At 37.5% G+C, this 115343-nt stretch carries 81 protein-coding genes (2 of these 81 cut by a window edge); 20 read left to right on the top strand and 61 right to left on the bottom strand.

Annotated features, from left to right (window positions below; all coding sequences use genetic code 11):
* The 15 genes from ABEG63_RS12915 to ABEG63_RS12845 all read right to left on the bottom strand — a co-directional run.
* On the bottom strand, window positions 1-960 hold the 5' portion of the coding sequence (locus ABEG63_RS12915) for an alpha-hydroxy acid oxidase (protein WP_346585317.1). 192 nt of this gene lie to the left of the window's left edge; only the first 960 of its 1152 coding nucleotides appear in the window; it begins with the start codon at window positions 958-960; its stop codon lies off the left edge, out of view.
* 85 nt (window positions 961-1045) lie between these two features.
* Complete coding sequence (locus ABEG63_RS12910) at window positions 1046-2431, bottom strand: FGGY family carbohydrate kinase (protein WP_346585316.1); 1386 nt, start codon at window positions 2429-2431, stop codon at window positions 1046-1048.
* Between the two features lie 467 nt (window positions 2432-2898).
* Window positions 2899-4179 (bottom strand): sugar isomerase, encoded by a 1281-nt coding sequence (locus ABEG63_RS12905; RefSeq protein ID WP_346585315.1) that lies wholly within the window; start codon window positions 4177-4179, stop codon window positions 2899-2901.
* 220 nt (window positions 4180-4399) lie between these two features.
* Window positions 4400-6502: a bifunctional aldolase/short-chain dehydrogenase gene (locus ABEG63_RS12900; RefSeq protein WP_346585313.1), complete on the bottom strand. Its 2103-nt coding sequence runs from the start codon at window positions 6500-6502 to the stop codon at window positions 4400-4402.
* Between the two features lie 263 nt (window positions 6503-6765).
* Window positions 6766-8841, bottom strand: a complete 2076-nt coding sequence (locus tag ABEG63_RS12895; protein ID WP_346585311.1) for a RagB/SusD family nutrient uptake outer membrane protein — start codon at window positions 8839-8841, stop codon at window positions 6766-6768.
* Window positions 8842-8859: 18 nt separating this feature from the next.
* The gene (locus ABEG63_RS12890) at window positions 8860-11901 is read right to left on the bottom strand and encodes a TonB-dependent receptor (protein ID WP_346585309.1); all 3042 of its coding nucleotides are present in this window, start codon (window positions 11899-11901) and stop codon (window positions 8860-8862) included.
* Between the two features lie 310 nt (window positions 11902-12211).
* Window positions 12212-13300, bottom strand: a complete 1089-nt coding sequence (gene rhaT / locus ABEG63_RS12885) for an L-rhamnose/proton symporter RhaT (RefSeq protein WP_346585307.1) — start codon at window positions 13298-13300, stop codon at window positions 12212-12214.
* 403 nt (window positions 13301-13703) lie between these two features.
* Window positions 13704-14852, bottom strand: coding sequence for a glycoside hydrolase family 88 protein (locus ABEG63_RS12880; RefSeq protein WP_346585305.1), 1149 nt, complete (start codon window positions 14850-14852; stop codon window positions 13704-13706).
* A gap of 148 nt (window positions 14853-15000) precedes the next feature.
* On the bottom strand, window positions 15001-15777 hold the full coding sequence (locus ABEG63_RS12875; protein ID WP_346585303.1) for an SGNH/GDSL hydrolase family protein: 777 nt from the start codon (window positions 15775-15777) through the stop codon (window positions 15001-15003).
* A gap of 3 nt (window positions 15778-15780) precedes the next feature.
* Window positions 15781-17661 (bottom strand): rhamnogalacturonan lyase, encoded by a 1881-nt coding sequence (locus ABEG63_RS12870; RefSeq protein ID WP_346585302.1) that lies wholly within the window; start codon window positions 17659-17661, stop codon window positions 15781-15783.
* Between the two features lie 518 nt (window positions 17662-18179).
* A complete protein-coding gene (locus ABEG63_RS12865; protein WP_267402741.1) occupies window positions 18180-18983 on the bottom strand; it encodes a DUF4350 domain-containing protein in 804 nt (267 codons plus the stop codon).
* Between the two features lie 157 nt (window positions 18984-19140).
* A complete protein-coding gene (locus ABEG63_RS12860) occupies window positions 19141-21912 on the bottom strand; it encodes a glycosyl hydrolase (protein ID WP_346585300.1) in 2772 nt (923 codons plus the stop codon).
* 116 nt (window positions 21913-22028) lie between these two features.
* Window positions 22029-23354 carry a rhamnogalacturonan acetylesterase gene (locus ABEG63_RS12855; RefSeq protein ID WP_346585298.1) on the bottom strand — a complete coding sequence of 442 codons (1326 nt, stop codon included), beginning with the start codon at window positions 23352-23354 and terminating at the stop codon, window positions 22029-22031.
* The gene (locus ABEG63_RS12850) at window positions 23354-26209 is read right to left on the bottom strand and encodes a glycoside hydrolase family 2 TIM barrel-domain containing protein (RefSeq protein WP_346585297.1); all 2856 of its coding nucleotides are present in this window, start codon (window positions 26207-26209) and stop codon (window positions 23354-23356) included. Before ABEG63_RS12850 ends, ABEG63_RS12855 begins: the two co-directional genes overlap by 1 nt.
* Entirely contained in the window at window positions 26209-27585 is a 1377-nt protein-coding gene (locus ABEG63_RS12845; RefSeq protein ID WP_346585295.1) for a glycosyl hydrolase family 28 protein, read from the bottom strand. The genes ABEG63_RS12850 and ABEG63_RS12845 overlap by 1 nt, the downstream gene beginning before the upstream one ends.
* Before the next feature lie 221 nt (window positions 27586-27806).
* Here ABEG63_RS12845 and ABEG63_RS12840 point away from each other — a divergent pair, with 221 nt between their 5' ends.
* The 11 genes from ABEG63_RS12840 (at window position 27807) to ABEG63_RS12790 (ending at window position 33349) form a co-directional block, all read left to right on the top strand.
* Complete coding sequence (locus tag ABEG63_RS12840; protein ID WP_346585294.1) at window positions 27807-28220, top strand: DUF1801 domain-containing protein; 414 nt, start codon at window positions 27807-27809, stop codon at window positions 28218-28220.
* Between the two features lie 242 nt (window positions 28221-28462).
* Window positions 28463-28840: a hypothetical protein gene (locus ABEG63_RS12835; protein ID WP_346585292.1), complete on the top strand. Its 378-nt coding sequence runs from the start codon at window positions 28463-28465 to the stop codon at window positions 28838-28840.
* A gap of 10 nt (window positions 28841-28850) precedes the next feature.
* The gene (locus ABEG63_RS12830; RefSeq protein ID WP_346585290.1) at window positions 28851-29372 is read left to right on the top strand and encodes a hypothetical protein; all 522 of its coding nucleotides are present in this window, start codon (window positions 28851-28853) and stop codon (window positions 29370-29372) included.
* A gap of 8 nt (window positions 29373-29380) precedes the next feature.
* Window positions 29381-29890 carry a hypothetical protein gene (locus ABEG63_RS12825; RefSeq protein ID WP_312393991.1) on the top strand — a complete coding sequence of 170 codons (510 nt, stop codon included), beginning with the start codon at window positions 29381-29383 and terminating at the stop codon, window positions 29888-29890.
* Window positions 29891-29948: 58 nt separating this feature from the next.
* The gene (locus ABEG63_RS12820) at window positions 29949-30431 is read left to right on the top strand and encodes a hypothetical protein (RefSeq protein ID WP_346585288.1); all 483 of its coding nucleotides are present in this window, start codon (window positions 29949-29951) and stop codon (window positions 30429-30431) included.
* Window positions 30432-30467: 36 nt separating this feature from the next.
* Window positions 30468-30845, top strand: coding sequence for a hypothetical protein (locus ABEG63_RS12815; protein WP_267402731.1), 378 nt, complete (start codon window positions 30468-30470; stop codon window positions 30843-30845).
* A 10-nt stretch (window positions 30846-30855) separates the two neighbouring features.
* A complete protein-coding gene (locus ABEG63_RS12810; protein ID WP_346585286.1) occupies window positions 30856-31371 on the top strand; it encodes a hypothetical protein in 516 nt (171 codons plus the stop codon).
* 10 nt (window positions 31372-31381) lie between these two features.
* Window positions 31382-31888: a hypothetical protein gene (locus ABEG63_RS12805; protein WP_346585284.1), complete on the top strand. Its 507-nt coding sequence runs from the start codon at window positions 31382-31384 to the stop codon at window positions 31886-31888.
* A 39-nt stretch (window positions 31889-31927) separates the two neighbouring features.
* The gene (locus tag ABEG63_RS12800) at window positions 31928-32305 is read left to right on the top strand and encodes a hypothetical protein (RefSeq protein ID WP_267402728.1); all 378 of its coding nucleotides are present in this window, start codon (window positions 31928-31930) and stop codon (window positions 32303-32305) included.
* Between the two features lie 11 nt (window positions 32306-32316).
* A complete protein-coding gene (locus tag ABEG63_RS12795; protein WP_267402727.1) occupies window positions 32317-32832 on the top strand; it encodes a hypothetical protein in 516 nt (171 codons plus the stop codon).
* A 148-nt stretch (window positions 32833-32980) separates the two neighbouring features.
* Window positions 32981-33349, top strand: a complete 369-nt coding sequence (locus ABEG63_RS12790) for a hypothetical protein (RefSeq protein ID WP_346585283.1) — start codon at window positions 32981-32983, stop codon at window positions 33347-33349.
* 137 nt (window positions 33350-33486) lie between these two features.
* On the opposite strand, the gene ABEG63_RS12785 is transcribed toward ABEG63_RS12790, so the two are convergent.
* The 16 genes from ABEG63_RS12785 to ABEG63_RS12710 form a co-directional block, all read right to left on the bottom strand.
* Window positions 33487-34953 (bottom strand): TolC family protein, encoded by a 1467-nt coding sequence (locus ABEG63_RS12785; protein WP_346585281.1) that lies wholly within the window; start codon window positions 34951-34953, stop codon window positions 33487-33489.
* Complete coding sequence (locus ABEG63_RS12780) at window positions 34946-38107, bottom strand: efflux RND transporter permease subunit (protein ID WP_312393965.1); 3162 nt, start codon at window positions 38105-38107, stop codon at window positions 34946-34948. The genes ABEG63_RS12785 and ABEG63_RS12780 overlap by 8 nt, the downstream gene beginning before the upstream one ends.
* Before the next feature lie 17 nt (window positions 38108-38124).
* Window positions 38125-39210, bottom strand: coding sequence for an efflux RND transporter periplasmic adaptor subunit (locus tag ABEG63_RS12775; RefSeq protein ID WP_346585279.1), 1086 nt, complete (start codon window positions 39208-39210; stop codon window positions 38125-38127).
* A 101-nt stretch (window positions 39211-39311) separates the two neighbouring features.
* Window positions 39312-39740 carry a hypothetical protein gene (locus ABEG63_RS12770; RefSeq protein WP_346585278.1) on the bottom strand — a complete coding sequence of 143 codons (429 nt, stop codon included), beginning with the start codon at window positions 39738-39740 and terminating at the stop codon, window positions 39312-39314.
* Window positions 39741-40048: 308 nt separating this feature from the next.
* The gene (locus ABEG63_RS12765) at window positions 40049-40339 is read right to left on the bottom strand and encodes a hypothetical protein (protein ID WP_346585276.1); all 291 of its coding nucleotides are present in this window, start codon (window positions 40337-40339) and stop codon (window positions 40049-40051) included.
* 54 nt (window positions 40340-40393) lie between these two features.
* Window positions 40394-40585 carry a hypothetical protein gene (locus ABEG63_RS12760; protein WP_346585274.1) on the bottom strand — a complete coding sequence of 64 codons (192 nt, stop codon included), beginning with the start codon at window positions 40583-40585 and terminating at the stop codon, window positions 40394-40396.
* Window positions 40586-40747: 162 nt separating this feature from the next.
* Window positions 40748-40984, bottom strand: a complete 237-nt coding sequence (locus ABEG63_RS12755; protein ID WP_346585272.1) for a hypothetical protein — start codon at window positions 40982-40984, stop codon at window positions 40748-40750.
* A gap of 181 nt (window positions 40985-41165) precedes the next feature.
* Entirely contained in the window at window positions 41166-42227 is a 1062-nt protein-coding gene (locus ABEG63_RS12750) for a UDP-glucose--hexose-1-phosphate uridylyltransferase (protein WP_346585271.1), read from the bottom strand.
* Window positions 42196-43380 carry a galactokinase gene (gene galK / locus ABEG63_RS12745; RefSeq protein WP_346585269.1) on the bottom strand — a complete coding sequence of 395 codons (1185 nt, stop codon included), beginning with the start codon at window positions 43378-43380 and terminating at the stop codon, window positions 42196-42198. The genes ABEG63_RS12750 and galK overlap by 32 nt, the downstream gene beginning before the upstream one ends.
* A gap of 174 nt (window positions 43381-43554) precedes the next feature.
* A complete protein-coding gene (fsa, locus tag ABEG63_RS12740) occupies window positions 43555-44208 on the bottom strand; it encodes a fructose-6-phosphate aldolase (protein WP_346585267.1) in 654 nt (217 codons plus the stop codon).
* Window positions 44209-44320: 112 nt separating this feature from the next.
* The gene (locus tag ABEG63_RS12735) at window positions 44321-46351 is read right to left on the bottom strand and encodes an alpha-glucuronidase (RefSeq protein WP_346585265.1); all 2031 of its coding nucleotides are present in this window, start codon (window positions 46349-46351) and stop codon (window positions 44321-44323) included.
* A 177-nt stretch (window positions 46352-46528) separates the two neighbouring features.
* A complete protein-coding gene (locus tag ABEG63_RS12730; RefSeq protein WP_346585263.1) occupies window positions 46529-47503 on the bottom strand; it encodes a glycoside hydrolase family 43 protein in 975 nt (324 codons plus the stop codon).
* Between the two features lie 133 nt (window positions 47504-47636).
* The gene (locus tag ABEG63_RS12725) at window positions 47637-48758 is read right to left on the bottom strand and encodes an endo-1,4-beta-xylanase (RefSeq protein WP_346585262.1); all 1122 of its coding nucleotides are present in this window, start codon (window positions 48756-48758) and stop codon (window positions 47637-47639) included.
* A gap of 293 nt (window positions 48759-49051) precedes the next feature.
* Complete coding sequence (locus ABEG63_RS12720; RefSeq protein ID WP_346585260.1) at window positions 49052-50506, bottom strand: MFS transporter; 1455 nt, start codon at window positions 50504-50506, stop codon at window positions 49052-49054.
* Window positions 50507-50723: 217 nt separating this feature from the next.
* Window positions 50724-52634: a sialate O-acetylesterase gene (locus ABEG63_RS12715; RefSeq protein ID WP_346585258.1), complete on the bottom strand. Its 1911-nt coding sequence runs from the start codon at window positions 52632-52634 to the stop codon at window positions 50724-50726.
* A gap of 7 nt (window positions 52635-52641) precedes the next feature.
* A complete protein-coding gene (locus ABEG63_RS12710; protein WP_346585256.1) occupies window positions 52642-55011 on the bottom strand; it encodes a glycoside hydrolase family 127 protein in 2370 nt (789 codons plus the stop codon).
* A 540-nt stretch (window positions 55012-55551) separates the two neighbouring features.
* Between ABEG63_RS12710 and ABEG63_RS12705 the strand changes: the two genes are divergently transcribed.
* Entirely contained in the window at window positions 55552-56238 is a 687-nt protein-coding gene (locus tag ABEG63_RS12705; RefSeq protein ID WP_346585254.1) for an NUDIX domain-containing protein, read from the top strand.
* A 2-nt stretch (window positions 56239-56240) separates the two neighbouring features.
* Here the strand turns inward: ABEG63_RS12705 and ABEG63_RS12700 are convergent, their stop codons facing one another.
* The 28 genes from ABEG63_RS12700 to ABEG63_RS12565 all read right to left on the bottom strand — a co-directional run bounded on the left by ABEG63_RS12700 (window position 56241) and on the right by ABEG63_RS12565 (window position 106000).
* Window positions 56241-58151 carry a DUF294 nucleotidyltransferase-like domain-containing protein gene (locus ABEG63_RS12700; protein WP_346585252.1) on the bottom strand — a complete coding sequence of 637 codons (1911 nt, stop codon included), beginning with the start codon at window positions 58149-58151 and terminating at the stop codon, window positions 56241-56243.
* Window positions 58152-58153: 2 nt separating this feature from the next.
* Window positions 58154-58798: a 3'-5' exonuclease gene (locus tag ABEG63_RS12695; RefSeq protein WP_346585250.1), complete on the bottom strand. Its 645-nt coding sequence runs from the start codon at window positions 58796-58798 to the stop codon at window positions 58154-58156.
* Window positions 58799-58867: 69 nt separating this feature from the next.
* Window positions 58868-60595 (bottom strand): sodium/solute symporter, encoded by a 1728-nt coding sequence (locus tag ABEG63_RS12690; protein WP_346585248.1) that lies wholly within the window; start codon window positions 60593-60595, stop codon window positions 58868-58870.
* Window positions 60596-60598: 3 nt separating this feature from the next.
* Window positions 60599-61759: an aldose epimerase family protein gene (locus ABEG63_RS12685; RefSeq protein ID WP_346585246.1), complete on the bottom strand. Its 1161-nt coding sequence runs from the start codon at window positions 61757-61759 to the stop codon at window positions 60599-60601.
* A 20-nt stretch (window positions 61760-61779) separates the two neighbouring features.
* Complete coding sequence (gene araA, locus ABEG63_RS12680; protein ID WP_346585244.1) at window positions 61780-63276, bottom strand: L-arabinose isomerase; 1497 nt, start codon at window positions 63274-63276, stop codon at window positions 61780-61782.
* A 219-nt stretch (window positions 63277-63495) separates the two neighbouring features.
* Window positions 63496-64194: an L-ribulose-5-phosphate 4-epimerase gene (locus tag ABEG63_RS12675; RefSeq protein ID WP_346585242.1), complete on the bottom strand. Its 699-nt coding sequence runs from the start codon at window positions 64192-64194 to the stop codon at window positions 63496-63498.
* 386 nt (window positions 64195-64580) lie between these two features.
* Window positions 64581-66278: a ribulokinase gene (locus ABEG63_RS12670; RefSeq protein ID WP_346585240.1), complete on the bottom strand. Its 1698-nt coding sequence runs from the start codon at window positions 66276-66278 to the stop codon at window positions 64581-64583.
* Window positions 66279-66495: 217 nt separating this feature from the next.
* Window positions 66496-68478: an alpha-L-arabinofuranosidase C-terminal domain-containing protein gene (locus tag ABEG63_RS12665; protein ID WP_346585238.1), complete on the bottom strand. Its 1983-nt coding sequence runs from the start codon at window positions 68476-68478 to the stop codon at window positions 66496-66498.
* Between the two features lie 160 nt (window positions 68479-68638).
* Window positions 68639-71266: a glycoside hydrolase family 3 C-terminal domain-containing protein gene (locus ABEG63_RS12660; RefSeq protein ID WP_346585236.1), complete on the bottom strand. Its 2628-nt coding sequence runs from the start codon at window positions 71264-71266 to the stop codon at window positions 68639-68641.
* A 188-nt stretch (window positions 71267-71454) separates the two neighbouring features.
* Window positions 71455-74199, bottom strand: coding sequence for a T9SS type A sorting domain-containing protein (locus ABEG63_RS12655; RefSeq protein ID WP_346585234.1), 2745 nt, complete (start codon window positions 74197-74199; stop codon window positions 71455-71457).
* Window positions 74200-74457: 258 nt separating this feature from the next.
* Window positions 74458-76980, bottom strand: coding sequence for a glycosyl hydrolase 115 family protein (locus ABEG63_RS12650; protein WP_346585232.1), 2523 nt, complete (start codon window positions 76978-76980; stop codon window positions 74458-74460).
* 216 nt (window positions 76981-77196) lie between these two features.
* Entirely contained in the window at window positions 77197-79140 is a 1944-nt protein-coding gene (locus tag ABEG63_RS12645; protein WP_346585231.1) for a glycoside hydrolase family 97 catalytic domain-containing protein, read from the bottom strand.
* A 2-nt stretch (window positions 79141-79142) separates the two neighbouring features.
* The gene (locus ABEG63_RS12640; RefSeq protein WP_346585229.1) at window positions 79143-80510 is read right to left on the bottom strand and encodes a glycoside hydrolase family 43 protein; all 1368 of its coding nucleotides are present in this window, start codon (window positions 80508-80510) and stop codon (window positions 79143-79145) included.
* Window positions 80511-80691: 181 nt separating this feature from the next.
* Complete coding sequence (locus ABEG63_RS12635) at window positions 80692-82098, bottom strand: glycoside hydrolase family 43 protein (RefSeq protein WP_346585227.1); 1407 nt, start codon at window positions 82096-82098, stop codon at window positions 80692-80694.
* A 6-nt stretch (window positions 82099-82104) separates the two neighbouring features.
* Window positions 82105-84129, bottom strand: coding sequence for an NPCBM/NEW2 domain-containing protein (locus tag ABEG63_RS12630; protein WP_346585225.1), 2025 nt, complete (start codon window positions 84127-84129; stop codon window positions 82105-82107).
* Between the two features lie 17 nt (window positions 84130-84146).
* Window positions 84147-85520, bottom strand: coding sequence for a glycoside hydrolase family 43 protein (locus ABEG63_RS12625; protein ID WP_346585223.1), 1374 nt, complete (start codon window positions 85518-85520; stop codon window positions 84147-84149).
* Between the two features lie 18 nt (window positions 85521-85538).
* Window positions 85539-86657: a family 43 glycosylhydrolase gene (locus ABEG63_RS12620; protein WP_346585221.1), complete on the bottom strand. Its 1119-nt coding sequence runs from the start codon at window positions 86655-86657 to the stop codon at window positions 85539-85541.
* Between the two features lie 12 nt (window positions 86658-86669).
* Window positions 86670-89231 carry a glycosyl hydrolase 115 family protein gene (locus ABEG63_RS12615; protein WP_346585220.1) on the bottom strand — a complete coding sequence of 854 codons (2562 nt, stop codon included), beginning with the start codon at window positions 89229-89231 and terminating at the stop codon, window positions 86670-86672.
* Between the two features lie 78 nt (window positions 89232-89309).
* Window positions 89310-91235, bottom strand: a complete 1926-nt coding sequence (locus tag ABEG63_RS12610) for an alpha/beta hydrolase-fold protein (RefSeq protein WP_346585219.1) — start codon at window positions 91233-91235, stop codon at window positions 89310-89312.
* A gap of 328 nt (window positions 91236-91563) precedes the next feature.
* Window positions 91564-93174 (bottom strand): glycoside hydrolase 43 family protein, encoded by a 1611-nt coding sequence (locus ABEG63_RS12605; RefSeq protein WP_346585218.1) that lies wholly within the window; start codon window positions 93172-93174, stop codon window positions 91564-91566.
* Between the two features lie 227 nt (window positions 93175-93401).
* On the bottom strand, window positions 93402-95120 hold the full coding sequence (locus ABEG63_RS12600) for a glycoside hydrolase family 43 protein (RefSeq protein ID WP_346585216.1): 1719 nt from the start codon (window positions 95118-95120) through the stop codon (window positions 93402-93404).
* Window positions 95121-95213: 93 nt separating this feature from the next.
* Complete coding sequence (locus ABEG63_RS12595; RefSeq protein ID WP_346585214.1) at window positions 95214-96029, bottom strand: SDR family oxidoreductase; 816 nt, start codon at window positions 96027-96029, stop codon at window positions 95214-95216.
* A 126-nt stretch (window positions 96030-96155) separates the two neighbouring features.
* Window positions 96156-97325 carry a mannonate dehydratase gene (gene uxuA / locus ABEG63_RS12590; RefSeq protein WP_346585212.1) on the bottom strand — a complete coding sequence of 390 codons (1170 nt, stop codon included), beginning with the start codon at window positions 97323-97325 and terminating at the stop codon, window positions 96156-96158.
* A gap of 88 nt (window positions 97326-97413) precedes the next feature.
* Window positions 97414-99375: a RagB/SusD family nutrient uptake outer membrane protein gene (locus ABEG63_RS12585; protein ID WP_346585211.1), complete on the bottom strand. Its 1962-nt coding sequence runs from the start codon at window positions 99373-99375 to the stop codon at window positions 97414-97416.
* 11 nt (window positions 99376-99386) lie between these two features.
* Window positions 99387-102251: a SusC/RagA family TonB-linked outer membrane protein gene (locus tag ABEG63_RS12580; protein ID WP_346585210.1), complete on the bottom strand. Its 2865-nt coding sequence runs from the start codon at window positions 102249-102251 to the stop codon at window positions 99387-99389.
* A gap of 91 nt (window positions 102252-102342) precedes the next feature.
* Entirely contained in the window at window positions 102343-103671 is a 1329-nt protein-coding gene (gene xylA / locus ABEG63_RS12575) for a xylose isomerase (protein ID WP_346585208.1), read from the bottom strand.
* A 111-nt stretch (window positions 103672-103782) separates the two neighbouring features.
* Window positions 103783-105267 (bottom strand): FGGY family carbohydrate kinase, encoded by a 1485-nt coding sequence (locus ABEG63_RS12570; RefSeq protein ID WP_346585206.1) that lies wholly within the window; start codon window positions 105265-105267, stop codon window positions 103783-103785.
* A 16-nt stretch (window positions 105268-105283) separates the two neighbouring features.
* Complete coding sequence (locus tag ABEG63_RS12565) at window positions 105284-106000, bottom strand: NUDIX domain-containing protein (protein WP_267402681.1); 717 nt, start codon at window positions 105998-106000, stop codon at window positions 105284-105286.
* A gap of 657 nt (window positions 106001-106657) precedes the next feature.
* On the opposite strand from ABEG63_RS12565, the gene ABEG63_RS12560 reads away from it, so the two are divergent.
* The 4 genes from ABEG63_RS12560 (at window position 106658) to ABEG63_RS12545 (ending at window position 110254) form a co-directional block, all read left to right on the top strand.
* Entirely contained in the window at window positions 106658-106807 is a 150-nt protein-coding gene (locus ABEG63_RS12560; RefSeq protein ID WP_346585204.1) for a hypothetical protein, read from the top strand.
* A gap of 1069 nt (window positions 106808-107876) precedes the next feature.
* Entirely contained in the window at window positions 107877-108344 is a 468-nt protein-coding gene (locus tag ABEG63_RS12555) for a PA2169 family four-helix-bundle protein (protein WP_267402678.1), read from the top strand.
* Window positions 108345-108424: 80 nt separating this feature from the next.
* On the top strand, window positions 108425-109387 hold the full coding sequence (locus ABEG63_RS12550; protein ID WP_346585202.1) for a YihY/virulence factor BrkB family protein: 963 nt from the start codon (window positions 108425-108427) through the stop codon (window positions 109385-109387).
* A 24-nt stretch (window positions 109388-109411) separates the two neighbouring features.
* On the top strand, window positions 109412-110254 hold the full coding sequence (locus ABEG63_RS12545) for a transporter (protein ID WP_346585200.1): 843 nt from the start codon (window positions 109412-109414) through the stop codon (window positions 110252-110254).
* Between the two features lie 678 nt (window positions 110255-110932).
* On the opposite strand, the gene ABEG63_RS12540 is transcribed toward ABEG63_RS12545, so the two are convergent.
* Window positions 110933-111316, bottom strand: a complete 384-nt coding sequence (locus tag ABEG63_RS12540; RefSeq protein ID WP_346585198.1) for a helix-turn-helix domain-containing protein — start codon at window positions 111314-111316, stop codon at window positions 110933-110935.
* A gap of 125 nt (window positions 111317-111441) precedes the next feature.
* Here ABEG63_RS12540 and ABEG63_RS12535 point away from each other — a divergent pair, with 125 nt between their 5' ends.
* Window positions 111442-112071, top strand: a complete 630-nt coding sequence (locus ABEG63_RS12535; protein ID WP_346585196.1) for an NAD(P)H-dependent oxidoreductase — start codon at window positions 111442-111444, stop codon at window positions 112069-112071.
* 351 nt (window positions 112072-112422) lie between these two features.
* Window positions 112423-113874, top strand: coding sequence for an OmpA family protein (locus ABEG63_RS12530; protein WP_346585194.1), 1452 nt, complete (start codon window positions 112423-112425; stop codon window positions 113872-113874).
* A 176-nt stretch (window positions 113875-114050) separates the two neighbouring features.
* On the opposite strand, the gene ABEG63_RS12525 is transcribed toward ABEG63_RS12530, so the two are convergent.
* Window positions 114051-114431, bottom strand: a complete 381-nt coding sequence (locus tag ABEG63_RS12525) for an STAS/SEC14 domain-containing protein (protein WP_346585193.1) — start codon at window positions 114429-114431, stop codon at window positions 114051-114053.
* 329 nt (window positions 114432-114760) lie between these two features.
* On the opposite strand from ABEG63_RS12525, the gene ABEG63_RS12520 reads away from it, so the two are divergent.
* Both ABEG63_RS12520 and ABEG63_RS12515 read left to right on the top strand, forming a co-directional pair.
* A complete protein-coding gene (locus ABEG63_RS12520; RefSeq protein ID WP_267402671.1) occupies window positions 114761-115126 on the top strand; it encodes a response regulator in 366 nt (121 codons plus the stop codon).
* 50 nt (window positions 115127-115176) lie between these two features.
* Window positions 115177-115343: the beginning of a PAS domain-containing sensor histidine kinase gene (locus ABEG63_RS12515; RefSeq protein WP_346585191.1), read on the top strand. It continues 1822 nt past the right edge of the window; only the first 167 of its 1989 coding nucleotides appear in the window; it begins with the start codon at window positions 115177-115179; the stop codon falls past the right edge of the window.

The following is a 115343-nucleotide window of genomic DNA, read 5'->3' as shown; positions in this document are numbered from 1 at the left end:
CGGACCGGTTCTTACGCCACTGTCCATCATTATTTTAATCTGACCTTTATATTTTTCGCTGATTTCTTTCACCACCGCAATTGTAGATTCTCCGGCATCCAATTGTCTTCCGCCGTGATTGGAAATAATCATTCCATCGAATCCTAAACGGACTGCTTCTTCTGCGTCTTCATCGGAAGCAACACCTTTAATGACCAATTTTCCTTTCCATTTATCGCGAATGGCTTTGATTCTATCTGAATTTAATCTTCCGGAAAACGTAGAATTCATGAACTGCCCCAACTGTTTCACGTTCATGTTCTTATCCATATATTTTTCCATTGTTTTAAAACTTGGAATACCGTGTTTTAACATTTCAAGACACCATTCCGGTTTTGCCAAAGCCTGAGAAACATTTCTGAAATTCAGTTGAGGAGGCATTGCCAAACCATTTCGGATTTCTTTAGCTCTGTACCCGAAAGTCGGGACATCAGACAAAACACATAATACATCATAACCAGAAGCTTCACAACGATCGAGAATATCATCTCGCAACCATTCTTCTCTCGGATGATACAATTGATACCAAGCTTTTCCTTCCGTTAATTCCGCAATTCTTTCGATGCTGCTTGTGGTAACGGTACTTAAAATGAAAGGAATATTATGTTTAAAAGCTGCTTTAGCCAGAATTTCCGGAGCATTTGGCCACATCAAACCCTGCAATCCAACGGGAGAAATTCCGAAAGGAGCAGAATATTTTACGCCAAATAACTCGGTTTCCATATTGGCTTCTGCATAATTGTTATTCAAATAGCGCGGACGAAGCAGAACGTCTCTCAGCTCGCTTGTATTTCGGTCTCTGTTGATGTTTTCGTTACAGCCACCATCCAAATATTCGAACGCAAAACGAGGCATTCTTTTTTTTGCTCTTTCAATGAGAAGTTCAAGGGAGGCGTAACGCGTATCAAAGGGAAATGCCATAATTTGTTGTTCGTTGTTGGTTGATAGTTGCTGGTTTTACTATTTTGTTGTCAACTGACAAGCATTAACCAACAACTAAAATATTTTATACATTAAAAATTAAAGGTTGAAGCAAATTCATCTGATAATGTTGCTGTAAGAAGGTTTCATCGATTTCTTTATTAGAAATCACCATCGATGCTCCCAATGCCGAACCCAGCGGTGAATGTGTAGACATCACGCTGTAATCCTGAAAATGGTGAGACATCAGCTTCATAAATACATCATTATCTGTGAACCCTCCATCAATATAAATGGTATTGATTTCTGAATTTCCGATCGCATTTTTAATGGTATGAATCTGTAAATCCATTAATTCAATCATTAACTGATGATAAGCTTCTTCAAATGTAGCAAAAGAATTTAAATCTGTTTCACTAATCATTTTTCTTTTTAAAGCAATACCTTCAAAACGGAAATATACCGCCTGATGTTTCATCAAATGTAAATATAATTCCTGATCAAACTGTACTTCTCTGTGGAAACCATATTCTTTTCCATAATGATTGCACAATTTTTCAACCTGAATTTTATATTCATTGCCCATGAAAAAACGCGATGCTTTTACACGTTTTCCGTCGATTCGCATATAATTTAAGCAATTATTTTCGATGTCTTCATCTGTTAAACTTTCATCATTAAATGGATTTAAAGAAATACTCCAGGTTCCTGTTGAAAGCAATAAAAACGGCTCTTTTTTACTTAAAATATAAGGCAATAATGCCGATGAAGAATCATGGATTCCTACACCGATTTTGATTTTTTTATTTCTGTACGAAGTATTGATACTCGCAGAAGTCGGTACAATTGGCGGCAATAAAACATCAATTCCTTCTTCGTAAACCCAGTCGTGATAATCATTTTTATCGTAGTTCCACAAATTGGTGTGGCAGCCTATCGAAGTAAATTCCGACACACAAATTCCGGTAAACAAATAAGACAGATACTGAGGTAAATGCAGACTGTATTTAATTTTTTTGAAAGTTTCTGGATGCTTGTATTTTAACCAAAACAACTGCATTCCCGAATTCAGCATTCCGGATTGCGGCGAGGCTGTTTCGCGGGCAATTTTCAGTTTGCTACCGTGTTTTTCGTAGAATAAATCAAGAATATCTTCATCCATCGGTTTGGTATAATTGTACAAAGGCGTCAGAACATTTCCTTTCTGATCCAAGTGCACAAAACTCGCTCCATACGTCGAGAAATTGATGGCTTTTACTTCGAAATTTTCATCATCCAAAATGGCATTAAAATTATCTTTGATCCAATTTTGTAAGGCTCCAAGATCTTCCGTGGGATAACCGTCTTCATCCGTTGTGAGCGGCAATTCTGTATACTCACGAACGATTTCTTTATAATTTTTATCAAATAAAAAGAATTTTTTATTGGTCTTTCCAATATCAAATACGATGGTTACCTTTTTTTTAGACATTCTTGGGATGAATTTTTTTTACTTAAACACAAATTGCACTAATGCTTTCACTAATAACACTAATTTATGTTCTTAAATTTTATTTACTTGGATTTTATTTTAACGCAAAGTTCGCAAAGATTTTCTTTGACTACTAAACGTTTTTAAGTTCGCAAAGGTGTTTCACTCAGCAAAGGGATACCTTTTAATTTTAAACATTAATGCACTAATATTTTTCACTAATGACACAATTTTATTTGTGATATTTGTGCAAATAATTTGTGAAATTCGTGTTTAAAAAACACCATTAAGGAGTGTTCAGATATTAACATTTATACGGAAAAAATCCACTAATTTCCTTAAGCGACGAGGCTTAAAACCCTAATGATCTAAACACTTTCAACCTTAATGATTAAAAAAATAAGGATACATATAATTAAGGACTTTCGATTGCACCTGAAAGTCCAAATTATCAATTTAATACAGGTTTAAAGCCCTGTTGCTTTTACATTTAAACCTCTTTCTGAGATTAAATTTTCTCTTACTTTAAGATTTCTGTATGCTGAAATCGGGTCTAATGCCGCACCTGTCTGCAATCTCGCTGCTTTTAATAACGGACGAACATCTGTTCTGTAGGCATTCTGTAAAATTTCCTGCGCACGAACCACGTCGTTATTCAACTGAGCTTCTTTTAATGCCTTTTGATCTACCAAAAGAGCCTGTGCATAAGCAATTAAGATCGCTTCCAACGATTGAATTAAATCTTCCAACGGATCTTTGATATTGTGACTTGCATCGATCATCCAAGCCGGATAAGGGTTTTGAGGATTGTTCTCGATTCCGTACACCAATTCGTTGAAAATTAGAAATAATGCATAAGGTTTGATTGAACCTACCGTTAAATCATCATCTCCATATTTACTGTCGTTGAAGTGGAAACCTCCTAATTTTCCTTTATACATCAACGTTGCAACAATCTGCTCGATGTTGGAATTAGGTAAATGGTGACCTAAATCTACCAATGTGTACGCTCGTTCACCGCAAGCATTTGCCAGCATGAAAGACGTTCCCCAATCCTGAATGGTTGTTGAATAGAAATTCGGTTCGTAAGGTTTATATTCAATGAATAATTTCCAGTCTTCCGGCATTCCTGCGTAGATTTCTTTTAAACTTTGCTCTGTTTTTGACAAAGCTGTCTGGAAATTTAATTGTCCCGGAAAGCTTGATCCATCTGCCAACCAAACGGTTAAGCTTTTTGAACCTAATTCTTTTCCGATTCTGATGACTGCTTTATTATGTTCCACAGCATACGCTCTAGAATCTTCATTTACAGCATTTAAAGAACCAAATTTATACGACTGTTTTGCATCTGCCTGATCCTGAAAAGTGTTGGAATTCATCGCGTCAAAGATCAATCCGTGAGAAGCTGCTTTTTCTTTAATCGCTGCAACATCACTCGGAATATCCCAAGGAATATGTAATGAAATAGCTCCTGCAGAATGTGTTAAAGCGTGAATTAATCCTACATCATCTAATTTTTGTTCTAAAGAAGAGGGTTCGCCACCATAAGAAAATCTTCCGAAACGGGTTCCTCCTGCTCCCAAAGCCCAACTTGGAATGGCTACCTGGAAATCAGCAATTTTGTTGACAATTTCAGCAACATTTGCACCCGATCTTGTCAGTTTATCTGATAAATACCCGAAGTCTGAATTGAAATTTTCAACCTCGATTTTATTATTTTGTTCAATGATATCTTTTCCTATAATCATGATTTATTTTTTACATTTTTAAATTGAATAAATATTTAAAAAATTTTGAATTTGAACCATTAAGATCATTTAAGTTGTTAAGTTTTTTTAAGACAAATTAAATAGATTTTTTAAGTGTACCTCTCAAAGCGAAGCTAAACTTAACAATTCTCAACTTCTTAATAAAGCTTAATGGTTCAAGTATTTTAATTCATCAATTTAAAATAATTTGTTTTAAAATTTATCTTGGGAAAGCGTTTGCCATTCCACCGTCTACGTTGATGATGTTTCCTGTACTCTTATCCAAAATCGCAACACAAGCGAAAACTCCGTTAGCAATATCTTCAGGAAGGATAATTTCATTTAGCAAGTTTCTTTTTGCGTAAAATGCGGGTAACTCTTCTACAGAAATTCCGTTGGCTTTCGCGCGACCTTCTGCCCAAGATCCTTCCCAGATTTTGCTTCCAACAATTACCCCATCAGGGTTTACAACATTCACTCTGATTTTGTCAGCAGCCAATTCAGCAGCCAATAATCTTGTCATGTGTTGTTGCGCTGCTTTTGCAGTTCCGTAGGCTACATTGTTTGGTCCGGCAACTAATCCATTTTTACTTGCAATGTTTACGATATCTCCGCCTAAGCCTTGTTTTTTAACGATCTCGACCCCTGTTTTAACCATTAAAAACTGACCTTTAACCAAAACATCTTCCAATAAATCCCAGTCTTTTGTCGTTGTATCTTCCAAAGATTTTGAAATTGCCAAACCAGCTGAGTGTACGATAATATCTACCCCACCAAAAGCTAAAACGGTTTCTTTAAAAGCATTGGTAATCGCTTCTTCACTCGTAACATCGCATAGAACACCAACTGCCTGATCTTTATTATATTTAGAAGTTACCGTGTCTAAAGCTTCTTGATTTAAATCTGTGAAAACCACAACTGCACCTTCAGCAACCATTTTATCAGCAATTGCCTGTCCGATTCCGCCTCCAGCTCCGGTTACCACAGCGATTTTTCTTGATAATGGTTTTTCTTTTGGCATTCTCTGAAGTTTTGCCTCTTCTAATAACCAATATTCGATATCAAAAGCTTCCTGTCTTGGTAATGAAGTGTATTCGGAAATCGCTTCTGCACCACGCATTACATTGATTGCGTTTACATAAAACTCACTTGCAACACGGGTTGTCTGCTTATCTTTTGAGAAACTGAACATTCCCACTCCCGGATAAATGATAATCACAGGATTTGGATCACGCATTGCAGGGCTGTTTGGATGTTTACACGTTTCGTAGTATTCTTTGTATTCTTGTCTGTATTGTTCGAAAAGAGGATTTAGTTTTTCAAGAATAGCTTTAGAATCACTTAAATCTTCATTTTTATCTAAAGTCAACACCAAAGGCTGAATTTTAGTTCTTAAAAAGTGATCCGGACAAGACGTTCCAAGCGGAGCCAATCTTTCCAAATCGTTACTGTTGATGTATTCCAACACAACATCGCTGTCTGTGAAATGCCCAACCATTCTGTTTTCAGAAGAAGCCAAACCTCTTAATAAAGGCATGATTTGAGCCGCTTTATTTTTACGCTCGTCAGCAGGAAGAGATTCTACTTTTTGTCCGCCAAAAACCTGACCTTTTTCTTCGATTTTTTTAGCGATATATTCCGAAGCCATCTCGATCACTTCTAAACTGTTGATATAAGATTCGTAAGAAGTATCTCCCCAAGTGAACAATCCGTGGCTGCCTAAAACAATTCCTCTGATTCCAGGATTATCGTTTAAACATTTTTCCAATTGCAAACCTAAGTCGAAACCTGGTTTTTGCCAAGGAACCCAACCCATTGTATCACCCCATATTTCTTTGGTAACCGCTTCACTGTCTTTCGCTGCAGCAACCGCAATAAGAGCATCCGGATGAAGGTGATCGATATGTTTGAATGGAAGTAAACCATGAAGAGGCGTATCAATAGAAGGCGCTTTGCTGTCTAAATCGAAGATACAGTGATTGAATAAACCTACCATTCTGTCTTCATCCGCAAGACCTTGATAAACATTTTTCAGATTACGAAGTCTCTCTGTGTATAAACCTGCAATTCCTTTTCTCGTAAGCGTTCCGATGTCTCCACCTGAACCTTTCACCCACATTACCTCAACTTCTTCGTTGGTTAATGGATCTTTTTCGATGGTTTTGCAACTTGTGTTTCCGCCTCCGTAATTGGTGATTCTAAGGTCTGCCCCCAAGATGTTTGAACGGTATAAAAATAAAGCAACCTGATCATCTCCGAAAGATGCTGCTTTTTCATCATCCCACAAATAGTCTACGTATTTGAATGTTTTTACTTTTTCCATTGTTTATCTTATATTTCTAAAATTCTAAATCAAAATTAGACTGTTATATTTTGTACAGCATCCCGTACTATACTGCTTAATGCCTGAATTAAGGATAAATTAACGTTTATATAATTTTTATTGAATTTATCTTTTATAATAGCCTGATTTTGATTGTTGGTTATTAATATTTTGTGATTAAGCGTTTAATTTTTATCATTAAAATTTTACCTGTAAAAAATACAGCCATCCATTATTTAATGAATATTTTAAATTATATTGAATTAATATCCAGGCAACTGAGTTAAATTAGGATTATCAATCAACGGATGACCTGCAGAAGCTGCTGCAAATGGAAGTAATTCTGTTTTATTAGGTACAAATCCGTAGAAAAGACCATCGCCGCCGCCTTCGATCCAGTTTGGATAAGCTCCGCCGTTTTCAGCAGAACCTGTAGGCTTGGTATAAATAATATTTCCAATCTGAAGCTGATTAAACCCAGCTAAGAATCCTGCTGCTTTTCTTGCATTTCCATTGAAGGTACTCGTATAAGCCTGGAACATATTGGTAGGATACCATTTCTCTTCCGTTGTCGTTGTTTGACCGTGAGCTGTTACAATTGCTCTTAATGCTGTCTGGTAAGTCGCATAATTAGCTGAACTCGTCGGAACATTCGTAATCGTTGCAATCTCTGTAGGATTTGTAATATCAATATATTTTAAAGCCAAGTAAGGATCTCCGTAAATCTGTGCGTTTTTTTCAAGTCTGTAAAGACGGTAAACAGGCGTATTGGCATAGGCTCCGGCTTTGTTTGATAAGTTTTTCATTGCCTGTTTTGTGGCTTCAATTTCGCTAGCTAAACGGTTCATTCTGATCAAATCTGTACGTAGGTTAAACTCGCCTGCAAATTCCCACTTACGCTCCTGAACAATCGCGGATTCATAAGCCTGCTGACCAGACGGAAGCGATGCACTTCCAATTCCGGCACGGTTTCTCACCTGCATTAAAGCGGCATTTCCTGCTGCGGTTGGCCCTCCGTTTAAGTAGTTTTGCGTTTCAGCATACATCAATAAAACATCGGCATATCTTAAGACTGGAATATTTAAATTACGGGCATCGGCCGCCTGAGGTGCCACACACCATCCCATTCTGAATTTACCAGCCATAATACATGAGAAAGTAGTTCCAGCGTTCACCCAGGTATCGCTTGCTGCACCACCATTCAAGAAATAAACACTGTATGATGTACAGGAAACATCTCTACGCGTATCTCCTTGATTGAATGACAAATAATAACTCGGAAGCACAAACTGCAATGCTTTTCTTGATCCGTATGTTCCTCCACGAGAACCTTCATTGGCATATACACCAAAGGCAGAGTTGGTATTAGCTCCATATTCAGCGATCTGCCATAGAACTTCTGTGTTTGTTACGGAGAATTTTCTCTGAGCAAAATTGTACCATAATGCTTCAAAACCACTTTTACCACTTTGAGCTTGCACCAAAGAATTGGTTCCGCCGTTAATAATAGTTGCACAGGCATTATCCGCAATCTGATACAATTGCTGAACTCTTGTATTATCGCTTCTACGGGACATCATAGCACCGCTTCCGGTATTCAGATCCCAGCGAAGAGAATATCCGGCTGCATATAAAGCCACTCTCGCCAACAAAGCATTAACACCTTGTTTAGTTAATCGTTCTGTGGTTGCATAGCCACTTTGTGCAAAATTCGGAATAATATTTACCGCTTCCTGAAGATCACCAATAATCTGATCGTAAATTCCGTCACGCGAAGAACGTTTTGGATATAAAGTACTTGGATCATTAGGATCCATTTCATCCAAAGGTTTAAAAACAGAAGGAACATCTCCGTATACGCGGATTAAATTATAATAACAAAATGCACGAATAGCCTTTGCTTCAGCAATCAATACATTTCGTTTTGTACTTTCCGGCATTTTACTCAATCCGCTCACTGCGATATTGGTTCTTTCGATAACCGCATACATTGCCGAGTAAATTCCTGTAACTGTATTCGGAGTGTATGCATCATACTGATAGTTACAGATATTATATTTTGAATTATTGGTAGATCCGTCTTCTGAAGAATGAATCACCGTATCTCCCGCTCCCAGCTGATAATACATTTCTGTAGGAATTACTCCTCTGTAACATCCGAGCACGTACATTTCAGCAGTATCAATATTATTAAATACAGATTCCGTATCCAATGAGTTGTAAGCTGGCTGATCTAAGAAATCCTCGCTGCACGAATTCATAAATAAAACAGCAACAAAAACAGAAGGCAGGATAACTAATTTTCTTAAAAATCTTGGAGAATTATATATATTTTTCATGATTTAAATCGCTAAATGTTAAAAAGTTAAATTAAGACCAAGAACATAACTTCTTGAACGCGGATAGGTTGAACTATCATATCCCGGAGTAACGGTTACTCCGCTCGCCGCTGTAACTTCAGGATCATATCCTGAATACCCCGTAATCGTCGCTAAATTACTCACTGTAAAATAGATACGCGCATTAGACATCATTACTTTGCTCAAAAATTCTTTAGCAAAAGAATACCCTAAGGTAACCTGAGCAATTCTCAGATAAGAACCATTTTCAACATAATAAGATGAAGGATAAGCGATATTGGCTGTATTGGTATTACTTAAGCTCCAAAGATTTGATGCTTCATTTGGATTCAGCTCTTTTAATCTTGCCAAATTTGTTGTTGCCAAACCTGTATTCGGATCAATTAAATGATAATAATTGTTCCCGAATTCTGAAGGAACGTTCTGAAACATCGCATAAGGACTTAAACTCTGCTTCGTCGCATTGTAAATATCATTTCCAACACTGAACTTCATAAATACTGCTAGATCAAAACCTTTGTAAGAGAAATTATTGCTAATTCCTCCGATAAAATCAGGAGTTCCGTTTCCGATCTTCTGCATTTTTCTGGTAAACTGATCTCCAGCTTCGTTATCCGCCGCAAACTTCATATCACCTGGCTTCGGAGTTCCTGAAGAAGGTTTTACCACACCTGGTTTTAAGCTTAATGTACCGTCTGCATTCTGATTAAAATCATCTGTAGTATAAACTCCCTGATAAACATAGCCATACATATCTCCCAACTGCTCTCCTACTGTTGCGTAGTAAGTCACCATTCCCGTTCTGCTTCCACCGACACTGAACGTTTTATTTAACTGCCCGCTTTCAAGGGACATTACTTTTGATTTATTGAAAGAGATATTTAAATCGGTAGTCCATCGGAAATTGCTTGATTTAACGTTGATGGTGTTCAATGTAAATTCCATTCCTCTGTTTCTCATCGAACCAATATTTTGATACTGTCTTGAGTACCCTGTAGAAACAGGTATTATCGACTGAAATAACATTTGGCTGACGTTGTTGTTATACCATTCCGAAGTTAATTTAATTCTGCTATTAAAAAATGCCATATCTACACCGATATTTGTTGTTCTCAACTCTTCCCACTGAAGATAAGGATTCCCCCAATTGGTGCTGGTAACATAGGCGGGATAGCCCTGAGTATTATTCATCGGATAATCCGTCAGTAAAACATTGGTTCTCCATAAATTATTAGAAATTCCGTTATTTCCTGTAACCCCGTACTCTACTCTTAACTTAAAATCATTAAAGTAATTATTGATTTTATGATCTTTCCAGAAATTTTCCTGAGAAACACGCCATGCACCCGCTACTGAAGGAAAATATCCCCAACGAGAACCTTCTGCAAACTTGGAAGATCCATCAGCACGGAATGTTCCTGTAATTAAATAACGGTTATCATAATTATAGTTGACACGCGCGAAATAAGAAAGTAAGCTATTGCTTGATCGGTCTGTATTTTTATCAGCGACTGTGGCGTTTCCGATATCATCCAGCCCAAAATTTGGATAAGGAAATTTAATTAACCTCATACTGCTTCCTTCCGATTCTTCATACCAAATTTCATTTCCGATTAAAGCATTTACTTTATGTTTTTCTCCGAAAGTTTTATTATAATTTAAAGTATTGGTAATCTGATAGCGGTAGCTTTCCGCATTAGCAATATTCCCGTTGATTCCTGTGTTTACAGGATCTGTAAGAAAAGCTCGGGAATTTTGATCTGAAAAAGATGTCGATTTACTATTCGTCCAGCTATATTGTCCCGCAGTTCTCCAGGTAAAGTTTTTTAAAAAGTCAAACTCAATACCTGCATTGGCAACAAATGTTCTTGTTTTTTTATTGGAAGTTGACGCTTGAGTCTCTATGAATGGATTTTCTGTATCAAAACCAGAATCTAATGCTGAATAATCAGGAAAAGTCTGCGTATTGAACAATTGATCATCCGTAAATAAAGTGCCTCCTGTAATTGGTTGAAGCAAGATTTTTTTCATCCCAGAATAAGATCCGCCACCATTTACAGAATTATTTGTAAACATCGTATTGAAATCTACTCTTACTCCTTTGTATAACTCTGAATTGATATTTGCTCTCAATGAGTTTCTCGTTTCACTCGAATTCTGAAGTAAACCATCTTGTTTATTGTAATTATAACTGATGAATGCCTGTGTTTTATCATTTCCAACAGAAACATTCAGGTTATGGTTCTGAGTTAGTCCGGTACCTCCCAGCATCTTTTCCTGCCAGTCTAGTGCTGCTACAGAACCGTAACGATCGGCTATTCTCTTAAAAGCACCGGCATTAAATCCTGGCGTATCTGTTCCTAAACTATTGTCAAAAACATTACTCCATTGTGTTGTTTTACCTTGAAGTTGTGCTAACTCATATTGATATTTCACAAACTGCTCCGAACTAGAAATCATATCCAATTTCTTAGAAAGCATATCAAAAGACATGAACGTATTGTAATTAATCACCGTTCTTCCTTTCTTACCACTTTTGGTCTTAATTACGATAATACCGTTTGATCCACGGGCTCCATAAATGGCAATAGCAGAAGCACCTTTCAATACATCAATACTTTCAATATCATTTGGATTGATCACATTTAGGGCATTATCCAACTGAAAACCATCCACAATATACAACGGATCTGAACTTTGTGTAATCGATGAACCACCTCTTATTGTTACGTTAGCGCTCGCACCGGGAGCTCCACCCGCTGTTACGATATTCAAACCTGCTGCTCGCCCCTGCAATGCCTGTAAAGCATTCATAGCAGGTGTTGCGGCTAAATCTTTTGCTGAAACTGAAGAAACAGATCCGGTAAGGTCAGATTTTTTCACTTTTCCATAACCGATGATGACTACCTCATCAATATCTTTTGTGTTCGTTTTCACACTATCATTTACTCCTTTCTGCCCCCAGACAAAACTAGCTGAAAGCATAAAAGCAGGAAACACGATCCGCTTTATATTCTGATGTTTAATTATTAAAGACATATGTTAGTTTTTATAAGGATTTATAATATTGCATCACAATGTTACATTCTTGTCACATTTCCTGCATCCTGCAATATCCTGTATCCGATTTTTCATAATTTAACTTAATTAGCTATAAATATTTTATATAAATTTTAAAATTGATAATAATTTGATGATATAATTCAGAATAAACATAAAAATACACAACACTACTTAGTTCAAGATAAAAAAGGCAGCTGAAAAAATCACTGCCTTACTCAATTTGAATTTTAAACTATATGTTATATGAATATTGTGAAAAATTAATGATTATGTATTCTTTGAGATTTTATCGTAAAGAATTTCCGTATCCTACAATCAGAATTGAAATAAACATCACCGCCATCCCAATCATAATAGTAGAAATGGTTTTCTTGGAAACTCCTTTCCATTCTTTAATGATCACCCCCCATAAATTGGCAATTAAAATGATAAATGCCATGTGTAAGATCCATGAACTTGGGCCGTTCCCCATTTTACTTTCTCCCATTCCGTAGAAGAAAAACTGCAAAAACCACATGGTTCCGGCAAGCGCACAGAAAATAATATTCTTTGCAAAGGGAACATTCTTTTTGGTATAATCGCTGTAAGATTTATTTTTAAATGATAAATAAAGACAACCGATAAGATTGGATGCCATACCGCCCCAAAGGACAACAACATACGTTACATTATTCTGGAAAAGGAATTCTCCCTGCCCCGGATTTGCTAGTTTCCAAGCATCATTAGCGACAATTGCCATTGGTTTTCCGGCCTCAAGACCGAAATTGAAACATGCACTTAAAACACCTGAAATAATGGCTACAACAAGTCCTAAACCGAATTTATATTCCGTTTTTACCTCCATCCCATGAGGATCAACAGCTTCTGTCTGAAGTTCTTTATCTTTCATTACTCCGGCTTTTCCGCTGATGATAATGCCGACAACACAAACTAGAAGCCCTAATAAAACAAATTGTCCCCAAGAATTCGAAAGCATTAAACCAATATTATCTTTACCTTCCTGCGGCGAAAATTCATAATAAATGGAAGGCAGAAGAGATCCAATCACCATCGTTAACCCCAACATAATACTGCTTCCTAATGCTACCCCCAGGTAACGAACGCCCAAACCGTACATAAAACCGCCGATTCCCCAAAGGGCACCGAACATAAATGTTAATCCTAAAATAGATGAACTTTCATTCTGAATAATATCCCAAAAGTTAGGAATGGTAAGAAATGCGGCCAACGGCGGAACGATAATCCAAGAAAAAACGCCACCAATCAACCAAAAGGTTTCCCATTGCCATCCTTTTACTTTCTTGTAAGGCAAATAAAAACTGCCCGAAGAAAAACCTCCTAAAAAATGGAAAATAACTCCTAATAATGCATTCATAATTTATTCTTCTTGATTGATTTTGAAAATTAACAAGATGGAACCGATTGCGCATCTTGTACTGTCATGCCTAAATTTTTGAAAAAATAAGATTTTTTTCTATGTTTTACATCTAAATTGTAAATCAATGATCTATTAAGAGTTAGGATTAATTTTGAACAATTTTAGTTCAAAACTATTTTCCAAAATAAGGCTTGGGTTTGAGTTTTAATTATAAATAGAAACCTATTAAGCGGAAAAATGGTGATTCTATAAAAGCTCACCTTCCCCCAATTTTATCGATCAACTGTCTGTTTAGGCATAAAAAAACCTAACAGTTTTAAAAATCCGTTAGGTTTGAATATCCCCTTTGGCAAAAGCCTTTTGATAGATCTTATATTGAAATCGGCTAAAACCCAACTCTTTATTTTAACTTGTAAACTTCACTTGCTGCAAGCAATACACAACCCAATCCATAATCTTCAAAATCAGGGATTTTATCAACCGCTAAAGGCTGTCCATCCTTCGGTTCTTTTCCAGTACCCTGAACCCAGCCTAAAAATCCGTTCGGCTGAACAGAATCTTTTACAATCGCATTCCAAGCCTTGATTAAAACAGGAAGATATGTTTTCTTATCAATCAAACCTTTATTAATTCCATAAGCCATTCCGTAAACGAAAAGTGCTGTTCCCGTCGTTTCTTTTCCGCCGTAATTTGTAGGATCATGAAGGCTTACATTCCAAAAACCATCTTCTCTCTGAATCGGAAGCACCGCTGATAAAAGGTCTTTATAATCCTGCAAATATTCTTTATAATGAGAATCAGATTTTGGAGTGTCTTCCAAAGTACGCGCCAATGCAGCCACTACCCAACCGTTTCCGCGGCTCCAATAGCAATCTTCACCATTCGGTTCTTTGTAAGGCGGAACAAAATCTTTATCTCTCCACCACAATTTATCCTTCACGTTGTACAAACCATTTCCGCCATGTTTGTATTTCGTATAAGCATACATTTCGTAGTTTCTGTCGAAATATTTTTGGTCGCCAGTGATTTTACCTAATTTCGTAAAAATAGGCATGCTCATCTGTAAAGCATCAATCCACCACCAATCATCCACTTTTTTTGTGGCAATCATGCTATCCATTGCTGCTTTTACGTTTTTGATTCTTTCCGGATTTTTTCTACCGTCGATTTCGTAAAGATCAAGATACGTTTGTCCGCAAGCCTGATGATCAGCATTTCTTGTATACGTTCCACGCTGTAAATTCCAATCGTGGTTATTTGCCCAAGACATGGCGTAGTCGTAATATTCCTTTTTCTTGTCTACCGAATACAAAGCCATCAACCCTTCATAATAAACTGCTCTCGTCCACAAATTACTCGGCCAGACTTTTTTACCAACAATATCTTTTTTGGTATCGGGCCATTTATCCATAAAATATTTGTTGGTACGTTCTGCCACTTCCAAAACTTCTTTTTTATTGGGAAGTGCTGTCTTTTGTTTTTGTGCCGAACACGAGGAAAAACCTCCGAGCATTATAGCAACAAAACTTGCTGTTAATAGTTTTTTCATAAGTATATATTATTTTTTTATTTTAATTTGTTTAAACGCTACGAGCGCAAAGTTTTTGTTAATTAAATCCTGCATATTTTTGTGATCGCAAGGGCACTCTGTTCAGCAAATGATAGCAGAAAAAATTTCTACAGTATCGTGCAAAGCATTATTTAATATATTTTTTTAGGTCGCAACCTTTTAACTGCTTAATACCTTTTGTGACCAATTCTGCGTTTACAATTGCGCCTTCTTTGTTGGTGTGGGTATGATCTTTCGGGAAGAAAGTTTTCACTTTTTCAGCGCCCATTTTTTCATATTTTTTGATAACCATAGTATTTAAATCTAAAAAATAAGCTCCGGTTTGCTGCGCCACTTCTTTAGCCCAAACTCCGTATTGATCTTTTTCAATTTTCCCTTTTTCATTAAACTTATTTCTCGGAATTGGCGAAACAATAATCGGAATAGCTCCTTTAGATTTCGCTTCATTCGCATATTTTCTCATGTAATATCCAAAAGTATAAACCGTTTCATTCACCTTTCTGATGGGATTGTAAATATCTTTTGATTCTTCCCCAATTCCTTTTATTGTACCCCTTGCTCTTAACGTATCTGCCAATTCTCCACCATCATTATGACCAAACTGCATTAAAACATAATCACCTTTTTTAATGGTTTTCATAATGGAATCCCATCTTCCTTCCGTCACGAAAGTTCGGCTGCTTCGTCCGCCTTTTGCGTGATTCTGAATCTCAATTTTCTCCGTATTTAAAAACATATCCATGAAACTTCCCCATCCCCAAAGTGAATCTGCTCCTTTTCCTGAGCCATTTTGTACGGTGGAATCTCCAATAATGTATAAAACAGTTTTGTTTTGAATCTTTTGAAATGAAGCCGCAATCATTACGATTAAAGCAATAGCCGGAAGTAAGAATTTTAGTTTCATAGTTTATTTTTGAGATTTTACAGTTACAATATTTGGTTGAGGAACTTCTTTCACCGATTCATCCAGATAATAATCTGTATGCGGTGGTTGATTATATCCTACATTTTGCCAAACAATACTCAATCGATATTGCGGATTATGCATCAAAGTGTACAATCTGTGTTTCGTAGGAATTGTTGTACTGAAAATCCTCAATTCCTGATTATCGGCTGTTCTATAAATCAATTCCTCACGCCAGTCTCCGAATAAATCAGCGACCAAAGATGGGTTTTTCTTGGTTCCGTTATTCGATTCGCACTGGAAATTTTTAGCATCAAATATGACATTTGATTTTTCTTTTTTCCAATCCCATTTTGAAACAACAGTTCCATCTAAAATTTCGCTTAAAAAATCTCCGTCCCAATAGATTCCCATATTACAAGCCGGAGTTTTTTCTGCTATTTTCTTTCCTTTTACATCATAAAGTCCTTTCACTCCTGCTCCTGCTGCCCAAGATTCCGAACCTTCGTAACGAGGATCTATATTTAATGATAAACCTCTTCCCGGACCTTGAAACTTGCTGTCTTTACTATAAATTAAAGAAGGTAGTTTCCACAAAACTTTTCCGGTTTTTCCGTCTCTAAAATGTGCTCCCGCATCATCAAATCTCTCCTGAATATCAAAAATTTCAAGTCCCGGATTTGATGGATCCAAATCTCCAACATGCAACGCATCTCCGTGACCGTAACCTGTACTATTCAAAACTTTTCCGTTGTCATCAACCGTCATTGCACCGAAAATAATTTCATCTTTTCCATCATTATCGACATCGGCAATACTCAGATTATGATTTCCCTGTCCGCGATATTGTTTGTTTTCTTCCGAACTTTCTGTATCAAAAAGCCATCGAAGACTCAATTTTTTATCTTTAAAATCCCAAGCAGCAATCGCAGTTCTGGTATAATACCCTCTCGACATAATTACACTTGGCGTTTTTCCGTCGAGGTAAGCAACTGCTCCCAAAAATCGGTCGATGCGGTTTCCTTTGGCGTCGCCCCAAGTTTCGGTCATTTCTTCGTTGGTCGGATTTAAACTTCCTGCAAATCTTGGAACTTGATAATTTACGGTATTAATTTCCGCTCCCGTTTGTCCGTCAAAAACAGTCAAGAATTCCGGTCCGGAAAGAATCATTCCGTTTTCGTTGACGTAATTTTTTGTTGGATCACCAATGAACTTTCCTTTTCCGTCTTTGCTTCCATCGGCCGTTTTCATTACGATTTCGGTTTTTCCGTCCTGGTCTAAATCATAAACTAAAAACTGCGTGTAATGCGCTCCTTCTCTAATATTTTTGCCTAAATTAATTTCCCACAAAAACTGTCCGTTCAGTTTATAAGCCTGAATAATCGGCGGGTCTGTTTCTCCTTTCTGACTGTTATCGTGTGACCTTCCGGTTTGATGAAGAATGATTTCATATTCTCCGTCTCCGTCCAAATCTGCAATTGAAGCGTCATTCGGAGTGTACCCAGCTGGTGTTTTCAGCGGAATTGAAAAATAAGGTTTTTGATTGGCTTTGTATTGTGCAAAATCTTGGTCAACGTCCTGATGTTGTGTATTTGATTTTACGAAGTAGGTGTAATTTTTAGATTTATCAGCGGTTTTATCTAAAAAATTAGTCTCGTTAAGCAATGGTTTTTCATTCAGCTTTTTGGTCTGATTATTTTCTGTGCGATACAAATCGAAATGAGTATTCTGAGCTTCCGTTCCCAGCAGACGCCAACTTACAAAAACGCCTGACTCTGCAGGAATTGCCACAATTCCTCTTTTCAGATATTCCATTTGCCTTTGGGCAAAGAATGTTTGCGAAAGAAAAATGGCGGATGTAATGAATATGTATTTAATTTTCATAATGCACATTATTTTTCATTTTTTCTATAAAAAAGATGAAGCAACAGGTCGCTCCTCCGAAGCTTGTTTTTATTTCTATTAGCAGTAAATCCCGATGGGATTTTAAATAGTTCCGTTAGGAACGGACTGTTAATAGAAAATAATTATTCAATAAATTAAAGCTCTGGAAGAGCGACCTGCAAATTGTATTTCAATTTTTTATCGGATAAGAATAGTTATTTTTATGTTTTGGCTAAAGCCGAATTTGAAACTTCATTTTTTTAACGGGCTAAAGCCCGTTTCTATTGATTTAGTCCTTTTTGATTCCAATCCTTGTGAAGATTTTGAACCCCGAAAAGAATTTACTGCTTTTCTAAACCTTATAGGTTTTAGAAACCTATAAGGTTTGTACAGTTGAATCTCTCGCAGCCCGACCTGAGTGGAGCTCTTTTTGTCGCAGCAAAGCGGAGACAAAAAAGCGGGAACGGAGGGCGGAAAAAGCTGCCCAAATAAAAATTCAACCGATTGCACAAATTGATTTATTTTTTAGAAGTTTGCTTCAGCAGCCATTTCACCCATTCTTCTGTGCCTTCATAGTTAGAAAAATCTTCCGTAAGCTTCTTTCCATCAATGTATTCATTATAACACCACGGATCTCCCAATGCGAAAACAGTACCTTTTCCAACCTTTGCAATGGCGCCAATCACCTGATTCTGTGCATGCAAAAATGGTTTCGCAGGTGCTTTTGCCGTTATAGTACTCACTTCTTTCATATATAATTTAAGCTCAGAAAATACCTCATTGCCCGGTTGTACATATACAGCGCCCTTTTCAAACTCTCTGCCTTTCAATCTATTGATGCTGTCATCATTGAAATGAATCCCGAATTCTCCAGCCAGTTTATTGAAATGTTCAAACTCCGAATTGCCGTTATCATTGCTCAATAAAACCAGAACGCCACCTTTTTTCACCCAATCTACCAGGTTTTTGATTGAATTAGCATCGATAAGATTGGCTTTTCCGCCGTACGCTTCTTTGTCGATATCCGCATCAACGATGATGTAGATATTGGCTTTTTTCAAATCTTTTTTGGAAGGAGCGGTCGTTAAAGTACTGATTTCTGCACCTTGTTTCTGGAAAATTTCGCCCAGCAAAGAAAATCCGCCGTTGGACGTGTCGTTCCATGTGTAATGCCAAGATTCAAGAACTTTGGTTTCTTTATTTTCCTTTTTTTCGTTGTTGAAAAAGTTGTCTAAAACGACTTTCGGTTTGTTTTGAGCATTGGAAAATCCGAATGTGAGGAGCGTTCCTAATGCTAATGTTTTTACTATGACTTGTTTCATAATTTATTATACTATTTAATTTAACCTGTTTCTCTATAATTTTTGAACGCAAAGTCCGCGAAGTTTTTCTTTTAAACTACTAACTGTTTTTAAGTTCACAAAGGCGTTACACTTAAATAAGAACACAAAGATTGTTAATTGCAGACTGTCATTAAAATTATTTTGAGAAATATACAGGAATTAATTGAATTTCGCCATCCAAACCTGAAGGTTGCACTTTCCAGTTGGAAGCGTCGAATGGTTTGTAATCGATGTTTACAAAATTAATTTCGTGGTAATTTCGCCACTGGATTTTATTTTGGTCCATATAACGAATTCGGTTTGCCATAAGGTTTGAAACCTCAATCTGAATGGTATTTTTTCCTTTTTTCAAGTATTTTCCGACATTGATTTCAAACGGAAGACTCCAGACAATTCCCGCATCTTGTCCGTTGATGATGACTTTTGCACTTTCATATAATTTGTCGAATTTCAGTACAAAATCATCGGCTTTTTTATTTAATTTGAACCAAGTTGTGTAAACTCCAGTTCCTGAAAAACTCTGCGTTGAAGCGTCTTCTGTGAAATTTGTCCAAGGTTGAAGTTTGTCCAAAGTTTTTGATTTCGGAAGTTCAGGACCACCTTCTTTGAAAGTCAGTTGCCAAGGTTGATTTAAAATAATCGGAACTTCTGTTTTCTCAATATATTTCCATTTTGAAATTGAATTATCTGGCGTTTCTGAAGCTTTTACAATTAAAGACTCTCCTGATTTCAGTTGAACTTTAACTGAATTATTCTGAATTTCAGCAACACCAAAATCTCCGTTTTCAGGAATCATTAAAGCAACTTGTTTTCCTGAATAATTTAACGGAATATTTTGATTGATTTCTTTTGACGTGTGATTGACTATGTAATAATATTTTCCACCGTCGAACTTTCTTCTGACGAATTTCAATCCTGTGTCTGCTAATTTTTCTCTTTCAATTTTTAAATATTCCAACGCTTTTTCAACATCAGAACTCAATACAATTTTTCCTTTTCCGAATGTTGCCGATTTTACATTTCCGTCTTGCTGAAAAGGAATTTTAGTCCATAAAGACTGTAATTCGTTTCTTCTTTTTTCAAATTCAAAAAGTCCCTGAACGTTTTTTGGCTCGCTTTGGAAAATCACTGAAGCGCCACTTTGAGCCAAGTTTAAAATATTTTTCAACGTTGATTCTGAGAAATAATTGAGTTGAGGAATAATTAAAACTTTATAAGAACCACCATTTTTAGAAACCTGAATATTCTGATTTTCAAACTTCGCTTCACCAATCATTTTATCCGAAATCATATCGAGAGAATAGCCGGATTTTCCTAATTTCTCAAGGTTTTCATAGAATACAGTCGGATGCAGCCACTTTTCAATATTATGAATTTTGAAAGCCATATCCTTTCCTTTCGGATTTGCCCATTGGTCGTAAACCGGCCAATACATCAGGATTTCATTATCCGATTTTCCACTTTGTAAAACTGATTGTGTTCTTTCGATGTAAGAATTTAAACCTTTGATATTTGGCCACAAAGAATTTTCAGGAACGAAATTCGTCGAAGCATAAAACAACCAGCCCGGAAACGGAACATCAGCCGGCGTATACGTCGTTCCGTGGTAAAAAATGTGATTAATTCCTGATAAAAAAATCTGTTCAGCTTCCGGTTTTACCTGTGACCAGGACGTTTTGAAATGTTCTGTGAGCCAAGTGAAAGATTCGTTGGAAATCAAAGGTTTTCCGGTAATGTTTGCCGCCGAAGATGCGAATTTCAGCATATTGATGTCGGGAATTTCCTTTGTATTGATGTCTTCCAAATTTCTTCTTAAACCCTGAATATCGAATTTTGTACTTCCGAAAGTTTCAGATTCAGGAATATTGACTGCGGCGTACAAATCCAGCAAATTTCCCGGCGAACCGTGTGCCTGATTCGTATTTTTTGAGCTTTTAGAATGTGCCCAATTCGTGAAATTTTCTGTAAAATTCTGCAAAATCAGTTCGCTCATCGTTTCGCGATAATCAGATTTTATTCTTCCCGCCAATTCGCTTTCTTCATCGCTCACCAAATATTTGATATACTGACTTAAATCGTAACCTCTTCTTTTTTTGAATTCTTCTTTAAAATCGGCAGTCCAATCTGCGCTGTAAACTTCATAACTATCATTGAAAAACGAACGGATTCCATAATTTGAATTTCCGAAGGCTTTATCAAAAGTTTTCAGATAATCTTTGGTTGCATCAGGCGAAAAATGGTCTAAAGTATAGCCATCACCACCCGGAGCGGCACGTTTTACTTTCTGCAAAGTTTTGCCTACAAAAACTGCGTAAATTGTCCATTTTCCAGAGGTTGGTTTCCAGTTTAAAGTTCCGTCTAGAGTCACTTTATCTGTTAAAACTACCGCTTCATTTTTTTCATTATAAGCGGTAACGATATCCAATTTTATGGTTTTTAAATTCTTCTGTTTTTCGTCTTTTAAAACAATCTTCTCAGAAAATTTTTCATTGAGCTGAATGCTGTAAGTCTGAACAATCATTTTGGTTGCAGCATCATTTTCATCAACCTGCGGTCCGCCAATTGGCCAACCTGTTCCGACTGCCATATCAACGCCCATTTTCAGACTTTTTGCTTTATCTGTCGTGAACTGCAGCATTTTCATCCATTCCGGAGAAAGATAATTGATGTATTTATTTTCAAACCTTTTTGCGCCATAAATCGGGACAATTTCTACTCCACCGAAACCTGCCTTGGAAAGGGTTGTCAATTGCTTGTCTAAACCTTTTTCGTCAACGGCACTTCCCATCCACCACCAACGCGTCCACGGTTGAGCGGTATTGGTTGCTTTTGGCCACGGATTCTGTGCGGAAAGATTTCCGAAAGCAAAACAGAGAACGCTTAGTTTGAGTATATTTTTAATTTTCATTTTTTAACTTTTTTATTTAACCACAAAAGTCACAAAAGAATTTGGACACATTAGTTATTTTAAGGGAGTGATTCGACTGCTTAGAAGAACACATTAGCTTTAAAAATCAAAGATTTTTAATTTCCATCAGGTTTTAAAGATTCCATAAAAACAGATTCCGGCCAATGGAATTTTTCAACATCATCGGGTTTATTGGGATTAAAATTTTTATAATTATTTGAAATATATTTCTTCAACGGTAAATTTTGGTCAACGATGGATTTTACGACACATTTTGCCAATTCATAAGCTCCGTAAGGATTGAAATGCGTATCGTCTGCCAAAACATTTGGTTGGTTTGAATAAGAATTCGCAGGATAATAAACAAATGCTTTCTTCGCCGCTTCCGGCCCCATCGCTTCGAACAATATTTTGCTTGATGCATTTAAATCAATCAAATCCACTTTTTCTTCTTTTGCAATTTCCCGCATCGCATCGGGAAAATCATCTAACGTATTGACTATTTTATTATTGTCATCAAAAACTCTGCGGTTCATCGAGGTTACCAAAACCGGAATTGCTCCCAATTGTTTTGCCTTTTGAATCCATTCTTTTAATCTTTTTCGGTAACCAGATTTTGTGCTATTTCCGGCTTTTTGATCGTTGTGACCAAATTGAATAAAGAGATAATCTCCAGCTTTCAGTTTATTCCAGATTTTATCGATTCGATGGCGGTCTTCGAAGGCTTTTAAAGTTTCTCCGCTTTCGGCATAATTGGCAATCACCACTTCATTCGGAACAAAAAAATACGGTAACATTTGTCCCCAAGAAGCCCACGGTTCATATTGTGCATCGACAACCGTTGAATCTCCCGTTAAATAAATAGTTTTCGCTGTATTGTTCGGTTGAATGATTATTGAGCAAACTTTTGGAGCTTTATCATTAAATTCAATCGTTAAAAGATTGTCCCAATGTAAATATTTTGTTTCTCTCGGTTTTAATTTTACAATTCCGATTTTTTCACCGTTTCGGTTTCGGATGATGCTGTCTTTTACGTGAACTGAAATTTGTTTTTCAACAATTTCACCTTCTTTTGTTTTAATATCGCTTAACATCAATCGACGATTTTCTACACGAACTGTCGTTTCCGAAGTACCTTTTGTATCGCCTAAATTCAGTTTAATATCATAATTTCCTTCAGGAATCGCCACCGAAAAATAGAACGGTTTCTCGCTCGTGATGAAATCTCCTGTCAAAGCATTTCCGCCATTATCAACAGATTTTAAACCAGAAATATCCATAAATCCGTAACCAATTTTTTTGTCAAATTTTGAAGTTGGAGTAATCGGAATGAAACTTTTTGCCACTCTGTCTCCGCCAAAATCAAATTTGAAACTGGTTTGTTGTCCAAAATAAAATGAACAGATAAATAGTATTAAAAATGACAATACTTTTTTCATCATTAATCCGTTAAAATATTTTCTTTTGGCATTGTGAACTGTTTATTTTCATCGCCCAAATCCGGCAATCCGAAATAGAAATATAAGGTTCTTTTAAACGTTCCATTCAGATGATTCGGTTCGCTTTCAGATCCTAAAGATTCGGTTTTATCGTTAATGTTAAACGCCAAAACAGTTCCTAACGGTGGAATCGCATCTAGGAAAGAAATATTCCCGCTTGGCAATTTCGGATAACCTTCCGCTCCGTAAATTCCGTAAAAATCGAACAATCTGACGAACATTTTTTCTTCTTTTGTTCCGACCGTAATTTTTCCTTCTGCGGTATCCAATTGCAACCACGAAACGTCATCAAAATAGCCTTTAAATTCAGGGTAAATCCAAGGTGATTGTCCGGTTCTTGTTGAGTTTTTTAAATTCTGCCAAACATTGTAAGCCTGTCCCTGAGTTCTGTTTTTCCAAACGTGATAAGGCCCTTTTCCGAGCCATTTTGCATTAATCACATAATTTTCAGGATAATCGAAACTTACACCTGCAAATTGATAATCTCCCGACAAAGAATATTCATAATTGAGTTCTAAAACTCCGTTTGAATTCAGTTTCCAAATAATTTTATTTCCGTTTTTATAATTGACTTCAATCAGTTGGTTTTGTCCTTCTGTAAAAGATTTTATGGATGATAATTCCATTGTACCATTCACGAAAACAGGTCCATTTTTGAAGGTCATTTTTTTGCCTTTCTTATCAACAATGACTGATTTTAATAAACCGTCGTTTTTCCCAATGATAAATTCTTTTTCGTCTGATTTTAAAATAAATTCAGCTTCATTTTCAGCCACAGAAACCGGAAATTCTTTAATTAAAGATTTTGAAAACTGTTTTGAAATTTCTTCATTTAATTTAATTTTCCAAGTCCAAGTGTAAATTTCTTTTCCGGCAGCATCGGTTGCCGTCAATAATAATCCTTCATTTTCTTTCCAGCTTGAAGGAAGATTTAAATTAATATTTCCTTTTTCTGTTGGGTGAATATTGGGTGATTCTGCTTTTCCTGTTTTAATAACATCAAAACCTGATTCTGGAGAAAAAGGTGTTTTGAATTTGACTAATTTCCATTCAAACTGACAATCTTTTAAATTCGTAAAATGATAACGGTTTTCCACAGGAATATTTCCTTTAAAATCATTCGGCAAGGTTTTCAAATCAATTTTTACCGGACTGTAAATTTCACGAATGGCGTAAAAACTGCCTTCTTTTTCACGATGTGGCCCTAAAACTCCATCTGGAGCGTTGATGGCGTTGACATCAATCTGATTATTGAAATCTGTCCGTACCAAACCTTCATCCACAAACGCCCAAAGGAAACCTCCTGCCCCTTTTTTGGAATTCCAGTGAAGTTCCCAATAATCGGCTAAAGAAGTTCCGCCACCACCGTCATCTTGTGCGTGTAAAAATTCGGTCGGCATATAAATATTTTCGCCTTCGAGGATATTTTTTGTGCTATAAAAATCTTCGTAATGATTGCAGTCGATGCCGTTGAAAGCATTTCCCGGCTTGTGATGGGCGTGAATTACGGGACGGTTTGACAAGTCATATTTTGCAAATTCTGCATCCAAATCAAAATTATGTCCGCCTTCATTTCCGTTGCTCCAGAAAATAATAGAAGGATGATTGGCATCTCTCGTCACCATTTCTTTCACAAGCTTTTTCCCGACTTCTGTGCTGTATTTTTTTTGCCAACCCGCCAATTCATCCAAAACGTATAAACCGAGCGAATCGCAAATTTTTAAAAACGATTTATTCGGCGGATAATGAGAGCAACGAACGGCATTCATATTCATTTCTTTGATGAGCTGAACGTCCTTTAAATCTATATTTTCCGTAACTGCTCTACCCGTTTCCGGCCACCAAACGTGACGGTTGATGCCTTTCATTTTTATCTTTGTTCCGTTAATGAAAATTCCGTCGCCTTTTCGGATTTCAATGGTTCTGAAACCGAATTTCTCTTCGGTTTGACTGTTTGTTTTCTTGTTTTTATTTAAAGTAAATTTTGCTTTGTATAAATTCGGAGTTTCGGCTGTCCAAAGTTTCGGATTTTTTATGGAAAACTGAATATGTTTTAGAGTATCTCCTTTTTGAATTTGAACCTGAGATTCGCCAACCAAATTATTCTTAACATCAAATAACTCTACTTTTATATTGTTGGCTGAATTGATTTCATTTAACTCAATATTCGAACGAAAAGTCCCGTCTGCTTTTGCTTCAATAGAAGTTGACGAAATATGTTCTTTAGGATTAGCTTCCAAATAAACAGGTCGGAAAATTCCACCTAAAATCCAGTAATCGGCTAATCTTTCTGCATTGTTGACGGATTTATCAGCCGACATTTTGGAAACTTTAACTTCTAAAATATTTTCTTTTCCGAATTGAATTTTATCGGAAATATCATATTTAAATTCATAAAAAGCGCCTTGATGAATGGGTCCCGCCGATTTTCCATTGATTTTCACTTCCGTGTCGGTCATTGAACCTTCAAAAACAATGTTGATGGTTTTTCTTTTCCAGGAATTCGGAACTGTGAATTTGTGTTTGTACAAACCTGTTTCGTCGTGAAATTTGAAGTTTTTACCATACGTCACATAATCGCGACCATAATTGTACGAACCGAAACCTTGCTGTTCCCAATGAGAAGGCACATTGATTTTACTCCAACTTCCTGATTTCCTTCCTGAATTTATCCAAAAATCCCATTCTTTGGTGTGTTCTGCATCTTTCCCAGTTAAGAATTGAATTTCTTTAGACTGAGAAAACAAAAGCTGTGAACAGACACATAAAAAAGCAAATATTTTGGAAGAAAAACTCATTATTTTGCGGCAATGTCGGAGTCGTCTTTTTTATCGTAAGATTGCGTAAGAGAAGCAACCTGCTCCACTTTAATATTTTTTTGTTTCAAATTCTGAACATGATTCAGGTTTTCCATTTCAGGTTTCAGAGCTTTGACTTTAAAATTTTCAAAATTGAAATCTTTTAAATCAAACAAATCTGATTTTTCAATAGAAAACGCTGTCTCGCAACTTAAATCTATATTTTTGATGGTAATATTATTAGCCAATCCTTTTCTCGGTCTTGCTTCACCTTTTAAATCAAAAAACTGATTCCATCCTTTTGCGTAAATGAAAGTTTTTACATTTCCTTTAATATTATCTAAAGTGATGTATTCGTAATGTTGAGGCGTGTCTGGACGCATTTTCAGGTGCAACAATCTTGAAGCATCTTTTACGGTAGAATTTCTGAAAATAATGTTGTAATTGTGAATCGATTCGCTTCCGCAAGTAAGCGCAGAATGGCAGAATCCGAAAGTATTGTCTTCGATGATGATATTTCTGTTTTCTCCGTTATTAGGGTCAACATCTGCTTTTGGACCTTTTCCACCTTTTAAAGCAATGGCATCGTCATTAACCGACATATAACAATTTTTCACCAAGAAATTTGAACAAGCATCAATGTCAATGGCATCTGTACTTGGCGCTTTTACAGGTTCTTTTGGAGCTAAAATCGTTAAGTTTAATAATTTTACGAATTGAGATTTGTAATAATGTGTACTCCAGAACGGCGAATTTTTCACTGTAATTCCTTCAATCTGAATATTTTTTGAATTGGAAACATAGATAATTCTAGGTCTCATTTCATCCATATTGGTGCATTTAGGATTCCATTCTCTTCTTTTCCAGAATGATTTCCAAAATCTCAGCCCGTTTCCGTCTAGCGTTCCTTTTCCTGAAATCGTGAAAACGTCTAATCCATCTGCATTAATTAAAGCCGGAAAATATTTCACAGTTTGACCTTCCATTCTTGTTGTTACGACAGGAAAATCATTAATATCGTCGCTTCCTTTTAATTTTGCACCGTTTTCTAAATATAAATGTGTTCCCTGTTTAAAGAAAAGTGAACTGATGAGAAAAGTTCCTTTTGGTACAACAATGACACCTCCGTTTTTTGAAGCTTCATCAATGATATTTTGAACCTGTTTTGTCTGAAGAATTGTGCTATCGTTCTTTACTCCAAAATCTGTAATGATGTATTTCTTTCCTAATTTATTGATATCTGTTGGTTTGTTTTCTTTAAACCATTTCGGAATAGCGGTTCCGTCGGGAAATTTATCCTGACTTTTTAAAGATGAAGAACCTGCAAAAACAATAAACAGTGTAAATATAAAAGGTGATATATTGTGAAATTTCATAATCTTTTTCAGAGAATTCTGAATTTATTTTAATTAAACGAATTAACAAAAATAAAAATATAGATTTTAGTAAAGTACAGCATCCTGCTCTTTCATGTGGATGAAATTTATTAATTTTTCTAAATCATTTTAAACAAATTTTACATCTGTTATTTTCGACTTTTTGTAGAATGAAGTTTTGTATATTTGAAATCATTTCATCATCATTTAATATCAGTTTTATGAATATTCAACATCTAATTGATGAATATATTTCTCATCAGCCTGAACAAAAATGCATTGATCTTCAGCATTTACATCAAACAATACTTGAAATAATGCCAAATTGTATGTTATGGTTTCTGGATGGCAAAAACGAAGAAGGAAAAGTAATTTCTAATCCGAATATTGGATATGGTTTTCAGACCTTGAAATACGCCGATGGAACTTCCAGAGAATTTTATCAAATTGGGCTGAGTGCCAATACAACAGGAATTTCCGTTTATATCATGGGTTTGGAAGATAAAAAATATTTAGCTGAAAAATTCGGAGATAAAATTGGAAAGGCAAGCGTAACCGGATATTGTATTAAGTTCAAATCACTGAAAAATATCAATATTGAAGTACTAAAAGATGCGATACAATCTGCATTGTAAAACAAAATAAATACAAAAAAAAGTTAACATCTGGAATTTGAAAACAGATTGCCAAGATTTTGGTAGAAAATAATGAAGGCAACTCAATCATTTGGGTTGCTTTTTTCATGAATTAATGAAAAGAATATTTTTCACAATACAAAAATCAAAAAAAAGTGAATAAATTCAAATAAAATCACACTTATTAGTGAAATATTTTATATATTCGCTAAAACTAAATTACATTCAAAAGATTAATAATTATGAAAAAAATTCTTTTCTCGGCAGTTTACGCCAGCATTTTTTGTGCAGTTATCTCATGTTCTACTGAAAGAAATTCTCTAACAACTACCGAAGATCTAAAATCTACCGAAATGACCTCTTTCGACAGAGCTTTAAAGGAAATCATGAAACCTGAAAACCGTTCTACACCTGAAGAGAAAGCAAGATGGGGAGCACAATTAAATGACAGATCACTGGATATTCTTTTCAATGCTTCATTACAAATGCTCGGTAAAAAAAGTAGTACCACTAAAGAAAACAACACCCGAGTTGAAAAAGAGAAGGTAATTGTACAGGCTACCAATCTTTATTTTTCTAAACTGAATACGATAAAATCTAATCAGAAAGCAGAAAACTAACAACTTGATTATGAAAAAAATACTTTTATCACTTTTTGTAACAAGTACACTTGGTTTGTGTGCACAAGGTAAACTGAATATATTCAATTATTCGTCTTACAGATTATCAAACTATTTAGTAGGGTCTAACCAGGCAAATAACTGTTATCCTAACGTAAGTGGAACCAATTATCCTTTATTGGTGCCGCCAAATACCAATATAAGTTATGATAGTTATTCTACCAGCAATCTTACCAATCCGCCAATCAATTCTTGGACGGTACAACTTAACGCAAGTAGCGGCACTCTACCTCCACAAATACCGGGAGCATCACCTCTGTTAAATGTTTTGGGCACGACTACAAAATGGCAGATGAACAAATTTTATGTGGAAGACCCAAGCGGTGCCCCTCTTTATTACAGTGGAGCTTCCATAGGAAATATTGACTGTAATGTTACGATTACCGACTTAATACCATCTGCTGCTACTCCATATCCTTTCAGTGCCTTTTGGTTTGATGTTGGAAATGACACTTATTTTGTAATCCAATAAAAATAATTATGAAGAAAATACTTATCCTTGCCTCCGTACTTGCAATTTCGTTTTGCTTTTCCCAAGGTAAATTATATATTGAGAATTATTCTAATTATGATCTTCAGATGCGTGTAATAGCCGGAAATCCTAATAACTGTGTTCCAGAAGTTGGAGCCAGCATGAATTTTCCTGCCAGTACCCAAGATGTGATTGAAAATTTTAACGATTCTCAACCTTATACTACCCATTGGTCGGCAATATTGACAGCAGGAGGAAATACATATCAGGAATATGCTCCTAATTCCGGATTACTAAATACCGTTTCTCCGCTTACCCGCTGGAAATTTCTGTGGTATCAAACAGTTTATCCCGGAACAACTAATGTAGCTTATGATACGGTGAATTTTAATATGGGCGAACCTTCTGCATTTCCAAATTGTCCGTTGCAAAGCTCACCATTTGTAGACGGAACATTAACAGATGCATTTTGGTTTTATATTCCATCTGAAAATGCAACCTATTTAGTAATACAATAAATTCAAAAAATCAGACTACAAAATATTAATACATATGAAAAAGATATTCACCCTTTCCTTGGGACTTGCATTTTCATTATGCTTTTCTCAAGGTAAATTATACTTACAGAATTATTCTAATTACGATCTGATGATGCGGGTAGTAGGCGGAAGTACAACTAGTTGTGTACCAGAAGCCATAACAAGTATGAGCTTTCCGGCGGCAACGCAAGCGGTTATTAATAATTATAATGATGCGTTTCCCTACACTACAGGTTGGTCTGTAACAACTACTATGGGAACAAACCCCATTGGCCAAACCATACCTTCCGGATTACTCACTGCTATTTCTCCTATTACTCGCTGGAAATTTGCATATTACCAGACACAAGATCCCGTTACGGGCAGTACTGTTTATGATACCGTAGATCATAATATGGGAGATTCAGCTGCATTTCCATATTGCCCATGGAATAGCTCAACTTTCATCGACGGAACTGTAACCGATTCATTTTGGTTCTATATTCCTTCTGACAATGCAACCTATTTAGTAATACAATAAATTTTAAAAATTAAACGAAATAAAATAGTAATAATTATGAAAAAAATTCTTCTATCGGCAGTTTTCGCCAGCATTTTCTGTGCAGTTATCTCATGTTCTACTGAAAGAAATTCTTTAACAACGACTGAAGATCTAAAATCTACCGAAATGACCTCTTTCGACAGAGCTTTAAAGGAAATCATGAAACCCGAAAACCGTTCAACTCCTGAAGAAAAAGCAAGATGGGGCGCGCAATTAAATGACAGGTCACTGGATATTCTTTTCAATGCTTCATTACAAATGCTCGGTAAAAAAAGTAGTACCGTTACAGAAAACAGCACCCGAGTTGAAAAAGAGAAAGTAATTGTACAGGCTACTAACCTCTATTTTTCTAAACTGAATACGATAAAAGCCAATCAGAAAGCAGACAACTAAGATTCTGAGTATGAAAAAACTATTTTTATCACTTTTTCTTACAAGCACTCTTGGTTTATATGCGCAAGGCACCATAAATATTTTCAATTATACCAACTATAGGCTGTCTAATGATTTGGTAGGATCTAATCAGGCAAGTAATTGCTATCCATCAATCAGCGGAACTAATTATCCTATCATGGTGCAACCGGGAGCGAGTGTAAGCTATACAGGCTATGCGACAAGCCATCTTCAAAATCCTCCCATCAACTCGTGGAACGTGCAACTTTCAGCAAGCAGTAGCCCTACCATCCAACCGGCAGGGGCACCCATACTGAATACTTTAGCTGCCATTACAAAATGGCAGATGACTAAATTTTATGTTGAAGACCCAAGTGGCGCGCCCATCCCGGTTAATAGCGGTATGTTGGGAAATATCGACTGTACCACTATGGTAACCGAGCTACAGCCATCTGCAACAACACCTTATACTTTCAGTGGTTTCTGGTTTGAAATCGGAAACGAAACTTACTTTATCATCCAATAAATAATTAAATATGAAAAAAATATTCACACTTTCATTAGGTCTTGCCTTTTCATTATGCTTTTCACAAGGCAAATTATATATTCAAAATTATTCTAATTACAATCTTGGTATGCGCATTGTAGCCGGAAACACAGGCAGTTGCCTTCCAGAAGCAGTTGCGAGTATGGATTTTCCTGCTCAGACACAAGATGTAATTGACGACTTTAATGATGCTTTTACTTATACTGCAGGCTGGTCTGTAAGGCTTTCTCCTACAGGTAATCCATCATATTTCACGGCTCCTAATGGCTTACTGAACTCTATTTCACCAATTACCCGTTGGGAGTTTGCATGGTATCAGGCGCAAGATCCAATTACTGGCAATACAGTTTATGATACGGTAAACCACAATATGGCGGATAATTCTGCATTTCCAAACTGTGCATGGAACGGTTCTACGTTTGTAGACGGAACGGTAACAGATTCTTTTTGGTTCTATATTCCATCAGATAATGCAACGTATTTAGTTATTCAATAAATAGTAAACAAATAAATCACATTTAAAAAATTAATGGTTATGAAAAAAATTCTTTTATCGGCGGTTTACGCCAGCATTTTTTGTGCAGTTATTTCATGTTCTACTGAAAGAAACTCTTTAGCAACCACTGAAGATCTAAAATCTACCGAAATGACCTCTTTCGACAGAGCTTTGAAAGACATTATGAAGCCTGAAAACCGTTCAACACCTGAAGAAAAAGCAAGATGGGGAGCGCAATTAAATGACAGATCTTTAGATATTCTGTTCAATGCTTCTTTACAATTAATCGGGAAAAAAGCAGAAAATAATACCGAAAATATCAGCAGAGTAGAAAAAGAAAAAGTAATTGTGCAGGCCACCAATCTTTATTTCTCGAAACTGAACACCATAAAAGCAAATCAGAAAGCAGATAACTAAAAACTAAGGCTATGAAAAAATTAATTTTACCTCTTTTTTTAGCAAGTGCGCTCGGTTTGTCTGCTCAAAAGAAAATAAATATCTTCAATTATACGGCTTATAATTTATCTAATTCTTTGGTTGGATCCAATCAGGCAAACAATTGTTATCCTTCTGTAAGCGGAACCAATCATCCCATACCCGTAGCTCCAGGAGGAGCGGTAACTTACAACGGATATTATGGAAGTCACTTACAAAATCCTCCTATCAACTCATGGAATGTAGAGCTCTCACCCACAAGCAGTTCTACGCAGCCAAGTACTTCTCCCCTTCTTATTACTTTGGGAAATACTACAGACTGGATGATGAATAAATTTAGCCTTTCGGATCCAAGTGGAGCGCCACTTTATTACAGCGGAGCGTCTATCGGGATGATAGGTTGCAATACGCCTGTTATTAGTGATTTAACACCATCTGCTGCAACACCATATCCTTTCACAGCATTTTGGTTTCCGGTAGGAAATGAAACCTATTTTGTCATTCAATAGAAAAATAATTATGAAAAAGATATTTACTCTTTCATTAGGTCTCGCATTTTCATTTTGTTTCTCACAAGGCAAACTCTATTTACAGAACTATTCTGCTTATGATCTTACTGTACGAATAGTAGCAGGAAATACCACGAACTGTTTACCTTTGGCTTCAACGAGTATAAGATTTCCAGCGGCTACCGAAGATGTAATAGAGAATTTTAATGATGCATTACCTTATACTACAGGATGGTCTGTATCACTTACCACTGGCACAATGCCAACCCAGGTAGCAATACCTTCCGGATTACTAACTGCAATCTCTCCTCTTACTCGCTGGGAATTTGCATGGTATCAGGCGCAAGATCCAATTACGGGCGACACAGTTTATGATACGGTAGAACACAATATGGCAGATAATACTGCTTTCAATAATTGCGGCTGGAGTGGTTCTACTTTTATTGACGGAACAATAACAGATTCTTTTTGGTTTTACATTCCATCAGAAAATGCAACGTATTTAGTTATTCAATAAAGTTAAATTTGATTTCACTTATCTAAAATGTCCCTAGGTTTATCTTAGGGACTTTTTAATTTCATAAAATTTATTACTAAAAAAAGAAGCTCATCTTCCGATAAGCTTCTTTAAGAAAAAATTTAATGTTATGAGATTTATTTTTTTTCAGGTTCTGGTGAAACCACAGGATTCTGATCCCAACCGCCACCAAGAGCCCGATACACAGCAACACTTGCTTTCAGCTGATTGACTTTCTTTTCAACCAGTTCGAATCTCGATTCTAAAGCATCACGCTGAGTCAGCAAAACTTCCATATAATCAGCGCGGGCATATTTAAACAAATCATTGGAAATGTCGATGGATTTCGTCAAAGCATCTACTTCCTTCGTTTTGATATCTACACTATTTTCTAAATTTTTAATTTTAGAAAGCTGATTTGCCACTTCAATATAAGCGCTCAAAACCGTTTGCTCATAGTGATAAACTGCCTGAACCTGTTTAGCATTAGCATTATAATATGACGCTTTAATTGCTGCTCTGTTAATCAGCGGAGCTGTTAATTCGCCTGCTAAAGAAAACAGAAACGATTCAGGTTTAATTAAATAGGTTGGATTAAAAGCCTGTAATCCAAAACCGGCACCGATGTCCAGAGAAGGATAAAATCTTGCTTTTGCCGATTTAACATCCAATTTTGAAGCGGCTAATTCATATTCAGCCTGTTTGATATCTGGACGGTTTTCCAGCAGTTCTGAAGGAATTCCTGCATACACCGTTTGTGGAATGGTCGTATCAAAATTCTGACTTCTTTCCACAGGCTGAGGAAATCTTCCGACCAAATAATTGATCTTATTTTCAGTTTCCACAATTTTCTGCTGAATATCATACTGCATTCCCTGGGTTTTCAAAACCTGCGCCTGAAATCTTTTCACTGCCAATTCATTCGAGCGGGCAAACTTTTTCAGATCTTTGATAATATTTAGAGCATCTTCCTGAATTTTAATGTTTTGATTTAAAATAACCAATTCATTATCCAAAGCTAACAATTCATAATACGAATCTGCAATTTCTGAAATTAGGTTGGTGATCATGAAGTTTTTGCCCTCCACACTTGCCAAATATCGCTGAACCTGAGCCCTTTTCGCATTGTGAAGTTTACCCCAAATATCGGTTTCCCATTTTGCCTGAACGCCCACTCCAAAATCAAAAAGAGGATCCGGCATTTCTTTTCCGGGCTCCATTTCGGTATTGGCTTCCATGGCTCCGATATTGGTGTAACGGCTTACTTTATCTACCCCAACTCCGGCTTTTAAACCCACCGAAGGTAAATATTCTCCTTTTTTAGCCTTAATTTCATTTTTAGAAATTTCGATTTCCTGAAGAACGATATTTAATTCCTGATTATTCTGTAATGCCTGATTAATCAGATTCTGAAGATTAGGATCGCTGAAATATTCGTTCCATTTTTGCTTTCCAATATTGATAGTATCGTTTTTTGCCGATGCAAATTTCTCAGGAACCGTTCTGTTTTCAGCACGCTGCTGTATGTCTATAGGTTTGCAGGCCGCGAGACTTAATAAAAAGAATGCCGTACCTGCATATTGATATATTTTATTCTTATTCATAGTGGATCATGTCTTCGCTAAATGGTGATTCTTGTTCTTCCTTAATCATTTTTTTACCATCTGCCCATTTTGCAAATATGTAATAGAGTCCCGGAATGATGACAACGCCGAAAACGGTTCCGAATATCATTCCTCCCATTGAGGATGCCCCGATTGTATGATTTCCGATGGCTCCCGCTCCGTGAGCCAATACCAAAGGAATCATCCCCGCAATAAATGCAAATGATGTCATTAGAATAGGACGGAAACGAACTTTTGCCCCTTCGATCGCAGCATCGGCAATCGACATTCCTTCCAGACGTTTCTGCACGGCAAATTCCACAATTAAAACAGCATTTTTACCGAGTAATCCGACGAGCATAATAAGACCTACTTGTGCATAAATGTCATTCTGAAGCCCCATTGCTTTCAACAAAAAGAAAGACCCGAAAAGCCCCACTGGCAAAGAAGTTATAACCGCCAACGGTAATATTAAACTTTCGTATTGCGCCGCTAAAACCAGATAAACGAAGATTAAAACAACAAGAAATACATAAATAGCCTCATTACCACGATTGGCTTCGTCATAAGACAACCCTTCCCAAGCCACTTTGTAACCATGAGGCAGAGTTTTTGCTGCCGTTTCGTTGATCGCCTGAATGGCATCAGCAGTGGTGTATCCCGAAGCAGGAAGTCCTCTGATCGCGGCAGAATTGTACATATTATAACGTGTAATTTCATTTGGTCCCTGTGTTTTCTTCATGGTCATGAATGCAGAATAAGGAACCATTTCATCTCTGTCATTTTTAACATAGAGATTTAAAATATCTGTTGGAAGTCTTCTGAATTCAGGCCCGGACTGAACATATACTTTAAAAAATTGCCCAAAACGAATGAACCCCTGTTCATAAGTACTACCAATTAGTATGTTTAAATTATCCATCGCTTTACCGATAGAGACTCCTTTCTGCATGGCAGCATTATTGTCAAAAACCAATTCGTACTGCGGATAATTGGCAGCGAAGAAAGTAAATACTCCTGTAAGCTCTTTACGCTTCTTTAGTTCTGCCATAAAATCTTTATTCACTTTATCGAACTCCTGATAATTGGTATCTCTGTTGATGTCTAACAATCTCATGGAAAAACCTCCTGAAGAACCAAATCCCGGAACAGCCGGCGGTTCGAAAAACTCGATGGTAGCGCCCAAATCTTTTGATTTTTCTTCTAACTCTTCCATCACTTCTTTTACAGAATGCTCTCTGTCCGACCAAGGTTTAAGGTTAATTAAACACGTACCGGCGTTTGAACCTCTACCTTCCGTCATAATTTCGTAACCTGCTAAAGAAGAAACAGATTCTACACCATCTACTTTTTCTGCAATACCCTGTAATTCTCTGGAAACTTTATTAGTTTGTTCCAAAGTAGATCCCGGAGGCGTCTGGATAATCGCATAAATAGTTCCCTGATCTTCAGTCGGAATGAAACCACCGGGAAGATTTTTATTAACAAAGAAAATTCCGGCGCTGAAAATGGCTAAAACCGTCCATGTTAAAGCTCTTCTGGTGACAATTCTTTTTAATAATGCAGCATACTTCCCTGTCAGTTTATCAAACAGACGATTAAAAGAATCGATAAATCTTGTAAAAAGGGTTACTTTTTTAGGCTTACCATGATTATTTTTCAACAACATCGCACACAGCACCGGTGTTAAGGTAAGTGCAATTAATGCTGAAATAACAATAGAACTCGCCATCGTGATAGAGAATTGTCTAAAGAATGTTCCCACAGGGCCAGACATGAATGAAATTGGAAGGAATACAGAAACCATCACCGCCGTAATGGCAATAATCGCCCCTGAAATTTCTCCCATTACCTCCTGAACCGCCTTAAACGGAGTCTGATTTTTTTCTTCCATTTTGGCATGAACGGCCTCAACAACAACAATGGCATCATCTACCACAATACCGATGGCCAGTACCAATGCAAATAATGTTACAAGGTTTATGGTCAACCCAAACAGCTGCATGATGAAGAATGCGCCAATTAGCGAAACAGGGACTGCAATAATAGGAATTAATGTAGAACGCCAGTCTCCCAAAAAGATGAAAACAACAATAGCAACCAATATAAAAGCGTCTCTTAGCGTATCGATTACCTGCTCAATAGAAGCATCTAAAAATTTAGAAACATCATAGCTGATTTTATAATCTACACCGGGAGGGAAGTTCTTTTTAAGTTCCTCCATTTTAGATTTAATGCCTTTGATTACGTCGCTTGCATTACTTCCGTAATTTTGTTTTAATACAATTGAAGCAGAGGGGTGACCATCCAAATTAGAATAAATATCAAAAAATTCGCTTCCTAACTCTACTTTACCAACGTCTTTCAGTTTTATATTTTCTCCTTCCGAATTGGCGCGCACAATAATATTTTCATATTCTTCGGGCTTATTATATTGCCCTTTATACGTCAGTACATACTCCAACGTTTGGGCTGCAATTCCAGAACTTTGTCCGATTCTGCCGGGGCGCCCGATGATACTCTGCTCTCCAATCGCCTTCATCACCTCATCTACTGAAATATCATACGCCCGCATTCTTTCGGGATTCAGCCAAATACGCATCGCATATCTTCGGCTTCCTAAAATCTGCGATCTTGCGATCCCCGGAATACGGTTGATTTCGGGGATAACATTTACAGTAGAATAATTGTACAGAAACTTTTCATCCATACTCTTATCCTTACTGTAAAGATTCACGTACATCAACATACTGGGCTGTACAGGATTTACAATAACTCCTTCTTTCTGAACCAGTTCTGGCAAAAGAGGCATTACCTGATCTATTCTTGTTTTAACTAAAACCGTGGCAATATTGGGATCGGTTCCAGGATCAAAAACAACATTTACAGTCGCTTCTCCGGCACTTGTAGCATCTGTAGACATGTATCTCATTCCCTGCACTCCATTTACGGCATTTTCGATGGTAATTAATGAAGATTTTACCAATACATCTGCACTGGATCCCGGATAGGCAATACTTACCGCCACCGTTGTAGGTGCAATTTGTGGAAACTGTTCCGTAGGCAGTAATTTAATCGCTAAACCTCCTACAAACAGAATAATAACAGAAATTACAATTGCAAAAACGGGTCGATGAATTATTTTCTTAAACATAATTGATGCAATTTTAATTATTCTGAATACAAATCTAAATTGGACATTATCTGCTCAGGCTTAAGGTATTTATTCACAATTTTCTGATTGTTCTGAACCTTACGAAGCCCTTCCAGCAATATCCTATCTTCTTTATTTAATCCTGAAGAAACCACATAAATATGAGGTAACTCTGCAGCCACCTTTATTTCGCGAGCCTTCACCGTATTATTTTTATCCACCACATACACATATTTCTTCTCTAAAACTTCAAAAGTCGCTTTTTGAGGAATCAGCAAAGCATTAGCGTATGGCGATGTGATTACAATATTTCCTGTTTCACCAAATCTTAATAGACCTTTAGGATTCGGGAATGTAGCTCTGTAAGCGATGTTTCCGGTTTCATTATTAAAATCAGATTCAATGGTTTCTACGATACCATCCTGAGAGAATTCTTTACCATTAGCCATTCTCAGACGAACGTGCATCGGGTCATTTGTTTTTCTGTCACTCATCTGATTCAGATATTCTGCTTCCGGAACGTTAAAATACACCCACATTTTGCTGTTATCAGACAATTCAGTGATTAGTTCACCATCATCTACCAGACTTCCTTTTCTTACGTGCAATCTTCCGACAATTCCGGTAAAAGGAGCTCGAATTTCGGTAAATCCTAAGTGGGTATTGGTAGAGGCAAGTTCGGCTTTAGCCTTTTCGTATCTTGCTTTTGCCATCGCCATTTCTTGTGGTGCAACGATATCTTTGTCGGATAAACTTTTGGTATTTTGATATTCGATTTCGGCATATTTTGCTTCTGCTTTAGCACGATTTACATCAGATTCATACAAATTAGGCATGATTTTAAACAAAAGCTGACCTTTTTGAACAAATTGCCCTTCATCCACATAAATAGATTGAATATATCCTTTTTCCTGCGCACGAAGCTCGATATGATTGATGGAACGAATTTGTGCCACATAATCTTTATCGATTAAAGTATCTTTTATAAGCGGACTTGTAACATTGAATGATGCTTCTTCTGCTTTTTCTTTTTTCTCAGAATTACAGCTTACACACAACAAAATAAGGCACAAGCTTATATACATGAGACTTTTCTTGACCATGATAATAATTTTATAATATTTTAAAATTGAAAAATAGAGTTCTAAGCTTTCAAATTATAATTGAAAACTTTAAGGGGTTTTTCGAAAAAAATAGAATAAAATCACAGTCGGATGACCCTGTACTGGATATACAGATCATCATATTGAAGCTTTAAGTGTTCGGAATGAGCAAGGGAAACGGCAATTTGCCTGTTATGAAATGTTTTTACAAAACCAGAGATGAGGCTCCAGAAATCTTCTCTCAAAAGCATAGCGAATTCCGGAGAATCTGAAGACTCTACCTTCTCGTCATTTTCATTGTCATTTTCATTTTCAGAAAGCGCCCGAATCTTGTTGTAGTGTGGCCTTGTAAGATTGTATAATTCGTAATCTGTCTGATTTTTGAGAAATGCAAAAGAATGTTCAGTTTCCTGAACTTCCTTAATCAGAACATCTGTGGTAAAATCTATATCGGAAGGAGTATCTGTAGAAATATATTGTTGCATTTGCCCGTAATACAAACCCGAAACGGTAAGTAACACAAATGACAAACTATATATATATTGATAAAATCTTTCCAGCATATCCTACCGACAAAGTTAGTTAAACTCGTGGGGAAGAGCAAATCTTAGAATTAAAAATCTCTTAAAAATCGATCATATTAAATAAAATTATTGTTGATGGTTAATCATTTAATCAAAATAGAATAAAAATCGGGTAATATTGTTAAAAAAAAATAACCTCTCATGAAGAGAGGTCACACTTAATGGGGAACAATAAGATAATAAATTGACATGTTTTTTTCAACTATCAGCAATAAAATTTTGCTGTAGAATATCTAAAATTATTTTTATATAACTCAAATAATTAATCTGAGATTTTTGTAGCGCTTAAATCCTGCTAAACTTTGGAAGCTGATTGTGAATAAATAATAACCCGCTGTTTTAGCCGTGAATCGATCTCTACTAAGATCAAAATTAGAATTCACATCAAACACTACATTATTAAAGTCTACCACGTTAATCCCAGTACCAATAGTATAGGAAGAAGAATTAGAAACTCTTACCAATGCATCAACCGATTGAGTAGATTTTGAATATACTTCCCAAGTAGTAGTCGCCCCTGTAAGACCTGTGCTGATGACCTGCACCGTTTGGTTTCCTCCAATTGATATACTTGTCTGATTATTAATTATTTAAGAGCCTTAAGGCGTAACGGTTACCATGAAAGACGTATTCTTTTTAATGGTATAAAGACGACCTTTGAAGTTCCCTGCACCCGAAATTGCTGCAGGAAGCGTCATAGAAGCATTAGCCGTTCCGTTATACGAAACATAAAAATCGGAAGTCGTCATGGCATAGTTTGCCGCAGTTACCGAATTATACTTTGCTGCCATCTGGTTGGCTACCGAAAACGGAATTGTAAAGTATGACGGAAGTAAATTTGAAGTTTACAATGATTTCCCTACCAAAACTTTGAATTTTGAGTATTTCAGAGGTGATATTGAAAAAGATAAAATACTTATTTCCTATGGAAACGATAATCTTCAAGTTGCCATTCATGGAAGAGAATCAAAAATATCATCAATATCGGAAGTTATTCCCCACCCAGTAATAGCTTTTGCCTGTGCTGCTACAGCTTTTTCATCAGTATCTTTATCTCTGTTATCAGATCTTTCAAACAGACGCTGTAAAGTTTCTCTCCCTTTCGATCTGCTGTTTTCGGATTTTGTAAAAAATATATATAAAAACAACTCTGCAGGACTTAATTGTGAACCTCGTGCAAAGCCCTCCACATTTTTTTAGATTCTTCAAGAAAATTACAGGTGCGACTCCTACTCAATATAAAGATCTCAATGAAAACTTGCGTTTAAATTACTGGTAAGATACAGACAAAACCTTTATCAAATATTTCAATATTACTCTGTTAAAACTACTATATATCGATTAAATCCTTACTTTTCATCAGGATTTCTATTATAATCTGTAATGAATATTCGAAAGACTCTTCAATATCTCTGCACTTTGCTCCGGAGTTACATCACGTTGCGGTTCTGCAAGCATTTCATAACCCACCATGAATTTTTTCACTTCTGCATTTCTCAGCAATGGCGGATAAAAATGCATGTGAAAATGCCATTCAGCATGAGGTTTATGGTCGGTTGGAGATTGATGGATTCCTGCCGAGTATGGAAATGAAACCTCAAAAAGATTGTCGTATTTTGTGGTTAAATCTTTTAAAATTGAAGCTAAAGAAAGCTTTTCTCCTTCAGAAAATTCAATCAGATTTTCAATTTTTCTTTTGCTCACGATCATTGTTTCGTAAGGCCACACTGCCCAGAACGGAACCACTGCGACAAAATCTTCATTTTCAAGAATAATTCTTTCATTGATTTCCAGCTCTTTTTTCACATAATCTTCCAAAAGAGACTTTCCTTTTTCGTCAAAATATTTTTTAAGGTTTTCCTGGGTTTTAAGAACACTGGACGGAATAGAAGACTGCGCCCAGATCTGTCCGTGTGGATGCGGATTGCTGCAACCCATCACCTGACCTTTATTCTCAAAAATTTGAACGTGGTTGATGTAATCCAATGCTCCCAGTTCTTTATATTGATTTTGCCAAACATCAACAACTTTTTTAATATCATCAACCTCCATTTCAGGCAACGTAAGACTGTGATTTTCAGAGAAACAGATCACACGATTGATCCCTCTTTCAGGCTTCAACGTAAAAAAATCCGACGGTTGCTCAGAAAAATCGACTTCATCTTTCATCAATGAACCGAAATCGTTATCAAACACGTAAACACCTTTGTAGTCAGGGTTTTTTTCGCCGTTAACACGAACATTTCCTGAGCACAAATAGCAATCCGGATCATGAGCAGGAAGCTGTTCTTCTGATGTTTCTTCTGTTTGCCCCTGCCAAGGTCGTTTTGCTCGTTGCGGAGAAACAAGAATCCACTCGTCCAAAAGCGGATTATATCTTCTGTGAGGATGGTCTTTTTGATTAAATGACGATTTCATCTCGCTTGTATTCATTAATTCCGTCTGATATTTTCACCCTGTACACTTTCATTTCGATATCGAAAGCCTTTTTATATTTAGCACTGATAGCCTCGATAACCTGATCGACATTTTCATCTCTAATAAGGTTAATGCTGCAGCCTCCGAAGCCACCCCCCATAATCCGTGCCCCTAAAACACCTTCTTCTTTTAAAGTTTCCTTAACCATAAAATCAAGCTCATCACAGCTTACTTCAAATTCAGTCGAAAGTCCGGAATGGGTTTCGTTCAAAAGTTGACCAAGATATTCTACCTCACTGTGGGACAGAGCTTTTGCAGCTTCTTCTACCCTCTTAATTTCTTTAAGGAGATATAGACATCTTTTGTGGGAAACCTCACCCATTTCCTCCCTCACTTTATCAAGCATTTCAAAACTAAAATCCCTGAATTTCTGTATTTCGGGAAACTTTTCCCATAATATTTTTTTGCCGTTGTCAACATCTCTTCTTCGGTCGTTGTAGCCGGAAGTAAGGTGGGTATGTTTCACGCAACTGTCAAAAAGAACCAAGCTGTAACCATCAATATTGGCTTCAAAATACTGATGTTCCAAAGAGTTGCAATCGAGCATAATCACTTTATGCTCTTTTCCAAAAACTGACGAAAATTGGTCCATAATTCCACATTTTACACCTACAAAAGTATGTTCAGACTTCTGACCGATGACCGCTATTTCTTTTTTATTTAAATTTAAATCAAAAATTTCGTTGAGAATATAAGCAAAACCACATTCCAAAGCCGCCGACGATGACAAACCAGAACCCATCGGAATCGTACTACTGAAAGCAATCTGCAAACCTCCTACCTCTTTTCCTAATTCCTGAATGACATTGAAAACACCTAACAAATAATTGACCCAAGTCTGTGAAACCGGAAACTGTTTTTTATTAACATCAAAGCTAAAAGAATCATTAAAATCTTTGGCAAAAAAAATAATTTTGGAATCGTCTGTTTTTTTTACCGCAAAACAAATATGTTTGTCGATGGCAGCCGGAAGCACAAAACCGTCACTATAATCTACGTGTTCCCCAATAATATTAATTCTTCCAGGAGCAAGAAAAATCCGTTCTGGGTCTGAGCTGAAAGCTGTTTGAAAAGCCTCTTTGGTATAATTGATTAATTTCTCCGGCATATCAATAACTGCATTGTTCTTTTTGATTGATCCGTAAAGATAACGATATTTTTTTTATTTATTAATTGTTCAAATACATTATTATCTTCCAATTTGGTCATCAAATTCTTTAAATTAACAGCAACCTGAAATATATTGCTTTTTGATCTAATACTTAAATTTGATGATTTTAGATTACTGCATTTTCTGTGAATCTTTAATGAACTGCTCCAAGCCGGAATCCGTTAAAGGATGCTTCAGCAATGACAAAATCGGTGGCAAAGGACAAGTTACGACATCGGCGCCGATTTTCGCACAGTTGATGATGTGCATTGCGTGACGGACAGATGCCGCAAGAATCTCGGTTTCAAAACTATAATTATCAAAAATGGTTCTGATTTCCTGGATTAAATTAAGACCGTCTGTGGAAACATCATCCAGCCTTCCTAAGAACGGAGAGACATAAGTTGCTCCTGCTTTTGCCGCTAAAAGTGCCTGCCCCGCTGAGAAAATTAAGGTACAGTTAGTTCTGATTCCTTTTTGGGAAAAATATTTGATGGCTTTGATTCCGTCTTTGATGATGGGAACTTTTACCACGATATTTGGATGAATGGCTGCCAACTCCTCGCCTTCTTTGATCATTTCTTCATAGGTCGTGGAAAGGACTTCTGCCGAAATATCGCCGTCTACAATTTCACAAATGTCTTTGTAATGCTGCAAAATAGCTTCTTTCCCGCTGATTCCTTCTTTTGCCATCAGGGACGGATTGGTTGTAACGCCATCAAGAATTCCCAGATCCTGAGCTTCTCTTATCTGATCAAGATTGGCAGTGTCAATAAAAAATTTCATAGATTATATTGTTAATTTTATTTAAGTGTTAAATTTACACTTAATTTACAAAACAAACAACTCCCTGTCTCAAAAGATTTAGAAATTATTTGTTTAAATTTAAATAGGTTGATTAATTGTGATGTCCCATATTGAGCTTGATTTTCTTTAGATCTTCAAGCTGTTGAACAGGTTTCTCAATATCAGACGGAATTGGTCTTTTGGAATAGGTCTGAAAATACAAGAGACACGCATCTTTCCACCAAACGGCATCTTTTGCCTGAATTTTCAGTTTATCCTGAACATCAGAGAATCTTTGCTGATCAATATAAGGTTGCATTTTGTCCCAGATCTTCTGATAATCTCTCACTTCGTGGACACCCAAATCATATTTGTAACACAACTCGTCCCAAAGGGTTTTTCCGTCTTTCATTTTATAATCCCAAGGAACATGATGGAACCAGAGAATCAGGTTTTCAGGAGTTGTCTTGATATTGCCGTAAATTTCATTCAATGGCGGAAAATATTGCGAAATGGCATTGCTTCCCGTTTTTGTTCTGTCGAATCCGATTCCTTCTGCATTGGCCTGATGATAATATACCGGCGACCAGTCGGGCCTTCCTCCTTTGTAATCACCCCACGGTTCCGGACCGTAATGGTGACCGCCGGCAAAAATGTGGTGAAGACCAAGCGGCATCATATAATCTACGGCAGTTTCACGTGAAGTAAGCATTATTTCTTTGACCGGATTTACAAAGTTTTTGTTATCCGTAAAAGTCATTTTAATCCATTCATCTGCAATCTGTTCCGAGGTTAGATCGTGATTCCAGGCCAAACGTCCGAAAGCGTACCAATTAGCCTGTGCAAAGTGATGTCCCGTCCAGTCTTGATCTTCTCCTATATTGGCAACAGCGGAAATAGCCGTCAGTCTTGCAGGTCTTAATGTTCCATCTGTAATTTTAGCAATCGTAGAACCTTTCCCATCCGAAAATGTATCGCTGTCTAACGTTTCTTTGAATAACGGCGCCAGAAAAACCAGATGATTAGCCTGTCCTAAATATTCCTGAGTAATTTGAAATTCGACCATTTCCGGAGTTTTTTTCAATGCTCCGAAAAGCGGGTTGAAAGCTTCTCTCGGTTGAAAATCGATTGGTCCATTTTTAATCTGAATAATGACATTGTCTCTGAATTTACCATCTAACGGAACAAATTCCAGGTGAGCTTGTTTCGCACGGTCATCTTTGCTTGGACTGTACACGAAGGCTCTCCACATCACAATTCCGCCATAAGGTTTCAGTACATCTGCCATCATATTCGCTCCGTCTGCGTGTGTTCTTCCATAATCCTGAGGTCCTGGCTGACCTTCAGAATTGGCTTTCACCAAAAATCCTCCGAAATCAGGAATCAGTTTATAAATTTCTGTAGCCTTGTCTTTCCACCATTTCTGAACCTCTTTGCTCAGCGGGTCAGAATCTTTGGTATTTCCCAATATTTTTGGCGAAGAAAAATTCACGGACAGATACACTTTAATACCATATGGTCTTAAAATATCCGCGAGAACTTTTACTTTTTTAAGATAATCTTCACGAAGTATATTTGGTGAAGCATTTACATTATTAAGAACCGTAGCGTTGATCCCGATGGATGCATTTGCTCTTGCATATTCTTCGTATCTCGGCGAAATGGTGTTCGGCAAATCTTCCCACTTCCAAAGTGAATGACCTGCATACCCCCGTTCAATAGTTCCATCGAGATTATCCCAATGATTGAGAATTCTTACATCATAGGAAGGTTTTTCTTCGAGTTTCAGATTAGAAAAATTGGCTTTTTGCTGTTGCAAATTCAACAAGTGGTAGCTTCCGTACAACAATCCTAAGTCTGTTTTCGCTAAAACGCTGATTTTTTTCGGAGTAGAAACGATCTTATATCCGTCTTTAAAATTTTCCGGAAATCTGTCAATCTTTAAATCAACGGCTTGTCCTGCCCAATGTTGATTCAGTTCTTTTTTGGCGATTTCAATAGTCGGACTTTTACTGTTTGAATTCACAATATTTCTTGGCTTTGAGTTTACTGGATATCTCAGCCATAACTGACTTCCGTCTTCGGCAAAAGCCATTAACGGAAGTATTAGAAACAGTAATATGTAATGTCGGAAATGTTGCATTATTTTAAATTTTTGCTTTAAATTCCATAGGTTCTACCTACGCCTATTGATATTGAACCCTTTCGGGTTCGGTTTTTTATCGTTAATATTCCATAGGTTTCACCTATGGCTATTTTTGTTGAACCCTTCGGGTTCTCTTTAATGAAAACAATTTAAGAATCAATAACAAATTAAGGATTACTCATTGTCTTCCAATCCTTCAATAGTTTTGATTTTATCGTCGTTATCGTATTCAAATTCAATAACCTTCATACTTCTCAGCCAGGTTCTTCCGCCGCTTGGAACAGAATCGTGGAAAAACAGATACCATTTCCCTTTAAATTCCACAATACTGTGATGCGTGGTCCAACCCACAACAGGTGTCAAAATTTCACCCTGGAAAGTAAACGGACCGTAAGGATTATCACCTGTTGCGTAACAAATCAAATGCGTGTCTCCTGTGGAATACGAAAAGTAATATTTATCGTTGTATTTGTGCATCCAGGATGCTTCGAAAAAACGATGCTTATTGCCGTGAAGCAAAGGATTTCCGTTTTCGTCCAAAATCACGACATCTTTCGGCTCTTCTCCAAATTCCAGCATATCATCGCTTAACATCACGACTTTTGATGAAATGGCAGGCTCATTATCGTTAGGAAGAATGGCAGATTCTAATGCTTTATTGTTTCTGTAGCGTTGCAATTGCCCGCCCCAGATTCCGCCGAAATACATATAGTGTTTTCCGTTATCCTCAAAAAGACAAGGGTCGATGCTGTAACTTCCCATTATCGGATGTTTTTCCGGAATGAATGGTCCATAAGGTTTATCGCTTACTGCAACACCAATTCTGAAAATATCGTTTTTGTCTTTCAAAGGAAAATACATATAATATTTGCCATTTTTGAAAGCCACATCGCAATCCCATAACTGTCTTCCCGACCAAGGAATATCTTTTACCGAAAGAACAACACCGTGGTCCGTAACTTCGCCATTTTCCACGTCATCAAGGGAGAAAACGTGGTAATCGTTCATATCGAAATGGTCGCCGTTGTCATTTTCTTCGATTCCGCTTTCGCGGTCGTGTGATGGATAAATGTAAAGTTTTCCTTCAAAAACGTGTACGGAAGGGTCTGCCATATAATCTTTCGGGAAAAGGTATTTTGCTTTGTTCATTTTATAGTTTAGATATTTAGATAATAGATTTTGAGTTAAATTTCTCGCAGATTATTTAAAATAAAATCTGCTTAATTCGCTAAATCTGCGAGAAAAATATTTATTTTAATTTTTGAAATCTTAAAAGCTTATTTTATTTTTCTTTTGTTAATCCAATGATTTTCTCAACGACAGGTTTTGCCTGGTAATTTCTGTCGAATGGCAGCGGATAATCGGTTCTGCCTTTTACAGGAAAATCATTTTTCCAGGATTGGGCATCGGTTACTCCCCACAATGTCACTCGTCTGATTTTATCCTGATGTTTCAGGAACAGTCTGAAGAAATCCAGATAGCGGTTTTCCCACTCTTTCGTCACATTTTCAGGTAATCCTTTGGTGTAAGGATTCATTTTTGCTTCATACTCTACTTTGTCGGAAACGTTGGCAGAAGTTCCCCAAGGCGAAGGCAGTGCGCTGATTTCCATTTCGGTAACATTGATTTTTACTCCGGCCGCTGCGTAATCGGTGATTGCTTTTTCATATTCTTCCTGTTTTGGAGTGTCCAATCCAACGTGGGTCTGCATTCCAACGCCATCAATACGAATTCCTCTCGATTTCAAATTTTTAACAATTTTGGTAACGGTTTTTACTTTTTCCGGAAACCATTCGTTGTAGTCGTTGTAATAGAGCTCGGCATTCGGGTCAGCTTCCTGCGCATATTGGAAAGCAAGCGGAATAAATTCTTCGCCGAGAATTTCGTAAAATTTGCTTTTGCGATACGTTCCGTCTTCCATAATGGCTTCGTTCACCACATCCCAACCTTTTACACGGCCTTTGTATCTGCCGACCAACGTTGAAATATGGCTTTTCATTCTCTGTTTCAAAACTTCGGGCGAAACATCTTTTCCGTCTTTGTCTACGAAAAACCATCTTGGTAATTGTGAATGCCAAATCAAGGTATGACCAATAATGAACATTTTATTTTTTTCTCCGAATTCCACGAATTTATCCGCATCACCAAAGAAGAATTTTCCTTCCTGAGGTTGGATAAACATTGATTTCATACAGTTTTCCGCAACAATGGAACTGAATTGTTTTTTGATGATTTCATCCGACTTCACATCAGTACCGTCAATTTGCGGAAGGCTCATTGCGGTTCCGATGTAGAATTTATTTTTGTAGGCATCTTTCAGGGAATCTTTTGAGGATGCCGAACTTGCTGTTTTGCAGGAAACGGTCAAGGCTAAAATTCCTAATAATGCGGCTATTTTTTTCATTGTTAATTTTTTATTAATTATCCTGAAACTTTAACAGGTCGCCTCTACGAGGCTTGATGGCTTATTTTATATATTGGCTATTAACAGTTCGCTCCTACGGAGCTTTTGCTATTTTGATTTTCTTTATTAAAATTCTAAATCTAAAGAATGGCCAATATTGTCTTTAATGGTAAAATTTGTTTTTATGCTGAATCTCGCAGCCCGGCTTGAACGGAACTCTTTTTGTGGAGCAAAGCGAAACAAAAAAGCGGGAGTGGAAGACGGATTAAGCTGCCCAAACAATTAAACCAATACTAATCTTCTTTTTTTCTTCTTTCTTTGAGTTCCTGTTCGATTTGAGTCTCCATTTTTTTGTTGATTTCGTAGAACATCAATAATCCACACGCCGCAAAGAACGGAATGGCCGGAAAAATACTGACCAGCATCTGAGCGCCATTTGAAACGGATTCCGGCTGGATAACGTTTTCGGTTCCTTCGGATGAAATGTAGCCGTAATGCCCGATAATGGAAGAAACCAATGAACTTCCGATGCTTAATCCCACCTTTAATCCTACCATCATTGCGGAAAAAATAATTGCTGTGGCGCGTCTGTTATTTTTCCACTCGGAATAGTCGGCTACATCGGCAATCATTGCCCAAAGCAATGGTGTGCTGATTCCGTAGAAAAAGCCGTGCAGAATCTGGGAAAGGAACATTAATCCTACCGATTTTGGCGGATAAAAGATGAATGCAACGATAAATAAAGTTGAAATAAACAGGGAAGCGATGAACGCATCTCTTTTCCCGTATTTATCGGCAAATCTTTTTGAGAAGGTAATCCCAACAATCATCATAATGATTCCGCCGGCATTGAAGAGCCCGAAACCAGCTGAACGAGGGTTCTCACCGAAGAAATTCATCCCGATGGAGCTGAAAAATGCGGTAATCGGCGAAATGAAATTTTTCAAAGAAGTTTCATCCACATAATTGTTGAAATAATAAACGTATGAACCGCCTTTCATTGCCAAAGTAATGAAAATCAATGCTGTAACCACCAACATTATTATCCAAGGCTTGTTTTTCTTTAAATCTTTTAAATCGGCTCTCAAAGAGGATTCCTGCTCCGGTTTTGGAATGACTCTTTCTTTGGTGGTGAAAAATGTGATGAGCAACATAATCGTTCCGATAATTGCTAACCAGGTCATTACAATTTCGATTCCGGCTGCTTTGTCACCTTTCCCTGCCGATAAAATTATTGGCAACATAAATACCTGAACAAAAAACTGTGCAAACATTACCGCTACGAAACGGTAAGAGGAAATGCTGTTTCGCTCGCCCATATCGCCTGTAATCACGCCGCTCAATGCTGCATAAGGTAAATTATTAGCCGCATACAGGAGTAATAAAATTGTGTAAGTTGCTGCTGCATAAACCATTTTTCCCTGATACGAAAAATTGGGTGTGCTGAATGCAAAAAGTGCTGCTGCACCCAACGGAACGGCAGAAAATAAAATCCACGGACGGAATTTCCCCCATTTGGTTCGTGTTCTGTCTGCCAAAGCGCCGACCAGCGGATTGAACCCAAAACCGGCAATGAGCCCGACAATCAAAGTAATGATGGAAGCGTCTTCCGGCTTTAATCCGTAGATATCGGTGTAAAAGTAAGCTAAATAAGTTACCAAAGTCTGGAACACCAGATTGGCCGCTAAATCTCCCAAACTGTAGCCGATTTTTTCAACGACAGATATTTTCTGAGATGGATTGTTCATATAGTTTATGGTTGTTTTTTATTGAGATAAATAGATAATAAACTGATAGATGAAAGATTTTTTAAACATTAAGAATTTAAGAGACTTATTTTTCTTAAATAAAATTGACTTGTTAATTTCTTAAATTTTTACTTATTATTAAATTTCTTAAATCCTTAATGTTTAAATAAATTAGAAATAAACAAGTTTATTTAAATTAAGGAATTTAAGCCTTTAGTTATTCCGTTGTGAAAGGCGATGCGGGAAGTCCCGTTTTATTTTTCAGGTTTCCATCGGGATTGTCTGCCCAGTCGTAACGGACTGCAACAGGATTTGTTACCGAATCATTCCAAACCACAATTGTTTTACCTTCGATTTTTGCTTTTGCCCAAGCCCATTTTCCTTCGGCATTTTTGATGGCAAAACCTTTCAATTCTGAAACTGGCGCAAAATCATCGGTTTCTTTTTTGAAAATAAGAACGATTTTATTTCCGTCAACTTTCATCGACTGATAAACCGGTCCGTCTGCAACGATGTTTTTTCCGTAAGCCAATTTCATCGCCTGTAAAGCCAGCCTGTCTCCTACTGTTTTTTTATCCAGCGGATGAATGTCATTCCATTCTCCGACATCGATGATTACGGCAAACCCGGCATTCGGAACTTGTAATGACACTTTACGCTGCTGATCTCTGAGTTCCGCCCAATTGCTTTCTATCGGCTGTGCTTTTGACTCCATAAAATTAGCCAATTGAACGGTGATAAACGGCATTTCTTTGTTATTGAATTTGTTTCTCCAGTCTGTAATCATCGTGGTTAATAAATCGCCATATTCTTTTGGTTTTCCGGTGTTGCTTTCGCCTTGATACCAGATGGCACCAGTGATATTATAATTGATCAAAGGATTAATCATCGCATTGTACAATCCCGTAGGTTTCCAACGGATAAAAGTTGTTCCGGGAGCCATTTTTTCCATTTTTGCTCCGATTTTATATTTCCATTCGGATTTTAAATCTATTTTTTGTCCGTCGACTTCAAGGTAATACGGCTTGTCTGCAATGAACTGTCCTTTTCCGCTTCCGTTGGAAACTCTCACAGCAATGACGTTTTTACCTTCTTTTAAAACTCCTGCTGGAACGTCGTACCAACGTGGCGGATATTCGTAAGTCACGTTTCCGACTTTTGTCCCGTTGATGTAGGTTACATCAGCGTCTTTGATTCTTCCAAGATTCAAAAATGCTGCTTTTCCTGCCTGATTTTTCGTTAAAGTAATTTCTTTTCTGAACCAAACCGAACCTTCAAAAGAACCTTCCTTATCTTCCCAAGAACCGGGAATCTGCATCGTTTTCCAATCAGAATCATTTAAATCAAATTTTTCCCAATGTTGATTGAGTCCAATATCGCTTTGGTCTAATTCTGCATACCAAGCCTTGCTAAGCGCCTGTTCTGAAGATTCTGTAGATTTTATTAAATCATCGTTCTGCCATTTTTTGGCTTCTTCCAGATATTCAGGATATTTTTTCAGAGAATTTTCATCCATCCAAGCCTGAATTGGCGAACCACCCAAACTGGAGTGAATGATTCCTACAGGAACTTTATTTTTTTCACTTAAATCTTTAGCAAAAAAATAAGCAACACCAGAGAAATTCAGAATGGTTTGAGGATTTGTCGCTTCCCATTTTCCACCATCCAATTCAGTTTGTGGCGATTTGAAATTATATTTCTGAGGAACCGTGAAAAACCTGATATTCTGATTGTTAGCATTTTTAATTTCATTCGAATATAATGGAGTTAGTCTGCGCATCGGCAATTCCATATTCGATTGTCCTGAAGCCAGCCAAACATCACCAATGAGAATATCTTTAAGAGTAATTTCGTTGATTGTCATTGTGTACGGACCACCCGCTTTCTGTTCTGGAAGAATGATTTTCCAGCTTCCGTTTTGGTCTGCAGTGGTTTTGTAACTTTTATTGAGAAACTTAACTTCTACTTTTTCATTGGCATCGGCTTTTCCCCAGAGGTTTAATTTCTGATTTCGTTGTAAAACCATACCATCTGAAACCAATGCAGGAAGTTTAATTTTAGCCTCAACACAAAGACTGAAAATCAACAGGAACAATCCTAGAATTCTAGTAAAAATATTATTTAACATATTAGTTTTATTTTGGTAATTCATTCAGTAATCTCACTTCAATAATTTTTGGAGTCAGAGATTTTTCGCCCGAAATAAATTTTATGGTGAGTGTCTCTTTATTCTTTTCCGATTCGGGAAACGGGATTAACAATGTTTGTGGTGAGCTTCCCATTTTTCCTTCAAAATCTTTTGAAAATACTTTGATTCCGTTGATTTCGGCATTCAATGTACGATTGTTATTGGCATCAAAGTACAAAAGGTAAAGGTATTTTGCATTTTTGTCCTTATTTTTCATCTGATAGCTGAACCAACCTTTAGCATCGCGGAAATGACGGTCTTCCATATAACCATCGTAAGCATCTTTGCTGTCGAAAAAATGGTCGGATTCCGGTTGTTGCTCGCCCAACTGAATTTTGTCTATGGTGATGTTATCCAGTTTTCGGACAGCTTCTTCTTCCTGGGCTTTTTTCTGCTGAATCATTTCGATTTTATCCTGAGTTGCCTGAGGAAAATAGATGATGTAACGCTCTTCCTTAACCTTATAAAAAGGAACAAGTTCCAATCCAGTACTGAATTTATTCTGAGGATAAAGGCCACTAATTTTAAATGTCAAATCTTTTTCATTAACAAGTTTTAAATGATCCAAAACAGTTGTCGAAGTTCCTAAAATTGTTGGAATATCATTCAAAGGAATCTGTGGCCCGTGCGCAATATGTCCGCCGCGGCTGTCATCGGCAAATAATCCCTGTTGATTTTCTTTGCCATATTTTGCTGCCAAAACAATGGGTCCGTATCTGAACGCATAATAATCTGAATTGTCAGGAAGCTGTTCCGCAGAAAGATGCATCGGCATTTTCATCTCGACAACATCACCTTTTTTCCATTTTCTGTTGATATTGATATAACCTTCGGAATCGACAGGAATACTGATATTTTTTGAATTAATGGAAACGCTTATCTGTGAAGCATTCGTCCATTCCGGAACTCTTAATTTTAAATTGATTTCGGATTTTGGGACAAGATCAAAAATTAATTTTGTGGAAGGTGTTTGGGGAAAATTATTTTCCTGTCTCAGAGCTAACTTTTTCTCTGACCATTTTAAAACAGACGGAATAAACAGATTGATATACAAATCATTATCCGAATGTGCATAAATCATTTCGCTATATTTCGCGTGGTTCTCCATTCCCGAACCTACACAACACCAGAAACTGGTTTCCGGCTGGGAATACACCCTGTAATGACCGGGACGCATCGGTGTGAAGTACACAAAACCGCCTTTTTCAGGATTTTGAGTGGAAAGAATATGATTGTACAAAGCTCTTTCATAATAATCCAGATAAGACGACTTCTGGTTTGTGGCAAAAAGTTCTTTGGTCAGTTTCAGCATATTGTAGGTATTGCAGGTTTCGGGACCTTCAATACTTTTAATCATTCCGCTGAAATCGGTTGTTGGATTGAAATGTTCGCTGACACTGTTTCCACCGATAATTGCTGAACGTTTTTGAGTAACATTCGTCCAGAAAAAATTTGCCGCACTGCTCCACTCTTTATTATGTTCCAAATCGGCAATTCTTTTGAAGCCAATTACTTTCGGAATTTGTGTATTGGCGTGAATTCCCGTCAGTTTGTCTTCGTGAATCAGCAAAGGATTTAAAATGGCCAGATGCGAAAAACGATGTGCTAACTTGAGATATTTTTCATTTTTTGTAATGTCGTAAACATCGGCAAAAACCTCGCTCAGTCCGCCGTGTTCGCTTCTCAGCATCTCCTGAATCTGATTATCGGAAAGTCCTGAAACTTCATTCGCCATCCAATCGGTAAGCTTGATGAGCATTTTCTTTGCCTTTTCGCTGTCTGCATACCAATAGGCATCACGCAAACCTGAATATATTTTGTGAATATTATATAATGGAACCCATCGGTCATTCAGTCCAAAAGCGGATGCGCGGATATTGCCATCCGAGATTTCTTTCCAGATTTTTTTGCCGTTCGGAACACCAGAAAGATAGCCGTTTCCTGAAAGATTCTGGCAACGTTCCAGCTCGTCAATCATATAATCGAGTCGCTGTTTTACCTTTGTATCGCCTGTAGAAGCGTACATCAACGCCAATGCTGAAATATAATGGCCGCCAATGTGACCATCCAATCCTGTGTTTTCCCAGTTTGGATAATTTGTTTTTTTAGGATTAAGTCCTGCTTCTTTCAGATAGGGCGCCAGTAAGCGGTCTTCATCCATCGACATCATGTAGTTCTTATCCGTCTGCATCGCCCTGCTGAAAACACTTTCAGACAAAGCGACCTTATTCAGAGGAAAATAAATGATGCTTTTTTTCACCTGCCCAAAAGCAAGCGTGCCTAAACCTAAAAATACTATCAGCGATTTTCGACTCATTAATAAATGTTATTTCAACATTTCTAAAATAAAAGAAAGAATCTATATGGCAAAGAATTTTGCAGTATATAAGGATAAAATCAAAAAAATTGTTATTTTAAAGTCAAAGAAAAAACATACAAAAACCAAAGGCTTATCATAAATAATAAGATTATTAAAAATCGCGAAAATCAGATATATAGCTTGAAATTACTTATAATCAATATCAATCAAGAACTTAGAAATGATATTATTTTAAATTCACTGAAAGGGTTATCGTATTTTTTAAGCTAAGCCTTTGCAAATAATTAAAACAAATCTGAAATATGAGAATCAATAATTTTAACATATTTTTAACATTAAATTCACTCATTTTTAATCTTGTTTATGAATAAAATTTAATGAATTCAGCTCATTATTACTCCCAAAATATTAGCTTAAAAACAAAATTTTAAAAATTAAATTAATAATTAAGAAAAATAAAGTGTAAAAAAAACATTTATATGCTATCCGTCATGTAATCAACCAATAAAAACTTTAACTTTGTAAAAAATATAATAGATGACTCAGGACTATTCTCAGAACCCACGGCATTTGGTAGCAGTTGACTGCATTATTTTCGGATTTGACGGTGAGAATCTTAAGATTCTTTTGGTACAAAGAAATTTTGAGCCCAAGATGGGAGAATGGTCTCTGATGGGAGGTTTTATTGATGATAAAGAGAGCTCTTATCAGGCTGCCAGTCGCGTTCTGAATACATTAACAGGGTTAGAAAATATTTATCTTGAGCAACTTAATGCTTATACAGAAATAGATCGTGAGCCTACTGCCAGAATTATGTCGATTTCATATTATACATTAATTAACATCGAAAAAGATATTCAAATTAATGAAAAATATAGTGCTAAATGGTTTGACTTGAAAGACCGTCCAGATTTGATATTCGATCATAATGATATGGTAAAAGATGCTGTTCTGAGATTAAGGAGAAGAGCAACGACAAGACCAATCGGTTTTGAATTACTGACGGAGAAATTCACGATGAAGGATCTGCAGAATCTTTATGAGGCCATTTTTGACGAAAAATATGACAAAAGAAACTTCACAAGCAAAATCAACGCGCTGGATGTTTTGGTAAAAACTACCGAAAAAGATATGAGTTCATCTAAAAAAGGTTCTTTTCTTTACACTTTTGATGAAGAAAAATACAATAAAAAAATTGCTGAAGGGTTTATGTTCAGGATTTAAACTTAAAAACTTCCTGTAAATTTCACTTTGATTCCCAGCTGGAAATTGGCAATAGTTTTAAAGATTTCGATTAAAGTAACACGCTCTATTTTGGTAAGTTTACTGATTTCAATATAGTTATCAGGATGCTTTTTATCAATATTAATCTGGTTCGCCTGATTTTTTAGCCGAAGTGCCATCAGATAATAGTAAGACTGATGCATTTCATTGTATTGCTGCTGTGTGAAAACTCCTATTTCCGTCAGTTTTTTCATTCGTTCGCCGGTATTCTCTATTTCCAACTGGTTTTTCAACGCATACACACGGAGCAAATCTACAATTGGTGACATCGCAGTCTTAATATCAAAAACTTCTGATTTTCCAATGGTCTGGGTTTTAATTCTTTTCAGAAAAGTCAAAGGCGGTTCGTACTGTAAAGCATTTTTGGCAATATGAGCAAAAAACAGCTGATTGGGTGAAGCTAATTTTTCCTTGATATAGTTCTTCAGATCTTTCACAATACTTTCTTCACCATAAATAAAACGGAAATCGAAAAAAGTGGAAAGCTTCATTGCGGTTTCCGGCACCGATTCTTCGATCCATTGGTTGTAATTTCTTTTCCAGTGAGAAAGAGAATGGGTCCATTTGGGATTGCTTGCCATAAAATTTCCTTTGCAGTATTCAAACCCAATGGTATTGAGATCATCCGAAACTTTTTTGGCAAAATCCAGAAAATATTCCCTTACCATTTCGCGGTGTTCGTTGGCTTTATCTTCATAGATAATTCCGTTGTCCTGGTCTGTGCTTAGAGTCTGTTCTTTCCTGCCTTCGCTCCCGGTCACAATAAACGCAAATTTTGCGGGAGGTTTTCCTATCTGCCTGATAACTTTTTCTATTACTTTTCCTGTTATTGTATCAGCAATTGTTGTGATGACCTGACTGGCAATTTCACCGTGCACTCCCCTTCCCAACAATTGAGTAATAATATCCGGAACCTGCTTCCATTTTTTCTTAAGTTCTTCTACACTTTCAGCCTGTTTTACCGATTGAATAAAAACAAGCGGACTCTGCCCTTGCTCGCTCAACAGGCGGTTTCTGCTCAGAAAACCTACATACTCACCATTATCTTTTACAAGAAGATATCTTGATTTAGTTTTAAACATCATCAGAACCGCTTCATAAAGATAAGCGTCGCTGGAAATACTTACAATGGGATTATCCATCACCTCAGAAATTGCAATTCTGGAATCCAGGCAGCGGGCGATAACATTATCTCGCAAGGTAATATCTGTCGCATAGCCGATAATTTCGTCACTTGCTGATTTTTTCACAAAGATGCAGCTTACTTTATGAGTGGCCATCATTTGAGCCGCCTCAAAAACAGGAGTATTTTCTTCGCAGGAAACAATACTTTTATAGGTAATTCCTTTTATTTTTCTTGAGTAAAGCTGGTCAGCCGCAAAATAACTTTCTTCAAACGTTGCAGGCGTTTTCACAAAATGAGAAAATTCTTCATCTAGCATTTTTTTGCCGAAATCTGATGTAAAATAATGGAAAAAGTCTTCATACGCGTTACACAACTCGTAAAATTCCTTTTTCGGTAATGTATAAACAACAGTTCCCTTTTTGGCAATCGCCGATTTCAATGCACGTACTCTGTTCAGAACCACAGATATTCCCCCAAAACAATAAGGCGAATGGTGTATCGAAATACATCTTTTGTTTTCCGCTGCATCGAAAAAAAATGTTTCGTATTCTCCGGATTCAATAATGTCTACTCCTCTCATTTCCGTCACTTCCTGGCGATAGACCAAGGTATCTTTGGAAAACTCGGTTCTTGTGAACGTTTCTGAGATTTCTGCAAGAACGGTTTCGGGTAAAAGATGAAAAGGTTCTGTTATTTTTAAAAGTGAAATAATTTTTTCCTGCATCATAGTTATTTCATTTTATGGGTTAAAAACTTTAAACCGGATTCGATTTTCTGATGAATATTCTGAAAGTCGGTTTCTGAAATCTCTCCCCGTTTCCGGATTTCAAAAAAACATTTTGCAGTTATTTCTGCATCGATCATCGCATTGTGGAGATGTTCCATTTTTTCATTAAAAAGAAACTCGTAAAGCTGAGGCAGTCTCAAATAATCAGCTTCCGGATTAACAACATACTCTTTACTTTTAAGCATTGTGCAGTAGAAATGACTCTGCAAAAAAGGATTTTCCAGGTTTGCCCTGTAAAAATCGGCGCTCAGTGTGTGAATATCAAACTCTGTAAAATGTCCTGTAATCAATGGTTGAAATTCTTTTATATCCGTTGAAAGCTTTTCTAAAACCAATGTTCTTTCCTGTCCGTTTTTACTTAGAAATTCTTTGGTAATCCCGTGGATTTTCAATGACTTCGAACTGATTTTCAAATCCTCATTAAAAATATAAAAATTTTCACGTTTAATTTCCTGAGCATTTTCGTCATAAATAATCCAGGCTATTTGAACTGCGGAAGGCCAATTATCTTTCTCAGAATAAGGCAGGTTCCATCGTTTCGGGATTCCTGTAGTTTCGGTATCGATGAAAAGAAAATAGGTTTTCAAAATACAATCAAAATTATAAAAAATAAAAAGGATGCCTAAAGGGACATCCTTTCTATAATACTTTAAAATTTACCAGAATCTCACGTAAAGTGCAGTCAGTAAAAGTAATGTTACAACAATTAAAACCAATGTTCTGTTGTCTACTTTGAACATTGATGCATCGATGGCAAATGCTTTCGGGTTCACTTTCGGTCCTGCAAGACTGATAAGAATCATCACGACAATCGTGAAGAAGAATGACCAGCCCATATTAATCAGGAACGGAATTTCGGTAATGGTGTGAACTACGCCATTTTCCAGTTTTTCATAAGTGAAAGCCGTGTACAACCAGGTTTCTTTTCCGAAAATTTCCACAGCAAAACTGTTGAAGAAAATCGCCAGAACGAATCCTAAAATTACGCCTACCAAAGCTGCAGCTCCTGTTGTTCTTTTCCAGAACATTCCCAAAAGGAACATCGCAAAAACCCCCGGACTGATAAATCCTGTATATTTCTGAATAAAGGTAAATCCACCTTCACCACCGATTCCCAAAGCATCGGTCCAAGTAAATGCCAAAGCTACAAACATTGCTATAATAATTGCCCATCTTCCGGTTCTTACCATTTGGATTTCCGTTGCATCAGCCTTCAAATATTTTTTATAAATGTCTAATGTGAAGATCGTTGAAATACTGTTCACTTTTCCTGCCAATGAAGCTACAATTGCCGCCGTCAAAGCCGCTACAGCAAGACCTTTCAGACCAACCGGCAAAAATCCTAAGATTGCGGAATATGCTCCGTCTTTTACTCCATTAAAACCAGGCAAATGTCCTTTCGTATACAAAACGTAAGCTGCAATTCCCGGAAGCATTACTATAATCGGCATAAATAATTTAAGGAACCCTGCGAATAAAATTCCGGTTCTCGCCGTTTTTAAATCAGCTCCTAGAGCTCTTTGTGTGATGTACTGGTTACAACCCCAATAATTTAAATTAACAATCCACTGTCCTGCAAAATACATTGCCAATCCCGGAAGGACAACATATTTCTGAACATCAAGATTTTCAGGCATTGCTAAAGTTGTCGTTGTTTTAACCGGTTTTTCAAGCATCAGTTTGAAATGTTGCGGAGCTTCGTTCATCAAGGTCTGAAAACCTGCGAAAGCATTTCCTACAGCCGCTCCGTTGATTCTTTGGTCAACAATCTGAAGCGCCATATAAACTGTCGCAAAACCTCCGATAATTAAAACTGCCACCTGAATTACATCGGTGTAACCGATTACTTTCATTCCGCCAAGACCTATTAATAATGCCATTAGAAGCAATCCAATCATAATGATATGAAGATGACCGCCGCCCAACAACGTATCAATTGCTAAAGCTCCTAAATAAAGAATTGAAGTCAGGTTGACAATCACATATAAAAACAGCCAGAACACCGCCATAATTAGGGAAACCGATTTGTTGTAACGGGTTTCCAGGAATTGCGGCATCGTGTAAATTTTGTTTTTAAGATAAATCGGAATGAACCAAATGGCAATAATGATGAGCGCAAGCGCCGCAATCCATTCGTAAGCTGCCACCGCTACCCCAACGAAAAATCCTTCGCCGGACATCCCGATGAACTGTTCCGCTGAAATATTGGAAGCAATTAAACTCGCTCCAATCGCCCACCAGGTTAGTGAACCTTCTGCCAGGAAATAATCTTTACTGCCTGTTGCTGCAGATTTTTTTTTGTTATAAATCCAGATTCCGTAACCGGCGACCACCACAAAATAAATTAGAAATATGATGATATCAATAGTTGCTAAATTTCCCATATTTTATTGTTTAACTGAGAATTTGTAAATTGTTTTCGACTGGTATTTCTGTCCCGGCTTTAGTTCTGTAGAAGGGAACGAAGCCTGGTTTGGAGAATCCGGAAAATGTTGTGTTTCTAAACAAAAGCCTGTTCGCAGTTCATTTTTTCCGCCCGTTTTGGTATCGAATTTTCCATCCAAAAAGTTTCCTGAATAGAACTGAACACCCGGTTCATCGGTCAAAACTTCCATTACTCTTCCTGATTCAGGATGATAAACTTTGGCAATGCTTCTCAATCCGCTTCCGTTCAGAATCCAGTTGTGGTCGTAACCTTTTCCTTTTTTCAGTTGGTCGTCATCTGCATTGATATCTTTTCCAATTGCTTTTGAAGCTGTGAAATCGAATATGCTTCCTTTCACCGCTTTTTGCTCACCTGTAGGAATTAGAGTTTCATTAACTGGTGTAAATTTATCCGCATTGATCTGCAATTCGTGGTCAAGAATTGTTTTTGAAAAATTCCCTGAAAGATTGAAATACGAATGCTGAGTTAAATTCACCACAGTCGGTTTATCGGTTTCCGCTTCGTAAGAAATTTCCAAAGCATTATCATCTGTCAAAGTATACAAAACCGTTGTCGTTAATTTTCCAGGATAGCCTTCTTCACCGTCTGCGCTTGTGTAAGTCAGTTTCAAAGTCGGGAATTTTGCATCTTTCACTGGTTCAATATTCCAGAATTTGGTGTGGAATCCTTCTTTTCCGCCGTGAAGACTGTTTGGACCGTCATTTTTGTCGATACTATACGATTTACCTTCCAAAGTGAATTTGGCATTGGCAATTCTGTTTCCGTAACGGCCAATCAATGCTCCGAAATAGTAAGGATTTCCGTTGAAATAATCTTCAGGTTTGGTAAATCCTAAAACGACATCTTCGTATTTTCCGTTTTTATCGGGAGCGGTAAGTGAAGTGATAATTCCACCGAAGTTAATGACTTCAAGCTTCATCCCGTTTTTGTTGGTTAAAGTGTATTTTTTGATGGAATCGCCTTTTGAAGCGACTCCGTAATCTGAAACCTGTATGTTTTCCATTGTTTCCGGTTGAGTTTTTGATTGATTTTCTTTTTTATTGCACCCGAAAATACATAAAACGGCAAAAAGAATTATCAGGTTGATACTTGTTTTTCTCATTTTTTAGAAGTTTTGCAAGTTTAACGATAATATATTTCATTCCAGCGAAGTGTATTCTTAAAATCACGGATTTTTGTATCTTCATCAATAACAAGCGATTCGATGCCTGCAATCTCCGCAAAATCTTCCAATTGCTCCACGCTGATGTTCTCACTGTAACAAGTATGATGCGCTCCACCTGCCAAAATCCAGGCTTCCGCCGCCGTGTACAGGTCAGGAAGCGGTTTCCAAAGAACTCTCGCAACAGGAAGTCTTGGTAATTCTTCGGTGATTTCCAACGCTCTTGTTTTGTTGATTAACAGTCTGAAATGATTTCCGAAATCCATTAAGGCTGCATTTAAAGAATCGATATTTCCTCTTGAATTGAAAACCAGACGAACCGGGTCAGCTTTTCCGCCAATTCCCAATGGATGAATTTCACAAGATGGTTTGTCAATCGCCAAAACAGGATCAACTTCCAACATATGCGAACCTAAAATCGAGGGATTTGAAGGATTTAAATGATAAGTATAATCTTCCATAAAGGCATTTCCGCCTTCAAGACCTTGTCCCATCGTTTTCATCGCACGAACCAAAGCGGCAGTTTTCCAATCGCCTTCTCCAGCAAATCCGTAACCTTTTTCCATCAATCTCTGAACAGCAATTCCGGGCAATTGTTCCAAACCGTGAAGGTCTTCAAAAGTATCGGAAAAACCTTTGAAATTTCCATCTTTCAGGAATTTTTCCAAACCTAATTCGATTCTTGCGGCAACTTCCAGAGATTTTCTGTTTGAACCTCCGGAAAGAAGGGATTCTGCCATTTTATATGAAGCTTCATATTCTTCAATTAAGGTTTTGATTTCACCATCGCCAATCGAATTGACAACGCTTACCAAATCTCCAATTCCCCAAGTATTAACTGAAAATCCGAATTTCGTTTCCGCTTCCACTTTATCGCCATCCGTAACTGCTACAAATCTCATATTGTCGCCAAAACGAGCGAATTTTGCGCCTTGCCAATCATCCCAACCTGCGGCAACTCTACTCCATTCTCCAATTTGTTTCTGAACTCTTTCTTCAGCCCAATGTCCTACGACTACTTTTCTGTTTTTGCGCAGACGGCTCACCATAAATCCGAATTCCCTATCGCCGTGTGCAGCCTGATTCAGGTTCATAAAGTCCATATCCATAGTAGACCACGGAATATCCTGGTTGAATTGCGTATGAAGATGCAACATTGGTTTTTGCAAAGCGGTCAGTCCACGAATCCACATTTTTGCGGGTGAAAACGTGTGCATCCAGGTTACAATTCCGATACAATCTTTTGCAAAGTTGGCAGCTGTAAGTGTTTCAAAGATTTCTTCTGTTGTTTTTACGGTTGGCTTCAAAACCACTTTCACAGGAATTTTTGATGAAGCATTGAGCGCTTCTACGATTTTCGCTGAATGTTCCGCAACCTGCGCTAATGTTTCAGGGCCGTATAAATGCTGACTTCCGGTGATGAACCAGATTTCTTTTGTATTGAGAGGTGTTAACATATTTTATAAATGATGATTTATGATTGATAATTGATTTTTATTTTTTCCATAGGTTTTACCTACGGCTATTCATATTGAATCCTTCGGATTCTGTATGGTTTGTGCATTTTTCGCCATTGGTTTCACCTACGGCTACTGATGTTGAACCCTTCGGGTTCGTAGTCTTCTATTGAACAATGACAATTGCAAAAAGCTAAATGCCATTTGCCAGAAGCCAAACTACTGTCCGTAATAGGCGTTTTTGCCGTGTTTCCGTTCATAATGTTTTTTGATTAATGAATCTTTCAAACGGGGTGCGTTTGGGTTAATTTGTCTTGTGAGATAAGCCATTTCTGCGATGGTTTCGAGCACTTTGCTGTTGTAAACGGCTTTTTCAGCATTTTTTCCCCAGGTGAATGGTCCGTGATTTCCGATGAGTACCATTTCCACTTCTTCGTAAGACAAGTTCTTTTCTTTGAAGCAATCCAGAATCTGGATTCCGGTGTTGTATTCATAATTGCCTTCGATTAAATCATCGTGCATCGGCGGTGCGCAGGGAATATCTGTTGTTAGATGGTCCGCGTGGGTCGTTCCAAAAATCGGGATATCCAGTTGCGCCTGTGCCCAAGCTACGGAATAGATGGCGTGTGTATGTGAAATCCCACCGATTTTGTCCCAGTTTTTGTAGAGATAGGCGTGGGTTTTGGTATCGGAAGACGCTCTTAAACTTCCTTCAACGACATTGGCATCGTAATCTAAAATCACGATGTCTTCAGGTTTCAGTAATTCGTAAGGAACACCGCTCGGCTTGATGGCAAATATTCCTTTGTCGCGATCAACGGCACTTACGTTTCCGAATGTGTAAACGACCAGCTTCAATGCATCGAGCTGCATATTGGCTTCGTAACATTCTCTTCTTAATTCTTTATAGATGCTCATTTTATTTGCATATTTTTGAAAATCTGTTTTTTCATCCCTAGGTTTCACCTAAGGCTATTCATCTTGAACCCTTCGGGTTCTCTCCAACGAATCAATCGCAGCCCGGCTTGAGCGGAGCTCTTTTTGTGTAGCATAGCGGAACAAAAAAGCGGGAGCGGAAGACGGATATAGCTGCCATAATAATTTTAGTTGTTGGTTGATGATTGATAGTTTTTAAATGATTGTAATTATTTAACAGGTCGCCTCTACTAGGCTCTCTTTGTGATGATAATATTTACATATTTGCTATTAACAGGGCGCTCCTACGGAGCTTTGTTTTTTTCATCACCGTTCTGGCTACTAACAGAGCGCTCCTAACGGAGCTTTTCTGCTCTAACTTCTATCAACTATAAACTTTCAGCCGTCAACTTTTTCTTAGACTTGATATTATTTTCTGTAAAATCTGCGAGAATCTGATATTGTTTCATAAATTCTGCATATTTTTCTACTTTTTCAGCTTGTGGGAAATATTCTGCTTCGAAATCGGAGCCCATTTTTTGGCTGGCTTCCTGAACAGTCGGGTAAATTCCTGCGGCAACGGCTGCATAAACAGCTGCGCCCAAGGCCGGAGCCTGGTCTGAAGCTGCAACAACAATCGGCATATTAAGAACGTTGGCCAACGTCTGCATTATGAACGGTGATTTTCTGGCAACGCCACCAATTCCTATCACTTTTTCGATTTTTACGCCTTCTTCTTCGAAACGGTCGACAATTTTTTTGGCTCCAAAACAAATGGCATTCACCAAAGCTTTGAAAATATGCGGTGCTTTTGTTCCCAAGGAAAGGTTGCTAATCGCCATTTTCAGTTCCTGATTGGCATCTGGCGTTCTTCGTCCGTTAATCCAATCCAAGGCAACGGGAACAACTTCCGAAAGTGGAATTTTTTCCGCTTCCAAAGTGAGATTGCGAATAATATTGTTCTCTATTTCTTCTTTCAGCAACTGCTTTTGATTTTCATCAATGAGATTGGAATTCATCAAAATATGGTGTGTAGGCCAAGTCAGAATATCTTTGTACCACGCCAAAACATCACCAAATGCAGATTGCCCCGCTTCCAATCCCATCAATCCCGGAATCACGGAACCATCGACCTGTCCGCAGATTCCTTTAACTGTTTTGTCGCCGATGATTTCGTTGGGAGCAACCATAATATCGCAGGTTGACGTTCCCATAATTCTGATTAGTGTATTCTCCTCTACTTTTGCGCCGACCGCTCCGGAATGAGCATCGAAAGTTCCGACAGCAATTACCGTATTGGTCGTTAAGCCCAATTTTGTTGCCCATTCTTCGTTCAGATTTCCGGCAACTTCATCGGACGTGTAGGTTTTATCGTACAGCCTATCACGAAGTTCTGCCAGTGAAGAATCCAACTGACCGAGAAATTCTTTGGAAGGCAATCCGTTCCACGACTCGTGCCACATCGCTTTGTGACCGGCTGCACAACGGCTTCTTTTAAAAAACGCTAAATCCGCGTTGTCGGAAAGTAAAAAGGTAAGGTAATCGCAATGCTCCATCCAGCTGTATGCGGCATTTTTAACGGCTTCATCTTCTCTGTTGATGTGAAGAATTTTTGCCCAAAACCATTCGGAAGAATAGATTCCACCTTCAAATTTTGTATAATCTTCGCCGACCCAGTTTCTTGCCAGATGATTGATTTCTTCGGCTTCGTTGATGGAAGTATGGTCTTTCCACAACACCATCATTGCATTCGGATTTTCTGAAAATTCAGGTAAAAGTGATAAGGCAATTCCTTCTTTGTTCACGGGAAGCGGTGATGAACCCGTCGTATCTATACAAATACTGGCGATATTTTCGGGCGCAACTCCACTTTCTTTGACAACGGTTGAAATGGTTTTTTCCAAGCCTTCAATATGGTCGAGCGGATGCTGACGAAATTTATTTTCTTCCGGCTTGCAGAATTTTCCTTCTTTCCATCTTGGGTAATAGCTTACAGAAGTTGCCAGTTCTGCCCCATTTTCCGTATCAATCAAAACGGCCCGAACAGAATCTGTTCCGTAGTCTAAGCCGATAACGTACTTTTTCATTAACAAAAGTGATTTATTTGATTATTTTTTTAGCTCTTTTCAAAATAATAAATGCAATGGATTACATTCATCAAAGATTTAACAATAAGTTTTAATTAATCTTAAAGAAATCTCAACTTTTCTGTTTTAGAGATAAAACAAATATAACATTCTATTTTAAATAAATGTAATATTTACACTTAATTTTAATTTTTCCTTTGTTAATAATGGTTTTAAGCTATTTAATTTTTAAAATAACTAAAGAATTTGCCGGAATTTCAACAGAAATTTTTCCCTTTTTAATCGTCTGCACTTCTTCTTTCGGTATAATGGTTTCTGATTGGAAATTATTTTCATCGGAAAGTCCCGCAGAAGTCAGTACAATTTTGGTTAATTGATTGTCAGTTTTGATGTTTTTCGGATTGATTTCAACTGAAGTTTCCTGAGAACTGGAATTAACAATTTTAATAATGGTTTCTTCCTTTTTAAGGTCACGAACTGCCGATGCATAGAGATTATTCTCACCTTTCAATGGATTTCCGTTTTCGGAGATTTTAATTAAATCTGTTCCTTTGTTGTTGGAGAATAATTTCTGAACGTAATAATTTGGAGTAGCGTAAGATTTTAAATTATTGAACCAAATCAAATCCGGCGTCCATTGCCAACCGTCTGCGTGGGCGAAAAGCGGTGCATAGGAAGTCATTGTCACAACATCTGCGTTGCGTTCCAGTCCGGTCATAAAAGCGGCTTCCGAAAGCGCGGTCAGCCAATTGTTTTTGTTATCTGGTTTTACAACGCCAACCGATTGCGCGGCATATTCTCCGGCAAAAACTTTTGGTCCTCTTCGGTCGTATTTATCGTATCTGTCGGCATTTTTTAAGAACCATTCCGGAGAATTGTAGTAATGTTCATCGACGATTTGTGCATTCAGTTTTTTAAGCTCTTTCCAGCCGTAATCGAAAAATTCGCCATCGGGAGACGGTCCGCTTCCGGAAATGATTTTGATATCGGGATATTTGGTATGGATCGCTTTTTCAAAAACTTTGTAACGTTCAATGTAATCTGCGCCCCACTGTTCATTTCCAACGCCGATATATTTCATATTGAATGGTTTCGGATGTCCCATTTCAGTACGGATTTTTCCCCATTTCGTGTTGGAATTGCCGTTTGCAAATTCAATCAAATCCAAAGCATCCTGAACATAAGGGTCTAAATCTTCCATTTTTACAAGTTCAGCTGTGTTAAATTGGCAAGCCATTCCGCAGCTTAAAATCGGAAGCGGTTCTGCGCCTAAATCTTCCGCCAGCTGGAAATATTCAAAAAAGCCAAGTCCGAAAGACTGCCAATAATCGGGAGTGAGACGGTGGGCAAATCCGTTGTTCCATTTATTAATCAAATTTTCCCGGTCTTCCACTTTACCAATTGTTTTTTTCCATTGATATCGCTCTGCCAAAGTTCTTCCTTCGACAATACAACCGCCCGGAAAACGTAAAAATCCCGGCTGTAAATCGTATAATTTCTGAACCAAATCCTTTCTTAAACCTCCTTTTCTGCCTTTCCAAGTGTCTTGCGGAAACAGTGAAATCATATCCATATTCACAACACCTTTTCCGATGAAAGTGATTTGAAGCTTTGCTTTTTCAACAGTTTTGGAAGGTGCAAAAACAGCATTGTATTTTTGCCAGCCTCCACCTTTTATAATTGTAGAAACAGAGGATATCACTGTTCCGTTTTCATCAATCAGACTTGTATTGATGGCAGAAATATTGCCTGAAATGTTTTCTAAATTGAAACTTAAGTCATATTTCTCCCCTTGATGCAAACCAATTCCTCTGAAACCTTCATTTTCCAACGAATAGTTTTTATCATTCCAAACCGTGATTCTTGCGTAGTTTTTATTGGTTTTAGATTTGTCAGTTATAATTGTTAAAAAACCGGAATCTAAATTGGGAGACAATGTTTTTGTATTGGGTTGTTTCCAGCCTGTCAAAGGTTCGTCGAACTCGAAGCTGCGGTTTTTAATGAGTTCAGCATATAATCCGCCGTCTGCCGCAAAGTTGATGTCCTCGAAGAAAATCCCGTACATCGTTGGCTGGATTTTGATGTTGGTAGAAGTTCCATCCAAATCGAGGAAATGGGTTTTAATTGTTTTATTTTGGGCTGAAAAAAATGCAACACTTAGCGAAATAGCGGCTGTGAATATTTGGGTTTTTGTTTTCATTGATTGATTTTTGGACAGTTTTTCTAACCACAAAAGGCACAAAAGATTTTAGTACTTTATTTTTTATTTTGCAGACTTTTGAAGTTTAATTTTTTGCCTCTTTTAGCTCTACCGAATCTTCGATTTGCGGTTAATTTAAAATTAGTTTTAACAGTAAAGATTAGTTTACTTTCAATTGAAGGCTTTTCAATCCGGATTCATCGGAAGTTCCCCCGTAAAAAATCGTGTAATCTCCTGCTTTCGGAGCCAAATCATCTACTTTTTCATCATAAAATGTAAATGAATCTTTAGAAATCATTAATTGAATATTTTTTGTTCCCTTAGATTTAATTAAAACCCTTTCAAAAGCTCTCAAAGTCTTTACTGGCGCCGAAGGATCATTATTTCTTTTCACATAAACTTCAATCACTTCTTCACCGTCTCTTTCCGAATTATTGGTAACAGGAACTGTAATCGTCAAGTTTTCATTAGCATTGATGGTATTTTTATTCAGCTTAGCATTTCCGTAAACAAATTTTGAATAACTCATCCCGTGTCCGAAAGCATACAACGGTTTTTCCGTCATATAACGGTAGGTTCTTCCGACCATATCGTAGTTTTCAAAGCCCTGATGTTTGCTGGTTTTAGACAAATTATTGTCAAGCTGTTCCAGATTTTTGTAGAATGTAACCGGCAATCTTCCGGACGGATTGTAATCTCCCGCCAAAACATCTGCAACGGCAGTTCCGCCGGATTGTCCACCGTACCAAGCGCTAATCAACGCATCATAATTTTTTTCATCCTGCGCCAAACTGAGTGAACTTCCGGTACAAAGGACAAAAACCACAGGTTTTCCTGTTTTTCTTAGTTCAGCCAGTAATTCGCGTTGAACTTTTGGAAGGTCGATAGACGTTTTATCGCCGCCTTTGAAACCTTCTGCATTCACCATCATTTCTTCGCCTTCCAGACTTGGAGAAAGTCCGCCTGCGAAGACAATAACGTTCGCATCTTTCACTTTTTCCTTTACTGCAGCAAAATTAACAGGATCTTTTCTGTACACGTCAAATGTGATGCTTACATATTTTCCTTTTTGGGTGTGACGTAATTCTATCAGATATTCTTTTCCTTTTTCCATTTTCACAGGAAATTCTGAAGGATGTCTCGCATCGGGGCCTTTTCTGGTGGCAATTTCTTTTCCGTCAACAAAAAGTGTATAAACATCGGAAGTTGAAGGTGAAAGAATCACATCGCCCGTGTAAGGGCTTTTGAAAACGCCGGAAATAATCGCCGAGGTATTTTCTCTTCCCACATTCGGAGCAAGCTGAGTTCCGCCAAAACTGTTATAATTGATTCCGCTTTTATTGACAGAAACATTAGCGGGAGTTCCTTTAAATTCATTATTGTTGAAAAAGGTAACTTTCATTCCTTTTTCGCCGTTTTTCTGGCTTAAAAAGTTTTGGTAAAGCGAAGTTCTGGAAGACGGATCGGCAACTTCAGTTCCTTTTTCATAAATGATTTCTGCGTTTGGGAATTTGGTTTTGATTCCGTCCAAAATCGTTACGATGGAAGAAGGTGTTCCGTTATAATTTCCCAGCTGCATCAGTCCGTCATCCGCATTTGGACCGACAACAGCGATTTTTTTGATGTTTTTATTTAAAGGCAAAACATTATTCTCATTTTTCATCAGAACAATAGATTTCTGTGCCATTTTTAACGCCTGTTTTTTATGCTCTTCAGAATCCACAACAGAATATGGAATTGAGTTCCAGTGAACGGAAGATTTCGGATCCAGCATTCCCAATTCAAACCAACCTTTCAGAATTCTTCGCATCGAAATATCGAGGTCTTTTTCGGTGATTAATCCGCTTGCGAGAGATTTGTTTAAATTATTATACGTGTCGCCACACTCTAAATCTGTCGAATGTTTCAGAGCATCTGCGGCGGTACTTTTTTCATCAGGATGTGTTCCGTGGTACTGTTTCTGGTAGAAATCTGCCAAAGCCCAGCAATCGGAAACGACCATTCCGTCATAGTTCCATTTTCCGCGAAGAATTTCTGTCAATAAAGTATTGTTAGCACAGCAAGGCTGTCCGTCGAATGCATTGTAAGCGCACATCACTTCTCTCACATTTCCCTCTAAAACCAATGCCTTGAAAGCGGGAAGATAGGTTTCGTATAAATCTCTTTTCGAAACTTCTGCATTGTAAGAATGTCGGTTCCACTCCGGACCGCTGTGAACGGCGAAATGTTTGGCGCAAGCGTGGGTTTTAAAATATTTCGGATCGTTTCCCTGCAAACCTTTTACCGCAGCAACACCTAAAACAGAAGTCAGATACGGGTCTTCACCATAGGTTTCCTGACCTCTTCCCCATCTTGGGTCGCGGAAAATATTGATATTTGGTGTCCAGAAGGTAAGTCCTTCATAACGTCCGGTTTTTTGAGATTCATCGAAAGATCTATTGTATTTTGCACGGGCTTCATCAGAAATCATTTCAAAAGTTTTGAGATGTTCAGGAACGTCCCAAGTTGCTGCCATTCCGATTGCCTGCGGAAAAACCGTGGCTGTTCCTGCCCTTGCGACACCATGAAGCGCCTCGTTCCACCAACCGTAACCGGGAATATCCAGTCTCGGAACTGCTTTGGAATTGTCCATCATCATTCCGATTTTTTCATCAACCGTTAATAATCCAAGAAGATTTTCGATTCTTTGTTCAACAGGAAGTTTAGGGTTCTGGAACGGATATTTGAAATTCTGTGCGGAAGAGATTGCACAAATTAATATTGATAGAGAGATAAAGAGTTTTTTCATGGGATAAAATTTTTTAGATCAATTTTATTGTCGGATCACTATAAAATGATATTTCAATTCGGTAAAAGCAAATATATCATAATATAATTAATAAATGTATAATTAACACTTAATTTATTTAATTTTTTATTACCTAAAAAGCCACCAGAAAATCTGATGGCTTAATCTGTTGATGAAAAATCAAATCTTTATTTTTTGATTAATTTATGCACAGATGTATTTCCTGCAACCGTTACTTCTACGAAATACAGACCTGAAGGCAGATTTGATGCTTCAATTCTGTTTTTTCCTGAAGAAAGCTCTCTTTTCGAAATAATCATACTTCCTTTCGCATCGTAAACTGTGTAGAAAGCGTTACCTTTTTTAACATCAATGAAAAACTCGGTCTTAACAGGATTTGGATATACCTGTACCTCATCAGCAGTAAGTGCAGATTCTGAGGTGGCCAAAGTAGCAAAACTCAACGGTAAAAATGCTGCAGTATACGGATTTCCTTCTGTAATATATCCCTGGAAAGGATCAATCATAGGTTCGCTTCCTGCAACTACTTTGTAAAATCCGGTCACATTGTTTTCTGTTTTTAAAACATAAGCCCCTGCATAAACTTTAATTTGTTGATAAACGCCATTCACTTGGTTTACCGTAATGGCTTTTGGTGTCGATACAGATCCGGTTCCTATGAAAGTGACCGTTCCTGTCGCTGCGATTAACACCGGAGTATTGGCCGGAATCATTCCTGTTATCGGTGTACATGCCACGCTGCCTGAGCCGGGAATCATCGTGTAAGCCGTTACATTCGCCGGGACTGCTGCCTGAAATGGCAACAAAACAACTCCATAGCCGTTGAAATTTCTGGTATAAGTTGCCGAAGTCGCTGTAAAATCAAACGGAACCTGGAAATCTTTTCCCTGATCTGAAAGTGTCAGTGTTGTGCAGTTTGTTCCTGAAATAACATTGGTATTGGTGCTTGCCACACTGTTGTTGACATAAAAAATACTGTTCTTATTCTCAGAACCCGCGATCCAGCTTGAAGTTGGCGTGATGCCGGTAACCGTACGGAAATCTAATGAAGTATACTGGTTGTTTTCCATCGCATCTAAAAGACTGCTGTCTGTCTCGGTATATGCTCCGGTAAATTTTGCCGCTCTTTCGTTTCCGACATTAAAATACACATCACCCAGGTTTAAGGTTAAAATAGAACTGTAATTTCCGCTTCTTAAACCTAAAATCCCTTTACATCCGAACGGAAGCGTTGCTCTAGAAAGATCAAAGACCAGATTAAAGCTTCCGGATCCTGGTGCTGGTAAATTCACGCTTCCATAATTGTAATTTCTTACCACATTATCATTATCAACATAGTACAATGTCGTGTTTGACGATGATTGACCAAGCGTTGTTGTATAACTTAAAACATTTAAAACCAATTTATTATATCGATCATTCAAAGCAATATATCCGTTGGCTGCCGTCATATTCTGGCTGAAAAGCGGTGTTGAATTATAAAACGTCACGGTCTGCCCCGAAATCTGGTATGCTGTACCAAATGCCGGGTTTGTCGTTGCTAAAGTTTCAATTTTATTGTAATGAATTTCAGTTCCGGTCATGTTAGAAATAGGTCGGTCGCCACTTTTTGTAAACACAAAAGTCATTACACTAGACGGTGCCACAGACACCTGCGGTCTGAATGTATCGGTAGTAAAGGTCAGCGGCGCCGACGTCATATTCTGTGTTTGAGAAGTAGTAATACTGTTCGCAGAATTGGTATAAAAAGGAAGATCCACCTTAAGATTATAAGTGTTTGAGGAGGAATTTATTACCATTAATGTCAGCTGATTTCCATCCAGAGAAATATAGGAAGAACCTTCCAGACTGCCTGTCGCCACTTCCCATTTGGTATCAATTCTGTTTTTGTTGGTGGTTGTTTTAGCATATTGAGATAAAATGTAACCGCGTTTGGTCATTTCACCTGCAACGGTTCCGTTTGTACCGTCGCCCATCATTCCATAATATCTTTTAGATGCATAATGTACCCATGCGTTCACATTTCCGAGCATCGCATTGTTGACCGCTCTCGCAAAAGAAAAACCATCAATCGACCAGCTGAAATCCCGTGCGGGAACACTCGTATTAGAGTTCCAGTTGATCAGATATTCTGTCTGCCAAATCTGTTTATTATTCGCCTGAAACTGCTTGTATGCCGATTGCATACTTCCATATTGGTGTCCACCATAGACTTCAAAATTGGCCATGGTTGCCGTATTTAAAAAGGCATTGGCAAAATTATCTGTAAACCCAACACTTTCGGGAGCGATGACGTTGCAATTGATGAGCTGGCCGTAATCCCTTACAAAATTTGCGATCTGAGTTGGTGTCCAGATGCAGCCTGCGTATTGCGCCATTTCATCCGGCTCGTTTTGAATTGAAATATAATCCAGCGCCACGCCATTATTTGCAAGATAGGTTACAAAACTGTTCAAATGCAAAGCGTAATCCTGATAATGTTCCGGTTTTAGATAGCCGATCTGTTGCACACCGTTGGCATCCGTAAAAACGGCATTTGAATGATTATTTGTTTTCCATGCTGCAGGCATTGTCCAGGGACTTGCGAAAACGATCAGTCCCATTGCTTTTGCCTGTTGAGCAGTTGCTAAAACCTGAGGCCAGTCCGCTTGATTTTCAGGAATATATAACCTCAAAATATTGTATCCTGCGTCGGTTGCGCCGGTTCCCCAAAGTTTTTGAATCTCTGTCGGAGTCATGTGATTGTATGCAAACTGCGGACTGCATACGAAACCGCCATAGCCGGTCACTTTTTGATATACAATATTTTTGTCGATTGTTACTTTTGCAGGCAACGCTGTCTGCGCATCTGCAAATTGATTACAGGTGATGCCTACCGCCAGAGCAAGCATCATGTTTAAAATTTTTCTCATAATGTTCTAGTTTTAATTTTGATAATTTTCAGTAAAGTTTGGATAATACAATCCTCTTCAAGACAGTTTATGATTAAAAACCATCAAGAAAATACCCTGAAAAGTTTCAGGCAGCTATCGTAAATAAAGTTATACTACAAGATCCTTAGCTCTTTCCTGTACATTATTTTGTTGAAAAACGATACTTAGAATTTAGAGGTGAAATAGATTAATGTTTCATAGGCAAAACGTAGATTATTATTAATATTCTGCTGATTTTTAGTGAAGAATTTCACTTTCGGGTGCACCCAGATAATTAGGCTGTAAACCTCCTGTATTGATCAATATTTTTTCTAAGACAATTCCCGGTTCCAGAACACGGAATCGTAACGTATGTTTTCCAGGTTGGGAAATCTGATGTTTCGTTATAGACTTAATGATATGCTCAGACTGCCATCTTCCCAATTCACCTTTGTAATGACCATTGAAATTGACAACCTGCGGAGTTCCGCCATCAAAGGAAATCTCATAACGCAATCCTTTATTATGATTAAAATTCAACGTTGGGGCTAATAACAACTGCACTTCAAATTCACCTTTGGATTCAAAATTCATATCATATTCCAGATAAATATTTTCATCAGGCTTGGGGTAAGCATTTTGAGGAAAAGTTGTTACACCAGATTTAGTTTTTCCGAAATCCGGAATCACTTCCCAATGGATTCGGTCTGAATTATTATTTCTTGCAAAATTTTCAGCTTCAATGGAAACATAACCGTTTTTCTCCTGAAACACTTTTTCTTTCGGAACTTCAGACTCAGAAACACGGGTAACTTCAGGCATTATATTTTCTTTCCCGTCAAACCAGGCTTTGTAACCTATCTTCATCTGGTCCATCATATGCTGCCATTTTCCGCCGGCAATGACGTTATTATATTGATTATCGAGATAGGCATTTCTATCAAAACATTCTTTGACTTTATCCGCATAGACATTAGCTTCAACATCTTTTTTAGCTGCCAATTCTTTGTTTTTTGCCACCGCGTAATACATTTCATACAAATTGCTGCACGCATCAATAGGATATAAAACCAGCTGAAAATAGGCATCCTGATATTCAGCCGGAATTTTTTCTTTCAAACGTAATGCTTCTAATGCCAATGCTCGATAATCATTTAAAACCGTTTCAAATTCATTATAATTTTGAAGACTGTAAGTTTTCCAGTCCAATGTTTCTGGCGTTACACGGCGGTTGTATTTTGAATAAAGATTAATCATTCCAGCAATTTCTTTGGCGTGCTTTTCTCCAAATTGCTGCGCTGACCATTTTTCGGTATATTCTAAGAGATTTTTGGAATTGAATTGTTTCGGATTCCAGGCCATTTCCAGGAAAAAGCTGATTGGGAATTCCATCGGCTTCAAATCTCCTACATTGACAACCCAAACTTTATCCACTTTATGTTCGTAAGAAAGATTCATCTGTTCCCAAACTCTCTGAATCGGACTGATATTAATCCATTTTGAGTTTCTCGGTCCGCCCACATAATCGAAGTGGTAATACATCCCGTAACCGCCTTTATGTAAAGGTTTTGAAAGGTCCGGAAGTTTTCTCACATTGCCCCAGTTATCATCACAGAACAATAAAATCACATCGTCCGGAACCCGCATTCCCTTGTCATAATAATCCTGAACTTCTTTATATAAAGCCCAGACCTGAGGCGTTTTTTTCGCTTTTTTTCCTGTTACGTCAGCAATAATTTTTCGCTGGTCTTTCACGATTTTTTCAAGTAAGGAAATATTGGTTCCCTCTCCCATCGCTTCATCGCCGTCGCCACGCATTCCTACTGTGACTAATTTTTCCCAATTTTTGCTTCTTTCAAGCCCCAATTTCCAGAATTCCTGCAAAACTTTCTTATTTTTCGAATAATCCCAGACATTCGGAAGATTATTTTTTTTGATGTATCGGTGCCAATCGGTTTGAGCCTGAGCCATCGGTTCGTGGTGCGAAGTTCCCATAATGATACCCATTTCGTTGGCTAAAGGTCCGTTCAAAACGTCATCATCATAAAACGCTTTTCCCCACATTGCAGGCCAGATGTAATTGCCTTTCATTCGTAAAATCAGTTCAAAAACTTTTTCGTAAAATTTAGAATTAATTCCTCCAAAAGTAGCTCTCGCCCATCCTCCCAGCGAAGGTTCTTCATCATTCAGGAAAATGCCGCGATATTCTACCGCCGGTTCTCCGTCTGTGTAAATTCCTTTTTTAAAATATAGATTTTCTTTTTTCTCAACCGGAACATCCGCCCAGTAATACCAAGGTGAAACCCCGATTTGCTGCGACATTTCGTAAATTCCATAAATTGTTCCGCGTTTGTCGCTTCCTGCAATCACAATTGCTTCGGAAACGCCGGGAAACGGATTGTTGATATTTTGAATGATGTATTTTTCATTTTTTCCTATTAAAGATTTTCCATCAATTTTTTTCTGTTTAATTAAATCATCAATAACAGATTTTGTTCCGACTGTTCCAATGATAATCAGCGGAGATTGCTGTCCGGAAATCTTATTCAGAATACTTGGCTGGCTTCCTGTAACCTTTTGAAAATCGGATTGCAAATTTTTAACGGCTCTCAAAATTCCATTATCAATTCCGGAATTAACGAAAATTGAAAGATTAACCGATTTTTCTTTTAAAACAATAGTTTCTGAATTTTTTTCCGTGCTGATGAATGGTTGCGCCGCTTTGAGCTGCAAACAAAGTCCGAATATGATGACGAGAAAAAAAATTTTTATTTTATTCATATTTTTTGTTTTATGTAATGAACTCTTTTAAGGGTTCGGATTTTATTTACTTTTCGTTTTCCTTAGGTTGCACCTACGGCTATTGATATTGAATCCTTCGGATTCTATTGCGGTGAATCTCTCGCAGCCCGACCTGAGTGGAGCTCTTTTTGTGAGAAGGAACGACGAGCAAAAAAGCGGGAACGGAGGGCGGATTAAGCTGCCCAAATAATTATTTTAATTTCTCAAAACAAAACCTCCATTCGGCTGAATTTCCACATTAAACTCGCCTTTTGCATTGACTTTAACTTCTTTTTCTGATGAATTTCCCTTAGCATCATCATTAATGAATTTCACCGTTTTACCGGCAAGCATTGGAAGATTAATTTTCAGTTTTTTAACCGTTTTTTCCGCATTGATTCCCGACACATACCATTGATTCTGATGTCTTCTGGCAATCACGGAATATTTTCCGGGGTATCCGTCGATGAACACTGTTTCGTCCCAAAGCGTCGGAACTTCTTTCATAAAATCGAGCTGGAATTTCGGTGCGTCGCTCAGGTTATTCGGCATTACACCAAACATCTGAACCGGATTTTGAAACAGAACAGCCGTTGCCAACTGGAAACCATCTGTTGTGTATCTTTTATTTTTATCCTTATTGGATTTTGTTAAATATTTATTCAGGAAAGTCCCGCCAAACTCCATACTTCCGACCGTATTTCTGATGAACGGATGTAATGTTGCGAAAAACGCTTCCTGCTTGCGGACGTCTTCTGAAAAATAAAGCATTTCCGAAGCTAAAACCGCTTCGCTTCCGGCGTAGTTCGGGTACATTACTTCCCAGCCTCTTGGCAAAGTAGCGCCGTGGAAAATAATTTTTAATCCAAAATCATTAGCATCGGAAAGAATATCTTCATAAAGGCGCATCGTTTCCTGCTTGTCGCCTCCGAAAAAGTCGACTTTCAGACCTTTTACACCAATATCTTTCAGCCATTTCATTTCTTTTTTTCGTTCGATGGATGAGCTCATTTTGTTTCTCGGTCCCATCGGTGCATCATTCGCAGCACCGTTGGAATTGTACCAGAGCAATACCTCAACATTTTTGGATTTAGCATACTGAATGAGGTCTTTCATTCGTTCTTTTCCGATATTTTTGTCCCAAAGTGCATCAATCAAAATATATTCATAACCGAGTTTTGATGCTAAATCAATAAAGAGACTCTGGTCTTCATAATTCATACTGTTGTCCTGCCATAGAATCCAGCTCCAGGTAGATTTACCAAAACTGTATTTCTGTGAGGGTTCATACATCGCTTTTACGACATCAAAAGGAATCGTCGTTTCAACAATCGGTTTCAAAGAATCGCCAATGGTGATGGTTCTCCAAGGTGTTTTTCCGGGAAGTGAAATAGCTGCTCCCGTACTTCCGAAACCGTTGTTTTCAGCCATATTAGGGTAAGCAACCTGATAAAGATTTTTTTCTGAAGTCGTATCCAAATGAGAAGCGCAGTACAAACTGTTCACTCCTGTTTCAGACAATAAAATCCAGCCGTCGTTTCCAATATGAAATAGTCCAGGGAAAACGTAACCATAATCGGCTTTTGTTCCTAATTCTGCATCAGCTTTGTAACCGCTTTCGTAGCTTGGAGCGGTTCTGGCAAAACCTGTCATCGGCTTCATCATCGGAGAAAGGAAAGTTGTGGTTTGAGACGGAAATCTGTAACCTGTAATTTCCGATTGTACAACCGCGCTCAAACGGTCTTTCATCGGCTGAATCTCATATCTGAATGCGACATTATTATTGCTCACCTGAAATTCAATTCCGATATTGAAGTTATCGGCATTGGTAAAATTGACTGTCAGAGTATTAGCCGTATAACTAACCTGTGATTTTTTGATTTTTTCGTTGGTGTAATTTTTGAAAACCTTATCTTTTTTGCTGTCAATGAATTTTAAATTTTTAGAGAAATCAGATTCATTGGTGACTAAGCCCAATGGAGATTTATCAAGCATAGCTTTCCCTTGAAAAGTAACATTATAGAGCGCTTTTCCATTTTCCGAAAAGACATTCAGTTTCAATTTTCCATCAGGACTGGAGATTTCTGCAACCTGTGCAAAAACAGTATTCATAATCAGAATACTAAAGGCGAGTGATAGTTTTAAAAAAAGTTTAATCATAATTAATAAGTTTCAAGAAAAGTCCAATAATCGAAAAACATAATATCTTTTGCTGCTTTTCCATTACATACAAAATATACATCGTGAACGCCAGTAATTTTTTCCTTAACCTCGGCTTTCACCGTTTCCCAACGGTCGTCTCCGCCGGTCAACGGGACTTTTACCGTGGCGATAATAGGTCCGCTGATACTGTCAAGATGAACGTCCATTGTCACATCGCTGTTGTGTGTCGTTCCAACTCTGGCCGAAAATGCTGATGCTCCTTTTTTGCCAAAATCAACATTTTTCACGCTGGTAAAAGCGCCGCTTTTTTTAGCTTTGATGAAGACGCCCGCTTCTTTGTTCTGATAAGATTTTACATTTTCCGACCACGCAATCATTTCCGCCTGATTAAAAGCATAAGGATTAACGGTGGCAATGGCTTTGGTAATTCCATTGGTCATTTTGATGGGTGAAATAGAACCGTCTTTATTAAAATTAAGTTCTTCCACACTCACAGACCTTGTGAAACCGCTTCCTCCCGGCAAAGCACCGTTGTGATAAAAGAAATAGGATTTTCCTCTGAAATCGACAATTCCGGGATGATTGGTGAAAGATTTTCCTTCAGTTGGCATTACGGTTCCTCCGTATTTCCAAGGTCCCTGTGCACTTTTGCTGGTAGAATAGCCGATGAATTCAGGAAGCGGACCGCCCGGCCAGAACAGATAATACAGATTTTTTCTTTTATATAACCAAGGTCCTTCCTCGTATTTTGTCGGTCTTTCAGGGTTTTCTTTTCCATCCCTTTTCCCGAAAGATTCTGCGGTCATTGGCACTTCCACAATATCGCCGGAATAGGAAATCATATCCTGATTGAGCTTAACCATTTTAAGTTTCGGATTTCCCCAATACATATAGGCTTGACCGTCGTCATCAATAAAAACCGTCGGGTCAATATCGCCCCATTCACTTTGAACCAATGGTTTTCCAAGCGGGTCGTGGAATGGTCCAAACGGACTGTCACCCACCGCAACACCAATCGCTCCTTTGTTGTTGGTTTTGGACCACATCGGAACATACATAAAAAATTTGCCGTTTCTTTCCACGCATTGCGCTGCCCAGGCATCTCGTTTTGCCCAGTCGAAATCTTTATAGCTCAGAATACTTCCGTGGTCGGTCCAGTTCACCATATCGTTGGTGGAATAGACTTTCCAATCGTTCATCACAAACCAGGTGGAATCGTCCTCATCGTGCGTGGTGTAGACGTAAAGCCTATCGTTATACACCATTGGCGCAGGGTCTGCCGTATAATTGGTCTGAATAATGGGATTCTGAGAAAATAATATTCCCGAATATGCTATTAAACAGAGATTGAGTATCGTTTTTTTCATATTTAATTTTTTGATTTTGAACACTAAGTGCTCAAAGTTTTTTTATAAATATTTTCTTTAGATTCACAAAGCCGCTAACGCTTGTAGAAGCTGTATTATTTTTATCACGTAATTCTAATAAACCACCCCGTCAAAAAATCTACGATTTTTCGCCACCCTCCAAAGGAGGGGAATTTTTATCTTATTTCTTTTTAAAACTCCAGTGGTCGAAATTGAAAAGCACTCTTCCGGCTGTAATGTTTTTCCCTTTAAAGACAAAATAAACATCGTGAATACCGGAAACCGATTCTGAAATTTTGGATGTCAGGGTTTTAAATTCTTCCCAACCACCGGTTCTCGGAACTTCAATTTCGGCAATTTTATTTCCGTCCAATTTATCTAATCTGACTTCTAAAATTCCTCCGTCAACACCTGCAGCAATTGAAGCTGAAAATTCAGAGGCGCCTTTTTCAAAATCCACCGAACGAACTTTGATATAACCTCCCACTCTCGTATCAGAAACATAAACTCCCGTCTTTTTGTTTTCGGAAGTGCTGCATTTTTCTGACCAAGCTATTGTTTCCGCTTCGTTTCTTTTGTAGGGATTGAATGTTGCAACGGGATTTACGCCTTCTTTGGTCATTGCAATTTTCGGAATGCTGCCATCCTGATTGTATTTGAATTCTTCAATAGACGTTGACCTTCCGTAACTTCCTGCGCCGGGCAATAACCCTGTGTGATAGAAAAGGTAGGATTTACCTTTAAAATCGATAATCCCGCCGTGGTTGGTGAAACTGTTGGTCGGCTGTCCTGTCATTATTTTTCCCTGATATTTCCACGGTCCGGTCGGTGAATCGCTTATGGAATAAGACAGACATTCGGTTCGGTCGGTCATTCCGGCGTACATCATATAATATTGCTTGTTGCGTTTGTAGAACCAAGGTCCTTCCACAAAAACATCTTTAAACTGTTCCTGTTTCTGCAAAACCTCATCACTTCTTCCGGGACGTCTCAATCCGCCAAAAGCTTCCACTGATTGCGGAATTTCGGTGATTTTTCCTTCATAGGAAACCATATCTTTGTTGAGTTTCACATAAAATAATTTGCTATTCCCCCAATATAAATAGGCTTGTCCGTCATCATCAATAAAAACCGTCGGGTCAATATTATCCCAGGTTCCCGTTGTCACCAGCGGTTTTCCGAGTGCATCTTTAAAAGAACCTGTCGGACTGTCGGATACCGCAACGCCAATCGCCATATTGTTATCAACGGTCTGAACGCAGATATACCAATAAAATTTACCGTTACGTTCAATGCATTGCGCCGCCCAGGCTCTGTCACGAGCCCAGCTGAAAGATTCCAGTGAAAGCGGAGAACCGTGGTCGGTCCAGTTCGCCATATCGTCAGAAGAATACACTCTCCATTTCGTCATATAATAAAAATCATAGCCGGGAATATCGTCTCCGGTGTAGACATACATCTTATTTTTGTACACCATCGGTGCAGGATCCGGTGTAAAATGAGTCTGGATAATCGGATTCTGGGCTGAAATAAAAGTACTCGCCAACAGGAATGATAATGCGATATATTTTGATTTAAATTGAATCATAATTAATTATTTTGATGAAATAAATTTGTAATAAGCCACACCGTGCGCCGGAATATCCAGTGATAATGCCTGATTTAATGTATTGATTTTTGCAATATCTTTCTTTCTCCAGATATCTCTTACGGTTTGACTATCGGAAATCCCGAGCTGCCTGAAATCTTTGTAAGACATATCCACTTTTTCCCTTCCGAAATTTGCAAAAGCCACTGCTTTTCCGCCATCTTCAAGGTCTTTTACATAAATTTTCAATTCACCAATGGTCTGCAGACAAACGCCCTGTTTTCCCAGAGCATCCTGATTTACAGCAATAACTTCATCATTCGTTAAAAGATTTAAAGTAAAATCATCCAGTTTCTCTAGGTCGCAACCAATCAGTAATGGTGCGGAAAATATACTCCAAAGGCTGATGTGTAAATATTGTTCGTCCGGTTTCAATCGGCTCTGATGTGGATTTCCCCAACCTACAACGCCTACTACCAACATATCCGGGTCATTCCAGTTACTGGGTTTTGCATAAGGAGCGGCTTTATCCTGAGCCAAAGCAATATTTTTAACACTTGCCCAGGTATCGGTGATGTCATTGGTTGTTCGCCAGGATTGTGCATCGGCATCATTTCCCCATTTCCAGACATCGCCCATCCCGTATTGACAAAGATTGTACACAATATCACGAGGCTGGTTTTTTAATAAATCACCCATTAATTTGAATGGTTTCACCCCTTTATCCAAATCTCCTCCACCCTGAAAATTGAGTGAAGAAACTTTGTTTGGGTCATTATCGGGCAAACCATCAATCACGCCGCCGTAACTGCACCAATCGTATTTCAGATAATCGATTCCCCATTTAGCGTAGCTTTCTGCATCTTGCTTTTCGTAGCCGTAGCTTCCTGCACAACCACCGCAAGTCCAAGGTCCGGGAGAGGAATAAATTCCTGCTTTAAGACCTTTTGAATGAAAGTAATCGGTTAATTCCTTCATATCCGGAAATTTTGAATTGGTCAGAATATAACCGTTTTCATCACGCATTTTACCTTTGAAAGACGGGTCTTTTCCGTCTCTGTTAAATTGCCACGAATCATCGATGTTGATGTAGTTCCAGCCGTGGTTTACCAATCCTGTTTTAACCAAAGCATCCGCAGCGCGTTTTACTTTGTCGGCAGAAACTTCGTGCCCGAAACAGTTCCAGCTGTTCCATCCCATTGTGGGTGTCAAAGCTATTTTGTCACCGCTTTCGATTCTTAATTTTTTAGAAACCGAGCCTTTAGCATTTTTAGCTGATAAAAGGACTTCATAGGTTCCTTTCGTATCTATTTTTCCGGTGATGATTCCGGTCTGTGGATCTATTGTTAAACCTTTCGGAAGATTTTTCGCTGCAAAAATCATCGGTCTGTCACCCGTTGCTGCAACCCTGAACAAAAAAGGTGAGCCGGGACGAACGCCATAAACGCCTGCTGAATTAATTTTTGGCGTTGCCGCAGGTTTTGGTGTCAAAATATAAGGAACTGATGAAATAGGATTAAATGTTATCAGTTTTGCACCTTCTGCTGTTTCAAATTTAGCATCTGCCCAATCGGCGTGGTCATAATACGGTCCGTTTCCGCCGTCTGTTACGACTAATTCTAATTGTTTTACACCTTCCAGCGAAACGGAAACAGGCTTTGCTTTATCGCCTAATTTCATTATTCCGCTTGACCACAGTTTTTTGTTGTCGCCATAAATTTCAAATTCGGCAGCGGGATTTTGACCTTTGATTTCATCATCCAGTCCCACCAAAGCTGAAAATCTTTTTGCTTTACCGTTTAATTTAATCAACAAAGAACTTTCGGCGTGCGTTCCGAAACCTCTTTTGAAAACTTCGCCAGCAATGGTTATAGGTTTTCCGTCCACCGAAGTATTGATGCCGGGTTTTCCGTGTCCCTGTGTTGCCACGCTTAAATCCAACTGGTCTAACCAAACGGTTGACTGCGCCTTGGAAATATTTCCCGACAGCAAAAATGTTACAGCAATTAAAAGTATTTTCGTCTTCAACATTATTTAAAAATTTGGATTTAATTAAATTTCCACCAATCGAAATAGAAAAGGTCTTTTTCACCTTTAAAAACAAAATATAAATCGTGGATTCCTTTTATACTTTTCACAGGTGTATTAATTATTTTATATAGGTCTCCCTCACCTTTTCCTGTAACGTTAACAACTCCCAGCAATGGCCCATTAAGAGCATCTGAACGCACTTCTATTTTTCCTCCATAGAGAGAAGCGACATTTACATCCGAAGATTTTACGCCTTTGGAAAAATCTACCCCCTGGATTTTAATATAATCACCATTGTTAATTGAGGTAACGATGACACGGTCTGTGATTTTTTTACCTCTGTTATAGGGTTGATTGCGTTCCCATTCTGTGACCATTTCTGTTTTCAGACCTTCGCTGTAAGCCATCGTTTCTGCTTCCACTTTTTTATAAGGGTCCAGAGTACCCACTCTTTTTGCACCATCCGTAGTCCAGAAAGGAAGCTTCTGAATGGTTCCATCTGCATTGTAGGTAATTTCTGTGACACTAACAGACCGGCGTTCGTAATGTTTGCTCATCGTCTGCATTCTAAGCATATGATTGAATCCAAAAACATAAGATTTGCCTTTGAAATCTATGATACCGGGATGATTTCCGCTGGATCTCTGATCGCCATCCATTATTACACCTCCATAATTCCAAGGACCGGTAGGTGATTTTGCCATTGCATAGCCAATCCCTTCCGGACAACATTTAGAAGCGTAAGCCATATAGTAAATTCCGTTTCTTTTCCACGCCCAAGGTCCCTCCTGATATTTGAAAGGATCTGTCTGGTCTTTGATCTTCGCAAACGAAGGGTCTTTGGTAATTGGTTCGGCAAGAGATATCATATCTTCGTTGAGTTTAGCATACCAAAGATTCGGATTTCCCCAGTAGATGTAAGCCTGCCCGTCGTCGTCAATTAAAACGGTGGGATCGATGTCATCCAGAGAATTTTTGATCAAAGGCTTGCCGATAGGATCGGTGAAAGGACCATATGGACTGTCCGCCACCAAGACTCCAATACCCATATTGTTGGGCATTGGACAATACATATAGAATTTTCCTTTTCTTTCAACAACCTGTGGCGCCCAGGCACCGTTGTCGGTATTTACCCATTTAAAATCCTTGAGAGAAGCCACTACACCGTGGTCTGTCCAATTGACCATATCTGTGGAAGTGTACAGTAACCAGTCTTTCATTTTGAATCCGAAAGCATCGTCCTCATCGTGGCTGGTGTACAGAAAAACCGTGTCATTATGAACCATTGGCGCAGGGTCGGCGGTGTACTTGGTTTGAATAATAGGATTTTGAGCATTCATTGATATTCCTAAGAATACCAACCCAAAATTCAAGATATATTTCTTTATCATATTAATTATTTTTTCGAATTAATATTTAATAATTTGTTCCGTCCAAGTAGGTCCGTCAATGTAGAACATTCCGTCTTTGTAATGCACCGGCTCGATTCCCATTTGCGGACCCAGTTCCCAAGGTTCGAAGGTCTGACTGTAAGGATACGGTCGTTTTTCATACATAAAATAATGGCAGGAATTCCAGAGATTTCCATCCGGACCGATGAATAATGCATTGTGTCCTGTTTCCTGACATGGGTCTTCCGTATCGGTAAATTGCAAATTTTCGTAGCCTCCATCTTTTGCCATTTGTTGCCTATAGCCTTTTTTACGGGTTCCGAAAATCGGTTCCGGCGAAGCAAGTTCCCAAGGTCCTAAAGGTGACTTTGATTTCAGCAAACCCACTTCATAGCCTCTTGTCCAAGTAGAAAAAAACATAAAATAGGTTCCTTCCTTTTTAGTCACGAAAGGTCCTTCGATTCCGCCAACCATCCATTCCGGCCAGCCTGGTTGTTTTTTATCCAGAAATTTTTGAATAGGCGTAGTTAACTTTCCTGTTTTTAAATCAATTTTAGCCTGAAATAATCCATTTCCGCTGCAATAGAGATAAACCTGTCCGTCCTCATCCTCAAACAAAGTGGCATCGTTATTATATTGCGGGGTGAGCGGACCATTCAGCAGTTTATATGGACCTGTCACTTTATCGGCTGAAAATAACCAAACGCTGTGTGTCGCCATTCCCTTCGGGTCTTCTTTGGTTACCTTTCCACTGTTTACAATCAGATAATATTTCCCTTTGATGAAATGAATTTCGGGAGCCCAAAAACGACCATCATAAGGGCAATCTTTTGGAAGCTTTTTAGCGTCAATGATAAAGGAATGCTGTTTCCAATTCATCAAATCCTTTGAAACCAACATTCGGACTCCCGGATTTTTGCCTTCCCAAACAGGATTGGAAGTTCCCACACAATACCACAAATCATCGACTTTAATGATGAAATGGTCACGCATAGAAATGGCAGAATCTTTGGTAATCGGATTGGTGTATCGGAATTCTCTTTTGGCTGAAGTTTTTGATGTTTCCCTCTGAGCAAAATTCAGATTTGAAGTAAAAATGAATAAAAATAATAACAGAATATCTTTAAAATTTTTCATATTTCGAAATATTTATCTTTTATAAGGACTTTCATCCATTTTCAAATACGTTTCTTCATAACCGCCGTTGTATATGATAATTTTGTGCAGTACAATTCCCGGGTCAAGAGGTTCTACCGTCAAAGTAAAATTGCCGCTGTGATTTTCTGGAACAACAAATGTTTCAACTTTTTCCACAATTCTTGCTGCCGCTGCAGGATACATTTTGGAATAATTATTCGCCCAGGTCAAATCCTGATTGAGACCTATGGTTTTTGAGTTATTTTTATAAAGATAAGCTTTGATGCTGTGTCCGCCTTTTTTGAACGGAAGCGTGGAATCAAAAATGAAATGAATTTTTACCTCGGAAGGTTTATTTTTAAGATCAAATTGATAGCTTATCGCTGAACCAGCCGTTTTTTCGGTGTAAGGCATCAATGCAATCCCGGAAAGTGTTCTTCCCAAATCAGGAATGACCGTCCATTTTGTATTTGCGGAAGCTTTAGTCTCAAAAAAATGTTCGGCTTCGATGGCAACGACACCGTTCTTTTCTTCAAAAATATAACCGCCTGTCTTTGCTTCTTCTTTTGTAATTCTGTAAACGGTTGGCTTGATGTTTCCCTCTTTCGGTTCATCCCAGGATTTATAGCCTATATGGGTCTGATCCATCATATGGTTCCATTTCCCTCCTGAAATATTGAGGTTGTAATCTTTCGTATATTCTGCATCTCTCGCAAAACATTTATCGGCATAATCTGCCCAATCATTGGCTTTCAAATCTTTTTCTGCTGCCAGTTTGTGATTCATTGCAACGGCATAATACATATCGTAAAGATTCGCCATCGCACGAACGGGATGCAAAACGAGTTGTTTATAAGCATCTTTATAAGCTTCATCCAAATTTAAAAATTGTCTCAAAGCCCTTGTTTCCAAAGCTAAATATGCATCTCTCACCTGCAAAAATTCACCGCTTTGAAGATTGTAGGTTTTATCATTCAGCATTTCTGCCGAAACTCTTGAATTGTATTTACAGTAAAGATTAATGATTTCTGCAATTTCCTTCGCATTGGTCTTCCCAAAATGCTCTTCTGCAAATTTTACCGAATAATTTACGAGATTATCCTGTGTGAAAGAAGTGGGATTCCACGCCATATTCAGGAAGAAATCCATTGGATATTCGTTCGGTTTTAAGTCTCCTACATTCAAAATCCAGATTTTATCAACGTCGTAACTGTACGTTAACTGCAACTGTTCCCACATATGCGGAATCTGCGTCATATTCAGCCATTGATAGGCTCTCGGCGCACCGTGTAAATCGACGTGGTAGTACATTCCGTAACCGCCCGGATGTTTTTTGGAATTCAGTTCAGGAAGTCGTCGTACATTTCCCCAATTATCATCGCAAAGCAAAATAATGACATCGTCCGGAACTTTCATTCCCTGGTCGTAATATTCCAAAACTTCACTGTACAAAGCCCAAAGCTGAGGTGTCTTTTTTGCAGGTTTTCCTGTTACTTTTTCAATAACTTTTCTTTGGTCAGCCATTATCTGCTCCAACTGTTTGAAATTAGCTTCGGCACTTCCCAAATCGCTCATCGGTTCGTCGCCGTCACCACGCATTCCCATTGTTACGAGATTATCATAATTCTTATTACGACGAAATCCGTCTTCCCAAAATTTCAGGAGTGCTTCTTTATTGGTGTGATAATTCCATTCTCCATTTCCATATTCCTTACGGTGATTTCCCCATTCTTTCTGGGCTCGCATCATTGGTTCGTGGTGTGAAGTTCCCATTACGATTCCATATTCATCGGCAATTTTTGGATTAAGCGGGTCGTCTTCGTTAAAGGCTTTTCCCCACATTGCCGGCCAAAGATAATTGGCTCTGAGACGCAGCAGAAGTTCAAACATATTCGCATACATTTTACTGTTGATGCCACCGAATTTCGTTCTTGCCCAAGTTCCAAAAGCGGGTTCCTCATCATTGATGAAAATTCCACGGTATTTTACCTTTGGCTCGCCCGAAGCAAAATATCCCGGAATGACGTACGCTGAAGAACGTTTCTGAACGGGAACATCATTCCACCAATACCACGGTGAAACACCAAGCTGTTTTGAGATTTCGTAAATTCCGTAAATCGTTCCCCGTCTGTCACTTCCTGCGATGATGAGCTGTTTTTTTGAATTTGATTTTGAATTATCTACGGTTGTAATGACAAAACTTTCCCACTTTCCTTTCAAATCTTTGGCATTGATTTTTTTTGAGGAAATCAATTGATCAATCTGCTTGCTGGTTCCAACTGTTCCGATGATGATTTCAAATTCGCCGGAAGTTTCTGTGGTGAATAGATTCGGTAGTTTTCCTGTTACTTTCTGAATATTGTTCTGTAAATCTTTTGCAGCACGAATGACGGCAACATTTTCTGATTGGTCATAAAATAAATCAGCAACCTTTCCTTCTTTTGAAACAATAGGGAATCCTTTATCATCTGAAATGATATTTTCCGTGATTCCTGAGGTTTCTTGCCCCAACAGTTTTAATAGCCCCAAAAAAAGGAATACTATTGATAATGTATTTGTTTTCTTATGCTTCATCGTAGCTTATTTAGATTTTTTCAAAACCGTTTTTTAAATGTTTATTATTTCATAGACTTGAATAAAACAGGTTTATATCTACTTAAAAAGCTCCTGCGCAAACTGATGTAAACTGTCTCTCCAAACCGGCCAGCTGTGACCTCCCGGATAATCTCTGTACGAATATTTAATTCCGATTTTATCTAGTTCTTTCAGCATTTTCTGACCGTTTTCGTAAGCGATATCGTCTTTTCCACCCATTGAAATCCAGAAATTTTTGACATTGGATGAAAAGGCAGATTTATTTTCATTTAAAAATTTGTACTGTTTGTCGGCAACGTCCTGAAGCATCGGCAACATATATCCTGAACTGAAAACGCCCAAGCTTGAGAACATATCCGAATTCTGAATTCCTGCATACAATGTATAGATCCCGCCCATAGAAAGTCCGGCTAAAGCACGATTTTCTTTACCTTTTTTAATTCTGTAATTGGATTCGGCAAATGGGATGATGGATTCTTTCAGTTCTCTTTCAAACATCTGGAGATTGCGCTCGCCAAAATTTCGGAGTCCGCCCTGACCGATATTGGCATCCGGCATAATGATGACCATCTTTTTAGCTTTACCTTCCGCAATCAGATTATCCAAAATCAAATTGGTTTTACCTTGATTCGCCCAACCGCTTTCATCTTCTCCTCCGCCGTGTAAAATATACAATGCCGGATAAGATTCAGAAGAATTTTGGTCGTAACCCGGTGGCGTGTAGATGAAAACCCGTCTCCAAGAATTGGTCACTTTGGAATAGAAATTTTTGATGCGGATATCGCCGTGCAGAACGTCTTTTAAAGCATAAAAATCATCGCCATCAAAAGGAATATCAATTCCACTGGCGTATCTTCCCATTCCGTAGAATGTTTCGCTGGACGGGTCTGCAACTGCAACACCATCAATCAGCAAAGAATAATAATGAAAGCTTCCCCTTTGTACATCCGTCGTTCCTGTCCAGAAGCCATCTGCGTCTTTTTTGAGGTCATATTTTTTTCCTAAATCGATTTGAACTTTTTGCGCTTCCGGCGCTTTTACCTTGAACATCACTCTTCCATCGGGAAGGATTTGAGGATACTGCGCATTCCTGATATTGGTTGCTGCAGGCGTTCCTAAGACGGTAAATCCATCAAATTTAGTTTTATCAACAGACTTAAATAAGAGCTGTGAAAAGATATATAAATCATTTTTCCAGACTTTGAAATCGTGACCGCCTGGCTCAATGTAGAAGATATGCGGGATTTTATTTTTCTTCAGATAATCGCTGGTTCTTTTGCTGAAAGGCATCAATCCGTCCGCATCACCACAGGAAATAAATATAAGTTTCATTTTCAATGCTTCCTGTGGATTCGGCAAAAGCTGATTCGGTTCTTTTGTATTGGGTGCTGAAGAAAATGCGCCCAGCCACGCAAATTTATCGATGTTGCCGAAAGCGAAATTCTGTGTTTGTCCGCCTCCCATCGACAAACCGGCTAAAGCTCGGTTTTCACGGTCTTTTTTGACAGGATATTTTTTTTCTACAAACGGAATCAGGTCATTCAGCAAATCTTTTTCAAAAGTTGCGAAGGCTTCGACTTTATCCGGAGCCATAATATTTCCTGTTGCTCTGTCATCTTTCATCGCACGGCCGTTCGGCAAAACGACAATCATCGGTTGCAGCTTTCCCTGTGCGTAAAGATTGTCCAGAATAACATTCGGTTTTCCCTGATTGAACCATTCTTTTTCATCTCCGCCAATGCCGTGAAGAAGATAGAGAACAGGATATTTTTCCCCTTTTTTGAATCCCGGCGGTGTGTAAATCAGAGCTTTCCGTGTAGTTCCAACGGTTTTTGATGTGTATTGAATCGTATCGATTTTTCCGTGGGAAATGGTTGAGTTTTCAATATCAAAACCCTTTAGAGCCTGTTTATCAAGAGTTTGTGCCGAAACAAACATTCCGGATAATACGAAACTTACTGCTAATATGATGGATTTGTTCATGATTTTTATTTGTATTTTTTACACTTATTAATTTAGATAAAAAAAAGACTGACAAGGGTTTTATCTTTTTACATTTTTAATGTTAATTATCATTGTCGCAATTAACAGGTCGCCTCTACGAGGCTTTGTTGTGATGACTATTTTTTTCTATTAACAGATTGCTGCTCCTACAGAACATCAATTTTCTTTCAAATAGCGAATCTTTTGCAGCCCGACTTGAGCGGAAATCCTTTTTTGCTTGTACTCTAGTTCTATTTAATCTGAAATCATCTGCAAAAAAGATTGAGAGCGGAAGGCGGATAAAGCTGCCCAAATTATTCAACTCTAATTATTCCGAACTTATATTCACTCTGAAAAAATCAACATCTACAAAACCTCCCAGATTTTTGGTTGCATAATTGAAAATCGCAAACTTTGAACCCATAAAAAATCTCCGATAATCGAAAATCATTTTGTAATCTTTTGCCATTTCGGTCCAGTTTTTCTGGTCGGTGCTGTAATAAAAATCGGCCAAATCTTTTCCGAGATTAAAATCGGCATCAATTTTAAAATAGACTTTGTCAGAATTCAGAGGAATTCTCTTTTTTTCATCTTTTTTAACACCTGTAACCGCCTTATTTTTACTATCTAAACTGACTTCATTGGTTGAAAAAACAATAAACTTTTTACCATCTTCCATTATTACAGATAAAATTCCTGAATCGCCGTTGAAAGCACTGAAACCTGCAACATCACCATCTTTCATACCTTTCACATCCAGAGCAACAATACCACTGGATTTCGGACCTTCCATTCTTTGGGTCAACGTATTCGGAGCGAGGTACAGATTATCGACGACTTTATTGGTTTTTAATCTTAAAAAGCCTTTTCTGTCGGATAAAGACCAAGCTGAATTGACAGGATTATGATTCCACTGCCACTGGATTTTCATCTTTTTGTTAGAAAATTCGTCACTTTCTACCAAATGATTTTTGGGTTTAAATGGAGCTAATGGAACTTCACCTTTCAAAGGAACTTTTCCATTATCACCTAAAATTGGCCAGTCATTTTCCCATTTCACAGGAAGCAAAATAGGAACCCTTCCTACTCCATTTCTGTCCTGGAAAATCAGTGAATACCAATTTCCATTTTTATCGTCAATCAAAGCACCTTGTCCGGCGTAGGAAAATCCAAGAAAATTGTCTTCAAGAATAACTTTTTTCTCATAAGGTCCGGTGACTTTATCAGCTCTGTACACTTCCTGACGACGTTTTCCGCCTCTCGGCCAGGAAATCATCATCATATAATATTTTCCGTCTTTTTTAATGATTTGATTACCTTCCAAAAGTCCGGTTTCCGAAGCATCTTTCTGGAAAACTTCCGTTCCGTCCTGATTTCCGATAATGGTTTTAAAATCCGGACTCAGCTCAAAAACTTTGTTGGAAGTAAAAACGTAAACTCTATCATCATCATCGAAAAGCAAAGATGCATCGTGAAAATGTCTGGTTCTCGTGATGAGCTTCCAATTGCCTTTTTCAGGGTTATCGGAAACATAGAAATAGGATTTGAAAGGCTCATCATTCGGGGAGAACAGAACGTAATATTTTCCTTTGTGAAAACGGATGGACGACGCCCATTGTCCGCGCCCGTAAACGCTTCCGTCAATCAAATCGTATTTTGAATTATCATTTAGTGTATTAAATACATAACTTGACATTTCCCAATGGACCAAATCTTTGGAATGCATCACCGGAGCGCCCGGCATCAGGTGCATAGTGGTGCTTATCAGATAAAAATCATCGCCGTTTCTTGTGATCGATAAATCCGGAGCGTCTGCCCAAATGATTGGATTGATAAATTGAGTTATCGCCTTTTCAGAGTGATTTATCTGGGCTGAAAGGTGATTCAGCCCGATAAATCCCAAAATAGAAACTATATAAAATGATTTATTAATTTTCACGGTTTTGATATTTTGGTTTGGTTTGATTTTAATCAATCTTAAAAAACACATCGACAAGGCTAAGTGTAACATTGCTAATACTCGCAGCTTATTTCAAATTGGCTTATATTAACTTAAATTTTGGCTAAAGCCGAATTGATTTTTTTGTTTACAAACGGGCTAAAGCGAGCTCCTATTGACATCATCAATTTTCCTTCACAAAACCTTCAAGGTTTAGAATATTTAAATTAATTCGGAACAATATCATTTGAAGATGTACTGTATAAACCAATCAAACTTCCTGTGAACCCTCCTGCAACATCGGTAGAAAGGATATCTCCGGAAACCGCGTCGCCTAGATTTTTAAAGCTTTTACCACCCAAAGAATAATTGAAGCTGATTTCATCTTTTTCTCCTGTAATCTGAAATTTTATATTTTTTGAAAGTGAAATTTTTTCGCTTGCAATTAATTTAGATTCACCTTTTTCAGTTCTTTCTAAAACAATGTAGAAATCTTTATCTTTCTTCGTAATACCGAAAACGTAATTGAATGTTTCGCTTTGATACAGCGTAATTCCAGCCAATTCTTTTTCAGATTTAGGTTTAAAATCAAGGGTTACAGATGTCTCAAAATCTTCGTGCTGCAATCTGTGGAATAATGCCGAAACCGGAGCTAATGCTTTGATATTCGTTTCCATAGGATTCACTCTTACTCCAGTTTTCGTAGCCGTAATGAAATTCTCACGCGGTCCGCGCATTGCAATCCAGCGGAAATCGAGGTTTTTATCGGTCAGTTTATCATTATATGTGAAATTTCCGTTCGGGAAGAATCCGTTTTGTCCGGTTTGATTCTGAACACCTTGTGGCATTTTCAATTTCGGCTTCATCGGAACCAAGCCATTTTGAAACACAGGATACGTTCCGCTCCAGTCAACCGGAAGAATGAAGGTTTCTCTACCGTGATTTACACGTCCTTTTTCGTTGGGACGAATGGCTAAAAATACACCATACCATTGCCCATTCGGGCCTTCCACCAAATCGGCGTGACCTGCCCAATCCACTTTTTCTTTTCTATCTCTAGGAAAATATCTCTGGGTAAGAATTGGATTATTCTTAGCGGGAACAAACGGTCCTTTCGGAGAATCTGCCATAAAAATCACTTCACTATGGTTGCCTCCGGTTCCGCCTTCTGCACACATCAGGTAATATTTTCCTTTGTATTTGTATAAATGCGGGCCTTCAATCCAAATTGGCTTTTGAGAAAGGTCAACGCCACCGTTTACAATAATTCTGTCTGAACCTGCGACCACCTGGTCTTTTTCTAAATCATAATCCCACATTTTGATGACGCGGTGACCTTGATATTGCTCTGTTCCCTGTGGTGGTGCGTCGTTGTGAACGATGTAAGCTTTTCCGTCATCATCGAAGAAAATAGCAGGATCGATACCGTCGAAATTCAGTTTCTGGACTTCGCTCCAGCCTTTTGCCGGGTCTTTGGTTTTTACGACCATATTGCCGATTCCACCTGCAATCTGAGTGGTAATCATATAAAAAGTGTCGTTGTACTTGTTGTATTTGATATCCGGTGCGTAAATTCCGTGAGAAACGCCACCTTTTTCAACTTTTAACTGAGAAGGTCTGTCGAGAACGTGCCCAACCTGCTTCCAATTGACCAAATCTTTGGAAGTGAAAATCGGAACACCCGGAAACATTGAAAAAGAAGAGTTTACTAAGTAATAATCATCTCCTTTTTTGGTGATACTTGGGTCGGGATAACAGCCCTGAAGAATCGGGGAATAGAATTCGTCTGATTTTAAAGGATTGTCGTTGTATATTTTGTCGTTTCCTTTATATTGAAAATCGGTGAATGTCTGGGCTGAGATGCTGGTCGTCGACAGTAGAGCTGCTGCTGCAATAATGCCGTTTTTATGTGCTGAAAAAATCGATTGCATTAGTCTCTGTTTCATTATTATATTTTTAGATTATTAGGATTGTTATAAAAAAAGACCTTAACCAAAAAATAATTAAGGTCTTAACTATATGAAGAAAATAACTACGTTCTAAACGCCACTGAATGCACTAAAGCCGCCGTCGACAGGAATTAAAGCTCCTGTAATGAAGCTTGCCGCATCCGAACAGAGAAACTGTATTGTTCCGTTGAGTTCCTCCACTTCTCCAAATCTTTGCATTGGTGTCTTGGCCATTACTTTTTTGCTTCTATCTGTTAAAGATCCATCCGGATTCAGTAAAATGGCACGGTTTTGATCTCCTATGAAAAATCCGGGAGCAACGGCATTGACACGGATTTTATCTCCAAATTTTAAAGCTAAATCAGAAGCTAACCATTGTGTAAAGTTTGTAATTGCTGATTTTGCCGCCGAGTATCCAGCTACTCTTGTAATTGCAGAATAAGCTGCCATTGAGGAAATATTCACGATGCTTCCGCTTTTCTGCTCTGCCATCACTTTTCCGAAAACATAGCTTGGATAAACGGTTCCGTTGATATTAAGATCAGTTACCTCATCCCATCCTTCCATATTCATATCGAAAAATGATTGTTCTGGAGACAATGTTGCTGACGGAATATTTCCTCCGGCAATGTTCAGCAAAATATCTATTTTACCATACTTTTCTATGATTTTCTTTGATGCATTTTCGAGGCTTTCGATGTTCATTACATTCGCTTCAACGGCAAATGCATCACCTCCTAAATCTGTAAGTTCCTTTATGCGGGAATCCAACGTTTCCTGATTTCTTCCCAAAGCCACTACTTTTGCTCCCGCTTCGATAAAACTTTTGGCAAGGCTTCCTCCCAAAACGCCGGAAGCACCTGTAATGACCGCTACTTTATCTTTTATGCTGAATATTTCGTTCATTTTTAATTATTGATAAATGATGATTGATAAATGATAATATTGAACCCTTCGGGTTCGTTGGATTGTTTTGCTCTTTTTCCATAGGTTACACCTACGGCTATTGATATTGAATCCTTCGGATTCTCCTTATCTTGATTCAGAATTGACAGCTGCCATCACACCGTCGATTTGTCCTAAAGCCAACATTCTTCCTAAGAAAGAATAGCCAGGATTATAACCTTTATCGATATCTTCTGACAACAATCTTCCATGGTCGATTCTCATTGGCAAATCCGGGTTTTCTTTTTCGAATACACGAATTACGTCAATTAATTTTCCTCTTCCGCCTAGATGGTGTGCTTCAATGAAATCGCCGTTTTCGAAAACATTGGTGCTTCTGAGGTGAACGAATTTTGTTCTGTGGGCAAACTTCTGAGCCAGCTTCGGAACATCATTCTGAAGATTAGCACTAAGAGAACCTGCGCAGAAAGTCAATCCATTGTGAGGATTATCCACAGCATTCAGGAACCAGTCTATATCTTCTTCGTTAGTTACAATTCTCGGTAAACCTAATAAAGCGAAAGGTGGATCATCGGGATGCACACACATCTGGATATTCCATTCTTCACAAACAGGCATTATTTTTTCAAGGAAATATTTTAGGTTTTCCCTAAGCTGGTTTTTATCAATTCCGTAGTACAAAGCCAATAAATTATTGAACTTTTCTACAGGATTTAAATCCCCTTCTTTAATATTTCCGTTAACGAATCCCTGTGTTTTTACAATGACTGAATCTATCAGATCATTGTTATCCTTTTCTGTGAGCGTGCTTTTTAATCCTTCAACTTTTTCCAGGATTTCCTGATTATAGTCGTTTTTCGCTCCTTCTCTTTTTAAAATATGAATTTCAAAATACGCAAATCTTGCTTTATCAAAATAAAGTGACGAAGATCCGTCTTCCCATTCGTGGAAAAGATCTGTTCTTGCCCAGTCTAAAACCGGCATAAAATTATAGCAAACCGTATTTATGCCTGCTTTTCCTAAGTTTTCGAGACTTTTGATATAATTTTCTATCAAAAAATCACGGTCTTCACCTCCGTATTTGATTGCTTCGCTTACGGGAAGACTTTCCACAACAGACCAGCGAAGGCCGTGACTTTCTATATAATTTTTGTAATCATTAATAGCCTCCAAACTCCAAATCTCTCCGTTGGGAACACTATGAAGTGCAGAAACAATACCTTCTACACCGATCTGTCGAAGGGTCTGTAATTTAATTTTATCGTTCTTCCCAAACCAACGCCATGTTTTTTCCATACCATTTAAATTTTTAATTGAAAAACAAGGCAGATGTTTTTAGAATCTGCCCTGTGAACTATATATGAAATGTGAAATTAAGTAATTTCTAGTAACCAGGATTCTGATATTTTGCTTTAATATCTGCAGATACTTCCATAGCATCGAGCTGTCCTTGAGGAATAGGTCTTAGATAATGGAAAGGCTGAATAGTCCTTGTAACTGTTTGCGGTGCATGATTTCCATAATTCGCACCTCCAATAGAATAGGTTGCTGACTTTGATGCCCACGTCTGAGTTCTCACTAGATCGTACCATCTATATCCTTCTCCAAAGTATTCTCTTGATCTTTCTGCAAGAATATAATCAATGGTTATTGTGGAAGGTGTGGCTGCAATCATAGTAGCACTGTTATCAACAACATACGATGCATTTTGTGCATTATTAAATTTCCATTTTCCAGCACGTCCACGTATCACATTAATTAAATCTCTTGCCGACATAGATCCGGATGCCCCCTTCACGGCAGCTTCCGCTGCAATAAAGTACAATTCAGAGAATTTAGCGGCATAAAAAGGACGGGTATGACTTGGATTGGGATACCCTAAACCATTTCCATTATCGGTTCTATATGGTCCGATTTTCCAGATACCGGGATAAACAATTCTACTGATACCACTTGGAGCAATCACCCAGTCTGCTCTACCAGGAAGGGTACCTGCCCCCACACCGCTCTGATCGGCTGTGGTTGGATAGGTTGGAGTTTGGGAATCATCATTTAGAAATGTTAAAACGGCATCATTGGCGTGTATCGGAAGGTTATTGGCATTGTACAATGTGGTTACATTCGTAAGCCCAGTTCCTTCTTTATGCCAGTTTCCTCTATATACGGTTGTAAAGGTTCCGTCGTATCGAGAATCATTTGTTTTATCTGCAAATGTATTTTTAATAACCTCAATGGTTGGAGCCATTCTTACCCAAGGTCTTCCCAATGGCTGAAACGCTGCACGCTGCACAGAACTTGCTGCAGACCAAGTTGTCGCAGAAGTACTACTCTTAAGATTGGTATAATTCCAGGTCATCATCCATGATGCAAAGTTATTCGGAGACCATCCGTCACCATAACTTGCCTGTATAACCCCTTCATTGAAATAGGCACTGGTTTCTGTATGATCTGCATACAGCATACATTCACTATTACGATCGTTGTCACCTCTGTTCACATCATAGTAAGTTGGCTGTAAGGCATACTGCCCGGGATTATTGATAGCATCCATTGCAATATCATAAGCTTTCTGAAAGTACCATTGAGGATTGTGACCATCCGGATCGGTACGGGATGTTTCAGGGTAAGTAGGGATACTGTTTGGGTTTTGGAGCCACCATCCATATGTTAAATATGCCTTTGCTAAATATAATCTCGCCACATTTTTAGTTACCCCTCCTTTTACACGAGGATCAACAGGAAGATTATCAATCGCTTTTACCAAATCCGGGAAGATAGCTTTAGTATACACTTCTGTAACAGTATTTCTCACTGAAGTTGTTTTTGGATCAATATTAAAAGTAAGCTCACCAGACCCAAGATCTAGAGGTACACCACCATAAGTCTGAACCAATAAGAAATAGTAGAACGAGCGGAAAAATCTTGCCTCTGAAATTAATGATTCTGCTATACCTGCTCCAGATCCGTTCTGTATGATTCCATTTGCAGTGTTAATTGACGGGAATACGGATCCCCATACCATACTGGTAGGAAAGGTATTTGAATTGATACTTCCTGCACCACCCGTCATATCGAGATCTTTAAAGTTTCCATCGGCACTTTGCCCCCATGTTGCCTCATCTGTACCTGTCATATTAGCATTAAGCCAGTACCCATTTCCATAAAGTAGTCTTAACTGTCTATACAATGAAGTTACTCCCTGCGATATTCCTCTTTCTGTAGAGAAATCTTCCGGAGTATAAATCCCTCTAGGCTGTTCGTCCAAAATCTCATTACACCCTGTTGTTGTAAATGCTATTGAAGCTAAAAATAAAGCAGCAATGAATTTTTTATTTAAATTAATCATGACTTATAATTTTAGAAGGTTAAATTAAGACCCAATAGATAATTTCTGGTAGCTGGGTTGTTTGTTCCTATAACTAACTGATTCGCTTTGTACGAATTAACAGCCTGATTCTCATTTCCTCTTGAGTTTGGTTCAGGATCCATTCCGGAATGTCTGTAATATGGCGAACCGAAAACAAATGGATTTTGTACCGTTACATATAATCTTAGATTACTTACACCTAAATTTTCAAGAGTGCTTTTATTAAAATTATATCCTAAAGTAATTGTTCTGATTTTTACAAAAGATGCATCAAAAAGAGCAAGAGTTGATGCATATTTAGGGTTATCCCCACTTAATAATCCTCCTGGTTTAGGATATCTTACATCTGTATTTTCGGGAGTCCAATAATCTACATCCACATTATTCCCTCGGCCTGTTAACCTGTTCAGATATCCGGCTGAGCCATAAATTGTGCTAATAAGAACCCCTCCTTTTTGAAAAGCTCCTACAACACTCAGATCAATGTTTTTATAAGCCAGTCTAGTATTAAAACCACCAATAAAATCAGGATTTGTATTTATTATTTGTCTGTCTGCCTCATTAATTGCTCGTACAGGCGTCCCATCTGCATTATAGCCTCCTGTATACAAAACTTTGATCATTCCTGGCGCTGCACCTACTTGTGGTTCTAAAATATTCAGATATGGATCGCCTTGCTGCCAAAGACCAATATATTGGTAATCATATATTGCATTGATGTTGTACCCCACAAACCATAAATTATTAACATTTCTGTCCTGCCCAGATGCCAATGCTGTGATTTTGTTTTTGTTTGCTGCTAAATTACCTCCCACTTCCCAACTAAAACCTTTGGGATTGTCAAAAATCAAAGCATTCAAAGAGACTTCCAGACCTTTATTCTGCGAAGCTCCCACATTCTGCAACACAAGATTTAAACCACTTGATGAAGGAAGCTGTTTATCTAGTAATAGTTTTTCAGTGTTAGTAACATAGTACTCAACTGTACCACTTATTCTTTTGTTAAAAATTGAGAAGTCAACTCCATAATTCCATGTCTTAGAAAATTCCCAACCTAGTGATGCATTTGGCGCTCTGTTTACATAATTTCCAATTGCATTTGCAGCTCCAAAATTATAAGGTGTTGTACTTAGGCTGCCAAACGTTGTGTACGGGGCAACAGCTTGGTTTGATGTTTGTCCGAAACCTGCCCTTAACTTCAATGTATTAATGTATTTTGAATCCTTTAAAAAACTTTCATTAGCAACATTCCAACCTGCTGATATTGCCGGATAGGTATGCCACTGATGGCCTTTAGCCAATACTGAAGCGCCGTCTGATCTTACCGTTGCTGTTAACATATAACGATTATCAAACTGATACATCACTCTTCCCATGAATGACATCAGACCTCTTCTCCAATATCCCTGATTGTTGGGATCTATAGTTATTTCGCCTTGTGCATGGCCTAAATTAAAATATTGAAATGCATCCAGAGGAACATCTCGGGCGGCAATTGATGAACTGTTGAATCGAGTTTGCTCGGCCGAGTAAAGAGCCGTAGCATTAATTTTATGTTTGCCAAACGTTCTGTCATAGGTAATTAAATTTTCGATTACCCATTGACTTGTCAAAGAATTTCCGATACTTGCTGACGAAGCGGTTGTCGGCTGATAATTTAGTACCCCAGTTCCAAGGTAATAGCCACTGTTCGAATTTCTATAGGTAAGCCCCACATTTAATCTGTATTTCAAGCCTTCAACAGATGGGATTTTTATTTCTCCGTACAGATTATTATAGGAGCTGAATGCGTTGGTGCGATCAGCGTATGCATCTCCTAAATTTTCTAAAATTGATCTGGTCTGTAACGCCGTCTGATCCTGATTTGCAAAAGTAGTTCTCAACCTCGACGATCCATCGGCAAGATATGGGCTTGTTAATGGTGAATATCCTAAAACGGGTGCACCGCTGATGCCATTGAAATCATTGATTGAGAAATTAGAATTTGTAGAGAAGCCAACTTTTAACCAAGAATTTATCTCCTGGTCCAACGCTCCTCTAATGGATAATCTTTTGTAAGTTTGTAAAGGCACAACACCATTTTGCTGAAAATAAGCCACTCCAAAATTATACCCTCCTTTCTCTGTACCTCCTGATACTGCCACATCATGATTCATCATCAGCCCCACACCATAATACAGATCCTGCCAATCGGTATTTTTACCGTTGATTTCATCAGGTCCATTTGTAAATAAATTAGCGTCAGCTCTCAGTTTAGCAAACTTGTCTCCACTCATGACAGGATATTTCGAAAATATCGTCTGAAATCCTGTATAACCATTATATGAAAATCTTGCCCGTTGCCCCTTTCCGCCTCTGTTTGTAGTAATAATAATTACTCCATTTGCTCCTCTGGAACCATAAATTGCCGTTGCTGATGCATCTTTAAGAACATCTAAAGTTTTAATATCTGAAGGACTGATATCGCCTAACGATCCTACAAACGGGATACCATCTAATACAATCAAAGGATCATTTGAGCCCGTTAAAGATCGTTCTCCTCTGATTCTTATCTGCTGAACAGCTCCAGGTTTGGTAGAGGTTCTTCCGATATCTACCCCTGGAAGACGCCCTTGTATAGCCTCTGTAATATTTGCAGATGGAACTTCCTTAATGGCTGTTCCGCTTAATGAGGCTACAGATCCAGTAACAGCTTCTTTTTTCTGAGTACCATATCCTATAACAATCACTTCTTCTATCTTCTTCTCCTTCTGTACAGTATCTTTTTTAACCTGGGAATATACAATCCCTGAAGGTAACAAGGCCATTGCAAAAAATAATGCTGCCTTATTACCGCCAAAATAAAATCGATTCATAAGTTTTAATTTTAAATGTTGGGTTGAAAAAAAAGACTGTTAAAAAATTGACATTCGAGAATCCTTAGTGTTTAACAGTCTCTTCTATTTTTTAGATATACATGTTCACGATCGCTTCAAACAGCTCCTGTTTTCCGCTTTTCGGCTGTGGTTCGCCAATTTCGTGAGCAATTCTTTGAAGATCTTCTAAAGTAAGAGTTCCATCTTCAAAAGATTTTCCGTTTCCATTGTCGAAAGAAGCGTAACGGTCTGTTCTCAATTTCTTATAATCCGAATTTTCAAGAATATCTGCCGCAGCCAAAAGCCCTTTTGCAAAAACATCCATCCCTGAAATATGAGAAATGAATAAATCTTCCGCATCAATAGAATTTCTTCTAATCTTCGCATCGAAATTTACTCCGCCATTTCCTAAACCTCCAGCCGGAAGAAGCACCAACCACGCCTGAACCATATCATAATAATCTATCGGGAACTGGTCTGTATCCCATCCATTTTGGTAATCTCCCCTATTTGCATCGATACTTCCTAAAAGCCCTGCATCTACCGCAGCCTGAAGTTCGTGTTCGAAGGTGTGCCCCGCTAAAGTTGCGTGGTTCACTTCGATATTTAATTTAAAATCTTTGTCTAAACCGTAATGTCTTAAGAAACCAATCACCGTTTCAGAATCGTAGTCGTACTGGTGTTTTGTAGGCTCCATCGGTTTTGGCTCAATAAGGAATGTTCCTTTAAAACCTTGCTGACGAGCATAATCTCTTGACATTGAAAGGAAACGCGCCAAGTGATCTTTTTCACGTTTCATATCTGTGTTTAAAAGACTCATATAACCTTCTCTACCACCCCAGAACACATAGTTTTCACCACCAAGTGCGATAGTTGCATCGATAGAATTTTTAACCTGGGTTCCTGCGCATGCAACCACGTCAAAATTTGGATTGGTAGAAGCCCCGTTCATGTATCTTTCGTGAGTGAAAACATTTGCTGTTCCCCATAAAAGCTTAATCCCGGTTTCCTGTTGCTTCTGTTTTGCATATTCTACTACAGCCTGAAGATTTTTTTCGTATTCTTTCCAATTGTTTGCCGGATCTACCAAATCAATATCGTGGAAACAATAGTAGTTGAAGCCCATTTTAGACATAAATTCAAAACCTGCATCCATTTTATGCATCGCTCTTGTTACCGCATCATTTCCAATGTCCCAAGGATGATGAATGGTAGGACCTCCAAATGGATCGCTACCATTTGCACATAAGGTATGCCACCAAGCCATTGCAAACTTCGTCCAGTCTTTCATCGGTTTTCCCATGACGATTCTTTCTGCATCATAATATCTAAAAGCCAATGGATTTCTGCTTTCTTTTCCTTCGAATTTAATTTTATCGATTCCTGTAAAAAACTCTTTTGTACCTGTTAAAGTGTTCATATATTTTATTTTAATTTTTAAATTTATTTTTAAAATTTGATGTAGAAATTTCCTGCTCACTGATCTGAAAAGGTCAATAAGTACAATGGAAAATTCCGTTGTTGAGTAGGATTATACTATTTCGTTAAGATGCTGTTTCCATCTTGAATAAGCTTCTAAGTATTGTTCTCGTTTTTCTAATTGAGGTTCTATTACAGCAATTCTTTCCAGAGAAGCAAAGGCTTCTTTAGAATCTGCATAAAAACCGATTCCCATTCCTGCAGCTCTCGCAGCACCTACCGCTCCGTCGGTATCGTAAAGCTCAATAACAGCATTACTCACTCCAGCCAGTGATTTTCTGAAAATTGAACTTAAAAACATATTGGCATTCCCGGCCCGAATCACCTGAATATCCATACCCATATTTCTCATGATATTCATTCCGTACTCGTATGAGAACACAATTCCTTCTTGTGCCGCACGCAGGATATCTCCTTTTGTATGTATATTGAAATTAATTCCGTGAATAGAACAGTTGGTTTCTTTATTTTCTAATACTCTTTCCGCACCATTTCCAAAAGGAATGATGCTTAAACCCTTGGCTCCAACTGGTGAAAGTGATGCCAAGTCATTCATGTCCCCGTAAGAAGATAGGGAGGTTGCAAAGTTGTGCTTTAACCAAGAATTTAAAATTCCTGTTCCATTGATGCAAAGCAAAACCCCCAGCCTCGTTAATTCTTCAGTATGATTTACGTGAGCAAAAGTATTTACTCTTGATAATTTATCGTAATCTAATTTATCTAAAACTCCATAAACAACGCCCGAAGTACCTGCTGTAGATGCAATTTCTCCCGGATTGAAAACGTTTAAAGATAAAGCATTATTCGGCTGATCTCCTGCTCTGTAAGAAATGGGTGTTCCTTCTTTTAAACCCAATTCCTGAGCCGCTGTCGCAGAAACTGTTGTCTGAATCCCAAAAGTTGGGATAATTTCAGGGAAAAAGCTTTTAGGAATGCCATAGTAATTGATGACATCTTCTGAAATACAATTGTTTTTAAAATCCCAGAAAATTCCTTCAGATAAGCCCTCAATCGTTATTCCTATTTCTCCGGAAAGTCTCATCGCGATATAATCTCCCGGCAGCATTATTTTATCAATCTTTTCAAAAATTTCCGGTTCGTTTTCTTTAACCCAGGCTAATTTTGAAGCCGTAAAGTTTCCGGGAGAATTCAGTAAATGAGATAAACATTTTTCTTCCCCGATTGCTTTGAAAGCCTTTTCACCATAAGGAACCGCGCGGCTGTCACACCAAATGATGGAAGGTCTTAATAAATTCTGATCTTTGTCTACTAAAATAAGACCATGCATCTGCCATGTAATACCGATTCCTTTGATATCTTCAGGATGTATTCCGGATTCGTGCATTACCGCTTCATGAGCAAGCTTCAGGTTTGTCCACCAGTCGACAGGGTTCTGCTCTGCCCAACCAGGGTGGATCGCAGTGATTTTCATCTCTTTTTTAGGAGAAAATTCAGAGGCGATCACTTTTCCGCTGGATGCCTCAATGAGACAAACTTTCACAGAAGAACTGCCGATATCATAGCCTAGTAAGTACATATAGTTTTAAAAAGTATTATTTTATTAGTTTAGTATTGTTTTTTTTATAAATTTTGGCATCAAACTTATAATATCTTGCTGCACGGTGTGACACATTTTTTTCAATCTCCTCCAAAGGAATAATGTAATTGAATGAGGAAATTTTTTTATGAAAATTTTTAATATCAATCCGTTTTTCGCTCAATGCACTATAGAGCTGATAGAGCTGTCTGATGGTAAATTTCTTTGGAAGAAGCTCAAAAATGATAGAAAAATCAAGCTCTATCCATTTTCTTACCTCTACTAAAGACTCATTAATAATCTTATTATGATCAAACGGCAGAGAAGGAACCTCGTCAATGGGAAACCAATCTACCGTAGCATATTTTGTACTGTTAATCTTATGATCTATCTTGCAAAGAGAGAGATAAGCCACCGTAATGATTCTGTCGATATGGTGCTTGTACTCTATTCCCATCCATTTGATATCATTCTCATTATTTGCCCTCATAGGATCTGCAAAACACTTAAATTGTTTCAGAACCATTTTCTTAATTCCGGTAAGCTCATGCAGTACTCTTTCTGCGGCATCATCCACATCCTCATCACTGAAAATAAGGCTTCCTGGAAGCTTTATCTGGCGTTCTTCATCAAGATGTCTTTCCACTAATAAAATATTCAATCTGTTTTCATGGTCAAATCCAAAAACAACACAATCAACAGAAACATAGGTATGTATAAAATTCGGGCTCATGGAGATGTTAACATTTACGTAACATCACAAATATAAAAATTCAACTGAATAAAAAAAATATTTTTTTTATTAGCAATTAAATATCAGCAATTTACATATCGATTTTTTATGAAAACATTCACATATAAAATATGATAAGCTTATCATTTGTTTTACACTTATAAATACTGTAACAGATCAATTAACAAGCAATTATCAAGAAAATAATAATAATAAAATATTGATTTTTTTTACAGAAAAAATATGATAAGAAATTCAAAAAAAATATTTAAAAAAAAAAAAAACAAGTGTAAAAAAAACACTTTTAAACAGAAAAAACGGTAAAAACTAATATTTTTTTTTACCGTTTTTACATGTAAGCTATTATAAAATTGCAAATAATGAAATTTCTTAAAATTATTTATATGAACTATTTTAAAAAATTCTACAAAGCTTTAAATGATATCTCCCACTACTCTATTTTGATTTTACAACGGTAATAAAATAATATTACTCAAATTAAGATTTCTCATCGCTTTTTCATAGTTGTTCTTGAAATCTTTCCACATTACAGCCCTGAATATATTAACCTCTCGATATAAAAGCAATGTTATTTTTTAAATTAATAAATCTTACACCAATGTTCCAATTCTCAATGCATAATTAGGAAATCTGGACATGGAAAAGGTCAATACTTATGTTGGAGGTATAACGGTATTGAAAATATCTTTCTCGATTAGCTTCATTGATTTAACGAAGACCGAAAACTCTCAATTAAACGATTTTCTAAACTCTAAAGGAAACGGAATAATTGGAGGGTACCTTTAGGGAGGAAACCGTTTATGCCGTAGTCTTTTGGTTGGCAAAAGAATGGCCTGACCGCTATACCTTAGCTGTCTTTTTGCCGGTTTATTATAAAAAATTAAAATTTATTTTTCATAAACCCAAGTTTACATTAATTATAATAGTAAAAGGAGATTTAATATTGTTTATTTAAAATTCCTAATATGAAAGCAGTACAATGAAGTAAAGCATTAAAAAACTGAGAACTCATTACTTTTACTTTAAAGAATATTTAAACAATTGTTTGTTAAAATTTCCACAAACAGTGATTGACATTGCCAAAGGTAAGCCGTTTCTATCGGTCAGATATATAGCATTGGTCGTTTTGCGCTTTTTTCGTCCCTGATAACTGACCACTTCATCACTTCATAAGGCTGGGCTGTGGCTGCCATCTACATCTGTGCTGGATACATCAATTTTTGATTTATTCTTTTGTAAAATAAGATTCCAACAAGATTTCCATATCCCAGCTTTACATTTACGATAATAGCCAAAGATTGTTTTATGATGAAGAACTTCTTTCCTGAATAACTGAAAGATAGGTAAAAGATACCATTGAATGCATGTTTTAAGTTTATATAAAATACAGTTGATAATCTCCCCAATAAGTACTTTTGATTTGAAGCACCTCTTTACAACGGGAATAGAATTTACGATTTCTAATTCTATTGTATCTTTGCTTAATAGTTTGTACAAGGGATAGGATTTTATTTGGTTTAGCGACACGAATTTCCTAATCTCTTTTTTTATGTCAAATAATTATGGAAGTTATTTTAATTAAAGTCAAGATAAGTTCCATGTAAAATATAGGAATAAGACTTATAAATACTTCAGTATACAGCAAATGATTATTAAGATTTTACGACTGTGTTTTTAAAAATAACACTTTCTATGTAGGACAATAATTAATAAACTGCTGTTCAAATAATTAAATTCCAAATCTAATGGATCTCGACATTACTCGCTTGCGAATTTTATAAAAATAAAGCCCTAACATACCACAAAACAAATAGCATAGGCATATTTATTGTTCAATCATTCAAAAATATTCAGTATGGAAAATAATAAAACAATTTCAGCACTTAATGAATTACTTCATATTACCAATGACAGAATTAAAGGTTTTGAAAGCGTAGAAGGAAAAGTTTGGGAAAGCTATTCTGATCTAAAGGGTGAATATGATAAAATGATTTCTCAGTCAAAAATAATGAAGAATGAAATTATTAATCTCATTACTGAAAGAGGTGGAAATCCTGATGAAGAAAAATCATCATTGTCTGGTAGTTTACACCGGACTTGGATCGATATTAAAAATTCCATACCGACAAGTAATAGTGATAAAGAAACCTTGGAGAATGTAGTTTTTGGTGAAAAACATGCTATTGAAGCATACGATAATGCATTGAAAAGCGGTGATCTTTGCAGCGAAAGTTCAAAGATAATTGCGGAACAGTTGAGACAGCTGCACATATCTTACCATCAGTTCAGTAACATTGAACATTATAAAAAGAAAGATGAATAATCTGTTTCGTATCTAACAAGCTCTATCATATTGGTAAGTAAAAATTATATACCTGATTTTTACCGGTAATACTATACATCATGAAAGCAATTAATAATTTTTGGGAAATACTTAAAGGGACATACAAGGACTGGAATGCACGGGATCTGGGAACCGAGGCTGCCAGCTTAGCCTATACCGCCATTTTTTCGATTCCTGGACTCTTAATTATAGTTATATGGCTTACGGGTATATTCTTTGGTGAAGAAGCGGTACGGGGAGAAATCACTAAACTTATCGGGAGCATGATGGGGAAAGATGTCGGTAAAAGTCTTGAAGAAATGGTCGTAGCCGGCATGGTGGATAAAACGAACATCGTTATGAAAATCATTGGAATCATTACGCTTGTTTTTGGGGCAACTTCACTTTTCTTCCAATTTCAAAAGTCACTCAATAAGCTGTGGGATATTGTGGCAACTCCTAAAAAAGCTTGGGAAAAATATCTTCTCGACCGTGCGAATTCTCTGGGGATGATTATTGTCATTGCATTTCTTATGCTCATTACCTTGCTGCTGAGTTCTTTCATCGGTCTTGCTAACGATTGGGTTATCCACCGTTTCGGATTGGAAACCCTAATTTTGGTAAATATTATTAATATTGTTATAGGCTTTCTGGTTACATTATTTCTTTTCGCAGCCATGTTCAAAATTCTGCCGGATGTTGAGTTACAATGGAAATCCGTGTGGGTTGGAGCTGCAGTAACTGCTGCACTGTTTACACTTGGAAAGTATATCCTTACTTTTTATTTTGAAACGTTCAATCCCAGTTCAGCATTTGGTACTGCCGGGACTGTTATTTTACTGTTGTTGTGGATTAATTACACCTTTCAGATTATTTTCTTTGGTGCAGAATTCACTAAGGTCTACGCTAAAAAAATGGGGTATCAACTTAAACCTTCAAAACATGCAAAATGGAGCCCGCAAATAATATCTAAAGAAGACTCGAAAAACATAGTAACCGCTGATAAAACTCCTGATAAAACGGTGAAAGATTCGACGATTTAGTTTCGAAAACTTAAAATAAATACCATGAATAGTTTTTACTTTTTTTTAAAGTTAACGTTTAGTGTTGTATGTCTGCCAGCATTGTGCTTTGCACAGCAAAAACATCTGAACTATTCACTTTTTCATCCTGTACCCAATGAGCATATGAGAGAAATGGAAACTGACCGTCCGGATGTTACCGAATCTCCCTACACAATCGATGCAGGGCATATTCAATATGAAACGGATGTAATAAGGCTGATAAAAGAAAAGTCAGACATTCTGAAAACAAGCACATTACTCGTCAATCAGGCCAACTTAAAAATTGGAATTACGGGAAGCACAGCCATACAGTTTGGTTTCCAAACCTACGGCCGGCAAAAGGAAACAGACCTAATTTCAAATTATGTAGTAAAAACTGACGGAATAGGTGATATAACATTCAGGATTAAACAGAATGTAATAGGAAACGACCATGGTGACTTTGCTCTGGCAATCCTTCCCTACGTCAAATTGCCTACTTCAAAATATGATGAAGAGAGTTGCCTGGAAGGTGGACTAATTGTACCTATGTCCTATAAGTTATCTGGAAAATGGAAATTGGGTCTACAGGTGGAAGTAGATAGACTCAAGGATCTGGATCAACCGGAAATGCATACTGAATTCCTGCAAACATTGACAATTAGTCATCCATTATCAAAAGGAATAGACTGGATAGCTGAAACTTATTACACCTATAATTTTAAAGCCCATGAGCTTTCAAATTTTATTAATGCTGCAATTCAAATGGAAGTTGTCAAAGACTTTAAATTAGATATCGGAATTAATTATGGAATACAAGATACCGCAGCGAAACATTATTTCATCGGTGCTTCTTACCGTCATTAAATTCTAATATTTTAAAGCGTTTTTAATTCTTTAAAATCGAAAAATTTCCGTCATAATTCGAATTATTTATGTCCGGATCACAAACCGAAAAATTATGTATTGATGATAAAAAACAATGTTCTGGTCATATGAGCATTCTTTTTATTCAAATTGTATCCCGAATGTCATCACATAACAGAAATGATGTTCCTATTTTTACATAAATCCGTATAATTACAATTATTATTTGCTTTCGCGATTTTGGGAAAACATACGAAACTTTTCGTACAGCTTTGTAGAGCTCATTCGATTCATCTTATTTCAAATCTTCAATATCTAACCACTCGATTGTTGGCTCTTTCATGACCCGCAATTAATTCGTTAAACTTATTGACTTTAGAATTTTTATTATGCACTTTTTGGATTAGAAAAACTATTAGAAATGTAATAATAGTGGCGCCGAGTTTACGTATCTCAAAAAATTTAAATACAAGTCCGATAGCTGCCAGATAATAACCAAAATAATGGCTCCCATAAAAGCACTTGACTTGTTTTAAAAACCAACTGCCGAGTCTGTCACAGTGGTCAAAAAAGTTTTTTTATTTTCAAATCATTTATATGTATTAACAATTTATGTAAATAAAGTATGTATGTTTTCAGAGATAATCTAATTTTAATTACAAAGATTCTTTTTAAATATTATACTAGATTTTTTATCTTAGCACAATTTAACTTTCTATTATTTTCTTCCTGTGATTTCTTCCCCAATTTGCAATTGTCAAGGTCAAAATCCTTCAGTGTTTTTCCGTACTCTGTTAAATCATAAACTACCGACATTGGCCGGGTATCAATGACTGTACGGCTGATCATTTGATTAATTTCCATATCTTTCAGTTCCCGACTCAACATTTTCCCCGAAATACCTTTTACCTCCCGTAATAATTCAGAATAGCGCATGGGCTGAAAACATAAGCAGGCAATGATGGATACTTTCCATCTTCCTCCAATCACATCCATCGCATCATGAATACACAATATATTGTAACTACATTCTTTAACAGGGTTATTATTATTTTCATCCATATTTCCTATAATTCTGTATTTTATTAAGATGGTTACCCTAATGTCACCATTACTTTTTGTCACAAAGTTACTAAAAGTCACTAATAGACTCTACCTTTGCTAAAGAAAAAAAAAGTTTTTACAAAATGGAATTATTACAAGATTTAAACTGGCGATATGCCGTTAAAAAGTATAAAAGTGATAAAGTGGATGAGGAAAAAGTAGACCAAATCCTAAATGCTATAAACCTCACTGCATCTTCGTGCGGATTGCAACCTTACCGTTTGTTTGTAATAACTAATGAAGGCCTAAAACTTAAATTGAAAGCAGAATCTTTTAACGGACAAATTGCAGAATCTTCACACCTATTAGTTTTCGCCGCTTATAATAAGATCACAACGCAAAACGTACAAGATCTAGTGTCCCTCACATCCCAAGTAAAAAACGTGTCAATTGAATCGCTAAATGGTCTATTTGTATCTATAGATTCCTTTTTTAAAAGTAGAACCGATGAGCAAAACAGACATTGGGCAGAGAAACAAACTTACATTGCATTAGGCACTGCACTAATTGCCGCTGCTAACTTACGTGTTGATGCTACACCTATGGAAGGTTTTGATCCTGAACTATTCGACAACCTATTAGGTCTTGAAAAAAAAGGGCTGCATAGCACAGTTATTCTTTCTTTGGGATATCGCGATGAAGCTAATGATTATTTAGCTAATACGGAGAAAGCCAGAATACCTTTAGAAGAAATGGTACATAAGATAAATTAATACTTATTTAAATAAAATCTGAAGTTATTATAAGAACCGATCTCTTATTTTCAAATAGAGGCAAGCCAATCAAAAAAATTCTGTCAATAATTTTTTTCTCCCTAATAATTTAAAAATTTGGTTTGTAGATCTACCTAAAATTTATAGAAAAAACCAGTAAAAAACGAGCTTACAAAAAATATATTTTAAGATATAAATGAATATCAAACCGTTAAGTCTAGGCTATTAATAAAACTGATATTAAAATATTCTAAAATACATCCATTGGTATGGAAATTGTAAATTACAAAATCCAATTTAGTTAATATTTTTAATGTATTAACTTCAATAAATTAATCATCAAAATAAATTATGAAATGTAATCTAGCATCTATAGCTTTAGCTATGGCTATTCCTATGTATGGTTTTGGGCAGGACTCCACTACCGTTATCAACAATCAGTATCCTAACACTTTCAGCTCGGGATCTGCTAATGTTTCCCCATTTAATTCTTCAGCAAAAAGATTTAATGACTGGTCGATCTCCGTAGGAGCTGGTATTCCTCTATTGCAAACAGCAGATCTTACTTCTATTAAAAACGGAAATGGGAAAAATCTTTTCGGATATTCAGCTTATGTGAGTGTAGATAAGGCTATTACCCATGCATTTGGGCTAAAGCTTCAATATGACAGAGGCGAAACAAGACAAGGATGGTTTAATACAAAGAATGCAGCACCAAGTAATGCAAGCATGACAGGACAAGTTGCAGGAAGAACCCAGTATGATGCAATATCTGTTTTAGGAGATATTAATTTTTCTAATTTATTAAGAAGAGTTGATAATCATTCAACCTTTAGGTGGGCATTGCATGGTTATGCAGGTATTGGTACGCTGGCGTACAAAGCTTTCCAAAAAGATGAAACCGGACAAAGATTAATGACTGAGGTGAAACCTTTTAAGCTTAATTCATTATTCGGACAGGCGGGTGCTGGTCTTAAGTATAAAATAAGCAACAGAGTCGATATCGAAGGTAGATTAATGTATGTAATTACAGGAGATGACGAATTTGACGGTGGAGGAAATCATAATAGTGCGATCAATCAACGTTCAGAAAACACATCCGACAATTTCTTCAATGCTACTTTAGGTCTGACCTTCAACTTAGGAAAGCACGAATCGCACTTAATGTGGCATGATCCTTTGCAGGAAATTTACTATAGAATGGATGACTTAGCAGCAAAAAATCAAGATATTACAGTATGTAAGAGTGGTGATGCTGATAACGACGGTGTTTGTGATGATTGGGACAGACAGCTAGACACCCCTGCAGGCGCAAGGGTAGACGGTGCCGGAGTAGCATTGGATACTGATCTTGACGGTGTTATTGATCTCTATGACAAATGTGTTACAGTACCCGGCCCAGTAGAGAACCAGGGCTGCCCTACTGCTCCCAATGGTGGGCCGGTTGATGAGCAAACCAGAGTTCTTGAAGGCATTGAGTTTGACCTTAATTCGGCCAGAATTTTACCTTCAAACACTCCAATTCTAAATAATGCGGTAAATTATATTAATTCATCATCAGGCGGGTACAGAGTGATAGGTTCCACTGATACTAGAGGTACTGCTGCCTACAATAAAAGATTATCTGAAAAAAGAGCCGGAAACGTTAAAGATTACTTAATCAAAAATGGTGTACAGTCTGGCAGACTGGAAGCTGTAGGAAAAGGCAAGGATGACTTACGATATCCTGAATGCGATCCAGCATCTAAATGCCCGGAGTGGAAAAACAAGGCTAATAGAAGAGTATATTTCGAAGCAAAATAAATGCATAGTTTTATCTAATAAATAATTGAAAGGGTTCTTTTAGAACTCTTTTTTTTGATCTGACTTTTTATAAGCTTGCATGTAAATTTTACAATAATCTGTAAATGAACATTTAATCATGAAAAAAGCCGAAGATGAATAATCTTCGGCTTAAAAAATATTTTTATGCTTAATATTTAAGCACTTAAAGCTTTTCCGTTATGACACCAATAAAGGGCATCGTATATGTTTTGTTTTGAAAAAAATCTTAGCTCACCCGACATTAATGTGGCAAACGTCTCATGGAAACTTTCTAAATGGTCATCATCCATTACGATCGCCGTCCTGTTCCAGTTCGTAAAGTCTTGTAAATTTGAACAACATTCTTTGAATAAGCTTTGGAAATTATCTTTTTCAACATTTCCATTCAAATAAATCATGTAGTTGAGTTCTTGAAATTTCGAATGCTTATGCTTAATATGAGGAAGAACTAATGCTTCAAAATCATTTTTTGGGGTTTCTCCCATCGCATAGAACGCTGCAACATTTTCTGGAGCGTCAGTAAGAATAGAAATCATATAATAATAGTTAATTGGTTAAAAAAGTTATTTCAAAAAACGAACCAAATTTTAGGTTTTTCTATGAAAAACCATATTTGCCATTATCCTTCTATTTATTTTAATATTAGAAAATCATAATACAAACATCCTTCAATATTCTTTACTCTATTTAAGTGGTGGTGCCTACAGCATCCGGATGTTAAATATTATTCCGGTAAATACCAGTATTCCAATATCTTTTTAATTTATTGTAATTTTTTTCCATCAAAATATTCAATTTACGGTAAAATGGAATCTATTTTGATTTATAAAAGAATTGTATTATTGTAAAATATTAAAAGTAGTTCATGAATTATCCTAAAGTTATGGTATGTGATGATCATCAGAGTATTCTTGATGTGGTACAGTTGATGTTAGAAAGTTCAGGCTTTGAAGTTATAACTGAGGTGGATAGTACAAAATTGATTTCACGGATAAAAAAAAGCAACCCCGATATTCTTTTGTTAGATCTCTGGATGCCTTCACTATCTGGCGAAGAAATCCTAAAATTAATTCGAACAGATGATGAGATTGTTAATTTGCCGGTAATTGTTCTTTCCGCTAGTGCAAATGGAGATGATATTGCGAAAGATGCAGGAGCCGATTCATTTGTTCCCAAACCTTTTGACATGGATGATCTTATCGGTAAAATAAGACACTTAACCAGTAATTAAAACAGTAGTACATTCAAATCTTTGTTATTCCTTAAATATAAAATTACATAATGACTTTATCTCCTGAAAGGATAGTTGGGCTAAGCAAAATGGCTGGTGAAATTAAAAAATTTGGCTGGGAAAATACTGCTTTGGGGGCTATATCTGAATGGGATGACCATTTAGTGGTTCATGCCAACATGATGTTATCCTGCCCCTTTCCGATGATGATTTGGTG

Origin of the sequence: Chryseobacterium sp. C39-AII1, from assembly GCF_039672645.1 — a bacterium.
GTDB lineage: Bacteria > Bacteroidota > Bacteroidia > Flavobacteriales > Weeksellaceae > Chryseobacterium.
Note: the sequence above shows the minus strand (reverse complement) of the source record. Positions and strands in the feature narration are given on the sequence as shown.

What these genes read in the sequence shown, in the direction of transcription:
- ABEG63_RS12910 (WP_346585316.1), bottom strand. Translation starts at nt 2,431, where the DNA reads ATGTCTAAAAAAAAGGTAACCATCGTATTTGATATTGGAAAGACCAAT.
- ABEG63_RS12905 (WP_346585315.1), bottom strand. Translation starts at nt 4,179, where the DNA reads ATGATTATAGGAAAAGATATCATTGAACAAAATAATAAAATCGAGGTT.
- ABEG63_RS12900 (WP_346585313.1), bottom strand. Translation starts at nt 6,502, where the DNA reads ATGGAAAAAGTAAAAACATTCAAATACGTAGACTATTTGTGGGATGAT.
- ABEG63_RS12895 (WP_346585311.1), bottom strand. Translation starts at nt 8,841, where the DNA reads ATGAAAAATATATATAATTCTCCAAGATTTTTAAGAAAATTAGTTATC.
- ABEG63_RS12890 (WP_346585309.1), bottom strand. Translation starts at nt 11,901, where the DNA reads ATGTCTTTAATAATTAAACATCAGAATATAAAGCGGATCGTGTTTCCT.
- rhaT (WP_346585307.1), bottom strand. Translation starts at nt 13,300, where the DNA reads ATGAATGCATTATTAGGAGTTATTTTCCATTTTTTAGGAGGTTTTTCT.
- ABEG63_RS12880 (WP_346585305.1), bottom strand. Translation starts at nt 14,852, where the DNA reads ATGAAAAAACTATTAACAGCAAGTTTTGTTGCTATAATGCTCGGAGGT.
- ABEG63_RS12875 (WP_346585303.1), bottom strand. Translation starts at nt 15,777, where the DNA reads ATGAAACTAAAATTCTTACTTCCGGCTATTGCTTTAATCGTAATGATT.
- ABEG63_RS12870 (WP_346585302.1), bottom strand. Translation starts at nt 17,661, where the DNA reads ATGAAAATTAAATACATATTCATTACATCCGCCATTTTTCTTTCGCAA.
- ABEG63_RS12865 (WP_267402741.1), bottom strand. Translation starts at nt 18,983, where the DNA reads ATGAAACAAGTCATAGTAAAAACATTAGCATTAGGAACGCTCCTCACA.
- ABEG63_RS12860 (WP_346585300.1), bottom strand. Translation starts at nt 21,912, where the DNA reads ATGAAAATTAAAAATATACTCAAACTAAGCGTTCTCTGTTTTGCTTTC.
- ABEG63_RS12855 (WP_346585298.1), bottom strand. Translation starts at nt 23,354, where the DNA reads ATGATGAAAAAAGTATTGTCATTTTTAATACTATTTATCTGTTCATTT.
- ABEG63_RS12850 (WP_346585297.1), bottom strand. Translation starts at nt 26,209, where the DNA reads ATGAGTTTTTCTTCCAAAATATTTGCTTTTTTATGTGTCTGTTCACAG.
- ABEG63_RS12845 (WP_346585295.1), bottom strand. Translation starts at nt 27,585, where the DNA reads ATGAAATTTCACAATATATCACCTTTTATATTTACACTGTTTATTGTT.
- ABEG63_RS12840 (WP_346585294.1), top strand. Translation starts at nt 27,807, where the DNA reads ATGAATATTCAACATCTAATTGATGAATATATTTCTCATCAGCCTGAA.
- ABEG63_RS12835 (WP_346585292.1), top strand. Translation starts at nt 28,463, where the DNA reads ATGAAAAAAATTCTTTTCTCGGCAGTTTACGCCAGCATTTTTTGTGCA.
- ABEG63_RS12830 (WP_346585290.1), top strand. Translation starts at nt 28,851, where the DNA reads ATGAAAAAAATACTTTTATCACTTTTTGTAACAAGTACACTTGGTTTG.
- ABEG63_RS12825 (WP_312393991.1), top strand. Translation starts at nt 29,381, where the DNA reads ATGAAGAAAATACTTATCCTTGCCTCCGTACTTGCAATTTCGTTTTGC.
- ABEG63_RS12815 (WP_267402731.1), top strand. Translation starts at nt 30,468, where the DNA reads ATGAAAAAAATTCTTCTATCGGCAGTTTTCGCCAGCATTTTCTGTGCA.
- ABEG63_RS12810 (WP_346585286.1), top strand. Translation starts at nt 30,856, where the DNA reads ATGAAAAAACTATTTTTATCACTTTTTCTTACAAGCACTCTTGGTTTA.
- ABEG63_RS12805 (WP_346585284.1), top strand. Translation starts at nt 31,382, where the DNA reads ATGAAAAAAATATTCACACTTTCATTAGGTCTTGCCTTTTCATTATGC.
- ABEG63_RS12800 (WP_267402728.1), top strand. Translation starts at nt 31,928, where the DNA reads ATGAAAAAAATTCTTTTATCGGCGGTTTACGCCAGCATTTTTTGTGCA.
- ABEG63_RS12795 (WP_267402727.1), top strand. Translation starts at nt 32,317, where the DNA reads ATGAAAAAATTAATTTTACCTCTTTTTTTAGCAAGTGCGCTCGGTTTG.
- ABEG63_RS12785 (WP_346585281.1), bottom strand. Translation starts at nt 34,953, where the DNA reads ATGAATAAGAATAAAATATATCAATATGCAGGTACGGCATTCTTTTTA.
- ABEG63_RS12780 (WP_312393965.1), bottom strand. Translation starts at nt 38,107, where the DNA reads ATGTTTAAGAAAATAATTCATCGACCCGTTTTTGCAATTGTAATTTCT.
- ABEG63_RS12775 (WP_346585279.1), bottom strand. Translation starts at nt 39,210, where the DNA reads ATGGTCAAGAAAAGTCTCATGTATATAAGCTTGTGCCTTATTTTGTTG.
- ABEG63_RS12760 (WP_346585274.1), bottom strand. Translation starts at nt 40,585, where the DNA reads ATGGCAGCAAAGTATAATTCGGTAACTGCGGCAAACTATGCCATGACG.
- ABEG63_RS12750 (WP_346585271.1), bottom strand. Translation starts at nt 42,227, where the DNA reads ATGAATACAAGCGAGATGAAATCGTCATTTAATCAAAAAGACCATCCT.
- galK (WP_346585269.1), bottom strand. Translation starts at nt 43,380, where the DNA reads ATGCCGGAGAAATTAATCAATTATACCAAAGAGGCTTTTCAAACAGCT.
- fsa (WP_346585267.1), bottom strand. Translation starts at nt 44,208, where the DNA reads ATGAAATTTTTTATTGACACTGCCAATCTTGATCAGATAAGAGAAGCT.
- ABEG63_RS12735 (WP_346585265.1), bottom strand. Translation starts at nt 46,351, where the DNA reads ATGCAACATTTCCGACATTACATATTACTGTTTCTAATACTTCCGTTA.
- ABEG63_RS12730 (WP_346585263.1), bottom strand. Translation starts at nt 47,503, where the DNA reads ATGAACAAAGCAAAATACCTTTTCCCGAAAGATTATATGGCAGACCCT.
- ABEG63_RS12725 (WP_346585262.1), bottom strand. Translation starts at nt 48,758, where the DNA reads ATGAAAAAAATAGCCGCATTATTAGGAATTTTAGCCTTGACCGTTTCC.
- ABEG63_RS12720 (WP_346585260.1), bottom strand. Translation starts at nt 50,506, where the DNA reads ATGAACAATCCATCTCAGAAAATATCTGTCGTTGAAAAAATCGGCTAC.
- ABEG63_RS12715 (WP_346585258.1), bottom strand. Translation starts at nt 52,634, where the DNA reads ATGTTAAATAATATTTTTACTAGAATTCTAGGATTGTTCCTGTTGATT.
- ABEG63_RS12710 (WP_346585256.1), bottom strand. Translation starts at nt 55,011, where the DNA reads ATGAGTCGAAAATCGCTGATAGTATTTTTAGGTTTAGGCACGCTTGCT.
- ABEG63_RS12705 (WP_346585254.1), top strand. Translation starts at nt 55,552, where the DNA reads ATGACTCAGGACTATTCTCAGAACCCACGGCATTTGGTAGCAGTTGAC.
- ABEG63_RS12700 (WP_346585252.1), bottom strand. Translation starts at nt 58,151, where the DNA reads ATGATGCAGGAAAAAATTATTTCACTTTTAAAAATAACAGAACCTTTT.
- ABEG63_RS12690 (WP_346585248.1), bottom strand. Translation starts at nt 60,595, where the DNA reads ATGGGAAATTTAGCAACTATTGATATCATCATATTTCTAATTTATTTT.
- ABEG63_RS12685 (WP_346585246.1), bottom strand. Translation starts at nt 61,759, where the DNA reads ATGAGAAAAACAAGTATCAACCTGATAATTCTTTTTGCCGTTTTATGT.
- araA (WP_346585244.1), bottom strand. Translation starts at nt 63,276, where the DNA reads ATGTTAACACCTCTCAATACAAAAGAAATCTGGTTCATCACCGGAAGT.
- ABEG63_RS12675 (WP_346585242.1), bottom strand. Translation starts at nt 64,194, where the DNA reads ATGAGCATCTATAAAGAATTAAGAAGAGAATGTTACGAAGCCAATATG.
- ABEG63_RS12670 (WP_346585240.1), bottom strand. Translation starts at nt 66,278, where the DNA reads ATGAAAAAGTACGTTATCGGCTTAGACTACGGAACAGATTCTGTTCGG.
- ABEG63_RS12665 (WP_346585238.1), bottom strand. Translation starts at nt 68,478, where the DNA reads ATGAAAACAAAAACCCAAATATTCACAGCCGCTATTTCGCTAAGTGTT.
- ABEG63_RS12660 (WP_346585236.1), bottom strand. Translation starts at nt 71,266, where the DNA reads ATGAAAAAACTCTTTATCTCTCTATCAATATTAATTTGTGCAATCTCT.
- ABEG63_RS12655 (WP_346585234.1), bottom strand. Translation starts at nt 74,199, where the DNA reads ATGAGAAAAATTTTAAACATGATGCTTGCTCTGGCGGTAGGCATCACC.
- ABEG63_RS12650 (WP_346585232.1), bottom strand. Translation starts at nt 76,980, where the DNA reads ATGAATAAAATAAAAATTTTTTTTCTCGTCATCATATTCGGACTTTGT.
- ABEG63_RS12645 (WP_346585231.1), bottom strand. Translation starts at nt 79,140, where the DNA reads ATGATTAAACTTTTTTTAAAACTATCACTCGCCTTTAGTATTCTGATT.
- ABEG63_RS12640 (WP_346585229.1), bottom strand. Translation starts at nt 80,510, where the DNA reads ATGAAAAAAACGATACTCAATCTCTGTTTAATAGCATATTCGGGAATA.
- ABEG63_RS12635 (WP_346585227.1), bottom strand. Translation starts at nt 82,098, where the DNA reads ATGATTCAATTTAAATCAAAATATATCGCATTATCATTCCTGTTGGCG.
- ABEG63_RS12630 (WP_346585225.1), bottom strand. Translation starts at nt 84,129, where the DNA reads ATGTTGAAGACGAAAATACTTTTAATTGCTGTAACATTTTTGCTGTCG.
- ABEG63_RS12625 (WP_346585223.1), bottom strand. Translation starts at nt 85,520, where the DNA reads ATGATAAAGAAATATATCTTGAATTTTGGGTTGGTATTCTTAGGAATA.
- ABEG63_RS12620 (WP_346585221.1), bottom strand. Translation starts at nt 86,657, where the DNA reads ATGAAAAATTTTAAAGATATTCTGTTATTATTTTTATTCATTTTTACT.
- ABEG63_RS12615 (WP_346585220.1), bottom strand. Translation starts at nt 89,231, where the DNA reads ATGAAGCATAAGAAAACAAATACATTATCAATAGTATTCCTTTTTTTG.
- ABEG63_RS12610 (WP_346585219.1), bottom strand. Translation starts at nt 91,235, where the DNA reads ATGAACAAATCCATCATATTAGCAGTAAGTTTCGTATTATCCGGAATG.
- ABEG63_RS12600 (WP_346585216.1), bottom strand. Translation starts at nt 95,120, where the DNA reads ATGAAACAGAGACTAATGCAATCGATTTTTTCAGCACATAAAAACGGC.
- ABEG63_RS12595 (WP_346585214.1), bottom strand. Translation starts at nt 96,029, where the DNA reads ATGAACGAAATATTCAGCATAAAAGATAAAGTAGCGGTCATTACAGGT.
- uxuA (WP_346585212.1), bottom strand. Translation starts at nt 97,325, where the DNA reads ATGGAAAAAACATGGCGTTGGTTTGGGAAGAACGATAAAATTAAATTA.
- ABEG63_RS12585 (WP_346585211.1), bottom strand. Translation starts at nt 99,375, where the DNA reads ATGATTAATTTAAATAAAAAATTCATTGCTGCTTTATTTTTAGCTTCA.
- ABEG63_RS12580 (WP_346585210.1), bottom strand. Translation starts at nt 102,251, where the DNA reads ATGAATCGATTTTATTTTGGCGGTAATAAGGCAGCATTATTTTTTGCA.
- xylA (WP_346585208.1), bottom strand. Translation starts at nt 103,671, where the DNA reads ATGAACACTTTAACAGGTACAAAAGAGTTTTTTACAGGAATCGATAAA.
- ABEG63_RS12570 (WP_346585206.1), bottom strand. Translation starts at nt 105,267, where the DNA reads ATGTACTTACTAGGCTATGATATCGGCAGTTCTTCTGTGAAAGTTTGT.
- ABEG63_RS12565 (WP_267402681.1), bottom strand. Translation starts at nt 106,000, where the DNA reads ATGAGCCCGAATTTTATACATACCTATGTTTCTGTTGATTGTGTTGTT.
- ABEG63_RS12560 (WP_346585204.1), top strand. Translation starts at nt 106,658, where the DNA reads ATGGAAAAGGTCAATACTTATGTTGGAGGTATAACGGTATTGAAAATA.
- ABEG63_RS12555 (WP_267402678.1), top strand. Translation starts at nt 107,877, where the DNA reads ATGGAAAATAATAAAACAATTTCAGCACTTAATGAATTACTTCATATT.
- ABEG63_RS12550 (WP_346585202.1), top strand. Translation starts at nt 108,425, where the DNA reads ATGAAAGCAATTAATAATTTTTGGGAAATACTTAAAGGGACATACAAG.
- ABEG63_RS12545 (WP_346585200.1), top strand. Translation starts at nt 109,412, where the DNA reads ATGAATAGTTTTTACTTTTTTTTAAAGTTAACGTTTAGTGTTGTATGT.
- ABEG63_RS12540 (WP_346585198.1), bottom strand. Translation starts at nt 111,316, where the DNA reads ATGGATGAAAATAATAATAACCCTGTTAAAGAATGTAGTTACAATATA.
- ABEG63_RS12535 (WP_346585196.1), top strand. Translation starts at nt 111,442, where the DNA reads ATGGAATTATTACAAGATTTAAACTGGCGATATGCCGTTAAAAAGTAT.
- ABEG63_RS12530 (WP_346585194.1), top strand. Translation starts at nt 112,423, where the DNA reads ATGAAATGTAATCTAGCATCTATAGCTTTAGCTATGGCTATTCCTATG.
- ABEG63_RS12525 (WP_346585193.1), bottom strand. Translation starts at nt 114,431, where the DNA reads ATGATTTCTATTCTTACTGACGCTCCAGAAAATGTTGCAGCGTTCTAT.
- ABEG63_RS12520 (WP_267402671.1), top strand. Translation starts at nt 114,761, where the DNA reads ATGAATTATCCTAAAGTTATGGTATGTGATGATCATCAGAGTATTCTT.